Source organism: Holophaga foetida DSM 6591, assembly GCF_000242615.2.
GTDB lineage: Bacteria > Acidobacteriota > Holophagae > Holophagales > Holophagaceae > Holophaga > Holophaga foetida.
Genome location: NZ_KI912268.1, coordinates 780,191 through 889,762, shown reverse-complemented (window position 1 = coordinate 889,762; position 109,572 = coordinate 780,191). Strand labels below are relative to the sequence as shown.

Genomic DNA, 109,572 nt, shown 5'->3' with positions numbered 1-109,572 from the left:
GACGCCAACTCGGTCCAAGCCCCTGCCGGGACTGTCGGGCTCAGCAGTCAGCAATCCCTGGGCGACAGGGGACCTGGCGTCCCCAAAAGTGGATCAGCAGGCGCGATTTCCCCATAGCCCTCGCCCAACTCCCCCGCCGCTCCGGGCTTGTTCAACACCGCATTTCATCGGTGGGGCTCCGTCTACCTGAGGCAGCCTCGCCCACGCCCCACCGACGAAATGCTCACTGTTTGGTCATCTCCAGGCTGCTCTTCTGTCCAAATATCACAGATCGTGGTGCAAATCCGGCAAATTGCCGTACACTTGGATCATGAAGAGGTAGTCCCCATGTTGTCCACGACGGCACGACTTGAAGCCAGGATCAGCACTGATCTCCACGCCCTCCTTCGGCGCGCAGCGGAGTTGCAGGGGCGCTCTGTGACGGACTTTGTGACGGAGGTCTTACGCAAGGAGGCGCGTCAAGTTGTGGATGACGCCACGCTACTGAGGATCTCCCCGGAGGATCAGGCGCGATTTGTGGATGCACTCCTCAATCCACCTGTGCCGAATGCCGCCTTGCAGCGTGCGTTTGTTAGGCGTGATCAACTGGTGGGCAAGTGACCCTGGCCATCGAGCCTTTGGATCCCAAGCGGCATGATCGCGGTTCTTTCTCGTGTGGTGTGGGGGCTTTGGATCACTATCTGAAGACCCAGGCATCCCAGGATACGAAGAAGGGCTTCGCGGCTTGTTTTGTATTGGCGACACCCGAGGGGCGGATTGTGGGGTACTACACCTTAAGTCCCTACTCTGTGCTGATCAGGGATTTGCCACAGGCCGTGCAACAGAAGCTTCCGCACTACCCGGTAGTACCCAGCTACCTCCTGGGGAGACTTGCGGTGGACGAGCAGGATCGGGGCAGCGGCTTAGGGGGTGTGCTCCTGGCTGATGCCCTGGATCGAGCCGCCCAAGCTGACATCCCCGCTTACGCGCTGGTGGTGGAGGCCATGAATGCAACTGCATCTTCCTTTTACCTCCATTACGGGTTCCAGCCGTTTATCAGTGCACCAAGCCGCTTCTTCCTGCCCCTAGCGACCGTCCGCAGACGCTAGTAGTCGCAGTTGGGTGATGGCCCAACGGATTGGGTCTGGGGGCTCTTTGCGGCTTCCGCCCCAATAGCACTGAGGTAGTGCCTTGACATGGATCGGGGGCTTCGGCGCCACCCGAAGCCCCCTTGCAGGTCGTTGATGGATCAGTCCTTCGGGGTGTTGTTGTTCAGCTCCTCCCAGGGGAGGTCATCCGGGAGGGCGTAGCCCGCCAGGGCCAGGGCCCGGAATGCTTCGGGGTCGAAGACCTCACTGAGGGGGACGGCATCGGGGTTGGGCTTCGGGTTCTGGTTCATGGTGTCCTCTCTGTGCCACTCGGGGCACACAGCCGGGACGGGCAAGGGGCAAGAGCTCCTGAGGGGTGGACCGGGAGTCTTTTGGGAAGGGACCCAAAAAACGAAGCGGGTAGCCCCGATGGCGCCGCCAGCCCCGCAGCAGCACCGGGTGGCACGGGAGAGGACTTGAGCCGGATCCTGGACCCTCTTGCTGACTTCCTTGCCCATCTCGACTTGTGTGCGTGGGCTTGCCGTTCGAGAGCACCGTGGCTGAACAACCTCATTGGCAACGACACCCAGTCGCGCCGGTGGTCAAGCCCTCAGGAGAGTGGCCCGGCCCGTCTTGGCGAGGCGGGCGTCGAATGTGAGGAGACGGGAGCACCCCCGGGTCTTGGCCGTTAGGGTGATGAGGTTGTCAGCCAAGCCCACCGCCCCGCTCGAAAGGTCCAGAGCCTCTCGGATCGTAGGGGCCTGGTCCACCTCGATACCCTCCACCTCCAGGAGACTCCCCAGGGCCTGATGAACCTTTGCAGCATCCCAGCCCGGGGCGCTCTTTAATACCCAATACAGCTCCACCAGCACCAGGAGTGGGACGAACACCCCTTTCCCTTGGGTGCCCTTCTCAATGGCGGCCCTGGCGGCGGTGGACTGGGCCGGGTCATCCCCCAGGAAGGCGCGGGCCCAGACGTTGGTATCCCGGGCGATCATTGGCCAGCCCCGCGCTGGATGGCCTGGTCCATCTCATCCAAGCTCATGGTGGGGGCCCCGCGCACGGCGAATGCCCAGAGGTCAGCCACCTGGAGCTTTACGGGCTCCATGGCGGCAGTGCCCTGCTCTTGGTCCACCTCGAAGCGGACCTTGGCCCCCTCATGCAGTCCCAGGGCCTCCCGGACGGATTTCGGGATGGTCAACTGTCCCTTGCTTGTCATGGTCGCAACGGCGGTGATGCTCATGGGGTCTACCTCCTTACTAGTATGGGTATTTCTCCTTACCTGTCCAGGTTGGGGCCTGTAGCTCGTCCACCCGGACAAGCCTGGGGCATAACCCCGGGTGGACCATCCCGGCAGAGGGGGAACGCAACGCCCCTGCTCATTTGGTCGCCCACGGGCCCCAACGCTGGAGAAAGTGCGGCGGAGGTCACGCGTTGCGATCAGTGGCGACCCCGGTGGCTGTGGGGATGGGGGTTCTCAGGTTGTGGTAGGCCAAGGCTGAAACCAGGCAGATGACTCTGTTGGGAACTGCGGCACAGGCATCCAGGAGGTCCTGGTTCATCCAGACTTCCCGATCGGTTGGGCGGTAGACTCCGGGCCTGAGTTTGCGCAGGTATACAAGCCTTGGAAGAGCATTCGGTGAATTCCTGCACAGGGCGCAGGTCTGCCACCTGTGCCCATCGGGATTTTGTGACTTCCCCGTTTACGACCTTGTGCGCACGGTGGCGTGACAGGGAAACTTGGTGGCGGTTGCCTGCTATCTATTTGGCTAAACGCTCAAACTTACGCCAAGTTTGTTAAGGAAGGTCGGGATGCAGGGGTTGTCAGAGTCCTTCCGCCACACCACTAGGAAATCCACGGCGGCATCTTCATCAATCAGCGGGATGCTCGGCAGGTCGAAGGTGTTGAAGTGCTCTGCGGCATATCGAGTGTGCAGATTGATCCCGATTCCGGCCTGGACGAGCATGAAAAGACTCTCGGGGTCTTTGCTGGTGCGCACCACCTCTGGCCGAAAGCCATGGCGCTCACACAGCGTTTCCAGCCAGTCGATGTCTACGACGCACACTTCTGGGTCCATGCTGACGAAAGGATAGCCCTTGAGGTCACACAGTCTCACTGAAGTCCGGGATGCGAGCGGATGATCTGAAGGCAGGAGAACATAGTGTTCCTCTTTTGATAAACTTACATAGGATAGCTTTTCGGAATGTCTAAACCCGATATTAAGAGTGAAGGCTATGTCGATGTCTCCATTATTCAGTGCATTAATTAGACCTGGGATGGAATTGGAGGCATGCTGCATGGTGATGCTTGGGTTTTCATTCTTGAATCGTTTCAAGAATAAGGGCAGGAATGGCTTCCTGGTGAAGCTTAGGTAGCCAAGCTTGATTTCGCCGACCTGTCCCAATTCAAGCTGCTGGCTTAGGTGTATGGCGGTGTTGTATTCGTTTATGATCTTTCGTATGCATTCGAGAAAATACTTTCCAGTCCTTGTCAGTAGGACCTTTCGGGAATCTCGTGTGAACAGCTGGAATCCTAACGAATCCTCCAGGGCAGCTATCTGGTAGCTGACGGCAGACTGGGAGAGGTTCAGGCGGATAGAGGCCTTCGTGAAGCTTTGCTGTTCAGCCACGGCGGTGAAGCAGCGAAGTCTGTCGACATTCATAGTGCCTCCGAGGCTTTAGGCAAAAAACAGATTGGTGGTCAACATATGATAACACATCATATGGCTTAATGGAACAGTCTTGCAGCAACGCAACTGCCCCCTCTTCATCCTGAAGGGGGGCAGTGTGAGGGGCTAAAAATTATTTACAGAATGCTTCTATACAGGAGGCTGAATTTTTCACCGAAGTTCAAGTCGCCAACAGGTTTGATCATCCCAGACCTCACGGCCTCGTCGTGATCGATCTCGCCGGTAACCATCCTGGAAAAATACTGGAATGGCGCGACCACAATGAAGTCTGGTGAAGGGTGGGCACCCATCACGACCTGGAAAGCCCCTGGGGTCAGGACCAGATGGAACTGCTCCCCAGTATCTTCACGGAAGTCCCACTGCATCACGCCGCTGAGATCCCATTCTTCGACCTTGGCCCTGTTCTCAACCAGATTCCTGCGCACGCTGCTGATAAAATCATCTACCGTTTTCACGACGTCCTCCTCAGACTGTGCAACGAAGGACATAGAGGCCATCGTGGGAGGTATCGACATAGATGTATCCCCTGTCGTCGACCACAACATCCTCGGCGTGGGCTACCAGAGGACCTCGGAAGAGATTCCCCTCGGGGCTGTTGAACAGGAATTTTTCAGGATCCGGCGGGATGAAATACGCAATTTCCTTGGGGACGAAGGGATCCTGGACGTCATAGATGCGCAGTCCAGCATTGAAATGGGAACAATAGACTCGGTCATCCCGCTTCTCATAGACCTCAGGGCCAAAGGCATCAAAGATGTTGTGCGGACCGAAAGGAACTCGCACCCCATCCACGATGTTGAAATTGGTCCCATGCGGGTATCCTTCCGGCACTTCCGGATAGGGGAAGACGGAGACCAGGGAGGGATTCTTCAGGTCCGTGAGCTCCACGAGCCCGATCATGTTCATGGCTTGAGACTTGATCTGCTTGAAGTGCCCATAGATCGTGTCATCCGAGTTGGCAAAGTAGTGCACTCGCTCGCCTTCCGTGGTGACTACGGCATAAGGGCGCCCGCCGAGGGGCAAGGTCGAGTGGACTGGAGCTCCCGATGCACCCCCGCTGAAGGGCGGGCTGATTTTCAGGCGACCGATGATCTGGGGCTTGGTCTTGTCTTTGACGTCAAGACAGACAAATCCACCTGTTGCATAAGCCAGATATGCGACGTCATCCCTCACGGTCAGTGCGTGAAGGTAGGGGATTTTGAGCGATTCTTCGTCGCTGTAGGCAATATCCTTCCGGGCAAGTCGGTCACCAAGGTACTGTTCGGCCATCCACCAGCGCCCGACCTCGACGGGGTTTTCCGGATCTATGATGTCGAGAATCCGGAGGACGAAGCCGTTGAAGTTCTCCAATGTGCCGGTGACATATGCGTACCTGCCCCCGTTGTAAAAGAACCGATGGACGCCGAAACCTTCGGTCTTGAAAAAGGACAGCTGTTTCGGGTTCTCGGGGTCCTTCACGTCCCAGATGATGACGCCGCCGACGAAAGGTGCCTCAGGGCGGGTGCCGTGGAGGAAGGGAACCAGCCCCCCGACTGCTGTGAGCATCAGGCCGTCGGCTATCTGGAGCTTGGGTGCCCCGATCCCTTCCATATCGAAGGGAATCGGCAGCCATTTGACAGTCTTGGGGGCAGCTGGATCGGTGACATCGATGATGTTCCACCCGGGGTGCCGGAAGCTGGCCGTGTAGATGTAATACCTGCCATTGCTCTTGTGCAGGGCCATCTGGAAGCCGGGCTTGCCGCCCATGTCGTGGTACCCGATCAGATCGATATTCTTGGAAAAATACTTTTTATTCTGCATCTCGATTTCACCGTTTGCTTTGCAGTGGGGTTAGAACCAGAAGTTGAATTCCGCTTTGAGGGTCTTTTGGCTGCCATCAGCCTGGTTCGTGGCCTTGCTCAACCCGGCCCAGAGCATGAACTGGATGTTCTTGGCGAGGGTGACTGCGCCGAACATCTGAGGGCCTTTTATCCCGTTGAAAGTTCGCGTGGCCATGTTGATGCCGGTGACCCACCAGTCATTGCAGGGGCCGATGGTCGCATCGGCCTCTTCGTGGACATAGCGGAAGGACAGATTCCATGCGCCTGGGTGCACCCAGTCCATGTGGCCGAAATCAACGCCACCCATCCACATCTTGTTCTGGGTGTCAGCGCTAGATTGCTCGTAGGTGCCCCACAGCCTCATGCCAGGGATGGCGGTCGTATCAGCGCCGACTTCCCAAAGGTTGAAGCTGGACCCCTCGCTGGAATTCGAACCGATGACGGTTCCATCCGCCAAGGTGATGGTCGGGGCGAGACTGCCTGAAGTGGAAAGGCGGTGGTAGGCGGCCTTTACGTTGAATTTGGGAAGGAGGGTGGCCCCAACCTCGGCCACCGCATAGTGATTGTCTCCCCCCGTGAAGCTGATGGTGGCGGCCTGTCCGGCCACAACCCCGGTGGTGCTCCAGTTCCCAAGGGAGACCAGATTGGGGTTCAAGGGTGCTCCGGTCCAGTTCTGGCGGAGGTACCCATAGGACAGCTTGGCGTAATAATCCTTCCCCACCCCGATCTGGACGCCATTCATGGCGCGGTCAGCCATATTCAGGACTGCGCCGTAGCAGGGGTTGTAATCCCACTTGCCGACGATGATGGATAAGGGGCCGACCTTTCCCTGGGCATACATCTGGTCCAGCATCTGGTTGCCGACTACGGTCCCCTCATCTTTGGGGCTAGTGCCGTACCCGCCAGTCCGGAATTCGCGGACCGCCTCCATCTCGGCAACCACCTTCCAGTTGTCATTGACTTTGTAGCTCATGAAGATATCCAGGCCGACCGCGGGGTCATGGCCGGAGTCCCCGTAGAAGACATCGGCACCCTTGAAGGAGCCCTTGTTGTCCCAGACCTGATCAGAGACGTGAAGGAGGCCGAAGTAGTGGAACCGATCGTTGTTGGTCTCCAGGGCCTTGACCCGGGACTCCAGATCAGGTGCCGACTGGGCGAAGGCTGCGCTTCCTGCAAGCAGGCCGATGGCCAGGGTCTTTGAATTCAGACGAATCATTGTGTCTCCTTGGGGGTTGGGCTCAGCAGGTCTCGGGCTGAGGAGCGTAAGAGAGGCGGCGAAGAAGCATGGCTAGCGCCAGGCCGAGGAAAGCGACAAGTGCAAAAATGCGGATCGTAAGCACATAGGTTCCGGTCGCGTGGAGGCAGAGGGCGCTGCAAATGACGCCGAATCCTCCTCCGAAAGCGCCCAGGCCCAGCCAGATGCCAGCGACCTTGCCGACAATGGCTTCCGGATAAGTCTGGGCGACAAAGGTGGCTGCGGCCGGATTGAGGAAGTTGACGGCCAGGCCGGCTAGGAACAGGAGTGGCAGCAGGGCTCCACTCTGGTAGATCCCGGGGAAGAGGATGGAATATACGGAAATGGCTGTGATCAAGAATCCGATGAACAGAACGGGCTTCGGATTGCCCTTGAAGAGCTTGTCCACCATGAAGCCGCCGACCAGGCCTCCGAAGACCGAACCGACCTGAACGCCAAGCATCAGCTGACCGGCTCTCACCGGGCCAAAACCCACGCCCATTGGGGGTAGTAATGCGAAATACTGCGGGGTGAGATCGTTAAGGGCGTTGAGTAGCCAGGAGATGAACATGCACATCAGGATGCCCATATAGGTGGTCGGGTTGTGCAGAGCCGATTTCATGTACTGCCAACCGCCTCCTTCCTGCCTCTTGGTAGCGGAGTCCGCAATACGTGCGGGTTCGTATTTCTTGTAGTTGGCCGACACAATCAGAGTCAGCACCAAGAAGACCAGGCCCGCGAGACCGAAGCAGAACATGGCCGCACGCCAGGAGTGGAACGCTTGGAAAAGGCCCGGAGATCCCGCCACACCGGCCATCATTCCAATCGCCAGAATCGTAGTGAGAATCCCGACGACCCGACCGCGCTCATTCGCCTCAAACCAGTGAGCAGCCACGAGTGGCATGAGGGCGAACACGCTTCCAGCCCCATATCCCTGGATGACCCTCAAAGCGATCATTGCGATCAGGGAGTGACCGACAATTGGATAGAGCAGGTTGGGGATCAGGCCGGCAAGCGATGCGCTCAGGATGGTCTTCATGATCCCCATGCGATCGGCCAGGACGCCCCCCGCGACTGCCGAAAGCGCCACCACAAACAGGAAGATCCCCAACAGGCTCCCCTGAGCTAGGGGAATGCCGATATTCAGATCGCGGGCGATTTCGCCAAGGATAGGGGCAAAGGCTAGGAGATTGGCTCCATTGATGCCCATGACCAGCCCCAGGGATAGGGCGACTATCCACTTGAAGTGTTTATGCATTATACGCTCCTTATCTTGTGGTTTTTTTTGCAGGCTTCTGCCGAGCAAGCACTATTACTTGCTATACGGAGACAGCTTGCTGGATGGACCCTGGCAGGGTGGTGGACTGACCCTAGGCTATATGCCCCGCCCATACGAATAAAACGGAACGTTTTGCACGTTCAAATCGAGAAATCAAATCCATGCCTGACGGGGGCGGTTCAGCTGGCCGAGCCACCGCAGGATCGCTCTAGGCTTGTCCGACATGTCTCCGACCAGACGGGGGGCCCCGTGATGAAACATGTGATCTCGGCCTGGATCTCTAACCTCCATCAGCCTGCGGGACAGTCAGAGACGAGGTCGGATGATCGAAGGAACAAATCCAGATTTGGGTTGGTGATTTCCTTCTTCCAGATCGCACAGTATTCGTATTGACAGTCCTCGTCTTCCAGCGGCACATAGTGGACGGTCGGCGGAGCATTCCCCTCTACGATCTGTTGCCCGAATAGTCCAAGCCCTACGCCAGCTTCGACAGCCATGAAAAGGGTCTGGAATGTCGGAAATGTTTGAACAACATTCATGATAAAGCCTCTTTTTCTGCATAGCTTCTTGCGCCATTCCAAGCCTTCATTGGCTCCACCCTTCTGAGCCATATTGATGTGCAGAAACGGTTGATCACAAAGATCAGCCAGCTTGAGGCTTTTGCGTGAAGCCAAAGGGTGATTGGCGTTCATGGCCACAACTAGATGATCAACAAAAATCGGACGGCACTCAATATTTGGGAATCGTTTACCTTCGAAACGCATGGTGAAACCTAGGTCAAGAATATTGCTTTCCACATCCGAGCATATAAAATCAACCCATCGATTGGAAAGTTCAACACTTATATTGGGGTAGCGACGTATGAACTTGCCAACCCATGTGGCAAGCTGCTTGATCTCGTGCCCACCAGTAACACCGATTGAAAGTTTACTTGTAACGTCTTCCACCATGTCGTTTACATGGCCAATCATGTCATCAAAATCCGTAAGCATCTTTTTGATGACGCCATAGCAGTACTCGCCGACTTCGGTAAGAGCAACATCGCGGGGGCCGCGATGAAATAACTGAGCCTTCAAGCTGTTTTCCAGCGATGCGATCTGGTAACTGACGCCAGATTGGGATAGAAACACTGCGTTCGCAGCCTTGCTGAAGCTCTTGTAGTCCGCAACGGCAATAAATATGCGCAGCTGATGAAGATCCATCGAAGACACCCCTCGCAATACCTAGTGAATTATGGCCACATCCGGGAGTATAAGCGCCAAGCACCGCTAAAGGATACTGTCCTTGAGCGTGCATGCCGAATCTCCAATCAAGCCATCAAACGTCGAGGACGTCGCTCTGGCTCGGCGGTTAGCACCGCGCCACCGATCCCGTGCGACCTGAATGCTGTGCGTCTTGCCGCGCATTCCGTCCAGTCCTGCCCGGCATTTGGAATTTCGAAGGCATTACAGGGGTTCTATTGTTTGGTGTGTATGCTTAAGTCTTCTTTTAACAGTATATAATTCGATATGAGAGCCTCTGGTAGACGTCGTCGTCCAGCACCTTTGAATCGAACCTATCAGTCGTTTCGATAGGTCAAACCGTATTACTTGTTTAATTTTTGTGACGATCCTCACGATACTTGAATCAACCCAAGCGCCCTTCCCAGACGTCTGATGGATAACCATCGACCAAGTAACCACTGCGGCGCATTATCGCGGATTGCCTCAATTCAAACAGGGATAACCATGATCACTAGAGCTCCCCCATGGCTCAAAAGGGTTCGTCTGCCCACTCACCAGCATCCAAGCAAAAGGCGTAATGATTATGGCTCAATCACGCCAATTCCATTCTCTATGCCTATGTCTTGGTTTTCCATCCCCACCCATCCAAATTGAAAACCACTCATCTCACAATGGAGCCTAGATGCGAAAACTATTCGACAATCCGTGGTGGATTGCTTTCGGGTCCCTCCTTGGCCTGATTGTGGGCAATGGTCCAGTCATGCAATTCACTTTCGGGGTATTCGTCAAGCCCTTGACTGCTGCCTTCCACGCGGATCGTGGAACGATCTCAATCGCACTAGCCGTCGGTGTCTGCATGACCGGCATCGGTACTCTGATTTTTGGTCGTCTTGTTGATAGGTATGGCATACGTAAGGCCACACTTCCAGCAATCATGGTCTTCGGCCTGACATTGATTGCCATCGGCCTATTCTCGCATTCGCCGATTTCTCTATTCATCTTCTACGGCATTGCGGGCCTCGCAGCCAGCGGGCAGACGCCTCTCCCATACAGCAAGGCCATTGCTGCCAACTTCGATGCGAACCGCGGACTTGCCCTGGGGATCGCCATGGCAGGCGTTGGGCTTGGTACGGCACTTCTTCCAGCTATCACACAGCGCCTCGTTGCCGCCTTCAGTTGGAGAGCCGCCTATATCGGGTTGGGTGTCCTGGTTCTCTTGATCGCGGTTCCATCCATGGCACTGCTGGTGACCAAGCGGAAGGCTGCTGGCACAGCGTCGACTTGCGATCATAAACCTCTCCCCGAAGTCTTGACCAATGCCGAGATTTTCAGTTCTCCCATATTCTGGAAGTTCGCCATCACCTTCTTCCTGGTCACCTTTGCGGCCAATGGCGTGATCGGCCATGCTGTTCCCATGATCACTGATCTCGGCTCCTCCCCTGCGAAAGCCGCTGGTGCCATGGGATTCGCGGGTATGGCCCTCATCGGAGGACGCCTGGTCGCTGGCTGGCTCCTGGATCGGATCCACGCGCCTTTCGTGGCCATCGCTTTCTTCCTCTTGCCCCTGATCGGCATCCTCATGATGATCACCACCAGGAACCCTAGCTTGGCGGTGCCAGCCATGGTGTTGGTGGCCATTGGTCTCGGCGCGGAAGTTGATCTCCTGGCCTTCCTCCAGTCCCGGTACATGGGATTACGCGGGTTCGGGCAGATCTATGGCTACCTGCTGGCGATTTTCATGGCTGGAACAGCATTCGGTGTCTACTCGATGGGTATCTGCTACCGCCACTTTGGGAACTACAGGCTGGCCATGATCGTGTTCGCAGTGGGCCTCGTGGTTTCCATTGTGATGATGGCGCTGCTTGGAGAATACGTCTATCGGCCCAATCTTCAGGAAGCCAGGGCCAAGTAGCAGGAACCGCCCTCCATAAGGGCCGATATGACTTCTGGCCCCCCAAGAAACGGATATCAATATGAATATCAGGCGCATTGCCACAGAAGAAGCTTTTGTCACAGATGAGATCTTCCAGGAATGGAAGAAGGCCGCCGGAAGCCGTTTTGCGGAACCTGGCTTCCGTATCCTAAGCGATACAATCTACGGCGGAGATACTCCCGCTGCTCAGGTGATCTATTCCAAGCTCACTGACCTGGGAGCTCAGCGGATCGCCCAGATGGATGCCGATGGGATCGATTTCTCCATCCTGTCCATAGCCGCTCCCGGTGTCCAGGTTTCGGATGCCGTGACCGCGACCCAGCTTGCCATGAACGCAAACGACGTCCTGGCTGAAGCCGTCTCCCGTAATCCCAGCCGCCTCGCTGGGCTGGCGACCGTGGCACCCCAGTTCCCCAAGGGAGCCGCCAAAGAGCTGGAGCGTGCCGCTGGGAGTCTTGGGATGAAAGGGTTCCTGATCAATTCCCACACGAAGAACGAGTACCTGGATGACCACAAGTTCCTAGAGATCTTCGAAGCAGCCCAAGCACTGGACATGCCCTTCTATCTCCACCCCCGGGAACCTTCTCCCAGCCTGGTGGGGCCGATGATGGACTATGGTCTCTACTTTGCGGGTTGGGGTTTTGGGGTAGAGACCGGCACCCATGTCATGCGGCTCATCATGTCGGGCCTGTTTGACCGCTTCCCCCAGCTCAGGGTTGCCATCGGTCATCTGGGAGAAGGCATCCCCTATTTCCTGGACCGGATTGATAATCGCTACCTGCTCCAGGTCAAAATTGGCGCGACACCCAAGCTGAATCGGCTCCCCAGTGAATACTTCAGAGACAACTTCATCGTCACGACGAGTGGCATGACGTCCGTCCCTTCCCTGAAGCTCTGCATCGAGGTCCTGGGTGCGGATCGAATCATGTTTGCCGCCGACTATCCCTTTGAAAGTGCACACGAAGCGGTGGAATTCCTGGACACGGCAGACATCAGTGAAGATGATCGCAAAAAGATCTATACGACGAATGCGGAGAGCTTTTTCAAGCTGAGCTAACCCTTTGCCAAGAATTCGACATTAGCGCGCCATCTTTCACGAATAGAGACTCAAGGCCATTCGTCTTGCCCCCATCCTGGGGAGCATGCACCGGAAGGGGTAACCCACCCACTGGCTTCTTATCATGGTCGTAGTCTCAGGCCTCGATTCACAGCGCTTCAATACAAGGCGCATAGGGGAGTTGTATGAAATCAAATACTGAGCTGTATAACGAACGGCTGGCCCGAATCAAGGCCGCCGTGGCCCTTGAGCAGCCCGATCGGGTGCCCGTGATTCCCGTGGGCAACTCTTTCTGTGCCAACCACCTGGGAGTCAAGCCCGCCGACTTCGCCCTCGATGTGGAGCTGGCCCACCGCACCATGCTGAAGTCCTTCACCAGCCTGGGTGAGGTGGATGGCATCCAGCAGCCGGTCTTCTCTCCCTACCTCCTGAGCTTCCAGTGGCTTTCCAAAGTCCAGATCCCCGGTATCGATCTCCCCGAGAACGTGCCCTGGCAGGTCCACGAGGCCGAGATGATGACCACCGATGACTACGACATCATCATCAACAAGGGCTACAAGTTCTTCTTCGAAGACTTCCTGATGAACCGCCTGGACAACATGCTGGCCAAGGTGGGTCCTGTCTTCGGCTACACCCCCACCGCCATCCAGAACGCCAAGGATGCCGGGGTGGTGACCCTCTCCCCGGTGGTGCTCTGCTCCCCCTACGAGGTCTTCTGTGGCGCCCGCTCCATGCCCAAGTTCATGACCGACATGCGCCGTATGCCGGAGAAGGTTCTGGAGGCCATGGACATCGCCCAGACCCAGATCCTGGAGGATTCCCGTCAGGCCCTGCGCGCCGCAGGTTGCGTGGGTGCCTGGGTCGGCGGATGGCGCGCCGCCAGCGAGTTCCTGAACCCCAAGCTGTGGGATCGCTTCGCCTGGCCCTACTTCAAGCAGCTGGTGGAGATGACCGTGGAGGAGGGCGTGCTGCCCGTGCTGCACATGGACTCCAACTGGGAGCGGGATCTGGAGCGTTTCAAGGAACTGCCCAAGGCCAAGTGCCTCTTCTCCGGTGACCATGCCACCGACATCTTCAAGATCAAGGAAGTCCTGGGGGACCACATGGCCATTATGGGCGACGTGCCCGCCGGCATGCTGGCCCTGGGCACCCCCGATCAGGTTCACTCCTACTGCCGCAAGTTGATCGAAGGGATCGGCCCCAAGGGCTTTGTCCTTTCCTCTGGATGCGATGCCCCCTACAACGCCAAGCCTGAGAACGTCGCGGCGATGATCGCCTCCGTCCAGGGCTGATCTCCCTGTAAACCTAGCGCTTTTTTAATGCTCTTCTCTGTCCCTCCCAACCCACCCCTCCACGAGGGGTACTTAGACCACGGAGTAATGCATGAAGAACCGTCTAACCTTGGCCCTCGTGGCTGGCGCAATCGCCACGCCTCTTCTCGCTGCCGACACCCCAAAACACGAATGGAGCCTGTATGGCACGCTGGTGACAGAGCTCAACAATGTCAAGGTCACTGGCTCCAGTGATATCAGCAAGGATTTGGCGTCTCGCAACCGTTTCTCTTGTGCCACTTCCAATGTCGGCTTCAAGGGGAGTTTCCAGGCTACCGAAGACATCAAGGTCATCTGGCAGCTGGAGAGCGCCGTCGGTATCGACGGCGATCAACCCAGCACCTGGGCCGGTCGCAACACCGCCTTGGGTTTGCAGACCAAGTTCGGCACTATCCTGGCTGGCCTCTGGGACACCCCTTACAAGGACGTCGTGATGAAGATGGGAGCCCTCCCGGCCTCTCTCTCTTCTGATGTGAGCATCATGACGACGCCTGGGTTCCGCACGATTGGAACCACCTCGGTTTCCAAGCCGGTACCGAACAGTGGCGATGCCATCTTCAATCGCCGACAGGGCAACAGCGTCCAATACTGGTCCCCTGTCATCGGAGGGTTACAGGCCAAGGTCTTGTATTCCGTCAACGAGGGCAAGTCGGCTGCAAACAACCCCACCCTGCTCTCAGGAACTCTGTCATACCAATATGGCCCTTTGACCCTCATTTACGGCTATGAGGAGCACAGAGACTACTACGGCCTCCAGCAGATGATCAACGGTCTGAGTGGTGCCAGCAGCGCTGTGCTGGCTACCGGCGGCACCACTTCGAAGGATACCGGGAACCTGCTGGCAGCCTATGTAACCCTTCCGACGAAGACACGCATTTGCGGAATTGTTGAGCAGTTGAATTACACCATCGACGGCGCAACAGCTGGCAATAAGGAATACAAACGGACAGCCTGGTATGTCATCGCAAGCCAAGAACTCAATGCCCACAAGTTCTGGGCTGGATACGGCGCTGCCGACAAGGGTACCCTTAAAACCATTGCCGGGGCCAAGGTCACGACTGGCAGCGAGTTTGGCGCCAAACAATACACCCTGGGTTACGCATACTCCCTGATCAAGGGCGTGAGCATATTCGCCAACGTATTCGGCGTCATCAACGACAAGAACGGAAGCTACTCCCCGATGCCTCCCGTGGCTGGGGGGGCAGCTGGTGCCAGTACCAATGTATACCAAGGTGGCGATACCAAAGGCCTTGGGGGTGGTCTGCTCTATAAGTTCTGAGCGCCAGGCAACCCGACCGATGAGGTCGTCCCGTTGGGGTTTTCCCGGTGTGCAAGACGATCAGGTGTCTTCCCCATTTGAATGACCGATGCGAGTCAATCGCCCCCTCCGATGGTGCACTTTGGGCACCGGAGGGGGCGCCCTTTAAGCCCATGGAGGTGTCAGTCCTTCTGTGGGTTGTCGTCGAGTTCCTCCCAAGGGAGGTCATCTGGGAGGGCGTAGCCCGCCAGGGCCAGGGCCCGGAATGCCTCGGGGTCGAAGACCTCGCTGAGGGGGACGGCGTCGGGGGTGGGGCTTCCAGGACAGCGAAACGTTTCGCCTCATCCACAGCACCCTCTTACCGGATGCCCTACAAGGTTTCAGCGCGGCGGGCCCGTGCAGGGCGGGCTTTCGGCCGCCAAACCTAGTCGCGCCGGTGGTCAAGCCCTCATGAGAGTGGCCCGGCCCGTCTTGGCCAGGCGGGCGTTGAATGTGAGGAGACGGGAGCACCCCCGGGTCTTGGCCGTTAGGGTGATGAGGTTGTCAGCCAAGCCCACCGCCCCGCTCGAAAGGTCCAGAGCCTCTCGGATCGTAGGGGCTTGGTCCACCTCGATACCCTCCACCTCCAGGAGACTCCCCAGGGCCTGATGAACCTTTGCAGCATCCCAGCCCGGGGCGCTCTTTAATACCCAATACAGCTCCACCAGCACCAGGAGTGGGACGAACACCCCTTTCCCTTGGGTGCCCTTCTCAATGGCGGCCCTGGCGGCGGTGGACTGGGCCGGGTCATCCCCCAGGAAGGCGCGGGCCCAGACGTTTGGTATCCCGGGCGATCATTGGCCAGCCCCGCGCTGGATGGCCTGGTCCATCTCATCCAAGCTCATGGTGGGGGCCCCGCGCACGGCGAATGCCCAGAGGTCAGCCACCTGGAGCTTTACGGGCTCCATGGCGGCAGTGCCCTGCTCTTGGTCCACCTCGAAGCGGACCTTGGCCCCCTCATGCAGTCCCAGGGCCTCCCGGACGGATTTCGGGATGGTCAACTGTCCCTTGCTTGTCATGGTCGCAACGGCGGTGATGCTCATGGGGTCTACCTCCTTACCAGTATGGATATTTCTCCTTACCTGTCCAGGTTGGGGCCTGTAGCTCGTCCACCCGGACAAGCCTGGGGCATAACCCCGGGTTGACCATCCCGGCAGAGGGGGAACGCAACGCCCCTGCTCATTTGGTCGCCCACGGGCCCCAACGCTGGAGAAAGTGCGGCGGAGGTCACGCGTTGCGATCAGTGGCGACCCAGGTGGCTGTGGGGATGGGGGTTCTCAGGTTGTGGTAGGCCAGGGCTGAAATCAGGCAGATGACTCGTTTCTTCGTATCTTGTTTGGGCTTGTTCAAGCTGAATGATTCCTTCCCAACGCAGAAGTCATACTGCGTAGGAATCGAATCATCAATCCCTAGCCTGGCCAGGAAGGACAAGGAAGTACCGCCCGAATGGCCAGAGCGCAAATGGTCAACCTGGCCAGAAGGCAGCCTTCGTTCTCCCCCCAGGGCATGCGCCGGGAGATCTCCTCGGCGAGGGGTGCTGGATAAGGGTCACTGGCGGTTGGGCAAGGCGGAGGTGCGGCGATTACGGGTGTATTCGCCGCGCTTGGTGCGGTAAATATCTTGCGTGTGAAGCGAATGACCTTCATGATCGCCGCATGACAGGCGGCGATTATCCCTACATCTGGCAGAACCCGGACTGGCCGGTCTGGCGCTACGACTTGGGAGCCCTGGCGGGTCTCCTGGCCGATGTCAGCCGCGCCCAGGGAATGCTGTTGGGCCGCTTGGCGGATGTCGGGTTGGAACTGCGGGGGCAGGCGAGCTTGGCCGCCCTGACAGAGGATGTGCTCCGGACCAGCGAGATCGAGGGGGAGCTGCTCAACGCTGCCTCAGTTCGCTCCTCCATTGCCCGGCGATTGGGAGTGGAAATCGGGGCTCTGGCCCCGGTGGATCGCCATGCGGAGGGTGTCGTCGAGATGGTGCTGGATGCAACCACCCGCTGCCAGGAACCCATGAGTCGGGAGCGTCTGCTGGGTTGGCACGCGGCCCTTTTCCCCACGGGCTATTCCGGCCTCGCCCGGGGCAGGGTCGGGACTTGGCGGGATGATGCTGGCGGCCCCATGCAGGTGGTCTCTGGTGCGATGGGGCGTCAGCGCGTCCACTTTGAGGCGCCTCCGGCCCAGGGACTGGAGGCGGAAATGGCGCGCTTTCTGGCCTGGATGGAGGCGCCTTCCGACGAGCCCCGCCTGCTCAAGGCCGGGCTTGCCCATCTCTGGTTCGTGACCCTGCATCCCTTTGAAGACGGCAACGGGCGTATCGCCCGGGCCCTGGGGGATCTGCTTCTGGCGCGGGCGGACGGCAGTCCGCAGCGGTTCTATAGCCTGTCCGCCCAAATCCAGCGGGAACGCAAAGCCTATTACGAGATCCTTGAGCGGACCCAGCGGGGATCGCTAGATGTCACTGCTTGGCTGGCCTGGTTCCTGGGGACCCTCCATCGGGCGGTGGATCTCGCCCAGGGCCCCCTCGACCAAGTGCTGGCCAAGGCGCGCTTCTGGACCCGTTGGTCAGGTGTGGCCATGAACGCCCGGCAGGTCGCCATGCTCAACCGACTCCTGGACGGGTTCGAAGGGAAGTTGACCTCCAGCAAGTTGGCGAGCCTCGCCAGGTGTTCCTCCGACACCGCCCTCCGGGACATCAGTGAACTGCTGGCCCATGGCGTGCTCAAGCGGTCAGAGGCGGGAGGCCGGAGCACCAGTTACGATCTGATGGACTGAGCTTCCATGAATCTGCGCCCAGGCCGCTGACCTCCCCTCTGCTTGGACGTTGGCCAAGTTAGGAAAGGGGGCGTCGGCTGTTGCCCGATGCCCCCTTCAAGCCCGGGGAGGTGTCAGTCCTCCTGGGTGCTGTCGTCGAGCTCCTCCCAGGGGAGGTCATCCGGGAGGGCGTATCCAGCCAGGGCCAGCGCCCGGAAGGCCTCGGGATCGAAGACCTCGCTGAGGGGGACGGCGTCGGGGTAGGGGTTCTGGGTCTGGTTCATGGTGTCCTCTCTGTGCCACTCGGGGCACACAGCCGGGACGGGCAAGGGGCAAGAGCTCCTGAGGGGCGGACCGGGAGTTTTTTGGGAGGGGACCCAAAAAACGAAGCGGGTAGCCCCGATGGCGCCGCCAGCCCCGCAGCAGCACCGGGTGGCATCAGAGAGGACCTGGGCCAGAACTGGCACAACGCCGCGATTCAACCCATGGACGGCGGGTTCGGGCTGTTCGTGGGAAAGGTCCCCGACCGCTCTTCCCTGGTCAACAGCCCGCCGGGTGGCGAATCAGCCGATCTTCTCGAAGATGTGCTTGCGGTGCCATGCCACGGCCTGCGGGGCAGGGCTCAGGTGCCCTTCACTGGGCAGGGTGACCGGTCGGCCATGCAGGCTGAGGTAGGCCGGATCGGCCGGCAGTTCCTTGGCATGCCGGTGGACCATCCATACCAGGCCGTCCCGGATCCCGAGCATGCCCTGATCGAAGGCCCAATGATGGAGGGGGCAGAGGGCGAGGCCGTTGCGGGGATCATCGTTGCGGCTTCGGCTGAAGGGGATGATGTGCGCCGCCTGGACCATGCAGCGCCCTGCTGGCGTGAAAAGCTTGGCACCGCAGGCTGCGCATTGATGCTGGTAGGCCGGGAGGACGATGCGGCGGAACGCCAGATCGCGGCTTTCATTGATGAAGGCCGGGTCCAGACCGTCCCGTCCGTCGAAGACTTCCTGGAATTCCCTCAGGCTCGCCTCCCGGAAGGCCTCCTCAAAGCCTTTGGACGCCACATAGGTTTCTCCGGCCCTCAAGAGCAGAGGGCGGACGCCCTCGCTGAAGTAGGTGTCCAGGAGCAACGACCTCAACTCTGCCCGTCCCTCCGGCGTTTGGACTGCCTTGAGCACGTCCTCCCTCAATCGGACCCCGCGCACCATGGACTGAAAGGCCTTGAGGCTGGGCAAGCCGGAGTGGTGTTGGAGGGCTTCCGCAAACCCCTGGTTGGGCTCCAGGATCCAGAACTCGCTGGAGCGGAGGTGCCAGAAGGGTTGCAGGGGATTGGTGAGGGCGTCCCCCATGAGGGCACGCCAGCGGAGGTCAAAGGCTTGCAGGAGAGTCTGGTCGTAGGGGATCAGATCGCCGGTGATGTCCCCGGCATCCACCAGGTCCAGAATCGCCAGGAGCATGAGGGGCTTGTGGGGTGCGCCGCCCCGCGTCCGTTCATCCCATCCTCTGCCCATATCTCGGCGTAGGTGTTTCATTTCCTTGAACGACATTTTTGGACCCGGCTCCGGATGAGGTGGTTTGATCCAGGGTAAGCCCGGTGGGCCCCGGGAGGCATCGTTCCTTCTCCCCTCACGGCATGCGCCGGGATATCTCCTCGGCCAGGTCCGCTGGATAGGGGTTGTGATGGTTGGCCTGGATGGCCCGCTGGAAGCGGGTCCAGCATTGCCGGGCTGCCTGTTCCAGTTCGGCCCGGCCCCGGGCTTCCGGTCGTAGTCGGATGGAGGTCAGGGCATCCTTCCCCTCACGGTGCAGGGGGCCGCCGATGGCTTCGATTCCGTTCAGATCCGGGGCGTTGTTCCGCAGGTGCCAGCAGGACACCCTTGGCTGGTTCCGGAAGATTGCGAGGCCCTGGTGAAGCCTCTGCGGCACCTCGACATGGGTGCGGGCCATCTCGCTGGGATCCACCAGGCGGCCCTCGTCCGCGGCGCGCAGCACCATGGACTGGAAGGCCTCCTCAAAGGGTCGGTCTACGTACACCGCCCAGGCCTCATGGCCTCGGTTCAGCACTTTGCGGACATCATTCTCCGCCACCCAGGGGCTGTCCAGGATGGCGCCCTGGAATCCCTGGCGGATCGCCTGGTAGCTGAAGGTGCTCTTACCCGCAGCATTCCCGCCCGCCATAAGGATGACGGGTTCCTTGCCTGCCAAATCCAGGGCCTGATCACGGATCCTACCGCTGAGGGAGGAGAGCTCTCCCAGGACCGTGAGATCCACTTCCCTGAAGGCGGCCAGAGCCAGGGGCGGGTTCTCAGCCACCCCAGGAATCAGGTACAGCAGGGTATCGCCGCTGAAGATGCGTCCCCCCCGGGTGTCCTGGCGCTCCGCATAATCCGCCAGCGCTTTCCGGTGGTTCTTGGCCAGGGCTCGGACCTCCTCACTCAATCGGGCCACCCAGCGCTGCCGGACCTCCGGCATCAGGGTCCCGAAAGGCACTCGCTTCAACGACGGGACATCCCGCCATGGTGGACGCCGGTCCGGAAGGGGCTCGGGAGTGGCGAGGCCCTGAGGCTGTGGACTTCCAAAGGCCCACGCATTCAGCATGCCCCTCACCTGACCCTGCTCCAGGGGGCCACCCCACTCCGCCAGGGCCCGCGCGAGGCGACGGTTGTTCTCGAATACGCCCTGGCGAAGGGCTTTTACGAGGTCTTCGGCTTCCATGGCGTCCTTTCCTGGTCTTTGCATTGTGAAGGATGACTCCTTTGCATGGACAGGGGCTGACATGCGGAATCCCCCTGGGGGGGGGGATTCGCATCTTAACCAGGCTGGAATCGGAACGATGTCAAAGCCAGCGGCCGTCAGTCCTCCCGGACCAGCAGCTCTGTTCGGAGATGAGCAAGCAGTCGAGGACCTCGACGCCCAGAGCGCTGGCAGCCAGCCGCAGCCGATCGGCGAGGATGCGGTCCTCGGCCAAAAGGATCACCTCGGAGGCGGGCACCCATCGGTAGAGCACCACACCAAAGCCCCCGGTCCGGACCACCTCGCGGAGGACCACGCAGATGTCCGCAGGACATTGATAGGGAGTGCCCCGGAAGAGGATCTGGTCCAGAAGGATGTGGCGTTCCCGGTCCACAACGATGACCCCGACGCACTCACAGTCCCACCCCAGGGCCCGCAGGCGGATCGCTTCGACCGTCTCGGCCGGGTTTCCGAGCCTGCGGGCGCGCCGATGGATCGCCAACCGGGCCGTAAGCTCGGTGTTGACCAGCAGGCGCACCACCTCCCTGGTCCCTAGGCCGAGGGCCATAAGCTCGACGGGCCCCTTGTTCGCGAGGAGGGCCAGGTTGCCGGCCTCCAGCAGAAGGTTTTCAGCCCGGTTGATCTGCTCTTCTTCCAGCAGGGTGGCCAGGAGTTGCACGTCGGAGAGCGTTTCGACCCCCGCGAGGGCGCTGGCCAAGAGGTGGTCTTCCTGGGACTCGGACTTGATGTCTGGAGTGGCGGTGTATTGGGTCATGGGGGTTCTCCTGCCCCTTGTGGGCACTGGGAGAGAGGCCACCCAGCTCCCGCGTCCCCCGGACCGGCCGGACCGCAGGCGGATAGACCGGGTAGGGGGAGTCAGGGCGCGCCAGGGGACGATCTGTGCCACAAGGGGAAGGGGGCCTCCATGCCCTCGGCGCTCAGCACTGCTTGCCGATATCCAAGGAAATACCGGCCAGGATCTGGTCGACCTGCTCCTTCAGGTTCTTGTTCTTCTTCGGCATAGAGCCTCCTGTGCCCACCTGGGCGAACCTAGGGTGCAGCGCGGCCAGCCTTACCGCTGGGCCGATTTGCCCAGCTGCAATTCGAGGCTAGAAAGGCGTCTACAGATAGTTTGCCCCTGGTCGCCCCCAGGCCTTGAGGGTATGCCGCAGGCTTTGGCCCCCAACGGCCAGAAAGCCCGGAGTCTGGAGTGCGTCAGTAGCTGTCTCTTATGGGCTGGCACACTTGGCAGATGCAGTCAGCCGACCCGGACTTGCCAACTTTTGCCCACCTTGAGCCCCTATCGGCCTCCACTTTGACTCCGAATGGTGGACAATGGCTCATGCCCTCTCAGGTCTTGCAAGTGCTCGCCTTGGACACATCCCCTTACCGTTCTGGGGTTGTGCAGTGAGGTATTCGGCCAATCTCACCGCAGGCGCCCTCAAGCCCGCCGAAAGCCGCGTCATCGCGGATCTCTTGCTGCGCGGGGTGTCAGGGGCTGATTGGAAGGCCGCCATTGAGCAGGAGAACTGCCTCCAGGCCAAGTCCATCGCCACCGGCAAGCGGTTGGCCCGGCTGATCCGGGATCGCCTCGCCCCCTTCGATCCCCCCTTCTGGGAATTGATTCGGGATTCTGCCAGCCCGGTGGTCCAGCAGGCCCTGCTGGCCGCCGCCGTGAAGCACAGCCCCCTGTTGGGGGATTTCCTGGACCTGGTGGTCCGGGAGCAATACCGCCGCTTCGCCCCGAACTTGCCCTTCACCCTCTGGGAGGACTACCTCCTGGATTGCCGGGGGCGGGACTCCGAGATGCCTTGGTGGAACGACTCCACTCGCCGCCGCCTTCGGTCTTCGGTTTACCTCTGCCTCGCCCAGGCGGGTTTCCTGGAGAACACCCGTAGCCTCAAACTCCAGCCCGTCTTCCTGGCCACGCCCGTGCTTCGGTACCTGGAATCCAGGGACGAGCGCCTTGTCCTCCGCTGTCTTCAGGTGAGCCCATGACCTCCAACCTCGACGAGCGCCTCGACCAGATCCTGCCCAAGATCCTCAGCGAGGATTTCCTTGCGGGCAAAGGCCTGGGCAACGAGATCGGCTTCTGGGTCTTCGATTACCTGCCCAAGGACGAATTGGCGATCCGCCGCCACCTCGACTTCCTCATGACCCAGATTCCCAAACAGCGCCCCCATCTGCGGATCGCCCACGTGAACCTCTTCGATTTGATGCTGGGCTACTTGAAGGAGCGCAAGCTCCTGGACAAGGCCATCGAGATGCAGCAGGCCAAGGGGGACGAGGCCCTACAAAAGGCCCTGGCGGCCCCCCTCCACGGGAAGCACATCGCCGCCTTCCTGGCCAAGCAGTTTCCCCCCCAGGAACTGGACCTCATGCTCATGTCCGGCGTCGGCAGCGCCTTTCCCCTCCTCCGCTCCCACAACCTGCTGAACAACCTCCATCCCGTCATGGGGGATACCCCCCTGGTGGTCTTCTACCCCGGCACCTACGACGGCCAGTCCCTTTCCCTCTTCGGCCAGATCAAGCAGGACAACTACTACCGCGCCTTCAAACTCGTGCCCTGATTCGGATTCCCCCATGCAGATTCAAGATCTTTTCGAACGTCGCATTGCCCGCGCCATCAATGGCGTGGTCAAGGCTGACCAAATGGATGACGCCTCGGTCTGGCAGGAATTGGATGAGTTCGTGGTCACCCGCGAACTCAATGGCCACATGGCCAAGTTCCTGGATGCCTTCGCCTCCACCTTGGGGAAGGCCGCCGATGCCGAGGCCGCCTCGAAGAATGGCGTGTGGATCTCAGGCTTTTTCGGATCCGGCAAGTCCCACTTCATCAAGGTGCTGTCCTACCTCTTGAAGAACGACACCCACCGATATGAGGGCCAGGAGCGCAAGGCTGCGGAGTTCTTCCAGAGCAAGGTCGAAGACGCCATGATCCTGGGCGATATCCGCCGCGTGGCCACGGCCCACACGGATGTCATCCTCTTCAACATCGATAGCAAGGCCGACACCAACCATGGCCGGGATGCCATCCTCCGGGTCTTCCTGAAGGTCTTCAACGAGATGCAGGGCTTCTGCGCCGATCATCCCGAGATCGCCTACATGGAGCGCCACCTCACTAAGAAGGGCCAGTACCAGGCCTTCGTGGACGCCTTCCTCCGGGACTACGGTTCCGAGTGGGAAAAGGAGCGGGATGCCAAGGACCTCCTGCGGGACCACGTCATCGCCGCCTTGAGTGAAGCCCTTGCCATCAGCACGGAATCCGCCGAGAAGTTCTTCGATAGCGGCAGCGATTCGGTCTCCATCACCCCCGAAAACTTCAGCCGCTGGGTGAAGGAATACCTGGACGAGAAGGGGCCCCAGCACCGGATCGTCTTCCTGGTGGATGAGGTGGGCCAGTTCATCGGCTCCGATTCCCACCTCATGCTCAGCCTCCAGACCATCACCGAGAACCTGGGCACCATCTGTGAAGGCCGCGCCTGGGTGGTGGTCACCTCCCAGGAGGATATCGATGCCGTCCTCGGGCAGTTGAAGAAGGACAAGGCCCAGGACTTTTCCAAGATCCAGGGGCGCTTCAAGACCCGACTTTCGCTCTCTAGCACCAATGTGGACGAGGTCATCCTCAAACGACTCCTAGAAAAGAAGCCCCAGGTGACGGGCGAGTTGCAGGCCATCTTCAGGGCCAAGGGCGACATCCTCAAGCACCAAACATCTTTTCAAAACGCGGGCATGACCTTCCGCCACTACAAAGAGGCCGACGACTTTGCGGCGCACTACCCCTTCGCGCCCTACCAGTTCCAGCTCATCCAGAAGATCTTCGAGGCCATCCGCAAGCACGGGGCCACCGGGGCCCACCTTTCCCGGGGCGAGCGCTCCATCCTGGATGCCTTCCAGTCCGCCGCCAAGCAGGTGGCCGAGCAGGAACTGGGGGTGCTGGTGCCCCTCTACCGCTTCTACCCCTCCATCGAAAGCTTCCTGGATACGGCGGTGAAGCGCACCATCGACCAGGCCAAGGATAACGAGGCCCTCCAGCCCTTCGATGTCCTCCTGCTCCAGGTCCTCTTCCTCATCCGCTACGTGGAGGAGATGAAGGCCGATGTGGATAACCTGGCCTCCCTCTGCGCCGAGGAGATCGATCAGGACCGCATCCCCCTCAAGCGCCGCATTGAGGAGAGCCTTGCCCGGCTGGAAAAGGAGACCCTGATCAGCCGCAACGGCGAGATCTACTTCTTCCTCACCAACGAAGAGCGGGATATCAACCGCGAAATCAAGAATGTGGATGTCAGCTCCTCCGAGGAGGCCACCACCCTGGGCAAGCTGATCTTCGAGGATGTCTACAAGGACAACAAGAAGTTCACCCATCTCCGGACCAAGCGCCCTTTCGTCTTCAACCGCGAGTGTGACCAGCACGCCATCGGGCACAAGGCCGAGGCCGGTTTGCCGGTCCTGGTGATCACGCCCCTGGCGGATGACTACGACACCTGGGACAAGGGCCGCTGTCTGGCCGAGAGTGCCGCCCGGGATGGCGGGGCCGTGGTGATCAAGCTGGGGGATACCTTCGGCAAGCTTCAGCAGGAGCTGCGCATGTGCCTCCAGGTGGAGCGCTACAATTCGCAGAAGAATGATGGCACCCTGCCTCCCGCCACCCTCCGCATCCTGCAAGACCTGGCCGCCGAGAACCGTAAGCGCCGGGAGCGCCTGGTGGTCGAAGTGGGCAGGCTCCTCGAAGAAGCCGATACCTATGTGGCGGGCCAGCCCTTGGCCCTCAAGAAGAGCGGCCCCCAGGACTGCCTCTTCGAGGCCCTGGGCTACCTCGTGGACAACACCTTCACCAAAATGGGCTATCTCCACAAGCGTGGGGAAGGGGACACCAGCCAGACCGTCCTGCGGGAGATCCAGGCGGTGTTGCGGGCCAATGATGTGGCCCAGGCTCGACTCGGCATCGAAGAGGAGGAGAGCAATCCCCAGGCCATCAAGGAGCTGCGGGACTACCTCTACCTTATGAACGTGAGGAGCACCCAGGTGGTGCTGCACGATCTGGTGGAGACCCGCTTCTCCCGCCGTCCCTATGGCTGGCCCGAGGAGGAGACCCTCCTCCTCGTGGCCCGCCTCCTGGTGCTGGGGGAGATCCACCTTGTCATGGACGGGGCCTCCCTGGCCCTGGACAAGGTCTTTGAGGCCATCACCAATGCCCAGAAGCGCCGGAAGATCACCCTGGTGCAGCGCAAGGCCCTGGATCCCAAGGCCATCCAGACGGCGCGCCAGTTGGGCAAAGATGTCTTCGCTCAGATGGGGCCCGATGGCGAGGATCCCATCGTGGCCTTCCTGCGCAGCAAGCTGGAGGGCTGGCAGGATGAACTGAAGCGCTTCCAGGGCCTGGAAGGGAGCGGCTACCCCGGCAAGGCCGAGGTGGAGCACCTTCTGAAGCTGGTGAAGCCTCTGTTGGCCGAAAAGGAGGGCGCGGCCTTCCTGGAGGCCTTCAGCGCCGCCAAGAACGATCTGTTGGATGGAGGAGAGGACTTCCACACCCTCAGTCACTTCTTCGGCTCCCAGCGCCCAACCTGGGACCGGATGCGCAAGGCCTATGGCAAGTTCGAGCTGAACCGTCTCCAGATCGAAGAGGAGGAAGCCGGGAAGGTCGCTTTGCGGCGCCTGAAGGAGATCCTCCAGATGGCCCACCCCTACACCAGCATCATGGAGGGGCCGGATCTCATCGCCAAATTGGAGGGCATCCAGAACCTCCTGGTGGCCCAGCATCGCCAGCAGACCAAGGGTAAGATTGCTGGGTTGCTGACCAGCCTGGGCCAGGATGCGGAGCGCCTCCATGTTTCTGGCAGCGTGTTTGAAGGCTGTGTGGCGGCGCTAAAGGGGCTGCTGGATCGCATGGATCGCCAGGAGAGCATCCCCCACCTCAAGCAGGCTGTGGAGGAGGCGGACCAACTCTACGGCGAGGCCCTGCACCGGCTGGAGGCGGCCTATGAGCCGCCAGCCCCCATTGTCACCCCCGTTGGCGAGCCCAAAATCGACATCCCGCCCCAACCCAAGCCCGTGATCAAGAAGCCCCGCGTGGTGAAGCCTGCGGAACTGGCACCCAATGGTGTGCTGGAAAACCAGGAAGAGGTGGATGCGTTTCTGGTGACCCTGAGGACGCAGCTTGAGGCGGCGTTGGCGAACCATGAGCGGATACAGATCCGGTAAATCATAACAGGATTTCGAGATAAATCATGCCAATTGAGACATATCGAGTCGTATCCCCATCGATCTATTATATCGAAGATTGTTCAGGAAATGATGCTGGAGTAATAGGCTCAAGAATCATAGGAACCGGTTTTTTGATTGATCCTTCTAAGGGCTTTATCGCGACAGCGGCTCATGTTGTTGATGGTGTTCCTATGATAGAGCTCCAAACAAGGCGCACGTACAACCGAGAAGGAGATCATGCGCTTGGGCCACTTATGAAGGTAAGTAGTGTGTTTATGCATCCATATTACGATATAGCAATTATTGAGGTCCACCACAACCATACAAAACAAAGCCTTGCCTTGAATTTAGGATCAGAAGGATGTTATGTAGGTTCAAAAGTCGTAATTCCTGGGTACGCACATGGTACGGATCTTGTCTGGGTCGATGATATTTTGGGTGAGGGCTGTCCAAAATCAGTGACTCCAATTCAGACTCATGCGAATATTTCCGCAATTATTCCTGATGATAGCCTCCGTCCTGCACATGCGTATGCCTACGATGGGGCCACATATCCAGGGCAGAGTGGAAGCCCTGTAATTCTTTGTGGCTCCAAAAGTGTGATCGCGATCCACACAAATGGATATGAAGGCAGCATGGGGTATGGTGTCTCAATCGTCTTTTTGCAAGACTTGCTGGCACGAATAGAAAATAACGAAATCAGTGCTAGAGATGAGAAATGTTGCAGATCCATTTTGGATATCCAAATTGAGACGCCACTATTAGTGAAACGTCCTTCCGAGAAAGATTTAAAAATTAATGGGAGCATGTGGAGAATTATAATTAATGATGCAGATCCGCTTCCATCGAATCCGCATGCTCATTTGCTTGGAACAAGAAAAAAACTCCATCTAAAAACTGGTGATTTATACATTAAAAGCCAAATTGTCGGCCAGCTATCAAAAAGGGATCTCAAGAGAATCCAGGATGATGCAAAAAAACATGGAATAGCGCTACCTATCTAGCCTCTTGAGGCTTATTTGAATAGGATTATGTGGATGTTTATTAAGATATGCTCTAACTTGTAACGATTTGTTTTTGTGAAATGTTAGTAAACCTCTTTCGTGAAGAATTGGGAAGAAATGGATCGCTCAAAACTAAAAACCTACGCCCCTCAGGCCCGCCGTGACTTCATCGCGGCCATGAAGGCCCGTGCTGCCCTTTTGGGCATCACAGACAAGGGCATCGCGCCCGCCACGATCCAGGGGGATTCGGCCATCATCCAGGGGCAGGCCTTTCCTAAGGTCGTGGAGGTCCTGCGGCAGCGGCTGGCCTTGCGGATCGAGGGGGAGGGTTTCGAGCAGGTCATGGAGGCCATGGCCTACACGTGGTTCAACCGGTTTGCGGCGCTGCGCTACATGGAACTGCACGGCTATCTGGATCACGGGTACCGCGTGCTGAGCCACCCGGAGGGCAAGGCGACGCCGGAGATCCTGGAGCAGGCAGAGCATCTGGATCTGCCGGGGCTCAAGCGCGAGCAGGTGGTGGATCTCAAGCTGGAGGGCAAGGAACAGGAACTCTACAGGCTGCTGCTGGTGGCCCAGTGCAACGCCCTGCACCAGGCCATGCCCTTCCTCTTCGAGGCCATCGAGGACGAAACGGAGCTGCTGCTGCCGGATAACCTGCTGCACTCCGATTCCCTGATCCGCAAGCTGGTGAGCAACCTGGATGCGGAGGATTGCGAAAGTGTGGAAGTCCTGGGCTGGCTTTACCAGTTCTACATCGCGGAGAAGAAGGACACGGTCATGGCCCGCAAGAGCGCCGTGCCCACGGAGGATATCCCCGCCGTCACCCAGCTCTTCACGCCGCATTGGATCGTTCGCTACCTCGTGGAGAACTCCCTGGGTCGGCTCTGGCTGCTGAATCGCCCCGGCTCCCGGCTCCGGGAGCAGATGCCCTATTACATCGAGCCCGACCCAAAAGATGCCCCCGAAACCGACTTCCTCAAGATCACCAAGCCCGAGGAGATCCGCCTGATGGACCCCGCCGTGGGCAGCGGGCACATGCTCACCTACGCCTTCGATCTGCTCTTCCTCATCTATCAGGAAGAAGGCTACGCGCCCACCACGATTTCCGGCCTCATCTTGCGGCACAACCTCCACGGACTGGATCTCTGCCCTCGCGCTGCCCAGCTTGCCGGGTTGGCCTTGGTCTTCAAGGCGCGGGAAAAGTCCCGTCGCTTCTTCCAGGTTGGACAACTCGTGCAACCAAATATCATCGAGCTTCGCGATGTGTGCTTCGTGGACAACGAGTTGCGCGACTACATCCAGGCTCTCGGGCTGGGCGATCTCTTCAGCCAGCCCATGCTCAAACTGCTACACCAGTTCGAAGAGGCGAAGAACTTCGGCTCGCTCATCCAGCCCTGCCTGGACGAAGCGAGCATCGCCTTCGTCCGCAGCGCCATTGAGGCGAAGGGCATCGGCGGCCAGCTATTCCTACGCGAAACGCACCTCAAAGTCCTGCGCGTGCTTGAACAAGCCGAGGCGCTGACGCAGCGGTATCACGTCGTCGTAGCCAATCCACCGTATATGGGATCAAAGAATCAAACAGCCGCACTCAAGGGTTTTTTAGAAACGAACTTTGAGCCTTTTAAGGCAGATCTTTTCTCAGCATTCTTTATTCGTTCGAGAACACTCGCGTTGTCGGATGGCTTTCTTGGCTTCATGAGCCCGTTTGTCTGGATGTTTATCGCTTCCTACGAAAACCTCAGGCGTGAACTTATTGAACGGGCCTCAATAACATCGTTGGTTCAACTTGAATACTCAGGTTTCGAAGGCGCTACTGTGCCTATCTGTTGCTTCACCCTGAACAATAGGTACAAGCCAAAACACAAAGGAGCGTTTATACGCCTGTCAACCTTTCGTGGTGCTGAAAACCAAGCACCGCGGACACTTGAAGCGATTCGCAATAAAGAATGTGGATGGTTCTATTCGACTGCTACTGAAGAGTTCCAAAAACTGCCAGGATGGCCAATTGCCTATTGGCTTACATCTAGAACAAGGGAATGCTTTGCGACTAACGCGCCGCTTGAAAGCATTTGCAATATCCGTGAGGGAATCAACACTGGGGACAATACTCGCTTTCTTCGCTATTGGAGTGAAGTTGACTTATTGAGAATCAGCTTCACGACACAGCCAGCGGGTGCGGTCGAGCAGAAATGGGTTCCGCACAAGAAAGGCGGTTATTTTCGAAGGTGGTATGGGAACGCAGAATTCGTTCTGAACTGGGAGGGAAATGGCGTGGATATCCACTCCTTTCACAACCTTCCTCTCAGCTTTAATGGCGCTCCTATGCGCGGGAAAGCGCACTTCTTTAAGGAGTCCTTGTCCTGGAGCCGAATCAGTTCCGGGAGCTTCGCCATTCGATACTACCCAGCCGGATTCTCATACGACTCAACTGCACCTTCGATTTTCACTTCTCCAGAATTCACGGCTTTTGTCCTTGGCTTTTTGAATAGTGAGGTTGTGACCTGCCTGCTCGCGGCTTTGAGTCCGACTCTCGATTTCCGGCTCACAAATATTGGGAACCTCCCTCTAGCTTTGAAGACTGGGGATTCGGACAGCCGCGATTCCGTTAACAGGGTGGTCTCAGCATGCATGGACCTCTCCCGTGCTGACTGGGACAACTTCGAGACCTCCTGGGATTTCCGCGATCATCCCTTGCTCCGACCAGGACTGAAGTCAGCAACGCTGGAGGCAAGCTGGCAGAATTGGGAAAGGCATAGCACCGCCGCCTTCCGCCGGATGCAGGAACTGGAGACGGAGAACAACCGGCTCTTCATCGCCGCCTACGGCCTCGACGGCGAGTTGGAGCCAGAGGTGCCCGAGGAAAAGATCACCCTCGCCCGCGCCGATGTCCGGAAGGATGTTGCCGCCTTCCTCTCCTATGCCCTCGGCTGCATGATGGGCCGCTACAGCCTGGACAAGCCAGGGCTGATCTATGCCCATGCGGGCAACGTGGATTTCGACGCCAGCCAATTCGCCACCTTCCCTGCCGACGAGGATGGCATCGTGCCAGTCACGGAGTTCGCGTGGTTCCCAGATGATGCCGCGACGCGCTTCGAAGCCTTCGTGAAAACCCTCTGGCATGGGTCGACCCTAGAGGAGAACCTGGCCTGGGTGGCGGAATCCCTGGATACCAAGAAGGACGAAACGCCCCGAGAGACCATCCGGCGCTATTACGCCACCGGCCTCTACAAGGATCACCTCCAGACCTACAAGAAGCGCCCCATCTACTGGCTCTTCAGTAGCGGCAAGGAGCGCGCCTTCCAGGCCCTGGTCTACCTGCACCGCTACCACGAGGGCACCCTGGCCCGCATGCGCACCGAGTATGTGATCCCCCTCCAGGGCCGCATCAGTGGCCGCATCGAGCAGCTCCGGGAAGACCTCCCCCGCGCCACCTCCGCCGCCCACAGCAAGAAACTCCAGAAGGAACTGGACCTCCTGCGCAAGCAGCAGGTGGAACTCCACACCTTCGACGAAAAGCTCCGCCACCAAGCCGATCGCCGCATCAACCTGGATCTCGATGACGGCGTGAAGGTGAACTATGGCAAGTTTGGTGACCTATTGGCCGAGGTGAAGGCGATCACGGGCGGGAAGGACGAGGAATGACACCGCAGAACTTCGAAACTACCCCTGCGAAAGGGGAGATTGGAAAGGAGTGGTCCGTCCTGGGCCAGTTCCTCACTTCGTCCAGGACCAATGACGGGGGCTCGCGTGATTGACGCCGAACGCCGCAATAAGCTCGGTCCGGATTTTGAGCTGGCCTCACCCAGCTCGGAAGGGCTTTGATAGGCGGTGTGGACTTTTTCTGGATCGAAAGGGGTGCGAATGAACCTGGGGCCCACGATGGGATGGCCGAGTCGAACTCCGAAGGGGGATGAAAAGGAAAGTATCGAGAATGGACCTGGATGGAGGGAGCTGTGATGGGCATGCTGGATGAACTCATGGTCCAGACCGAGGGTAAAACCCTGGAGTTCAAGCGGGATCTATCTTCGCCCAAGCCCCTGCTGAAGACCTTGGTAGCCTTTGCCAACACAGCTGGCGGGCGTCTGGTGGTGGGGTTGGACGACCAAAGGCAGGTTCTGGGCGTGGACTCGGCTCTGGATGCCGAAGAACGCCTGTGCAACCTGATTGCCGATTCCATCTCCCCGCGCCTGGTGCCCAGCATCGAGCTGCTTTCCCTGGAGGGGAAAACCCTGCTGGTGATCCAGGTCTATGTGAGCGGTTCCCGCCCGCACTACCTGAATGCGGAAGGGCCAGAGCTGGGGGTAACCCTGGCCACGCCCCTGCCGATCAAGACCAGCCAAACCCTTCAAGCCTTGCCGGACACCGAACAAGTAACCGAACAAGTAACCGAACAAGTAGGTCGCCTCCTGGCCTGTCTGGGAACGGAAAGCCTGGGGGCCAAGACCCTGATGTTGAGGCTCGGGCTGCGGCACCGTCCGAGCTTCCTCCAGGATTACCTCCAGCCATGCCTGGAGGCCCATCTGGTGGAGATGACCCAGCCCCATTCGCCCAAGAGTCCAACCCAGAAATACCGGCTGACCGCGCGTGGGAAAGGCCATCTGCCGGGGGCAGGGCGATGAAAATCGATTCTGAATTCTTGAGGATGCGACCTGATGGCCAAGCCTGAACAGGAACTGAAACCCATTCTGGATGCCCTGCAACGCTTCTACGACCAGGAGGGCAGCCGCATCGTCTTCTGGCATGATCCGGCCCGGGAATTCGTGAACGCCCTGGCGGGCTGCATGCTGCTGGATATCGGTTCCCATGCCGTGACGGTCCTGGACCTGACACCCCCCCGCTCGGACCTGGCCCTGAAACTGCGCCTGGAGCAGGAGGATCCCCAGGGCAAGTTTCTCCTCTACGCCCCCTTCGAGGAGCCGGACGCCGACCGGGACTGGCTATTGGATATCCGCCTTTACAGCCAGACCTTCCGGGCCGATCGCGCCTCCATCCACCTCCAGGAGCTGGGGCTGGCTAGCCAGGATCTGCACGGTCACCTGACCCAGCGGGCCAAGTTCCTGGATGCCAAGGAACGGGTGGAGAAGCTCCGCAGGCTGGTGAATCCCGGGGATGGTGCATTGGACCTGGACCTCAAGATGATGGCGCTGGTGCTGAAGGCCGAGCAACCCGAACCCTTCGTGCTGCTGCGGACCCTCTTCCACGCCTTCCTGGATGGGGAGGCACCGGATCTGGATACCCCGCCCAGCCCCTGGAAGGACCTGGTGAAGTTCGATCTGGCCCCCACCTTCTGGGGCCTCATGAAACAGCTCTTCGGCTACGGGGATGCCCAGCCCAGCTTGCAGAACCTCCTGCTCCGCCTGCTAGTGGCCGATTTCGGCCATGCCCTGAGGGAGCCGTTGCCCCAGGCCCTGAGGGCCCTGGATCTGCCCAAGGACAAAGTACCGAATGTGGTGGCCTGTCTCGCCCAGTGGCGGGATAGCAGCCGCCACGCCGCGAGCTACGACGCCCTGGCCCTCCAGGTGGAAAGCAGGCTGAAGCTCAAGGACCACCTCAGTGGGTTTGAAGGGGAGGCCCTCGCGGGGGTGATGACCTTCCCCATCGTGGAAAGGGCCATCGCCAGTCGCCTGAAGGACCGGGTACTCACGGTGGTGAATGCTGAGCATGTCCAGGCGATCCAGGCCATGGCCGTGCGAAGGCAGGCGGGCCATTGGGCCACTCCCCAGATCGGCAGCACGCCGGAGGTCCCCCGGGAGACCTTCTTCGCCATCTACGAGGCCCTGGGAGCCGCCGCGTCGCTCTTCGAACTGCGGATGCAGGTGCAGACCGGCGGATTCCCGACTTCCAGCCCTGAGGCCCTCTATCAGGCCTATGAGGCGAGGCTCTACCGCTTCGACCAGCTATACCGGCAGTTCAACGAGGGGGCAGTGAAGGCCCTCGAACTGAACCTCCTCAAGGATCTCCAGAAGCCGGTGGAGAACGTCTACCTCAACGGCTTCCTAAAGCCCCTGGCCATGGCCTGGGATGGTTGCCTGGAGTCCCGGCTTCAGGACTGGCGGCTGAGTGATGTGGTGGGGCAGCCCCAGTTCTGGGATCAGTACGTGGCCCCTCGCCAGGATGGCCGCTCCCGAACCTTCGTCATCATCTCGGATGCCTTCCGCTATGAGGCGGCCCAGGAGTTGACCAGCGAGCTGAACGGGAAGTATCGCGTGGAGGCGGACCTGAGTTCCTGCCTGGGGGTTCTGCCTTCCATCACCTCCCTGGGCATGGCCAGCCTGCTGCCCCATCAGGTGATGACCCTGACCGAGGAGGGCCAGCCGCTGCTGGATGGCCAACCGGCTGCATCCCTGGAGCAGCGCGCCAAGATCCTCCAGGCCCATGGAGGCATGGCCTGCAAGGCCGAGGATCTCATGGCCATGAAGAAGGACGAGGGCCGGGCCTACGTGGAGGGAGCGAAGGTGGTCTACGTCTATCACAACCTGGTGGATACCACCGGGGAAACGCGTGGTAGCGAGGAGGACACATTTAAGGCCGTGCGGGGAACCATCACCTTCCTTGCCCGGCTTGCGAATCACATTGTGAACAGCCTCAACGGCAACCATGTGGTGATCACGGCGGACCATGGCTTCATCTTCACCCAGTCGGATCCTGGCGAGACCGAAAAGAGCAAGTTGGGGAGCGAGGTCCAGGGGGCCTTCCCCAAGAAGAGCAAGAAGCGCTATGTAATGGGCCGGAAGCTGCCCAAGGTGGACTTCGCTTTCCAGGGGAAGGTGGCCTGCGCCAAGGGGGATGCGGAATTCCTGGTGCCCCGCGGCATCCAGCGCTTCCACTTCGTGGGCGGGGCCCGCTTCATCCATGGGGGGGCCACCTTACAGGAGGTAGTGGTGCCCGTGGTGGTCATTCGCCACCGTCGCGGCAGTGCCGCCAAGGGCACCGAGATCCGCACGGTGCAGGTGCAGGTCCTCGGCGCGAGCCACAAGATCACGACCGCCAAGCATGGGTTCGAGCTGATCCAGACTGATGCCGTGAGCGAGCGGGTGAAGCCCCTCACGGTGAAGCTCGCCATCTATGAGGGCAGTGATCTGACGACCCCCATCAGCGATGTACAGACCCTGACCTTCAGCAATACTTCGGATAGCCTGGAGCAGCGAAAGCAACGGGTGCTCCTGACCCTGCGCGAGGGGGCGTACAATCGGACCACCCCCTACCGCCTCGTCCTTCGGGAAGCCGAAACGAGCATTGAGCTGCAAAGCGTCCCGGTGACCATTGATCGAGCCTTCACTGATGACTTCTGAAACCGATACGAGCCTTGACCACCTCCTGAACCAGAGCTTCGGGGGCCGCGTCGTCCGCAAGGACCTCACCAAGCGGCTTAAGGAGGGGGCCAATGTGCCCGTGTATGTCCTGGAGTACTTGCTGGGGAGCCACTGCGCCTCGGATGACGAGGCGGTGATCGAAGACGGCATGCAGTCCGTCAAGAAGATCCTGGCGGAGAACTACGTGCGCCCCGACGAGGCGGAGAAGGTGAAGTCCAAGATCCGGGAGCGGGGCAGCATGAAGGTCATCGACAAGGTGACAGTGGTGCTCAACGAGAAGCGGGATGTCTACGAGGCCTTCCTTTCCAACCTGGGCACCAAGGGTGTCGAGGTTCCCTCCGGACTGGTAAAGAAGTTCGAGAAGCTCCTGGCGGGGGGCATCTGGTGCATCGTCACCCTGGACTACCTCTACGAGGAGGGCCAGAAGAGCTCCCCCTTCGTTCTCCAGGATCTAAAGCCCATCCAGATGCCCAACATGGACATGGAGGCCTTCCTGGAGGGGCGCAAGGCCTTCACCGAGTCCCAGTGGATCGATGTGCTGATCCGCTCCACAGGCATGGAACCCACCCATTTCACGGAGCGGGTGAAGTGGCACCTGCTGGCCCGGATGATCCCCCTGGTGGAGAACAACTACAACGTTTGTGAACTGGGGCCGCGAGGCACGGGCAAGAGTCATATCTACAAGGAAATCAGTCCCAATAGCATCCTGATCAGCGGTGGCCAGACCACGGTTGCGAATCTGTTCTACAACATGGCCCGCAGGACCGTGGGACTAGTGGGCCTGTGGGATACCGTGGCCTTTGACGAGGTGGCGGGCATCTCCTTCAAGGAGAAGGATGGTGTCCAGATCATGAAGGACTACATGGCCTCCGGCTCCTTCGCCCGGGGCAAGGACGCCGTGGCGGCCTACGCCTCCATGGTCTTCGTGGGAAACATCAACCAGTCCGTGGACACCCTGGTGAAGACCAGCCACCTACTGGCGCCTTTCCCGGAGGCCATGATCGACTCGGCCTTCTTTGACCGCTTCCACACCTACATCCCCGGCTGGGAGATCCCGAAGATGCGTCCGGAGTTCTTCACGAACCAATACGGCCTGATTACGGACTACCTGGCAGAGTTCATGCGGGAGATGCGCAAGCGCAATTTCGCCGATGCCATCGGTAAGCACTTTAAGCTGGGGCGGGATCTGAATCAGCGGGATACCATCGCGGTGAAACACACGGTGTCGGGCCTGCTGAAGCTGCTCTACCCGGCGGAGGACTATTCCAAGGAAGCGGTTCAGAAGTGTCTGGAATACGCCCTGGAAGGTCGTCGCCGGGTGAAGGAGCAGCTCAAGAAGATCGGCGGCATGGAGTTCTTCGATGTCCATTTCAGCTACCTGGATCTGGAGGCTGGGGAAGAGCACTACATCAGTGTTCTGGAACAAGGCGGCGGATCGCTGATCCCGGATGGGCCTTTGAGCCCTGGCTGCCTGCATACCGTGGCGAACGGGAGCAGCGGGCACCTCGGGCTCTATCGGATCGAGACCCAGGTGACCTCAGGTTCCGGCGCCCTGAAGACATCAGGGCTCGGATCCAACGGAGCCGCGAAGGAGGCCGTGAAGGTTGGCTTCGACTACTTCAAGGCCCACGCGGGCCACATCAGCGCCTCGGCCAAGGCTGGGGACCATGACTACCATCTCCACTTCGTAGAGCTGCACAACACCGGCCCCACGGAATCCATGACCCTGGCCTCATTCGTTGCCCTCTGCTCCGGTATCCTGGCCAAGCCCATCCAGTCTCAGATGGTGGTTCTCGGCAGCATGAGCCTGGGGGGCAACATCATCCCCGTGGAGAACCTCGCGGAGACCCTACAGGTCGCCTTCGACGCAGGCGCCAAGCGGATCCTCATCCCCATGTCCAGCGTGAGGGATATCCCCACCATCCCCGGAGAGCTGTTTGCCAAGTTCCAGACCGCCTTCTACGCGGATCCGCAGGATGCGGTGTTTAAGGCGTTGGGGGTGCAGTAGAAGGCGTGATTCGGTTTCAGCCCCACCCCGGGTTATGTTTTTGTGCCTGTCCTATATGAGCTTCAGGACGCCGCCTTCGCGTCTGCATGTGCCTTGCTTCAGCAAGGGGATGAACCCTGACTTCAGGGCTTCCGTGGTCTTGCTCGTGACCCTTCGGTATCCCAGCATGCGGGCGGTTTCCTTGAGCAGGGCCTCCTCCTCCAGGGCGAGATTGACCTGGAGGACGAGGGCCATGGCATTGGCGATTTCTTCGGGTGGGATGCGGTCGGCATCCCTAGGGCCCAATGCACTGGGGGTCCGAAACCCTTCGAAGGCCGCTGGCGTTTGGTCGCTTCGCCAGATGAAGCCTCCCCGATCGAGGATCTCCTTGGCGGAAACCATCCGGGCGATGGCCAGATCCATCTGGGTGCGTCCGCGCTTGGTCAGGGCACTCCATCCCCAGGCCCTTACGAGTTTTCCATCCAGGTCATCCCGGTGGATGGGGGCTTCCGTGGCCAGCACCTGGAGCACTACGGCTCGGATGGCCGGCAGGCTCTGGAAGTTGTAGAAGTCTTCAGGGTTGGGATTCGACGGGGGGGTGGGGGTGGATTCCCGGTAGGCGGTGCCCGGAGTGCTTGTGGGGGTCGCGCTGTAGGGCGCCTCCTCCTCAGCCGCTCTGGATGCCCGAGGGGCCGCATTGTACGTAACTGCCTCCGGTGGAACTGGGGCTTGTTCTTTGGGGGCCACGACTGGTGGTTTCAGAGCCCGCGCCGTGGTCAGGGCTTCGCGCAGCCTCTGGAGTTCGTGTTCGGACGCGCTGCTCCATTCAGGGGACCAGATGCGATGCAGTTGCCAGCCCAGGCCCTCCAGGACCTGGGGACGGAGGCGATCTCGGTCCCTGGCCGCGATGGCAGAGTGGTAGGCCGGTCCATCACACTCAATCCCCAGGAAGTAGCGCCCCGGAGCATCCGGATCGACCACAGCCAAATCGATGCGATAACCCCCACACCCCACTTGGGTGTGGACTTCGTAGCCCATGGCTTCCACCGCCCGGGCGATTTCCTGTTCGAAGGCACTGGAGAACTTGACGATGGGGCGGTCCTTACTCCCGGTGGCCCCCTGTTGGGCTGCATATTGGAGGAAGGCGCGCAGGTGTTCTGCGCCGCGAGCCGAGGTTCTGCTGAGATCGATCTGGTCGTAGGTCAGGGTGCTGAAAACCCGCAACTGGCAGCGGGCCCGGGTGATGGCGACGTTCAGTCGGCGTTCCCCACCCGCGACGCTCAGAGGCCCAAAGTGCATGCGCAATTTACCTCTTTGGTCCTTGGCATAACCAATGCTGAACAGGATCTCGTCCCGCTCGTCACCCTGGACATTTTCCAGGTTCTTGATGAATACGGGTTCTAGACCCTGGAAGTGGGGTTCGATTTCAGGGAACTCGGCCCGCTTGTCGTCCAGCAGTTCCTGGATCAGTCGCTGCTGAGTCATGGAAAAGGTCACGATGCCAAAGGTGCGCTGCTCGGGACTAGTGCGTCTGAGGGTCTCGACCAGGTGTTCGACCAGGCATCTGGCTTCCTGTGGGTTGGTTCGCTCTTGGCTGCGAATCGCGCAGCCGGAGCCGAAGTACATCCCATCCGCAACGGGATGCCACGCCACCCCGAGATCCTCCACCTTGCGGGCTGCCGCAGGGAAGACGTGCAGTCGGTTGTCGTAGTAGTGGCGGTTGCTGAAATCGATGAGGGCATGGTGGCGACTGCGATAGTGCCATCCGAGCAACTGCTGGGGGAACTGCTTGGCGGCGGCCTCATCCAGGATGCTCTCCAGCTCAGTGACATCGTTATCGTCGGCAGTCCCCTCCTCATCCAGATTCCGGCTGAAGAAGCTGGTTGGGGGGAGCTGCTTGGAATCTCCAACGATGATCACCTGGCCCCCGCGGGCCAGGGCTCCGATGGCATCGTGGGTGGTGATCTGGGAAGCCTCGTCAAATACCAGGAGATCAAAGGGCTTGCCCTCCGCTGGCAGGTACTGCGCGACAGAAAGGGGGCTCATCAGCAGGCAGGGCTTGAGTCGGCCGAGGAGCGTCGGAATGGCTTGAAGAAGTTTTCGGATGGCCATATGGCGGGCTTTTTTCTTGATCTCCCGCATGAGGATGCCCATCTCAGAATTCTCGGAGATGCCCGCACCCGCCAGGGGCAGCCGTCCCTCCAGTTGACGAATGACAAAGGCTCGGCTGAGCTGGATCCACTGGCGGTCCAGCTCGCGGAAACGGGAGACCTTCCGGTGGTGATGGCCGCCCTCGAATACGCGAAGGGGCGTTTCCTGATCCCGGATGGCAGCGCTCCAGGCCTCGAGCAGGGTTCGCTCCACGGCCAAGGCCAATTGGAGGGGAGGGATGGTCGCTTCTGGAATCTGGGGCATCCCTTGTGCGATGAGGGTCCGAGCCGCCTCCCGATAGAAGCACCAAGCCTTGAAGCCCTGGAGTCCCTGCTCCCAGGCAGGGAGCTTGGCCTTCAGGCGATCCAGATGGTTGGCCTCTGTCCAGCCCCAGGGCTCCTTACCCTGTTGGCACCCGAGGGAGGCCAGGAGGTTCCCTTCCTCGGCAGAAAAGGCCTTGAAGGCAACACTCAGCGCGGTGCTGTGGGTCTGAAGCCGCTCCGGGGGCAGTTTCCAGAGAGCCTCGACCCATTGTTGTGCGGAGACGCCCTGGGCGTGGAGTTGGAGAAGGGCGGAGGCTTGATGGAGGTCTTTGACCTTTGCCTGCATGGTTTCAAGCTGTTCCATGGGGGCAGGGCGCAGAAGGCGTTCCAGGGCCTTTCCCTCTGCATCGAGGCGCAACCGCTCTTTTTGGATGGCGGCCGCTTCCACAAGGTCGCGCACCACCACCTGGGGATCCGGTAGGCCGTTCTTAGCTAGCTTTTTCAAGGGTGCGGAGGCCCCCCAAAGAAATAGCCATCGAAGCAAGGGGACGGTGTTGGCGTGCTGTTGATAGGTGGCTAGGGCAGAGCTCAAGTCCTGCTCACCCAGGGCTGGGATCCAGCGCTCTCCCAGGGCTCCCGCCCGAAGGTTCAAAGACCTGCGGGCATCCAGGAACTGTTCCAACTCCTCTTGAATTGGTTTCCAGCCTTCCTGGGTGAGGGCCACTTCTGGCATGGGCGCATCGGTCAAGGCTTTCATGATTCGAAGCAGGGCCTCCAGGGCTTCCGGTGCCAGGAGGAGATCCAGCTTCAAGTCCATCTTGAGGCTTGAAAGTGCTGCGTTCAGGACTTCCAGGACCTTTCGGGTGCTTGAGATCTGCTCCCTGACCATTTCCTGGCCGCTATGGGTCCAGGCCCCTGGATCAGTTCCCTGCCAGCAGGATGCTTGGGGTGAGCCCAGCGCTTCTGCCCGATGTGCGAACTCCTCCACATCCCTCAGGATGTGACGGAATCCTTCGCGATTGAGCGCTTCTATTTCCTTTAAATGCAAAGGAATGGCGGGGTGGTGCCGGAGCTCATAGGCCCTTGCGCTTCCCTCAAACAGACTGAAGCCGATGGGTTGTATGCGGTGCAGGGCTGCGACATAGGTGTTCAGGCCGTCTCGGTGCTCCTTGAGGTCCGCTTCCCGTGCCTCCCAGTCCTGCAAAGGGAGTTGTCGCCCCCGTTCCAGGGCCTTTTGCAAGGACTCCATGACCTCCTTGCGATTGGCTTTGTTGCTGTGTAACTCCAGGCAGAAATCCTCCAGGCCGGCTTGGCGCAGCCGCGAGTGCACCACTTCCAGCGCGGCCCGTTTCTCGGAAACAAAGAGCACCGACCGGCTATTGGCGAGGGCACAGGCGATGATGTTGGCGATGGTCTGGGATTTGCCTGTTCCAGGTGGTCCCTGGATGACAAAACTACGGCCCTCAAGGGCCGATGCGACGGCTGAAAGTTGGGTGGAGTCCGCATCCACGACGCAGGGGAATTGGCCCGGTGGCTGGCTCTCCAGGGTCTCCACGGTGGGGGCTTCAGGCTGGTTGGCCAGGGTACCGGCCCCATCCTGGGCGAGGTGCTGAATGATGGGGTTCTTGAGTAGGATCTCAGCGTTGTCCTCAAGGTCCTTCCACATCAGGAATTTCGCAAACGTGAAATGGCCGAGGTGTACCTGTTCCAGCACCTCCCAGCCTGGAATGCGTTGGATGGCCTCGCGGCTCTGTCGGAGCATCTGAAGCATGTCCAGCCCCGAGGAATCCCCCTCCAGGGATGCCAGGAATGACAGATCCACACTAAAATCGCGCCGCATCTTTTCGATGAGGGTGACGTTAGGTGTGGGGTCCTCCGCCAGACGCTGGATGCAGACTCGCCTCAGCTGGCGGTTGAAAAGGATCTGGATGGGATAGAGCAGCAAGGGGGCAAAGCGCTCCTTGGGTACCCCGGGCTCAAACCAGCGAAGCAGGCCCACCGCTGCGAAAACGGTGCAGATGCCGCCCTCCTCCAGGTCCGTGCGCGCGAGGGTTTCCAGATCCTTGGCCCGCTTGAGGAAGTCGCCAGGGGTGAGCGAGGAATGCAGGGTGCAGCCCTTGAGGTCGACCAAGCGCTGGGCCTTCCAGACTTCGGCATCCTCCCGTTGGGCCAGAAGCCGGAGATCCCGGGCGTCCCGGCTGTCCTGGGGCGGGCGGGGCAGCAGCTCGAAGACTTTGCTATCCGCCAGCAGATCTTCGAATCGAGCCAAGTCTGGGATTTCCAAGGCCAAGGCCGAGGCTCCCACGGGCTTGAAGTTGAGCAGGCGGTTCCTCAGGGAAAGGTCCAGAAGGCGGTCCTTCCACCTTTGCCAGCGTCCTATAGCTTGGTTCGTTTGCAGGACCGCCTCGGGCTTTGGGGTGAACCCCTCTCGGGCTGCCGCCTCCAGAATCTCCCTTAGCTCGTCGTTGACGGGGCGTTCCTCTGGGGCGGCCTGGGAGGACTCGCTGGCCACCTGGGGAGCCTCCCGGAGGGGTAGCGGAAGGAACCGCTCCATGCGCATGACCCGGACATCCATGGCGAATTGGAAGGTTTCGTCGTTGCTCAGACTCTGTTCTCCCCGCGTCTGGAGCTGGGCAAAGGTGAGGGAGGGCTGCTCCAGCATGGAGCTGGAATCCCATACCAAGATCTGGCCCAAGGCCATGAGGTTTCGGAGCCTTGCTGCGTCCTCAACGATGCCTTCGGGAAAACGGTCATCCAGGAGCCAGACACCAGGGAAGGCATGGCCTTTGATGAAAATGACCAGGGGCCTCAGGTCCATCTGCTCCAGGCAGGCCGCACTGAGCAGGGTCATGTCCAGGCAATTGGCCATCTGGTCCCGCAGGATCATATCGGGGAGACGAACCTTCTGCCCCGTCTGCTCGAAGCTGGCCGGCATTCCGATGTAAGTGAGTCCAAGAGATTGCAGGGTCTGGACCAGGGCCACAACCTGGGCCTTGGCGGTCTGGGGATTGTGGTCCTGGTAGCCAACGATGGCTGCATGCCCTTGGATGGCCTTCAATCGTTCGGACGTCTTCTTCAGGATCTGAGAGATGACGGGATGATTGGGTGTGATGAATGAAGTCAGCAGTCCAAGGGGGAGTCTCGATCCGGGCCATTGGTGGCAAGGGAGCACTTCCACTTCGGCGCGCTGCTCTCCCAGAAGTTTCTCGCCGAGCAGGACCTGCACTCGAAACTCAGCCCGTTCCCACTCCACGACCTGCCGCAAGCGGCCTGCGGGGAGGCGGTAGTCGATGCGGCCGAGATCCACGGTCTCACCCTGCGCCATGGCCCCAAGCGGGATTCTGAGGGGCTCTCCCAGCTCCGGGAGAAGCTGGACTTCCACCTGGGCATTCGTCCATGGCTCTTCGGTTCCATTGGTTATCCGGAGCCCTCGCACAAGCGGGACACCACAGTGTTCCGCCGCCCAGCAGACCACTGGGTCATGGACCAGTTCAATTCCGAGGGTGACTGCATCGGCGGAGGGTGAGGCGATGGCGGAGGGAGACATGACTCCTAGAGTAGACATATAAGAAGCCTTTTTGGGCAAACTCCATTGGGATGGATTCGAAAAGTCGACCAAGATGCCGCCAATTCTGGATCCTAAGGGTCGGCCTGGATCTTATTCTCTAGATACCGTCAGTGGCTGTCGCATCGTGGCTGACACGATTTCCTGATAGAAGTAGAGTCCAACGTTGGACGGCGATACATTCCACTGTCTTCAGTGTTTTATTGGTTTTTGTCGAGGCTGATTGTGGTGCGCTTGGTTTGTAAAAACTGTAATGAAGATATATCTGGCGCATATGTCAAGGTGGGTCGCCAAGCCCTGCACCCTGGATGCTTCCGCTGCCAGCATTGCGAAGGCGTGATCGATGGTGCTTTCGTCGAAGCGAAGGGGAGCTTCTTTCACCCCCCCTGTCACCACGAGGCTACGGCACCCCGTTGCGCCTTATGCGGCCGGGCCATAGAAGGGAAGTTTTATTCCGTCGAGGGCAAGACCTACTGTGAACTGGATTACCTGAAGAGCATGGCGCTGCGATGCGACCTCTGCGGGGAGGTCCTTGATGGGAAGTTTGGGATCAATGATTGGGGCCAGCGGGCTTGCAGGCACCACTCCAAGGGCGAATGTCACAGCTGCGGCAGATGGTTCAATTCGCCAGCCATCCCTGATTCTGTGCGGCAGCTCTGTCCCACCTGCAAGCCCACGGAAATTTGCCCGGAGCACCTGGGCCGCTTTGGGGGGGGCTTTGCCGAAAAGGCTCTAGGGCTCATCGGTCTGAGGTTTTCTCCACCTCTGGTGGAGCTGCGCCTGGTGGAGGACTTGAAGGGGGTCCGTGTCAAAGGGCGCTCCAGGCGGGGCATGGAAACCCATGGCGTCACCCGTACCAGTATTCAAACCCAGGGGCGGAGTGAGGTCAGCCGCACGGTTCAGGGAATCGATCTGTTGTCCGGCCTTTCTAGGATTCACTTCGAGAGTGTACTTGCCCACGAATTTGGCCACGTCTGGCTCTTTGTCAATCGATGCGACACCCTGTCCCCCATGCAGGCCGAAGGGTTCTGTCAGCTCCTGGCCCTCCGCTGGCTGGAGGAGATCCAGACCCCAGAATCTGGTGTGTTGCAGCGGGGACTCTTTTCTTTAGATGACCCAATTTATGGTGCAGGTTTAGATCTTATTCATGCTGCATGGCAAAGAAATCGCAAAGTTGGTGTGCTGGCGTCTATCGGTTTCGATGGTGTGTAAATAAATCAAAATTGCATGTGACGATGTGTTGATTATTTCAATTGTTTCTTGTGGGAAAGATTAGGGGTAAGGTTTGGTAATGCTGCCCATGGATGTCATTTCTGGTAGTAATTCCAAAGAGATTTCGAGGTCACTTGATGAAGAGTGGTGAATCTAATTGCAGCAGTATGATACGTGGTGTTTTCTTGTTGCAGCAGAAAGGTGTTAAGGGCTTTAGTGAGTTAGTCGCTTCATTATTCGTCTTCCCTCTGATCCTGTTGGCTGGGTTTGGCCTCCTGGGATGTCAACGTGGAAAGCACAAAGCCGCCAGCACTGAATCCTATGGCTATCTGGCCCCAGAGCACAATCCCAGCCATGGCACCCGTTTCCAACGATACGTTGTAGCCGTGGATGTCTCCCTTTCAATGCGCGGGTACTTCGCCGCCAGCAACTCTGTTGGCTTGTTGTCCTGTAAGCGTTCAGCCCCCGCAGGGGGATGGACGCTTACAAATTCAGTCCATATGAGCCATTAGGTTGTACTTTTCGTTCAGGGTGGCCATGCTCATGGAATGAGCGAGAACGAGCGTCAGCTGATCTCTGAAAACCAGGCCCTAAAGGCAATGGTGGAACAGCTTTTGGGGCGCGTGGCGGATCTGGAGGCGCGCATCACCCAGAACTCCGGCAACAGCTCCAAGCCCCCCAGTTCGGACATGGGTAGGAAGCGCAAGCCACCGGTAGATCCGAGTGGACGGAAGCGCGGCGGTCAGCCGGGTCACGCCGGAAAGACCCGGGAGCAGGTTCCGCCCGAGGAGGTGGATGAGGTGAAGGACGCCGATCCCGAGGCCTGCGAGCGTTGCGGGGAATCCCTGGAGCAGGCCCCCCGGCGGGATGCCATCATCCGGCAGTTCTGCGAGTCGCCAGCGTTCCGGGCCTTCATCACGGAGCTGAGGCAGTGGTCCAAAGCTTGCCCCCGGTGCGGGCATGTCACCCGCGCGGCTGCGCCGGTGGGGACCCCAAAGGGTGCTTTCGGCCCCCGTCTCCAGGCGCTCACCGGGGTGCTCTCGGGGCGCTTCCGGCTGACCAAGCGGGAGATCATGGTGATGCACCGATCCGTCTTTGGCGTGCGGATGTCCCTGGGTTCCGTGGCGGCCTGCTGCAAGTCGGTGAGCGAGGCTGTGGCCCCGACTGCCAAAGCGATCCACGAAGAGGTGAAGGCCTCCCCAGTGGTGCACGCCGATGAAACGGGGGTTCGGTCGCTGCGGAGAGGATCGGATGTGGCTCTGGGTCGCCGCAACGGCGGAGGCCGAAGCCTTCCGACTTCTGCCAGGACGGGGCCAAGCGCAGGCCAAGGACATCCTCGGCGAGGACTACCCGGGCATCATCCAGCGCGACCGATGGAAGCCCTACGAGAAGTTCCTCAAGGCCAAGCACCAGCTCTGCCACAGCCACATTCGACGTGACGTGCAGGGGATGTTGGAGAGCAAGGGTGAGACGGGAACCCAGGGCTGCATGCTGAAGCTGGCCAGCGACAAGGCTTTCCATCTGTGGCACCAGTGTGAGCAAGAGGAAATCAGTCGGGAGGAACTGGCCAAGGGGACACAGTCGATCCAGGCGGAGATGCGGGAGCGGTTCGAGATCCTGGCGAAGCACCCCGATACCACCAAGAAAGCACGGGGGACAGCCAACGATCTGCTCCGGCAATGGGATCGACTCTGGACCTACCTGACCCATGAAGGGGTGGTGCCGACCAACAATGAAGCCGAGAGGGCGATCCGCAAGGCGGTGCTGTGGCGGAAGGTGAGCCTGGGGGTGGAGAGCGAGCATGGCGCCCGCTTTGTGGAGCGCATGCTGACCCTGGCAGGCACGGCCCGGAAGCGCGGCGTGGACCTGCTGGAGTGGCTGACTCAGGCCATGAAGGCCAGCCTCGTCGGAATCGCCGCACCGGATTTCACAGCCTGATGCGGTCCCCGTGGAATCAGAAACCCCCTCCATGCGGAGGGGGCTGAACGGCTACGTTGTCCTTTCTCGATGTCCTCAGGGAGGGCGTTCACCACTTCCAGGAGGGAGAACCTCGTTTCGAGGCCCAGGCCATCACAGGGAAGGGGCTGGAGTCTTGGCCCGCCTCCCAGCAGGACGATGTGCAAGGCTTTCTGCACTCCTTGAAGTCCCGGCCAGACCTCTTTTCTGCGAAGAACAATGATCTGGTGGCCGCCGTGCAGGGCCTCGCCCAGCAGGTGAAGACCTCTGGCACCTGCGGCCTGCTGATCACTGATCTCGTACAATCGGTCAAGGGGGATGGATCAGATGCGACTGGGCTCGGTCTGGCCCTGGCGGATTGGGGCAAGATCGGCGGGCTCGTCGTGGTGCGGTTCGACCTCCCATTCCAGGGGCAGTACTACCCGGAGGCACCCCTTGGGGCCGCCTACCCATTGCGGAATGCATCGCGCCCTCTCTACTTGCTTGTGTTGGGGCCGACTTCGGCTGCTTCCGGGGATTTTGCGAGATCTTTGGTGGAGCTATGGGGCCAGCATGGGCAGGCACCGGAATCCTGCGGTTTGGCTGATCTGACTCCCGATTTGACAACCCGGCTGAGGGTGAAAGCTGAGTTGCCTCCCCGGGGCACATCCGGGTTCAAGGTGCTCCCCGCACTCAAGCCCTATGAGTATCAAGTCACCGTGGAGCGTTCTGGGAATCGTCGGTCCTTTGAATTGCGGGCATCTATCGAGGGGATTGGCTTGAACGAGGTGGAAGCGGCTTTGTGGAAAAGGTTGGGATCCCAGACTGCTGAGATCAGTCCGGGCTCCCTGGCCTCCTTTCGGGTCGCTGGGCCGCGGGAAGCCTGGGGCTGGGCGTACGATGCACAAAGGCCACTGAAGCGGCATGGCGTGCCTGACGTCCTTGCGCTCAGTTGGAGTATTCCGGCCACCGAATGTGAACTCCCTGGTTGGGTTTCGGAATTGTCCGTAACTAAGGATGCCCCTGCATCGCTACTGCCCAAGGGACATACTCTTGCGCGGACCCTCAATCTGGAGCCCATCCTCCGGGCGGCACAAAGAAACATAGGTCGTATGAGGGTAGCTACGGTTTATCTTAAAGTTGAAAAAACTGGGAATAGGGAGAATTGAAAAATGCACATAGAAATGGTTGATGCCTTTATCGTATTGGCATTAAGTCTCCTTGGATCTTCTGCTTACTATCTCTACTCCGGCTTCTTGATGAAGAAGAATTATGGAAGACGCCTCGTGTCTGGTGAGCCGCTGGCGCAAATACTTACAGGGGCTCCTGAGAAACCCAGAATAGTATTCATATTTATTGTTGCGGTCATTTCTGGGTTGATTATGGGCCTTCTTGCGGGTTTTATGCCTGAACACATTACGGTGGAGTGGCTGCCCGCATTTTTCGCATGCGCCATTGTGACCGGACTGATTTCTTTTGTTTTGTTTATCGTATTGAGTAAAAGTACCTCCTCTAAATTCCTGAACAAAGTGAGCTGAATATGGATTGTTATTTCGTGTTTATTGGGGGATCAGGAGCCAAGTGCGCTCAGGTCTTCCTCGAAGCTGCACTCCTCCGGGCCTGCTCTCCAGCGTTGACGCCCCCCGGGCGTGTGTACATTCAACTTGTGGACCCTGACACGAATACGGAAACCCAGGGCCGGATTCAGCGGTTGGCTCAAGCCTACGGCAGGGCCAGGAAGCTTCTGGGGGCCGAGGCCTATCCCACCGAGATCTTCTTGGACCCCAAGGTCGCCACGCCCTTTGGGGCCTTCGTCGATCAAACGCCAACCTTGCCTGCCTACCTGGGGTGCAAGCCCGCTGACAGCGGCTATGACCTCCTGCGTCTTTTGGTGACCGAGCCTCAAATGAAGAAGGACCTCCAGAACGGTCTGTACGGCTGGCCTGGGGTTGGTTCTGCTATCTGGCATCAGTGGGTTTCCGAGGAGAATGCCCTCCCCGCCAAGAACGAAATTGGGGAAAGCCTGAGCGAGGGGAAGACCGTCCGGGTCGTGCTGGTGGGTTCCATCTTTGGAGGAACGGGGGCCTCTGGCCTGCCGAAGTTGGGGGCGCTGTACGCACAATCCTTCAAGAACAGCCGATTCTCTGTCCACGCCATGGTGTTGACCCCCTACTTCATGCCTCCAAACGTGAAGGAAGGTCAACTCATCGACGGCAATCACCATCCCCTGCGAGCCAGGGACGTGATGGCTGCCCTGGGTGTGGAGGGCAAGCGTTTCTCCTCGACGCACTTCCTGGGGCTTCCAGAGCCCGTAACCATGGAGAAATATCAGGAGGACCGCCAGGACAACCCCACGACTCTGGTGGAGCGGGTGGCGGCCTGGACCCTCTGGGCCCGTCTGGGCAGGGAGGATGAGGAGCTGAACGGCAACTATGTGCTGGGTGCCGATCCCAAGAAGAAATTCAACTTCAGTGATCTGCATGGGGCGAAGGGGGCCGCATTCGATATCGAACTGGAGCGTCACGCCCTGTCCATGGTCTTCTTGGCTTACGAGTACGGCCATCATTTCCAGGCTGTTAAGGACGAGGCTGGGCAGCGCAATCTGAAAGAGGTCTGCGAGGTCTACGGCCAGGCTCTGCGAGCCTGGCTGGATGACGAGGCCTTCCCCAGCCTGCCCTCGCCGATTCGGAACCGAGAGGCCCTGAAGGGGCTGTTGGACCGCTGGATCAACCCCGCCGCCGAGCCCCATGGGGATTGGTTAAAAGCCATGTCTCCCCTTGGAGACCAGGCCGCAGGTCGATGGGGGATTTTCAGAAAATCTCATCCGGATATGAAGTTCCACGAGGGCCTGGACAAGGCCTATGCAGCCCTCGCCAAGGTCCAGGTCAAGTAAGGAGTCGATGTGCCCGCTTTTATCTTTACGAATGCTCCGGATTGCCCTGTGGATGGGGCCGATGGTGGCTGGAACAAACACAGTATTTCCCAGCTTCAGCGCACCATAAAAGATTCAGAAGAGGCCCGAGAGTCCTTTTTTCCCAGCCTTTGGGCCCGGGCCAAGTCCATCGATGGTCGGTTGGATCGCTGCATAACGGAAGGCAACCTTGTATCGGCGCTCGAGGACCCGGATCTGCGGGCTTGGCTGGCGATCCATCGCGCCCTAGGAACCACCCCCTCCCCACAGATTTCCACGGGGTGTTTCTCCCGCGAGGGAGAGGACTACTTCCTTCAATGGGAAGAGACGAAGAAGACTTCCCTGCCCAGGGCCCTGGGGGATGTCCTGGGGTTGGCCCCTGGGGAGCGGTTGGCCCTATTCTTCTACGCTCCAAGTAGCGGCAATTGTGCAGGAGAGCGACTTCTCCTGGGAGTGGGCATCCCTGCGGAGGCCAAGAAGAGCATGAACATTCAGGCTCTGGATTTTGTTCCAATGCAGCCCAGGGCCTTTTCTCGGGATCTCGGCGGCCTGTGGGATGCCGCCAGCCGGGTTGTGGACTTCATTACCCCAGAGGGCGACCTGATCCCCTGGAGTGACAAGGAGTGGGACCGAGCCGACCATCTGAGCAGCCTGGTACGGCGCCTGGATGCGCAAGATGGCCTGAAACCCTTGGCAAGGATGCTCCGACGTTTCGCCGATCAGGAGCAGATTCGTCTAGACGGTGCAGCCCCAGAGGACACACACCCCTTAGATCGGGTGCCGTATCTACAAAAGGGCGAAAAGAAGGTCTACCTCCGTTTGGAAGGCCGTTCTCCCCTAGCCTTGAACTGGCTCAAGGATAGACCCAGCCCCACCGGCGCGGACTTCCTTGGGGAGGGTGATTGCGGAGACATGATTCGCGTCGGGGGCCAGGAAGTGTCAGCTACCTGGATGGATATCCATACCCTCTTTCCAGTGCAAGTCCTGGATTTCCATGTGACTTCGGCTCAGAGCGATTCCGCTCGTCGACAGGCCCTCACCCCTATTCGGGGTCGACAGTTCGAAGCCTATGTGCCTGTTGTGCCAGAAGCCTTTAATTGGATTGATGAAAGCATTTTGCGAACATGGGGGGGCAGCCTCAAGCCCGCCCAGGATGGCCAATCTCTGGAACTGACCTGTGATCTGGTGGCCAAGCGCACCTACGGCGGAAAGGCGGAGGACTTGCCCCTGCGCTTCTCCATCTGTTATCCCCGCCTGGAAACCGGAGACACCAAGTCTGGTGCCGTGGGGCTTGCCGCGCGCCGAGCCGCCATGACCCTTGGGTACTTCCCGCGATTCAAGAGTGATGAGGAGAAATGGGATAACTACTTTCTTCATGTGGCCGACTGGAAGAACCTGGAGGGTTTCCAGCTTCTGGCACATGGCGTTTCAAAGGTATCTGGGTATAGCGTAATCCCTGTGTCCGAGGATGGTCCTTCGATTCACCGCATGAAATTCCGGCCGATTTACTTTGAATTAAGGCAGGGGAAGAATTCTTTGGGGGGCTTTGTCCCGAGTTATCAGGAACTGCGTACCGCAGGACCTACTTCCGAAGTCCGTCTGGCGATCGATCTGGGGTCCGCCAACACTACCCTGGCTGTGGACTGGAATGAGTATAGTAATGATCCAGCCTTGGTGGACATGGATATACGAGAACTCTATGCCCCCTGCCCGCTGGTGGACTATGGTTCGGAAAACGGGGTTCAAATTTGCTTGACAGCGGGTTCCGAGGCTGAGGCTCTTTTAAAGAGCCGAATCCAGGCATCCAGGGAGGGGGGGCCCAGGTATAGTTCCTTCGGCATTCCCCACCTGAGAACTCAGCGAATCAACCGGCCTGCGGAAGTCCCCCAGGCTGAGATGGCCGGTTTCCAGGGGAGTCCATGGATCAAGGAGGCCTTTGGCCAGTCCTCCTTGAAGCCCGATCTGATCAATACAGACAAGCGTTATCAGAGCATGCCCACGCAGGCGGCCAAATGGGTCCCTACGCCGGAAACCTTCCAGGCATTCCAGGAGCTGATGCCGATTTTGGAGAGGGGGGTCGCCAGCTCCCCATCAGGATTGGCCAGCATCCTGGGGCGTCCAACGCGAGAGGGGGCTGAATGGCGTTTGGTGCAAAACATCAAATGGGATGTTTGGGGGGGCACCAGCGGCCTCAACCTGAAGGCGACTTATCTTTATGAGATCCTGGTGTTGGCCTGTGCTTCCATTTCCTGGAAGGCCCGGGTGGTGGTGGATCCGGACCAGGTGAAGCTGACCGTCACCTACCCCTATGGGCAGAAGGCCCGTTTAGAAAAGAGCCTTGCCAGTGAACTCCCGTTCAAGATCTTCCAGACCGTGAGTGAGTCCGAGGCCAATCATCGCTACTACGCCCGTAAAGCCCTCCAGAAGCTGGAGGAGAACGTATCCGCCTTTACGCTGATCATGGACATGGGGGGCAGCACCACGGACTTTAGCCTCCTGCATGGAGGGGAGTTGAAGGCCTACGCTAGTTTGGGTCAAGTGGACGCCTCGGGGCGCCGCCGCTTCTACGGCGGGCTCGGACTGGTGGATCTGATGAATTCCATGCCCGCAGATGGCGGATTCTCAAAGCGGGATGCCAACGGCATCTGGGCATACTCGGCACTCTCCGAGGCCGGGTTAACTCAGCCCTCGCTTGAGGCCGAAACGAGGCGGGAGGGCATCGCGGCGCTTCTGAACGCGCGTCTTCCTGAGATGCAGCTGGATAGCCAGGATATGCGCATCAAGCTGTACCTCATGGCCTATGCCGTCTGCTATTTTGGAGCCCAACTCGTGCTTCATCACCTTGCCAAGACGGCGACCAGCAGGACCGAGCACATCAAGGTCAGCCTTTGGCTGCCGGGCTCAGGGTGGAAGCTTCTCCGTCTTGCCGAGGGAGTAAGGGATGCCGACTGGACAGAGTTGAAGCAGTTCCAGACCCTCCAACGCGTTTTCCACCTGGCCTTCGAGGAGGCGGCAAAGGCGGGGGGCTTTGAAAACCTCCAGCTGGAAGTGCTCAATCCAGAGATTCAGATTCCCAACCATCGCACGGTGGCCAAGTCGTCCGTGGCCCTTGGGGCGCTTATGCCACAAGGCGGCCTGAAGGACGGTGCTCGGTCAGTGCCCTTCGGCATCAGCTTCGGGGAGGCCGACCAGGCCCTTTCCTCCAAATCCCCTATCTACGGGGATTGGGTCGATGGGGAAGACTCTGAAAGTCCAGTGGATCAACCCCTGGCTGCCTGGTTCAGGGCCTATGAGGAGAGTGGAGCGGATATCAACAAGGATGGCGGCCACGTCTGGGCGAGCCTGAAGCACCCCTTCCAGTGCTTTGGGTCTGGTGCCCCAGAATTGCCAGGCCGACTATTCCGGTTGCTCGGAGATGAAAAATTGCGGGATCGATTCCTGGCAAGGGGCGAGAAGCTGGGCGAAAGTCGGTTCCAGACCCTTCTGAAAGAGTCCCACCGACTAGCGGTCATGGAACTTTGGGAAGAAATGAAAAAGATCCAGAACCGCCCGGACATGGCCAAACAGCGATCCCCCTTAGGGATCTACCTTGAGTCCCTCAACTACTTTGTCTTCCAACAGGGTGATTCAGTCTCCTCCCAGGTGGGCAAGGATGCCTGGGATCTTCTGGACGCCTAACGGGCCACAAGTAATCGGTAGAAAGCCAACCCGGAGCCCCCCATGGCTGGGGCTCCCCTGGAAGAGTAGACATGAAGAACTCCGACCTGTTTCATTACCTTTTTCATGCCCCCACGGGATTGATTGAATGGGTGTTCCTGGCTTTTGTGCTGGTTCTTGCTGTATTTTATGGACGGCAATTCCTTGGGGCCCTTCAGCGGTTGAAGTCTGAAACCCTGACTCGAGCCGAACTCCTGGGGCTTCCCGGCCCTTGGCTCGTTTTCTTGTCCTTCGCGTTTCTCGCCATTGGGCTGGTATTCACCTTCTGGGGCATCGGGTGCAGCGTGAATGCCCTTGCCCAACAGGGTGGGGATCTCAGCCAAATCCAGGACAGTATCAAGCCCCTCGGACAGAAGTTCCGCACCAGCATCGGGGCCATTCTGGGTTATCTGGTCACTTCTGGGCTGAATGCCTTTATTCAGCACAGGCGCGATGTTCGCCTCCGGGCCCTTGCGGCTGAAGAACTTCTGCAACAGGAAGAGGAAGATGCGGCCGATCGGGAAGAGCTGAAACACGAGGGCTTCCAATTGCGGGAAGCCGTCCAGGGTTTGACCGGGTGTTTGCAGGATGCCTTCCGTGTGGATGAAGAGAATCCCGGTCACATCCAGGCCATGGCCTCAAAGGTCAGTGCCCAGCTATCGGACGACCTGGGACGCAAGCTGGGGGAGATCCTCCAGAACACGGATGTGTTTCGCCAGATGCAAGATCAAACCCGGGATCTCCTTAGGCACATGGACGAAACCGCTGGGCAGCTCCGCCAGGTCACCGACGCGATGAGCCAGCAGGTGCCCCAATTGGTGAGAGAAATGAATGGTGCCTCCATCGGCATCCGGGATGCCATGACCTCGGCATCGACAGGTTTTTCTCAGACCGTCCAGGCGGCTAGCAGCCAGATTTCCATCTCCCTTCAACAGTTCAACGAATCCTCCCTGACCACCATGAAGGGGTTTTCAACCGCAGCTAACCAGCAGGTGCAACTGGCTGTGAGCTCGGCGGTATCCACCTCACTCTCCGAAGTTATCCAGAAAGAGCTGGGTGGGGTCCAAAAGGGACAGGATGTTCTTGCCAAGCAATTGCAGCACCTTGAGGGTGCCATTCAGCCCATGCTTGGCGCAGTGAATGCTGGGGTTTCCAGTGCCTTGGGAGGTCTCAAGGGCGAAGTAGCTGGGTTCTCGACTCAGATGCAGGAACAGCTTTCAGGCTTAAAGAGTGCTGCCGATTCCAGCCGGACCGTCCAAGAACAGACCAAAGATTTGCTGGGAGCTGATCTCAACTCCACGCGCAACGCAGTGCTCAAGCTGTTGGAGCGGCTTGAAAGCAGTGCTGGTGAAGTCACTCAGACGCTTCTGGTGTCTCAATCCACCTTCAAAGCTGTTGGCGAGGAGATGATCACTCGGGTTGAGGCAAAGCAAGGTGAGGCATTGACAGAATTAACCACGGCCCATGAGGCAGCCGCTGCTGCGGTGAAAGCTGATCTCGCAGAGGGACTGAAAATCGTAAGCGGGAAAATGGTCGAAACTGCAATCAAGATGGAGGGCCAAGTTGCAGCCGCTGCCGAAGCACAGGTGGCTGGCCAGGAAGGCCTGAAAAAGACCGTGGCGGATTTGACGGCCACGTCTCTGGCAGCCAAAGACACCTCCCTTGCCGCCATGGATTCCTTGCGGCAGGGCATCAAGGAGGTCCGCGACAAGGTGGATCAGGTGGCCGCCGAGGTTCGCGTTTCTGGGGAGGAGACCCGGCGATCCGTGAAGCTCTTCCATGAGCTCGTGGGTGGGATGCAAAAGAAGCTGGAAGTCCTCCAGGACACCGTCCGCGACATCCTTGCGCGCATCGGGCTGGGCAGTTTTAGAAGATCCTCTGAAATCGTTGTCCCCGAAGAGCTCGAAACCGAGGAGGTTGGGAAATGAGGGGGAGAAGACGCAAGGCAGGGGGACAAGAATTCCCCCAGGGGCAGGATGACGGCCAAAAGATGTGGATCTCCTTTGCCGACCTCCTCGCAGGCACCGTCGCGGTGCTGATCCTTCTCTTCATGGCCCTGAAGATGAAAGACCAGATTCAGGCCCAAAAATCCCGGCAAAGCCTGGAATCCACCCTGGAGAAGATCCTCCAGGACATAAAAACAAGCCCCAGTCGGGATGAGGTCGCGGTCGACGTGAAGGGGCACCGCATTCAACTCAAGGATGCCGTCTTTGAATCCAGATCTGCCTGCTTGTCTCCAAAATTCCAGGTAATCATCCGTCAAATCGGGGAGCAACTCCTGACGCAGATCCAAGGGAATAAAAAGATTCAGCTCCTGGTGGAAGGGCACACCGATAGCTCCCCACTCACACAGGTGTACGCAACCCCATGTGGCGCCTTTAATGACAACTACTCCCTGAGTGCCGCCAGGGCGGCCTCGGCCCGCCGGGAACTCCTCGCCCAATGGCCGGAAGATTCATGGGGCAGGGTTGGGATCGCCGGGTACGGTCCAGACCGTCCCGTAAATCCTGAAAATCCTAAGGATGGAAGCAATCGACGAGTGGAAATCAGAATCGAGTTTAGTCCGGACGGGCGCTGAGAGGTCTCGGCCATCGTGCAAACAGAAAGGCAAATGCTCCAATGCCAAGTGCTCGCAATACTTCATGGGCTTTCATTCTCATTCCTCTGGTCGCTGTGGCGCTATGGGGATGGCGGCACCAGCCGACTCAGCACTCAGCGACCCCCAGAATCGCTGCAGCCCACCAGCAGGTGGCTTCCGATCGGTTCGCCGGGAGGGTTGTGGGAGTGATGGACGGAGACACCATCGACGTCCTGGACAGTGACCATGTCAAGCACCGCATCCGTTTCCTCGGCATCGATGCCCCCGAAAAAGCTCAGCCCTTTGGCAAGGTTTCTAAGCAAGTGCTCTCTGATCATATTTTTGGGCGAGAGGTGGAGGTCGAAGCCCAGGGCAATGACCGTTATGGACGCCTCCTCGGCAAGATCCTCCTAAATGGCGTGGATCAGAACCTATTGCAGATCAAAGAGGGGCTGGCCTGGCACTACGCCCACTACGCCAGCAACCAGTTCCCAGGGGATGCCGATGCCTACAGTCGCAGCGAGCGGGAAGCGAGGGGCCAAGGGATCGGCCTCTGGAACGATGCTGACCCGGTAGCCCCCTGGGAGTGGAGAAAATCCCGGAAGGGCAGGAAGGCGCCTCGCTAGGCTGATCACACTTGTTTACGCCGCCCCTTCATCCTCCCCCGCCGTGGCCCCGCTGGGTCCATCCCACCCCGGCACCTGCAAGGTCGGGATCCTGAGGCGGTCGGCCAGTTTCAGTTCGCGGGCCATGCCCGGGCTGAGTTCGCGGCCGCAGAGGAGCATGGCGTCGCAGCGCTCCAGGACCTTCTCGCAGCTTCGCAGGGCCAGTTCCCGCACCCGGCCGCCGGGATCCCGGCTTTCGTCCAGGAAGGCGAAGTTGGTGTGGGGCACCAGGAGGGTGGCCATGGGCAGGACGCTCTGGGCCCAGCGGGCCTGGCGGAGCATCATGCCCTGGTTGTGGCGGATGGCCGCGGGGCTGCCATCTCCCCGGAGGGGACCGGCGAGGTAGACCAGGAAGTCCCGGCTGCCCAGGGCACCCTTCACCTGGGCCCAGGCCTCCAGGGACTCATGGAGTCTCAGGGTGAGTTCGGCGTCCTGGGGGGCGCGATGTAGGGTGCCATGCTCCAGGCCCATCAGCCAGGCGAGGTTGAACGAAGCCTGGAGGACTACGACTTCAATCTGCAACCAAGCCTGGACCATCGCCTGATCCGTAAGCTGGAAACGGGGACCTTCATGGCCCATGCGGAGAACATCCTGCTGCTGGGGCCGCCCGGCCTGGGGAAGACGCATCTGGCCATCGGCCTGGGGCGGAAGGTGATCGAGCGGGGTGCGAGCTGTTTGTTCGTGAGCGCCACGGTGCTGGTGGGTCTGGGATGTCGCGGGAAAGAAATGGGTGGCCGGTGGAATGGGTATAGACCGGATATGGTTAATTGTTTATTGTGTATGACCTAACTGGCGGTTGAATCGGCTTCTATAACCGTAGCAGTCTTTGATGCATTTTCCGGGACCGCCTTTCCTGTTTTCGGCAAGTGTATTCGTCCGGGCACAATGCCTATTTTGACCGGCAAGCCAAGGGGTGTCGGGGTAGTCCCTTCCTGCTTTTCTGACTGCGATGGGGAACGGTTCCTCCGGGGAAATCGGCAGGAGGAAATGCCAGGCCTGGGCAGGGAGGGATGACCCGGTGGACGCTTGACACCACCCCCAAATCAATCGCCAAACGCATGGGTTTCACCCGTTGTTGGGCGCCACATCATCTGCCCGACAGCGGGTCAAAAAGGTTGGGACGGGCGCCAGGCCACGGTCTTTCCCGATGGGCCACCTCGTGCGGCTTTTGGGGGCCGATATCGGGCAAATTCCCTGGGGTCCCTGGCCTTTGGGACCGATGATTTCAGGCGGGTGCGCGTGGGATTATCGGGTCTGTTTGGGGGCTGGGGAGGGCCTAGGTCCTGGTGGAATCTCTTGCATCACATGGGGCCGAGGGACGCCTGTTGGGCGTCTTATTTCGGGTTCAAGGCAGGCCTGATGGCTGCGGATTTCTGAAAAAATAGCCGAAGGCAAAAATGCTGTGGGGGTGGGGGTTCAGGACAGATGAAATGGCGAAAGCCTATCCTCAGGCCAGCCTGAGTGGTGTTAATCCGGTGTTAAGCCGGTACCGCAGTGGGTTGCGGGACATCCGTTACCTAAGTCGTAACATTAGAATAAAAACGGGCTGGATGGTGTTAGAGTCCCCCTGCGTTTCGGGCCGACTCGGCGCGCACGGGTCGATCATCTCCATCGGACTGCCGGGAGGCCGGTGTTAAGGCATGCAGCCCGGGGTGTTAAGAAATTTTGATGTAATTATAATGATATCAAATACTTGAAATTTGAATATTTGACCCAATGGGCCGCCGCAGGGTGGTGTTAATTCCATTTCGGTTATGCGCGTCAAAACGTTTGACAGCGTGATGCCATTCCTTTTAGGTATTGGGGTCGGTGGCCTGGATAATGCTTGGGTAGGGCATGGGGAGACCCGTGTGACACCGTTTTTGGCCATGGTGGAACAGGGTGCGTTTGGCCGTGTCCGACACCGGATTAACGCGTCTGATGGTCGTGAACATGTCTTAGAGATTGGGGTCCGCCTGCATACCGCCGCACGACACTGGGACAAGGGGACATAGTCTTGGATTATGTCCAGGGTCTGGGGGGGCGCCCAACGGGCCACTTTGGATAATGGGCCATTATCCGAAGTGCCACCGGACCCGACTTGTCCCGATGGGTGTCCTGCGGCGAACATGGATGCCCTCCATGTGCTGCACAGGCAACATGCGCCCATGGGTGCGCCTGTGCAGCGGGGGTCATGTCTCAGACCGCAGTGCAGGGGTGGGGTGTTGATCCGCGCTTGCGCGTGCATCGAAGCATGCAACCGCGACGCCTTCCGCGCGGGTAAACGATACGTAAGAATGTACAAATCGCGCTTAACACACGAATTTAGATATAAGTATTAAAATATAAAGAAATATGCCACATGAAGCTGCTGTGAATGCCCGTCCGAAAACGCCACTTTTCAGCACAATTTGGCGGAATCTTTCCTGGGTGGACATCGATTTAAGGCCTTCAGAACGATGCAGTCTGGATCTGATGAATAAATCAAAATAAGTCTAGTAAACACGGCATTCGTCCTGCGTCATCCGTTGTCGCAGCTGAGGGGCGATGCTTCGGATCTGTCGATCTGGAGGTCGCATGAAACAGGAATTGTTGCAGGGCATTTCGAACCGGTCCGCCGTCATCTCCATCTTTGGGCTGGGATACGTGGGTCTTCCCCTGGCCACGATGTTCGTCCGGGCGGGTTTCGAAGTGGTGGGCTACGACATCAACCCCGCATACATCGCCAGGGTCCTGGAAGGGGTCAGCAGCATCCTGGACGTCTCAGACGGGGAACTGCGCGAGTAGCCGTTCAGGTATTTCGCACTTGATATGAATGGCTAGGTTGTACTTTTCGTTCAGGGCTGCAAGGCTTGAGAGATGGACGAACTGCAGCGGCAAGTTGACGAGCTGAAGGCCCTGTTGGCGGCCTCTCTGCAACGCATCCAGGAGCTGGAATCCAAGCTCACCCAGAACTCCGGCAACAGCTCGAAGCCTCCCAGTTCGGACATGGGTAGGAAGCGCAAGCCACCGGTAGATCCGAGTGGACGGAAGCGGGGCGGTCAGCCGGGTCACGCCGGAAAGACCCGGGAGCAGGTTCCGCCCGAGGAGGTGGATGAGGTGAAGGACGCCGATCCCGAGTCCTGCGAGAGATGCGGGGAATCCCTGGAGCAGGCTCCCCGCCGGGATGCCATCATCCGGCAGTTCTGCGAGTCGCCGGCGTTCCGGGCCTTCATCACGGAGCTGAGGCAGTGGTCCAAAGCCTGCCCCCGGTGCGGGCATGTCACCCGGGCGGCTGCGCCGGTGGGAACCCCGAAGGGTGCTTTCGGCCCCCGCCTCCAGGCGCTCACCGGGATGCTCTCGGGGCGATTCCGATTGACCAAGCGGGAGATCATGGTGATGCACCGATCCGTCTTTGGCGTGCGGATGTCGCTGGGCTCCGTGGCGGCCTGCTGCAAGTCGGTGAGCGAGGCTGTGGCCCCGACTGCCAGAGCGATCCACGAAGAGGTGAAGGCCTCCCCAGTGGTGCACGCCGATGAAACGGGGTTCGGTCGCTGCGGAGAGGATCGGATGTGGCTCTGGGTCGCCGCAACGGCGGAGGCCGAAGCCTTCCGACTTCTGCCAGGACGGGGCCAGGCGCAGGCCAAGGACCTCCTCGGCGAGGACTACCCGGGCATCATCCAGCGCGACCGATGGAAGCCCTACGAGAAGTTCCTCAAGGCCAAGCACCAGCTCTGCCACAGCCACATTCGACGTGACGTGCAGGGGATGTTGGAGAGCAAGGGTGAGACGGGAACCCAGGGCTGCATGCTGAAGCTGGCCAGCGACAAGGCTTTCCATCTGTGGCACCAGTGTGAGCAAGAGGAAATCAGTCGGGAGGAACTGGCCAAGGAGACACAGTCGATCCAGGCGGAGATGCGGGAGCGGTTCGAGATCCTGGCGAAGCACCCCGATACCACCAAGAAAGCACGGGGGACAGCCAACGATCTGCTCCGGCAATGGGATCGACTCTGGACCTACCTGAGCCATGAAGGGGTGGTGCCGACCAACAATGAAGCCGAGAGGGCGATCCGCAAGGCGGTGCTGTGGCGGAAGGTGAGCCTGGGGGTGGAGAGCGAGCATGGCGCCCGCTTTGTGGAGCGCATGCTGACCCTGGCAGGCACGGCCCGGAAGCGCGGCGTGGACCTGCTGGAGTGGCTGACTCAGGCCATGAAGGCCAGCCTCGTCGGAATCGCCGCACCGGATTTCACAGCCTGATGCGGTCCCCGTGGAATCAGAAACCCCCTCCATGCGGAGGGGGCTGAACGGCTACCTGCGCGAATGCCTGGGCTCGGGTCGCTTCCGGGTGACCTGCGAAGCCGAGGATCTGCGCCGGGCCCACATCCACATCATCTGCGTGCCCACGCCCCTCTCCAAGTCCCGCCAGCCGGACATGAGCTGCATCGAGGCCGCCCTGGCGACCCTGCTGAGCATCTGGTCTCCGGGTCGCATGGCGATCCTGGAAAGCACGACCTATCCAGGCACCACGGAGGAGGTGCTGCTGCCGGCCCTGTCCAGGGGCGGCCTGAAGGTTGACCAGGACTTCTACCTGGCCTTCAGCCCGGAAAGGGTCGATCCGGGGAATCTGCGGCACCCCCTCCATACCATCCCCAAAGTCGTCGGGGGGGTGACGCCCTTCTCGACGGAGGTGGCATCGGCTTTGTACGCCACGGTCTTCGAGGTGGTCCACCCCGTGAGCCAGGCTTCCGCGGCGGAACTGGCCAAGCTGTTGGAAAACACCTTCCGGAACGTCAACATCGCGCTGGTGAACGAGTTCTCTCAAATTTGCGATGCCCTGGGGGCGGATATCTGGGAGACCATCCGGGCCGCCAGCACCAAGCCCTTCGGCTTCATGCCCTTTTTCCCGGGGCCCGGCATCGGCGGGCACTGCATCCCTCTGGACCCCCAGTACCTGGTCTACAAGGCCAGACTCCATGGGTATGAGCCGCGTTTGGTGGCCCTGGCCGATCAGATCAACACCGAGCGTCCCCGCTACATCGTCCAACAGGTGATGGAGCGGCTGAACCAGTCTTGCAGCGCGCTCCGGGGCGCCAGGATCCTGGTGATGGGGGTCGCCTACAAGCCCGATGTGCCCGACCTCCGGGAGAGTCCCGCCCTGCCTATCCTGGAACAGCTCCTGGAGAAGGGGGCCGAAGTGGCCTTCGCTGATCCGTGGGTGGAAAGCGTCCGTCTGGAGAACGGCCGACGCCTGGAAGCCACGGCCTTCTCTGCGGAAGCGGTCGCGCAGGCTGATCTGGTCCTCATCATCACCCCGCACCGGGATTTCGACTACGAGGTCCTGGGCGGTGCCGAGCACAAGGTCCTGGATACCCGCAATGCCCTGGCGGGGCAGAGACGTGACGGCTGGATTCCCCAGCCATCACGTGAGGGTCAAAGGGGGGACGCAGAGCAAGCGGGGCGAGCGGACGGTCCCCCCTTTCAAGGCAAAGACGTCACCTCATACGCGACCAAGGGACTGCAGCCCGTCTGCGTCCTGGCTGGGGCTACCCAAGAAGGAACCCGATGAAGGCAAGCGTCCCGAAAACCTCTCGCGATGACCGTCGCAGTTCAACCCGCTGGAGCATGAACGCCCTGGGTCGCATCAGCTCCCGGCCGACCAAGCGCAGGGGCGACCACATCATCAAGGTGCTGGATTGCAGCCGCGGCGGCGCCAAGATTGAAACCATGCGTCCCCTGTCCCCGGGGGACTGGGTGACACTCCAGATCCCCAAATCCAGGCATGCCCTCCTGGGGGGCAGGGGTTTCGTCCGGGTGCGGGCCCAGGTGCTCCATCAGTCCTACGATCGCCAGGGTGAGCTCGGTGGCTTCGTGTATGGGGTCCGCTTCGCCAGGGATCGTCAGGCCCTGGTCCGGTACGCCTTTTCCCGCATCCTGCCCTGGGGGGCCCTGGTTCTCATCCTGGGGATCGCGGTCCAGATCGGCTTCCTGAAAAGCGAGAACATCAAGTTTTTTTGGTACCACCCGTTCGTCAACGCCTATGGCCTGCTGGTCTCCACCTACATCCTCTCCCGATTCATCCTGGCGGCCTTCTACCGCCCCCCTGAGATTTCAAGCTACGAGCCAAGCGTCACCGTCATTGTGGTCTGCAAGAATGAGGAGCCTTCCATCTACAAGACCCTCCAGGGCATCTACCGGGCCGATTACCCCCCGGAGAAGATGCAGGTCATCTCCGTCAACGACGGGTCCACGGATGGCACCCTGGCGGAAATGCACCGCGCCCAGGGGGACTTTCCGAACCTGGACGTCATTCACTTCGAGAAGAACCGGGGCAAGCGGCACGGCATGGCTGCCGGTGCCCGGAAGGCCACCGGCGAGATCCTGATCTATGTGGATTCCGACAGCTTCATCCAGCCGGACGCGATCCGGGAACTGGTGGCCGGCTTCGTGGATCCCGAGGTGGGCGGTGTATGCGGCCACGCCAATGTCGAGAACGCCAGGGCCAATCTGCTGACCAAGATGCAGGAGGTCCGCTACTACGTCGCCTTCCGGGTGGTGAAGGCGGCCGAGTCGCTCTTTTCAGCGGTGACCTGCTGCTCCGGCTGCCTGGCGGCGTACCGCCGGGACTACCTCATGGCCTTTCTGGATGAGTGGCTCGCCCAAAGCTTCCTGGGCCGGGAGGCCACCTTCGGGGATGACCGGAGCCTGACCAACAAGATGCTCCGTCGCTGGAAGGTCATCTACAACTCCAGGGCCATCTGCACCACCATCGTGCCGGAGGATTGGCGGGTCTTCTTCCGCCAGCAGCTGCGCTGGAAGAAATCCTGGATCCGGGAAAGCATGCTGGCCATGCAGTTCATGTGGAAGCGCAATCCACTGGTGGCCTTCTTTTTCTACTTCGGCGTCATTTTCCCCCTCATCTCGCCCCTGGTGGTGGCCAATGCCCTGGTCATCCCTGTCCTGAAGGGCCATCTCTTCTCGGTGCAGTACGTCCTCGGGACCACCCTGATGGCGACCCTCTTCGGGCTGGTCTACTTCGCCCGCTACCGGAACCGCATCTGGATCTATGGCATCGCCTTCAGCTTTTTCTACATGTTCGTACTGGTGTGGCAGACCTATTACGCCCTCCTCACCGTGCGCAAGAACCACTGGGGGACCCGGTAGCCATGACACGCAGCATTCAGAAAAGTCGTTCCTTCCGTGGGGATCGGTGGGGATGGGCCATTCTCATCGCCCTCCTCCTTGTGGGAGGACCCCTCACCTGGGCCTGGTTCCATCGCCGGGTGATGCCCCCGGGCGGCCCTCGGGTCGGGACCGGGACCTCCTTCCGCCTGGCGGTGCTGGAATACGGCCGCCTGAGGGCGGATGGGGAGGATGGCGCCCTTTCGGGAGCGCGCCTGGAGGCGCAGTTGAAGCTCCTGCAGGCCAGGGGGTTCGTGCCGGTGACAGCCAGCGAGGTCGCCCAGGCCTATCGCCAGGGAACCCCGCTTCCGCCCCGGTCGGTCCTCCTCACCTTCGATGGCGGCTACCTCAGCACCTATGAGGCGGCCCACCCTGTCCTCGCGCGCCTGCACTGGCCCGCCCTGATGCTCCTCGACAGCGGTCGCCAGGAACACCGGGACCCGGTCTTCCTGTACTGGGACCGCCTCCAGCTCATGCTGGACAGCGGAGTGTGGGAACTGGGCACCCACGGTCACCGCGCCCTGCGGGCCGATGGGACCGCGCTGCCTCCGCCCACGTCGGGCGAGGAGGCCTTCAGGCGCAGCCGTGCGCTCCTGGAATCGAGCCTCCGGGGCTGCCGCGTTTCCGCCTTTGCCCATCTCAACGGCCTCACGCCGCCCCTGGGTTCCGAAACGGCTCCATCCGATGGGCCTCAGCTCGCCTTCCACACGGATCTCTTCGGCTTGAACGGCCCGGAGGACCAGCCTCTGAGGTTGAACCGCCTCCAGGTGGATCCCGGCTGGACGCCCGAGGTTCTGCTTCAGCGCCTGGAAGCAGCCATGATCGGGCCGGCTTCTGCAAGTCTGGACGCCTGGGTCCCGGACCAGAAGCTGGGTCAGCAGCGGATGCGTCGCACCGCGGAGGGATTCTTCCTGGAGGGGGACCGACGCAATGACCTCTGGCTGGCCGGGAGTCGCTGGGTTGGCGACTGGGTCCTCCAGGCCCGGGTCCGCATCGATGCCGGCGAATTCTGGATCGCCCAGGAAGCCTGGTACGGCGGTCCTCATTGGCGCTTCGGCGGCAAGCAGGACACTCTCTATTTCCAGGAGCGGACACCCGGGCTTCCGCCCCGGACCCTGGCCAGGCTTCCCCAAGGCCGTTCCATCCTGGGCTGGCACGATCTGCGGATCACCCGGCGAGGGCCAGGGGTGTGGGTGGAACTGGACGGCCACGCCGTTTCCGAGCTTCCTTTCAATCTGCCGACGCATGGCCGGGGCAACCTCGGGATCGTCTCGGCGCCGGCTGGTGGGCCGGGTCGCCTGGCCTTGGCCGGGGCCCGCTTCACCCCGATCTCCTACCGGGTCCAGCCTGTCAGTGCGGATCCCGGATCCGCTGAGGTCAGGAACCTCCAGGGTCAGGTGTCGGAGATCGCCGCGCTGAGTCCCAAATGGATCCAGCGCCAGCCGAGAGGACAGGTGGAACTCACCTTCAACCAGGATCTGCTCCGGATGATGCAGCGCCGCTTCGCCTGGGACATCCTGCCTGAGGTCAGGCTGCTGGATGGGGATTTCCCGCCGCAATCCGTTTGGCTCGCGGCCCTGCTGGACCGGGCCGCCAAGGCGGGGTGGGATGGGCTGCGTCTGGACGTGGGCGCCCTATCCGCTGAAGGGCAGCGCGCCTGGCGGGAGATCGCCCAGCGTATCGAAAAGGAACGGAAGACTGATGGACTCCGCCTATGGGTGGAATCCACGGCCCCCATGGAAGGAAAGACGCGATGAACGCGAGCCAGAGAATGCTGATCTCCCGACTCCTGATGGGGCTGGCTCTGCCCCCGGTGCTTCTGGCGGGGACGCCAGCCCAGACCGGGCTCGATAGGGCCAGGCGGCTGTACCGGGCCAAGGATTACCTTGCCGCAGTCGAAGCCTACCGGAAGGTGGTCGCCATGGATCCCGCGCACCAGGCCGCCTGGCGCGAGCTGGGGCGCTGCTACCAGCAACTGGGACGCAGCGAGGACGCCCTGCTGGTCTGGGACAACCTGCTCCGCCTGGAGCCCAGGGACAGCCATACCCTCAATGCGGCCGGGGAGACCCTCCTGGGATTGGGACGTTTCGACAGGGCCGCACGCCTGCTGGAGCGTAGTCTGCAGGTGGATGGGAGTCAAAAGGCCATCCGGGTGCGCCTGGGCGAAGCCTACGAAGGCCTCCAGGCCTGGGAAAAGGCCGCCCGTCAGTATGAGGAGGTTCTGCGTCAGGAGCCCGGCAACCTCGACCTGCTCCTTCACCGGGCCCGGGTCGAAGAGCAGGAGGGTCAGCTGTCTGCCGCCATCCTCCGGCTGGAAGGTTTCCTTCACCAGCGGCCTTCCGCTGGGGCGAGGCTGAGGCCCACACTCACCCGTCTTTATGCCACCGCGGGGGACCAGGCCTACCAGGCGGGGGACTTCACCTTGGCCCGCCAAGCGCTGGAGAAAGGGTTGCAGGGGGACCCAGGCAATCCCCATCTCCTCATCGCCCTGGGCTGGGCCCAGCGGCGGATGGGGGAGAGCGCCGGGGCGCTGGCGGTCTGGCGCAGGGTCCCCGCGGTTCCCGATGCCGTGAGGGCCAATCTGGTGAGGGGCATGGCGGAAGCCAGCCTGGAGCTGGATGATCTGGCCGAGGCCCGGCGCTTCCTGGAGGAAGCGAGGCGGCTGGTTCCCGGTGAGCCCGCTCCTTGCCTCCAGCTGTTGGAGCTTGGCCTGCGGCAGGGAGAGGGGGCCTCACAGGAGTCTGCCTTGCAAGCGCTCCTCACCCTTCCAGGGCTGGATGGGACCTGGGCTGACCGGGCCGCCGAGCGTTTCCTCCAGCATGGGCAGATCGAACGGGGCATCAGCCTGCTCTCCGCGAGCCAGGCTCCCGAGTTGCTGCGGGGTCGTGCCCTGGGGCGTCTCTACGCCGCCCAGGCCAGTTCCGCCTATCAAGCCGATCATCTGGAGGAAGCCATCCGCCTGGATCGTCTCGCCCTGGACCGGGACCTTGGGAATCGTCAGGCCTTGCGGGACCTGGGTTGGGCCTTCGCCCGAAAGGGGGACTGGTCGGCCTGCACTGCGGCCTGGTCCGCCTTCGTCAGGCACTATCCGGAAATGCCTGATTCCCACGATCTCCTGGCCCAGGCTTTCCTCTTCCAGCGCAACTACCAGGCCGCGATCGTCTCGGAAGGGAAGGCCCTGGCCTTGGATCCCACCCTCAAGGGTGGCCGCCTGAGGCTGATGCAGGCCTTTGCGATGGACGGGCAGCTCGCTCTGGCCAGAGACCTGGGCACCCAGTTGGCACAAGCCTTCCCGGAGGACTTGGCGGTGCAATACCGGTACGCTGAGGTGCTGACCCGTCTCGGGGACCATGCCGTCGCACGGGAAGTGTGGGGCAGGGTCCGCAGGCTGGACCCGGAGAAGGTGCGGCCGGTCCAGAACTGGATCCGGGAGAGTTATGCGATGGAGGATTATGGCGCCGCCCTCTCTGAGGCGCTCCGCCTTGCGGGCGCCCGGCCGAGCCATGAAGGGGCCCTCCTCTTTCTTGCGCAGGACGCGGAGCTTCTCGGGAACTACGCCGAAGCCGCCCGATGGTACGGTCGCCTGACCGATGACCACCCGGAGCAGGCCGTCTACTGGAAGGACCGCCTGCGGCTTCTGCGCCTGGGGGGACTGCGCGATCAGGCGATCCGGACGGCCGCTGAGGCGCTGACGCACCTACCCTCCTCCGTGGAGCTGGGCCTGGTCCAGGCTGAGTTGGGCCTGGAAGCAGGGGATGCCGCTGCCCTGGGACGCTTCCATCGGCTGGCAGCCGAGAACCCCGGCAATGTCTCTGCCTATCAGGGGCTGGTGAGGGGCCTGATGCAGGCCCGGCAGTTCGGCCCGGCCCTGGACCGCCTGCAGGGAGCGGCCTTCAAAGAGAACTTCCTCAGCGGCTTCGAAAGGGAGCTTTGGCGCGCCGATGCCCTCATCGGCTTGGGCGAAGGCAGGGCGGCAGAGGCGATCCTCCAGGGGGTCGCCCACCCCCAGGGCGATTGCCGCTACCTGCCCATCCTCCTCTATCACGGCATCCAGCCCCAGGAGCGCACCGCTTCGATCAGTGCGGCCAGACTGGAGGAGCAGCTGGCGGCCATCGCCAAGGCGGGATACACCGCCATCACCATGACCGAACTGGCCCGGATGGTCGCCGGACAGGAACCCTGGCCCCGGCGACCGATCCTCATCACCTTCGATGACGCCCGCAGCGACTCCTTCGTCCAGGCTGATCCCATCCTCGCCCGGTACGGGCTCAAGGCCACCATGTTCGTCCCGGCCGGGGATTCCGCAGCCGAGGCGGACCTCTTCCACGCGAGCTGGAAGAGCATCCGGCGCTTCGGGGAGACCGGGCGCTGGGATATGCAGGGCCACGGCTTCGAGGCCCACGATCCCGTCGTGGTGGATGCCCAGGGCCACACGGGCAAGTTCCTCATCGAGCGGGCCTGGATCCCCGACCTCCGGCGGGTGGAAAACGATCAGGAATTCCAAGCGAGGGTCGACGAGGACTACCGTCGATGCCGGGAGGCCCTGGTGGATCACCTCGCTCAGCGCCAGCCCCTGGCCTATGCCTTTCCTTACAGTGAGGCGGGCCAGACCAGTGTCAGCGGAATGGAGCAGGCGGCCGCCGTCAATGATGCCGTCTGGCGCAGATACTTCCGCTTCGGCATGGTGCAGGACAGCCGGGGCTTCAACAGCCTTCGCTCGGGGGAGGAAGGCCAGCGTCTCCTGTGGCGCTTTGAGCCTCCGCGCACCTGGGGAGGTCCGGAACTCCTGGCGCACCTGGCCCGCCGCGACCCCGCCAACATGGCCCGGCTGAAGCTCGCCCAGCTCCGGCTCTGGGAGGGCTACCCCGAGCGGGCAAGGCGGGAACTGGCGGCCCTGGAACGGGAGCTTCCCGATATGCACGCGGACTGCGAACGCATCCTGGCGGATATCGCCTGGGCCGAGGATCGCCCCCGGGAGGCGGCGACCCACCTCAAGGCCTCCCAGGTCCTGGCTAGTGCCCAGGCCCCCGCCGATGAGCCCGTTCTCGGAACGCAGCTGCGTTGGGCCAATGATCCTGGTACGGGCATCGGCGCCGAGACCCTGGAGGGTTCGGATCACCGCTCCCGGAACCGTGTCTTCACGACCTTCCACGTTCCCTTCCGGGGACCGCTGGATCTGGACCTCCGCATGGGGGCCTTCCGCTTTGCGGATAAGGCCCTGGGGCATCTGGATGGTCGGGAGGTGGAAGGGCGTCTGGCCTGGGCGCCCGGAACCTGTCTCAATGCCGCTTTCTGGGGAGGGCGCCGGACTTTCGGAGCCCTGCCTGATCGGAACCGGGGCGGACTGGAACTCCATGGCCGCTTCGAGACCCAGGAGGTCCGGTTGGACCTTCGGCGCGACGATCTGGACACCATGGCATCCCTGGAGGCGGGGATCCGCCAGTGGAAGGAGGGGGTCAACTATGCCCTCCGATCGGGGAAGTGGAACTTCGAGGCCAGCGCCAGCGAAGCCCACATGACGGACGGCAACCGCCAGGGCGCCCAGGAAGCCGCTGTTCTCTTCCAGCCCGGGATCCTGCCTCGCTGGCAGTTCGGCCTGGATCTCCAGTGCGCCGACAGTCGGACCCAGTCAAGCCTGTACTACACACCGATGGACTACCGGGCGGCCCGGTTCCGGGCGCGCTATCAGCATCCCTTCCCGGACGGGTCCGGGCTGGACCTGGATCTGGCGGGGGGCGGCTCCGATGACCGCGTCAACGGGGGGCGTCTTAGCGGGTCGGCGGCCCTGAACTGGGTCAAACTGTGGACGCCGCATGTGCGGACCCGGCTGAACCTCGGGGCCGGATCCACCACCGGCTACACGAGCCGACAGGCCGCCTTGACCGTGGAGTGGCGATTCTGATGACCATGCCCTTTCGTTTCATACATCTCCTCGGCCTGCTGCTGGTCGGGACCCTGTCGGCGGCGGCGCCCCTGGGGGGGTGGATCACCTATTGGGCACTGGATTCGGGACTCCAGAGCGTGCGGAGTTCCGGTGGGGAGGTGGAGGACGTATTCCTCTTCGCCCTCCAATGGGATGCCGCCGGGAATCCCGTGTCGGCCCGCCCCGACCTGGACCGGGCATGGGGGAAGGCGGTGACGGAACTGCGGAGCCTCAAGGGCAGGGTGTGGCTCACGGTCGTCAACGACCGACCCGATGGCGAGGGGAGGATGGTGCTGAAGGATGCCGGCCTGATGCACGAGGTGCTGGCCGACCGGGCAAGACGGCGCAAGCACATCGGGGACCTGGTGAGCCAGTGCCAGAGGATCGGGGCGGATGGCCTGGATGTGGACTACGAGAATCTCGACCCCATCGACCGGGAGGCCTTCTCCGGTTTCATCGAGGAGCTCGCCCGGGCTCTGCACCGGAAGCGTCTTGCCCTCTCTGTGACGGTCCAGCCCAAGATCCGGGAGAGCCGTTCCAAGGGGCCGGGGGCGGCGGACTGGGCTGCCCTGGGCAAGGCTGCCGACCGCCTTCAGATCATGCTCTACAACCTCCATAACACCCGCACTGAGCCTGGGCCGGTGTGCACTTCCTCCTGGATCGGTCAGGTCCTGGCCTTCGCGGCAACCCAATGTGACCGGGGCAGGATCGTGCCGGTCCTGAAGGTGAGCGGTTTTGAATGGGGGCCCCGGCCTCGGGAAGTGACCTTCGGGGACGTGGCTCCGCAATTCTCGGGATCGGATCCGATGCGCCACCCGGACGGTCAGGCTCCCTATGTCGTTTTTGATGTCGAAGGGAAGCGCCATACCGCCTTTGTGGAAGATGCCACGAGCCTGAGGGACAAGGTCGCCTCCCTCCGGAGGCAGGGCTTTTCCCGGGTCGTGCTGTGGAGCCTGGGGGCCGAGGACCCGGGATTCTGGAGGATGGGGCATATCTCGAAATAGGTGATATCTGTGGTTAACATTTGATTGATCAAAATCTTACATTCTGAATTTCAACCTCCCTTTTTTGGCCTCGTCATGCTCCCTCAAGGCAAGCTTGCTCAGTACGCCGCCACCCTGGGCCTGACGGGGCGTATTACCTTCGAGGAGGTCAAGGCGGCCTATCGACGCAAAATCCGCGAGTGGCACCCCGACTTCCACCATGGGAAGGCAAGCGCCGCCGAGGCCCACGCGAAAACCCTGGCCCTGAACGAGGCCTATGAGTTTCTTTCGGAGATTACGGAAGAGCAGGTCATTCCCTCCGTTGCGGACCCGTCGGCCCATTCCCACAACCAGTACCGGACCCGCCACACCTATCAGAAACAGCCCTTTGCGCCGGGTTTCCCGGATCCGGTGGTGGTGGAGGTCTTCCTCAAGTCCTCCAGTCTGGTTTCGGCAGGCTACGACGCTTCCCAGCGCCTCCTCTACCTGAAGTTCCAGGGCGGCGGGGTCTACCGCTACTTCAATGTGCCCAGCAGCGTCTTTGAGGGACTCCTGGCGGCCGAATCCCACGGGCGCTATGCCAATCGGCGGATCTGCCACAGCTTCCGCTACGAGCGATGCACTGGGTGGTAGCGAAATCTTGGCCCACAGCACTGCGCGCGGGCGGACCCTCTGCCATCCTCAATCCATGGCCATCACCCATCCTGATCCCGTCCGCATCCCGCCCCATCTCCTCAGCGAGCGTGAGGTCCTGAACCACCTGCGGACCCTGCCGCCGGACACCCATGTCTTCGCGAGGGTACGCCTGCTGGATGCCGAGACCAACCTGGACCGGGAGATCGATTTTTTGGTGGTCCATCCGGAATTGGGCCTGGTGATCGTTGAGGTGAAGGGCAGAGGGGTGGAGCCCCGGGGGGACTATTGGATCCGCCGCAACGCCGAGGGGCGGGAGGAGCGGCTGGATGAGACGCCGGGCGAGCAGCTCCTGGCGCAGCAGTACGCCCTGCTGGCCTTTCTCACCAAGGCGGGGCTGAGCTTCCGTCCCCAGGTCACGCGGGTGCTGGCTCTTCCGATGCTTCCCCTGCGGGAGGACCAGGATCTGGGGCCCGATCTTCCCGCCTGTCGCATCCTGACCCGGGAGAAGCTCAAGCGTCCTTTTGAATCCCTGCGCATGGCGGTCACCGGTGGGGTCGCCTGGGACAAATGGCGCTGGACTCCGGAGGCCAAGCACCATCAGGTTCGTCCCGAGGTCATGCGGCAGCTCCTGGGCGCACTCCTGCCCGAGCTCCTTCCCAATGCCTCCCTGGCCGAGATCCTGAAAGCCGAGGGCAGGGTGCAGGATCTGATGGCGGCGACTCTGCTGGACCATCTCGCCCAGAATTTCAGCGGTGGACGCTTTCACCTCAAGGGGGGCCCCGGTTCCGGCAAGTCCCTCCTGGCCCGCAAGGTGAGCCGCCTCTGGGCCTCGGAAGGGCGCCGGGTGCTGGTTCTGGCCTTCAATCGGGCGTTGACCACGGCTACCCAGTGCGTCCTGGATGAACTCGGGGAACGGGTCCAGGTCAGCACCTATCATGATTACGCCGTGAATCTGCTCGCCGATGCCCGGCGGCTGCCTCCCTCCACGGATACGGCCATCTTCTTCAATCAGGCGGTGCCGGAGGCCCTGGCGGATCTTCTTTCTGATCCCGAGCTTCGACCGGCGCCCCAGTGGGACGCCCTGGTGGTGGACGAGGCCCAGGATCTCGATCCCAGCTGGGTGAAGCCCCTGCTGGGCCTGCTGGGCGACCCCGAGTCGGACCCCGTGCTCCTCCTGGAGGATCCTGCCCAGAGCATCTATCGGGAGGCCCGTCACGACCTCGGCCAGCCCTGGCGCCTGGATCTGAGCCTGCGCCAGCACCCGGCCCTCCGTCGTGCCGCCTGCCTGGCCTTCCCAGCATGCGGCTGGGAGGCCCCCGAGAATATCCCGGAGGATGGCGCCTTCCTGGCCCAGCGCAGCAGTCCGGAGACCTGGAAGCGGGATCTGGCGAAGCATTTGGAGACCCTTGCCCAGGCGGGCGCCCAACCTGGCCAGGTCATGATCCTGGCGCCCCATCGCCCCGCTTCCCTGGGGCTCAAGGATGGTCAGATGATGGGCCCCTGGGGCCTGAACACCCAGCCGGACTGGTGGGAAGGGGATGAAGCCCGGGCCGATCAGGTCCGCATGGGCACGGTCCAGGCCTTCAAAGGCTTGGAGGCGGATATCGTGATCTACCTGGCCCCCGCCTACCGCCACGCCGATGGCGCCCGGCTGGCCTACACCGCCTATTCCCGGGCCCGCCACCGCCTCATCGTGCTGGAGAAGGCCCTGGCCGAGCCTGTGCGGCCCAAAGTTCCCGAAGCCAGCCAGGGGAAGCCCCAGCCGGCACCGGCCCTTCCCCCCCGAAAGCTCCCCAGCGAGGGGGCGCGCGAGAGTCTGACTGCGGCCTTGACCGCAGCCCGGAACTGGCGCCCGAACCGGAAACAGAAACCGGAGACGGAATCCGATGCGGAAGTGAGCTGCTGAGGCTTGGCTGACTTCACCCTTCCGGCTATCTGAGCGCCAGACCCGCATAGCGGATACCGTTTCGGCGGCCTCCGGCCTATGCCATGAATCAAAGCTGCACCAGGCTTCCGGGCCGGGAGAGTCCTGAAGTGACAGCGGTGGATGTTAAAGCTCACGCCTGCCATCAACAGCACTCCCCATGGTTCCCAGGTCTGCGCCCCGCAGTTATGCACGTTGGCCTGCGACAACGGCTGTCGTGAGACAGGCTCTATCCTCGGGCGATGAGCGGGGGGCTGCGGGTGCGCGGCCGAATCCGACGGATATCACAGGGATCTCAGGACCCATGGATTGCAGGAGCTACGGATGGAAGAGGAAGAGCTCATCGATTTCGCAGAAATAGACGCCATGAGGCGCGAAGCGGATCGCCACTTGCAGGAGTTGGCGGGGGCCCGTCTTCCCGAATGGTCCGAGCACTCTGCGTTGGCCGGGCACATGACCCCATGCCCTTTTCTTGGGACAGAGATCCCCTGGGGCGAACTCTTCTACCCTTGCTGCGGGGACGATATCGGACACGCCCTCCAAGTGTTCGGCCCCTACGTGAGCCGTTGCCGTTTCGCTGATGTCTTCAAGCCTGCGGGGCACCGTCCCAAATTTCGGTCGCACACCAGCGGCAAGGGGTTGCCGCATATCGGCACCGTCATCTGCGGAGAGGAGGCCTCAAAGGACCTGGAGGGTTACCCTCTTCCGGTGACAAGTCACAGGAAGGATGGGCTGCTCACCTTTCTTCAGGACCTCGGTCCTCTTGCGGTCTTCTACTACCGGGGAGACAGTGCGGGCGAGGGTGGGAGCGACCAGCGATGGCTTATGCCTGTGCTGCTGGATGTCATCCTGTCGCGCCTATTGGAGGGTGGCCTGATCTGCACCGATGGTGCCAACGGGGATGATCTTCTTGTCCACTCGCCCCGGGGCACTGTCCTGGACTACCGCGGTCGGAAATTGACCTGCATCGCCACCGACCTGCCGGGTGGCGATGGGCGGGGCCCGCTCAAGATTTGGCGGCTGACCGGGGCTTGAGCGGGGTTCAGGGCCAGTCCTGAGGCTTTCCGGATCCGGCATGGACGCCGTGGCCGTATTGCCTGGAAATTCCACGACCGACGGTCATTGTCGCGCCGGTATCGGCAAAGTGGTTCTTCAAGCCAAGGAGAGCAGCATGAAACGGACACATCTGGTACTCGGCATCACGGGTGCCGTCCTCGTCGGGGGAGGCGCCGCCGCCTATGTCGCCCTTGCCCCTTCCACCTGGGAGCGGGAGGCCACTTCGGCGATCAAGGGGGGCGACTACGAGGACGCCATGAAGATCGCCAAGCGCGGCCTGGTGGAAAAGCCCGGCAATCGCCGCCTGCAGGCCCTCTTCGTCGCCGCCCTGGCCCTGGAGCGCAGCAAGGACGACAGCGGCTCCTGGTACCGATATACCGTGCTGAACGGACCCGAGCGCTTCATCGGCAACCTGAACACCGTGGGCTTCCTCTCCAAGAGCACCGCCATCTGGCCCAACGGGAAGGAGCGGGATCTGGCGGTGGAGGTGGCCGAAAAGGAGCTTCGGGAGATCCGCCAGGGTTTCGCCGCCATGGGCCTTTCCCTGGAGTCCATCGATGACCTGAAGCCGGTGGCAACGGGGGCCGCCAAGTTCTTCCTCGGACTCAAGCTGGACCGCGACAGGAAGGAGGTTCAGCGCGCCACCCTCGCCGCCGCCAAGGTCCTCCTGCTCCTGGAGGACAAGGATGGCTCCAGGGTGCTGCTGCAGGCCTGTGAGCAGGCCCGGGGCATGGAGACAGGGGAGCGGGTCGCGGCCCTCTGCCTTCTGGGCGTCCGGGACCTCAAGGTTCTCCAGAAGATCGCCTTCGATTCCAGCCAGAGCCTCTATGGCGAGGCCCGCCAGGCCCTGGCCCTGACCCTCTGGAACCTTCCGGAATTCCAGGAAGGCCTGCCCAAGCTGGACCCCGCGAAGATCAACACCGGGGACCTGGCGGATATCTTTGCCCGCGCAGGGATCAACTGGTCGGCCTTCCTCACTTCCGAGAAGGATCTGGGCAACTTCAAGGCCTGGCCCGGGGCGAGCAGCTTCTGGATCTCGGCCTCCGGGACGGCCCACGGTGCGGCGGACTTTGGCTGGAGTGTCCCCCTGGTCTATAGCGGCGGGCGCAAGGGGATCGCGGCCGTGGGCATGATCCGCAAGGACAGGGCCAGCGTGGTGCCCGTGGATGGCTTCCTGCCGGTGGAGGGCGAGGGCTACTTCCCCGAAATCCGTTCAGACAGTTCGGAACAGCGTCTTGCCATCAAGGTCGGCACCCGCCAGGAAGTGACCACCGAGTACCGCGAGGAATTCCGCTACAACCCCTACCTGGGCGGCCGTCTCATCAAAGTCCCCTACCAGATCACGGGCACAGTGCCCTACTGGGCCGTGCTCACCTTCAACCCTTCGTCCAAGCGGATGGAGCGTTCCGGCTTCCGCAAGGGCTTCGACCCCTTCGCCAAGGACATCCAGACCCTGGCCAGCCTTCCCTCCACCAACCCCCAATCCTAAGGAGAGCCCATGCGACTTCGCACCCTCACCCCCCTGCTGGCCCTGGCCATGGCCACCCCGGCCTTCGCCCAGCACTTCAACCAGAACGTCCTCCTCAATGTCCATGTGGGCGCCCTGGTGCCCCAGGAGTCCTCCAAGATCGAGCTCGACGGCCTCACCACTTCCGGCAAGCAGAAGAGCGGGTACGACGTCGGCCTCAGCCTCCAGGTTCTGCACAGCGAACGCTTCAGCACCCGCTGGGGCTGGTCCTACGCCAGCCAGGATCTGGATATCGACGCCCTCCCCAACGAAAAATTCCAACGCAACTACAGCACCTTCTACATCCAGGGCCTCTTCAGCCTGGTGAACGGGGTCGGCAAGAACTGGTATCTCCTGGCGGGGGGCATCCACCAGACCCGCACCATTGAATGGGAGGGCTACAGCGATGAGGCGGACAAGGTCCGTTCTGCGGGCTTCCAGGTCGGCACCGGGCTGAGCTTCAACTCCGGCGCCTTCCGTCTGGCACCGGAACTCATCTACCAGCAGGCCGGCAAGGAAGGCTCCTTCCTCGCCCGGGTCAACTTCGGCTTCTGAGGGAGGTTTTCTTGAGCGTGTGGCACCTTTCCCTTCTGATGGGTCTGTCCCTGAGTCTTGCGGCTGGCGCGCCCTGTGAGGCCTCCCGGGATTCCGCCCGGGACCAGGCCTATCAGTCCCTGGTCGAGAAGTTCCAGAGGCCGAAGGCCTACTGGACCAGCACCCAGGTGGGGGAGGTGCCGGGCCTCCTCCGCACGGAACTTACCGGAGCCAAGCGTTCCGGCGACAACTGCGGGGTACTGGGGGTGCTCGACCTCATCGACGATCTCGATCGCTTGAGCCCGGATGAGGAGAACCTCCAGGCCCAGGTCCTCTGGGCGAGCGGGGAGCACAAGGCCGGCGAGAAGGCTTCCAGGGACACGGCCCTGGGGCCCTTCTTCAAAGCCATGCTCCGGGAGGAGAAGGGGAAGAAGGCCGTCCCGGGCTCCTGGGAGTTGCTCCGCGCGGAACGCTATCTCCTGCTTCGGGTCTACATCACTTGGCCCGGTCTTCGGGACGTAATTCTACGTTCCGAAGGCGCCCGTATCCTGGGCACGGAGGCCTACCTGCTGAAGGGCGCCGTGCCAGAGGGCTTCGATGAAGACTGGCTTCAGGGGCTCACGATTCCTCCGGCCCCCTGGGAGGCCGCCTGGGGCCGGGCCTGGGAGGCCCGGGATCTTCCCTTGGTCCACGGCCTCCTGGAGCGTTCGGTCCACTACTGCCCCCAGGGGGTTCCGACCCCGCTGCGCACCCAGGTCGCGGAGGAGCTCGGGCATCGTTGGGAGTTGCCCTACCAATGGGCAGAGCTGGGCCTGGGAGCGCCCAAAGGGAAGGCCTTTCCCGATACCTTCCGGTTCAAGCTTTCTGCGCTTCAGGAACTCCGCAAGGAGAGTGACGAGGCGCTGGAGACGGCCGAGAGCAGTCTCGCCAAGCTGGCGGACAATCCCCGGGACCATTACGAATTGGCCCGACTCCGCCTGAAGATCGGCAGCGAGGAGGCGCTGAAGCGTCTGATCGCCGACCGGGAGGCCCTGCTGTCCGATCCCCAGGTGCCCGGATGGTCCCTGGAGAAAGCCCAGGGGGAGATCCGGGGCGCGGAAGAGCGGGTCGCCAGCCTGGAGGCGGAACGGGAGGCCGAAGCTCAGCGTGCGGAGGAAGCCCGGTTGGCGGAACTCAAACGTCAGGAGGAGGCGCAACGCATCGCGCTGGCCAAGGAGAGGGCGCACCGCGAGAAGCTGAACCGTTGGAATGCCTTCCAGCGGACCCGTGGGGAGCTCGGGGCCTATGTGGAGCGGGGCAACGAGCAGCTTCAGGTGATCTATCGCGCTGCGGCCGCCGGCGAGCCCGTCCAGGCTCAGATCGACCTCCTGCACACCCTGGTGGCCCCCGCCTTGGCCTATCCCGGTACCGCCAACGCTCTGAGGGACCGCATGCGTCTGGACTGGGCCCGGGGGGCCGGCCAGTCCATTGCCGGAGACACCAGCATCCCCAATGACATCAAGGGCCGGGTCTTCGGGGCCGTCAAACGGGCCCTGGAAGGCATCCACGCGGCGTCCGGGGCGGTGGATCCAGAGGAGGTGGAGGAATGAACCCCTCGGATTTTGACGATCTGATCGGGCAGATCGGGGCTTGGACCTTCGGGCACCCACCGGGTGGTCGGGATCCAGCCCGGATGGGTCCCCTGCTGGAAGTGCTGGGGCAGGTATGGGCGCGGAATCCGGATCTGCGCCTGGGCCAGCTGCTCTGTGGCCTCAACACCATGGATCGGCCTGAGCGGGATCTCTTCTACCTTGAGGATGATGTGCTGCTGGAGCTTCTCCAGCGGCAGCAGGACGGCCCGCCCTAAATTCCCCTGACTCCTTGCACCTTTTTGGCGGCACTTCGGAAAACTCCTGAGCTTCAGGGGCTTCGAGGAGCCGCCAACCGGGTTTTCCGCAGGAGCTGAGGAAATGGAGCGCCGCGCAGGCGCTGCTTCAGATCGGTTCGCAACCTGGTAGCCTGGCCCCATGGCCAACGCTGTCCTGACGACTTCCGTGGGATCGATCTACGATGATCTGCCCGAGTTCCGCTATCACTTCCCTCGCACCTATTTGAATCAGATCCAGGCCGCGGTGGGCGACTGGATTCTCTACTACGAGCCCAGGCGGAGCCAGGGCGGCGGTCGGCAAGCCTACTTCGCCATGGCCCGCCTCCTGCGCGTGGAGTCTGATCGTGAACATCAGGACCACTTCTATGCCTACCTGGATAGCTATCTGGAGTTCGATCACCCCATCGCCTTTCGGGGGGAGGGGAACTACTGGGAGTCCGCACTCCAGAAGGCGGATGGGAGCACCAACAAAGGGGCCTTCGGCCGTGCGGTGCGTGGACTTCCGCCACACGAATTCGAGGCCATCGTTCGTGCGGGCTTCCAACGGGACCTCGCACCCTGGGAAATCAAAGATGCCGCCTTGGCCCAGAGGGTGGCCGAAGATGTCGTTCTCTACGAGGCTCGTCCCCTAGTGGAACAGTGCATCACGCGCCCCTTCCGGGAGGAGGCCTTCCGGCGCAGAGTGCGTGAAGCATATCGGGACACCTGCGCCTTCTCCGGACTCCGACTCATCAACGGTGGCGGGCGCCCCGAGGTCCAGGCCGCCCACATCCGCCCGGTCGCGGCCCAGGGGCCGGACTCGGTAAGGAACGGCCTCGCCCTCACCGGCACACTTCATTGGCTGTTCGATCGTGGCCTATTGGCTGTGGGCGATGACATGGGCATCCTGGTGTCGCCCCAAGGCCTTCCGGACGACCTCGGCAGGCTACTACGTCCGGACCGTCGCTTGGCCCTGCCGGAAGCCCCGGAACAGCGCCCTCATCATGGCTTCCTCGGCTGGCATCGGGAGAACGTTTTCAAACGTTAGTCAGGCCGTATCCAGAAGGGTCGGGCCCTCTGTCGCCCCCCTTTGTGGCGGCCTGTTCTGACTCGGCTCGCTGAAAAAGGAAGCGCAGGCATCTATGCATTCCTCCCGGGTGCCCATCCGTGTTCTTGATTCGCACAAATCCCGTCCATGGCTGTCATTCCGGTCGGGATCCTGCTCCAGAATCTCCAGGAAGCCGAAAGGTGCGACATCAGCCCTTCCGTAACGGGTCCGGTCCTCGGCTTCAATGTGGGGATGCCAGCCTCCGGAGGACAGGTCCTGCTCGGCCAACTGGACCCGGGCAAAGGTGTGGTATCCCCGGAATCCGTGGGTTGCGTGGGTGAGCTCCCATTCGATGGCGGCCTGCTCCAGTCTGTAGTCCACATACACAAAGCAGTGGGCGCTGTGGGTCGACCCGAACAGTTCCACGGGCTGCCCATCGGTCCCTGAACCTGGGTAGTAGACGACCCGGGAGCCGAAGAATGCCTCGCTCCAGAATGCGTCGCCGTGATCGAATCCCCGGAGCCATGGGGGAAGGGGCTCGGGGCTTTGCTTCAATACCTCGAAGGGTGTCATGGCGGACTCTCCAACGGTTTTCCTTGCCGATGCTCTCCGGGTTTTCCTCAGGGACAGTGGATTCCGCGAACTGTTACGCCACGCCCTCCTCGCGAGCCTCCACGGCGGGCCGCCCATCCCACCCCGGCACCTGAAGGGTCGGAATCCGCAGATTCTTGGCCAGGCGTTGTTCCATGGCCATGCCCGGGCTCAGTTCACGGCCGCAGAGGACCATGGCGTCGCAGCGGGAGAGCACTTTCTCGCAGCCCCGCAGGGCGAGGCCTCGGATGCGGCCGTCCCGGTCCTGGCTCTCGTCCAGGAAGGCGAAGTTGGCGTGGGGCACCATTAGGGTGGCCTTGGGAAGGACCGCCTGGGCCCAGCGGGCCTGGAGGAGCATCCGGGTCTGGTTGTGGCGGATATCCTCCGCTGTGCCGTCCCCGCGGAGGGGACCTGCCAGGTAGACCAGGAAATCGCGGTCCCCCAGGGCGCCCTTCACCTGGGCCCAGGCCTGGAGGGCCTCATGGACCTTCAAGGTCAGCTCGGCATCGGCGGGGGCCCGGTGCAGGGCACCGTGGTCCAGGCCCAGGAGCCAGGCCAGGTTCTCCAGGGCCCTGGGCAGCGTGAAATCCCGGCAGACCTCCCGGGCCAGCTCCAGGGAGCAGAGCCATTGGATCCCGGGCAGTTCCCGGCCGAGACGCTTCGCCCACTGCTCCAGGAAGCTCCGCTCGAAGAGGGCGTTGTGGCAGACGATCCGCACCGGACCCTCCCCCAGGGCCTCCAGCAGCCCCTGGAAGGCCTCCTCCTCCGGCAGGCCCTTCCGCTGGAGTTCAGCCTGGGTGATGCCATGGCAGGCCTGGGCCCCCGGCGAGCTGGGGGGCGCATCGGAGATGAGGGCGTGGTAGGGGCGCGGCCCGGCGAGGCCGATCTCAACCACCCGGTCGAAGCTGGGGCTGAGGCCGGTGGTCTCGAAGTCGAGGGCGAAGAGGGGGGTGTTGTGGTCTTGGTTCATGTTTCCAGGATGGGATCGCTGGATCGACAGTGGCTGTCGGTTGGTCGACGGATACTTGGTGATGGAGTTCATGCCATGGAAGCCCTGGACGAGCTGCTCACCTACTTCCTCTGCTGCCTGGCCATCCTGACCCTGGCCCACGGCATGGCCAACCGATGATGAACCTCGACCCTTCCCCTGGATCCGGGTTTCTGGGAGAGCTGAAGGTCCTCCTGCAGCTCCTCTGCAAGGATGACCGGCATCCCATGGACGTCCTGGACAACCTCTTCCGGATGGGCTTTTCCGCCGAGAGCCTGGTGGGCCCTGTCCATCAGGTGTGGACTGAAGGGCCGGCACGCTTCCAGGCCTTCCTGAAGCTGGCCGAAGGGGCCCTGGAGCCCGGCCCCATGCTGGAGGCCCTCCGCCGCACGGGGTACTCCGAACTTGGTGCCAGGGCCGCCCTCCTGGCGCGGCGTCCGGAGTGGGCCCCCTTCCTCCGGGTCCCGGGGGTGTCCATGGGGGCGGCTGGATTGGAAGTCACGCTCTCCGGGGCCAACTATCGCATTCCGCCGGGCTTCCTGGGAGGCGCGATCTTCATCCTGGAGGGCGGCCCCCGCAGCGCGGGGGTGACCGCGGAACAGGGGCTGGTCCTGAGGAATGTCGCCCGCCCTCGCCTCCTGGGACCCATCGAGACGCAGTGGCTGACTCTGGCGGGCTTCACCCCGGTCCCCGCCTCCATTTCCGGCATTTCAGTCTTCCTCAAGCGCTCGACCCTCCAGCGCCTTCCGGCTGGAATGGAAGTGTCCAGGGTCTCGCGTTGCCCCCGCCTCAAGTCGCTTCCAAGGGGGTGGACCGGGGGGATCGTTCCCATCTCGGACTGTCCGCGCCTGGAGCGCATCCCGAAGCCTTCCGGCCAACCCTTCGGTCTGCATCTGACCCGCCTCAAGCGCCTGGCAAGTCTGGGGGCGAACTCCCGATTCTGTCTTCTCACCCTGGTGTCCTGCGCCCTGACCCGTCTGCCGCCGGGCCTTCAAGTCCAGTCGGATCTGGTGATCCAGGACTGCCCCCGCCTGCGGGCACTGGGGCCAGGCACGGTGGTGGGAAAGAATCTCGTGCTGAATGGAGTCCCGAAGCTCCGCAGTCTGCCCCCAGATCTTGTGGTAGGCGGACAGATCCTCTGGGACCGCTTCAGCTGAAATACACCCGGCCCTGGACCTGGACCCCGGGAGGAAGGGTGGTCGGGAGCCCCGGGCAGCGGTCCACCACCAGGTGCCCCTCCACCCGCAGCTTCCTGGGAAAGGCCGTGAGGGCGGGGCATTCCGAGAGGTGCAGGTTCCCCTGGACCCAGAGGGCATCCGGCAGGGCCTCCAAGCTGGGGCAGCGCACCAGATAGAGGGGGCCGAAGACCGACCAGGGACCCCGGAGCCGTCGGAGGGCGGGCAGGTCCGAGAGCTGGGCCAGCTCCAGGAAGATGGCGCTTCCGGCCCGCTCCAGATCTGGGCATTCCCGGACGTCCAGCCAGCGCAGCTTCAGGTCCCGGGGCAGGGAACGCAGGCCCTTCAGTCCATGGAGTTCCAGGCCCTCTCCCTCGGCCCCTCGCGGCAGCCAGGGGCGCCCATTCCGTCGGCCCAGGGGGCTCGGCGGAGGCAGGTGCTCCGGCGGATCCGGATTCAGCTCGAAGGGCTCAGGGCCGAGCTCGCCCTTCTTCCAGCGAAGCGGCCCCTCCGGCATGCATGCGTTGAGGTCCCCGATGCCAGGGAGGACCCGCTGGATCATCCGGCAGCGGGCCATTCCGATATTGGCCCCCACTTCCTTGTCCAGGGTGAAGCAGGAGGAGGTCTCCAGGTGATCGCAGACCAGGGTGCCATGGCAACGCCGCAAGGTGAGAGGCGTGCAGAACTCCGCCAAGCGCCGGAAATGCAGGCCGTCCAGCCGGATCTCTCCCAGGTGGAGTGAGTTCCTGGCGCAGCAGGAGGACATCACCTCAAGATCCAGGGGCGCCTTTCGGGGGGGGATGAAGAGATCCCAGATATTCTCCTGGGTTTCCTGGGGGCGGAGGCTCAGGGCCAGATCGGTAGGGGGCGCCTGCTCCAGGAACTTCCGGAGCCGCCCCAGGCCGGGCTCATCCAGGCCGCCGATGCCGGCGCTGACCCACAGGCTCTCCCAACTCAGGTCCAGGAGCTTCCGGACCCGGTCCAGCCCTTCAAAGGAACCCGGCTCCTCCAGCCAAGCCCCCAGGGCCAGGCGGCGGTCCCAGAGGTCCATGAAGGGGAGCAGGGCGCGGAAGGAGGCCTCCGGAGCCTCCTGGTCCAGGAGGGTCCGGAAGATCTCCGGGGGTGCCAGCCCCGCCAGGCGCAGGGTGTGGACCAGGGGATCGCAGGCCTCAGGCATAGTAGTTGGCTGCGGCCTCCAGGTGCTGCTGCCGCAGGTGCTCACGCAGGTCTGCAGGCTCCAGCACCCTGGCCTGGGAGCCGAACTGGAGCACCCACCGGGAGGGGCCGTTCAGGTGGTTGGCCATGAAGCTCACTTCCACCCCCTCCTCGTCCGTCAGGGGCTGGACTTCGAAATCGGGCAGGGCCGGGGGGGCCTCCCGGAAGGATTCTATCCAGTGGGTGCCCCGGATCCGGACCCGCACCTGGAAGGGCTCCCCGCCAAAAAGCCAGCCCCCGATCTGGTAGCGGGCCGCCCGGGCCATCAGCTCCGGTTCGGCAATGATGCCGGGCCGCTTGCCCACCTTGGCCTCCATGATGCGGCTGAGGCGCAGGTGCTTGGGCTTCCGGTCCGCCGGATCCCAGACGGCCAGGTACGAGCCCCCCGAGAAGATGTCGAAGGTCAGGCAGTGGGGCACCACGGTGCGGGGACTCGGCGCCTTGGCCGCCGCCGCCTGGTAGTGCACCTCCAGCTCGAAACCCTGCCCCAGTGCCTTGAGGATGGGCTCCAGGATGTCCGGAGGCTCATGGTACTCGTCCACCCCGCCATGTACCTGCATGGCCTTCTGGAGGGTCTCGAAGAGGCGCTTGTCCTGGGTGGACATGTGGGCCGTCACCAGGGATTCCAGGGCGCTGAGGCTGTCGTCCAGGATCGAGGTCGCCCCCTGGCTGAGGGTCAGGCTGGCCAGGCGCAGCGCCAGTCGGGCCTGGGTGGAGACATGCTCATCCCAGGTCGGCCCCTCCTTCATTACATAGCGGATGTGGGTGGAACGCCCCTCCCGCTGGCGTTCGATCTCGGCCTTCTGGCCTTCCAGGAGCTTGAGGCTGCGTTCCACGGTGCGGAGGCTCACGCCGCCCATCCTGGAGGCCAGTTCCTGGCGGGTCAGGCCATGGGGGCCTGCCTCCCTCATCAGGCGCACCACCTCCTTCAGGCGGGACTGGTCCACCAGGCCTTCCGTCTCGATCTTCTGGAGGTTCTTCGTCATGGTGCGGGTCTCCGTGTCCAAGGGGGTGAAAAATCAGCATAGCCGGGCGGCGAGTGCCGTAGGCGAACCAGTAACCTTGAGTCCTGCTGCGATTCCCGCGATCCCCTGGGGGCCGAGGGAGGCGATCATCACCCGCAGGCCTTCGCCATAGATGGGTGTGATGCTGTTTTCCATGCGGGCGCGGAGCCGGACGGCCCTCGGATCCCGCTGGCGGCCCAGCCAAAGCCAGCCGCAGAGCTCGCAGAAGCCCTCCGTGATCACCGGGGACAGTCCCTCCAGATCCTGCTGCACCAGAAAGGCGTGCCCGAGTTCGTGGGCCAGGAGGCTTCCCAGATACAGCCTTGGATAGTCGGGGCTGACCCGGATCTCCTGGAAGGTCACCCGGCGGCGCCCCTGGGCATCCTGGGAGCGCTGCCAGTGGATGGTGGCGACATGGGGTGGCTGGACTGCGGCGCTCAGGTTCACCGGCACACTCTGGGGCCACCAGGGGAGGCCCAGCTCCCGGAGCTCCCGCTGGACCTGTCCCAGCAGGGCCATGGCTTCCCCAGCCTGGCCCACGGAACTCTGGCGGCAGTCTTGGCAGAAGGGCGAGCTCTGGGCTGCGGGCGGAATGGGGCTGGAGCAGACCCGGCAGAAGGAGCGATCCAGGTTGTGGGAGGGGCAGAAACCCTGGCGCTCGGGTCCGATGAGATAGCGCCGGGGCAGCTCCCGGCGGCAGACCGTGCAGGTCAGGCCCGAGCCGCCCTGGGTGCCGAACATCCAATGGAAGAGTCCCATGTTCACCTCACGAGCAGGCGTTTCACGTCGTCCGGCAGGCCGTCGATCTGGGCCAAACAGGTCTTCATGGTGGCGGAGTCCGGGTGCTTCCTGTCCGAGCTGAGCACCGCCTGGGCCTGGGCGCAGGCCCCCACCTGGATCTCCAGGAGGGTGGAGAGGCGCAGCAGGTAGGCTTGGTCGCTCAGGCCCCTGGGCTTCCGCGGGGCGATGCTCGCAGGGATGGCGCCCTGGAGCAGGTTGCCCTTGGCATCCTTGGGGGCTTCCAGCAGGGGCTTCAGCTTGTCGCGCATGCCATCCATCAGAACGAGCTGGTGTTTGAGCTCCCCTTCGAGCTGGGCGTGGAGGGGCGGCGGGGTGGGGCTGCTCCGGAAGCAGCTCCGGAGGCCCAGGACGCCCCCGAACAGAAGGAGCAGGAGGAAGGCGAAGCAGCCGCAGCCGTAGGCGGTGCCTGAACGGGAGGACGAGGGGACATGGGCCGGTGCCGGGGCTGGAGCCTGGATCGGAGGCGCGGCCGGGAAGGGGTTTGCCTCAGGGTTCGATGGGGGCGCCTGCGGGACGGGGCCTGCGGCGAGCACCGGGGGGGACTGGAGGCTGGCGGGAACCGGGGGCAGGGCCTCGGGAAAGGTGGCCCTGGCAAGCAGCTTGTCCAGCTCCGGCGTGCGATCCGGGGCTTCCTGGCAGACCTTCATGAGCAGGTCGGCCCAGGGCCTGAGGTGGGAATCCCTGGACATCCCTTGGAAGAGCGGGCTCCGTTGCGGGTTCCGCAGGTCCTCCGCCTGGAAGAGCATGAAGTCCTCCCCCATGCGGCCCCTGAGCAGTTCCGGGGCCCGCATCAGGGCTTCCAGGGCGATGAAGCTCTCCAGGAGCGCGAAGCGGTCGTGGCAGGCCAGGGCCGTCCCGGGTCCCCCCTGGGGATGGCGGTAGCCCGGCACTCCGCTGGTGGTGGAGGGCAGGGCGGGCATCCCCGGCAGGGTCAGGTTGTCATAGTCCACCATCACCAGGGCCTGCTCCGTCACCAGCAGATTGCCGTGCTGAAGATCCCCGTGGGAGAAGCCGGTCTGTCCCATGCCCCTGGAGATCCGGCGGAGCTGCCCCTGGAGCCAGCGCAGGCGCTCCCGGTGGGCCACGTTGGCGATGACCCAGTCGTTGAGGGGCTTCCCCTCGATCCAGGGCATGACGATGCAGGGCTGGGGCCGGCCCCGGACCAGGAAGCCCTGCTCCAGGCAGAGGGAGCCCGTCAGATGCCGCTTGAAGTCCTGCGGACAGCGCTCCAGGAAAGTCTGGTAGGCGTGGTAGCGGGACACCAGATCCCTGATCTCCTGCGTGAAGACCTTCACGGCGTAGAATGAAGACCCACCCTCCATCCGGAACACGATGCCGAAGGCGCCGCTCCATGAGAGCGGTTTGCCCATTCTGTTGAGGGCGGGGTGCAATCCTTGGAGTTCGAGCATTCGGAAGGCCGAGGGGGGGTGGAGGATCGCCTCCTGGAATTCCCCCAGGGTGGGCAGGTTCAGGGGCATGGATACACCATCAGGGTCGTGTCGTCATCGTCCAGGCGATGGGCCGCCCGCTCCCGGGCCACCCAGTCTTCGAAGGCCATCGGATCGCCCCCTTCCAGCCAGTCTTCCAGCGGTGGAGCTTCTATCTCCGGCTGCAGCCAGCGCTTGGCCAGGGCATCCGTGGCCAGCAGGAGGAGATCCCCCCGGCGGCACTTCCCCTTGGCGCGGAGGGGCAGGGTGCCCAGGGCCTCGCCTTCCCGGGGGAGGCTCCCCACCATGCAGGGGGCCGCCTGGAATTCCTCTGAGCTGGTGTACGGGAAGGATTGGATGAGCTGGCCCCCCCGCAGGTGCAGGAGGCAGGTGTCCCCCACCGCCTGGGCCCACCAAGTGTCCTCCTTGATCTTCACCATCAGCAGGGTGGCCCAGGCCCCACGCTCCAGGCCCTCGATCCGGAACCAAGGGGGGGGCTGGGGCAGGCGTTTCCAGCCCTCCTGGCCCCAGATCCCCCGCAGTGCCTGGATCCGCTGGTGCAAGCGGGGGTCCAGGGCCCAGGGCCAGCGCCACTCCGCCCCGGCCCGGGCCAGGAGTTCGGCCCAGAGCCCGGCTTCGCTGGTGGTGGTGGCGCCATCGCTGAGGGCCAGACGGGTCTCCCTGGGCAGGCCGCAGACCGCGTAGCGATCGTCGCTGGGCTGTCCCTGGCGTTCCGCCTTGGGCACCGCGAAGACGCTGACCGCAGGCCTAGCCATTGGCGGGGGTGCTGCCGATGTCCAGCAGTTTCACGACGTCGAGGATGCTGCCGTTGAGGACCACACCCCGGGAACCCTCGGGCAGGGGTGTCTCGTAGAGCTGGGCGGCCCGCTGGCGCATGGCCTCCGGCAGGGGGCTGGCACCCTCGATGAGGGTCCGCAGGGGGGCGGCGTTCACGCCGTTGCCGTCCGTGGGGAAGTGCAGGGAGGCGCCGTGCCCATTCGAGAGCAGGAGGTTGAAGACCAGGGCGCTGCCGTCATCGGTGCCCAGGGTCTTCACCTTGCCCAGGCCCGCCGAAGGGTCGCCATCCGTGGCCTCCCCGTCCGTGATGTTGAAGACGATGGGGGGGAAGCTGGAGGGGTGGGCGTCGGCCCAGGCCTTCAGTCGTTCCGCCGCCAGGTCCAGGGCCCCGCACATGGGCGTGCCGCCGCTGGCCACCGGGTCGCACCAGATGGGGAACTTGACCTCGATGGTCTGGGGCGTTGTGCCGCCGCTCCCGTCGTAGACCTGCACGATCTTGGTGCGGCTCTCCTCCCGCAGGGGCTGGGCGTTGAGCTCCGAGAGGCTGCGGAAGGCCTGGGGCATCTGGGCGCTGCCGCCGTAGGTGATGATCCCCACGTGGATGCGGTCCCGGATGGCTTCCCCCTGCTGGCAGCGCAGGATGAGCTCCTGGATGAGGCGGTTGACGCAGTCCGCGACCCCCTGGGCCTTGGGGATGGAGGGACCCCCCTGTTCGGCGAAGCCCCCGGACATCGAGCCTGACTGGTCCAGCAGGAAGAGGATGCAGCCCGGATTGGAGGAGCTGAGTTGGCGTGAGTAAGGCATGGAAACCTCCGGTGCACCTGGATGACCAGGTGGGGAAAGGGTGGGGGAGGGGGGGCGACAATGGGTGTCGGTGGATGAGGCAGGCCGAAGGCGCGCCCCTCGTGAGTGGTGGCTAGGATGTTGGCACCCCCGAGAGATATGATTCGGGGCAAGGCTCCGCCATGCCCGAGTTTGGTCGGGATAGGGCGAAATTGGCGGACAGGCGCGTCGTTTTCAGGGCGGGGACGGGGTGCCCTGCCTGGGCTGGCTGGGTGGGTTATTCGCTGAGATCGGAAATCGTGGGGGAGGGAACCGCCTCTATCACTATCTCATCGGGACCGGGATCCACGCCGCAGCACTCCCACCCGACGACATCCGGCCAGAGCAAGGCATTCTGAACCTTCTGATATTCCTCACTGAAGCGGCCAACCAGTTCCTGGTTCTCGGCGTTTTGCTTCACCTCCTCAATGATGCGGTTGGTCCACCGGAGCCGCATGGCGTGCTCCGCCTCCATGGCCTGGAGGACAGTCAGGAGTTCCAGGTAGCTCATCCGGCTGAGCTTGTCGCGCAGGTCCAGTCCATCGACCTCCTGCTTCCGTTTGAGGTCGTGGTAATCGTCCGTAAGGAGGAAGCCTTCTACCAGGCTGACGAGTTGGCGTGGGTCCGTCAGGAAGGGCACTTCGAGGGACTCGTCGTTGGCATTGCTTTCTTGAATCAAGGACTGCTTGATGGTTTCCCACTGGCCTATGGTCAGGCGGGGACGGGCGCGCTCGCAGGCCTTGAAATAGCGCTCCAGGGCGGTGTTGATGGCCTTGGTGAAGTTCTCGGAGACCGGGTCGACGAGCCCGCTGTCCTTGAGTTTCTCTTCCAGGTGGTCCTTCACGATCAGGGATCGCTTCATGGGTTCTCCTTTTGGGTGGGTGAGGGGATGTGTGCCTCGATGTCTAGTATGGGCAGGTCTGGGTTGGGCGCAAGATGCAATCGGATACATAATCAAATTCATAGGATTGATTCGCCATGGTGTGCCAAATTTTGAGCCCGTTTCGGGATTTATGGGGGATAGGATTCCTGTATTTGAGACGAAAGAAGCCAGGCTACGGTGGCCTGGCCTCTTTCTGAAGCATGCAAAGTGTTGATTTTCTGCAATATTGGGCGTGTCTACCCGTGCTGCCATTTGGGCCCCCGTGTTGGGGGGCTGGCTCAGGCTTAGCTGGTTTCCCTTTGTTCCCCGGGGTTTGGCTGTTGTGCAAGGCCCTGAGTGAGGACGCCCAATAGCTCAATGCCGGGATGCTGGAGGCCCTGGTCATTGCGCTCCAGCCAGTTGGTGAAGAAGGCTTTTCCTGACTCGCAAAGCTGATCCCGCTGGGCCTGGGCTTCCTTGTCCAATTGCCCCCCTTGGATATCCCTCAGGGAGCGGTGCTGGTCGAGCATCGGATTGAGTGCGTTGAGCATTTCCCAGTCGCGAAGAACAACCCACTCCGACCCTGTGCGTTGAATGGCGAAGACTCGATCTGGCGGGGCGCTTTCCCGATGGGTGCGCTGATGGACCCGGAAGATTAGGATGGGGTCTGCGATCAGGCCTGTCGGCAGATCAACGAAAGTGCCCTGATGGGTCAGGGCCTCGTCGAGGCAGCGCCGGAAAAGGGGATCGTCGGCACCCATAATGTGGTCTTTTGGGCCAACATTCCGCTCGAAGGAGATCCCATCGTACCGGGGTCTCAGTCGCCGATCTTCCCGCCAGGACTCCGGAGTGATGAAGCCGCCTCGACCGGTATCAGGTGCCTCCGTCCACTCGCGATGGCGGACCCATAGGGCGGCCCGGAAGAAGGGTTTCAGGGCGGGGAGGTCCACTTTCGGGATCTCCTTTCCGGCGCCTTCGAAGTCGAAGTGGCAACCATGGCCCAGCAGGGTCTGGGCGGCGGCGAAGGCTTCCTGGGAGATGAAGGAGGCGCTGGCCTCATCTACCCATGCATCGAGTTCCCCAGTAGGCTTGGCAGCCCCTTCCTGGAAGAGGCGATCGAATGTACCTGGTTTGGCCATACCCAGGACGATCTGCAGCAGGTCTTCCTGGTCCTCATCCCCTTGGAGATGGGAAAAGGCCTGGGAGATGGTATGGAGCTTCTTCTCCAGCAGGTTATGGATATGGCTCTCGATGGCGTCGGGGTTGTAGACCTTGTGTACCTCGACGGGGTGCTGTTGGCCGTACCGGTAGAGGCGTCCCACCCGCTGGTGCATGCGCATGGGATTCCAGGGCAGATCCACATGGATCAAGGTGTGGCAGCAGCCCTGGAGGTCGATGCCCTCACCGGCCGCCTCGGTACTGACTAGGAATCGATAATTCCCTTCGTTGAATTTCCTGGCTTCCTCCTCCCGTATGCGCACGATACGGGTGGACATGCCGTCCGCTAGTACGACCCCCTCGATGGCCTCGTCCCCGTTGATGAACCCGATATCCTCGGTGAAGGCTTGGTTCAGGGCGCTCATGAGCAAAGCCTGTGTGGCCTTGTATTCGGTGAAGAAGAGCACGCTCTTTCCGACGAACTCGCGACGGACCAGGTCCACAAGGAAGTGGATTTTGCTCTCTTCGCGGACCCGGCTTGAGAGGGTGAGCAGTTTCAGCAGAAAGGGCTCTTCGTTTTCTACAAGGGCGATCTTGGCGCTCAACTTCGCCAGGTCCGCCTCCCTGGTGGCACGTGCGTCATCGTCTTCACTCCAATGATCCAGTTCCAGAGCCATTTCCAGGCTCTCTTTCCTCTGCTGGTTGCCCCGCAGGTTGGTGAGGCGATTCTGGATGGCTCGCTCTACTGCCGCCACTGAACTGGCGGCGAGTTTCTGGAGTGAGGCCAGCACCAGACCCACAGCGCGGCTGTTGGTCTCATCAAGGCTCCGGGCGAAGAGGAGACCTTGCGAGATGAAGGCGGTGAGCTGGTTGTAGAAGGCCTTCTCTGGTTCGCTGTAGGTGTATTCGTGGGAATGGACTCGTGTCCCATGGAAGAGTCGGTTGCCTTGAAGGTCCGTGGCCCTTGCTTTGGAATTCCGGATCATGACCGCAGGAAGCCTGTCGTACTGCTCTTCCGTCCGCTGGCGGGGATTGAAGTCGCGCGGGTACAGGAGTCGCAAGAGATTGAGGAATCCGAAATCCTCGCCTTTATGGGGTGTGCCGGTGAAGAGGAGCAGTCCCCGGGTTTTTCCGGCCCGCTCAAGCTCGTCGAGCAAGCGGTAGGCAAGGGTGAGGCCTTGCTCATCCGAGCCCAGGTGATGGGCCTCGTCGAAAATGACCAAGTCCCAGGGCTCTGCAGCCATCAGGCGAGCCCAGCGTTCCCCACGGTCCTGGCGGAGGCTGTGAAAACTGGCCACCACGCGCCGGGTCTCGTCCTCCCAGAAGCCGCTGGTCGGCGTGTCCTGTTTGGGGTCATAGGAGTCACATCGGATGGAGAACATGCTTTTCAGGCGTGACTGCCACTGCCATACGAGACTGGCCGGGCACAGGATCAGGAGGCGCTGGAGGCGCCCCTGGGCCTTGGCTGCTTGAAGAATGAGCCCAGCCTCCACGGTCTTGCCCATGCCGACATCATCAGCTATCAGCCAGCGAGGTGGCCACGAGGCCATGACCTTCTGACATGTCCACAGCTGATGGGGCAAGAGCTTGATCCGACTGGTGGAGAAGGCCCCCCAGCGCTGCTGGACCGACTGAATGGCAAAGGCCTGGAGTCGAAGGAGAGTGGGCAGGGGAGCATCAGAGGCGGCCAAGTCGAGTTCCGTGAGTTCAACATCGGGCACTTCGATGAGCCCCTGGCCGGGAAACCTGACGACGGCCAGTCCATCGGCACCGATAGACAGCAGAGTCCCATTGCCGTGTTGGGGGTGGTGAACCTGGGTCATGCATTCACCTGGAATTCCCCATTCAGCGCTGCCATCAGCGGAATGTCGAAATGGCCTCCGAACGTGGGATCGTCAGGGATGGCTTCTTCTGCCAATCGGTAGATGGTTTCGGAATCGCTGTAGGTGGCAGTCTGGGTGTAGTCGATGGCTAGGCGTTGCCTGATCCGTCTGCGGGGTACGAATCCATGGCGTGCCCACTGATTCGGAGACAGCACCTTGAGGCGCAACAGTTCACGGACAAGGACCATGACGCCGACCGTGCCCATCGTCGAATCCAGGGGGACGATCTCATCCACCTGATGAACCCCTTCCCAGTAAGGGTCATTGCCGGGGCGGAGCAGATGGGCAAGGCGGGCGGAACCCCCGAAGTCATCGGCCCTGGCTGGGATCACCCAGCGGTGGTCATCCAGACCCCAAGCAAGACGATGGATGGCGCCGAACTGGGTCCGGAACAGGAAATCCCGATGGCGGCTCTCGTCTTCGATGAGTCGTTCTCCTTGACGGTAGAGGGCATTCATCCAGGCATGATTTGCATCTTGTGAATCTGGATGGGGGCGGTGATCCAGGAATGTTTGAAAATGGCCCTGGTTCTCCAACCAAGTGATAAATCCACAGGCTTGTGTTGCCGAGACTCTGCCTTGGCTGTGGCACGCAGCGAAGATCAGGAGTTTTAGCCAAGCGGATCTGGAGTCGTCCTCGCTGTCTGAATGAAGGTTTTCAGCGACCTCTGGAGGTGCGGCGTAACGGCTGATGATTATCGTTTTTTCGGGAGCATCCAGGCCGTTCCAAACGCCATAGACAGCATGCAACCACCGCCTAGCCTCCTCTTGTGGATTTGGAGCGGGCTGGGGCTCTGGAGGTGGGACGATATCGGGGGCGTGTTCGATTCCTAGCTTGCGAGCCAGTTCGGTTGAAACATGAATTTTATCTTGCTTGACCCTCCATCGAACCTCGCCGAGAAGGTTGCGGCCCTTGTCGCAAATATATTCCATGGCAGCCGTGGCGTTCAGGCCTTGGAGAGCGGCAACAACTGCAGAGCATTGGAACTCTCTGAACTGGTTTTGGTTAATGTCGCGAACGCCGCGCAGCCACGCTGCCAGTTCGCCGGGCACAGAAAAAATATCTGTTTCTTTGGCAAAGGCGCTTTCTGCGTCGATCGGGAGGAATCCACGGCTCAGTTGTTTTGGAGCGCCTCCACCTCGGGTTGAAAAGAGTATTTTCTCGACAGGCATGAATGGCGAGGGATGGCCTGATTCGTCGGTGATTCCTCTTAATCGATTTAGGTTTTCGCGGGTTGCAGGCTTGACGAGACGGCATGAGGTTCCCGCTTCGGCGGAGAAGATGTGGCTCCCTTCGTGATCCGTGATGCTGGCGGAGGGACACTCCTTCTCGGGCATTAGCCCATCCTCCCACCAGAGCCGGGAAAGCTCCTTGGCGAATGCCTGAGTTCCGGGGTCTGCATGGGTGGAAATCAGGCCTGCCAGTGGTAGGCCAATCTCCTTCCAGAGACTTTCCTTTCGTAGTTCCTCCACTCCGACCCAATTCTTCAAAGCTCTCCGAGCCAGCATGCCCAGGAACCGGAATTCTTTGAGGTTATGGGGGTTGGCGCCTTGCACTTCGGTGCGCCCGGTATCGAGTTTGAAGCGTCCATTCAAGAGGAGGGGGAATCCACCCCAGTGGACCTTGGTGGGAGCCAAAGCCCAGATTGTCGGCCATTCTACGGTTGGTCCATTCTTCCGGCGGGTGCAGATCTCATCCCCTTGATACAAGAAGATCACATGTCTGCCACGGGGGGATTTCTCGCAATGCCAGCGTGCGTCGCCGAACTCTTGTTCGGGGTCCCATGCAAAGACCTCATTCCCCGGGAGTGCAATACGTTTGATCGTCCGGGAGAATGCGAGCAAGGGAAGCGCCATTCGTCGGAGAGGATCTAGCATGTCCCGTTCTACCGACCTGGGCGCAAGCAACGGTAGTTGAATGCGTGTTTCAGGCCTATCCTCGTTTTCCTCCTGGATGGGCAGGAGGGCACCACGGATTCGAGCATGAACCCGCCAGCTGTCGATACGCGGCTCGTTGGACACAAGATACACACTCTTAAATCCGAGGCCGAAAAGTCCGCGGCTTGCATCCTGGGGGCGCTTGCCTGATCCATGAAAGGACAGCATATAGATCAGGTCATCCTTCCACTTGGAGTCGCCCCCCCTCCATAAGCCGATGGGCCGACCAGGATAGGAGACTGTCAGCGTGTTGTCCTCCTGGTTGACCTGGAAGGTCGGCTCCTCCGGCAATGCCCAGTTCACTTGGTGCGCTTGACTGGTTGCATCATCGGCGTTCTGGAAAAGTTCAAACAACACGCGCTCTTCCGAATAGCCTAGGTGTTGGATGTAGGAACGAGCCGCCCCCACAAGAGCCTGGTGCTCCCCCGCCCCCTCTATGAGTTGGTTTTGGAGTCTCTGGAGGCAATCCCTACGTCGTTGGTTCGCATCCATGGCTGCCTGATAATTCTCCTCATGAAGCCGCCCCTCAACCTCGGTTTGGCGTTTCTGAAGATCTTCAAGCATCGTGCTCAGGTTTTGGGACGCCTCACCTGGTTGCATCCATCGGTCCATGGCCTGTAAGGCTAGGGGAATGTGCTGGAGAATCCGCAGGTTCTGGTAGTGGGCGTCAAGCTGATCCGGCAGGAAGTTGTCACTTTCCTGGAACCAGGGTTCGTTTGTGAGTTCTGCGAGGCTCCTACGCAGGTCTTCAAAGCTGAAGGTGAATCCGCTGGGTGCCAGCACCACCTCATGGTCCTGGCGACGCCAACAGGCCAAGCGTTGCCCCGGTGCGGTGTCTGGTTCAACGCTGAGGGGTGATCCGTCAAGTGCAAGCACCTCGTCCGGACAATTGATGATTGTGTTGTCCGGATGGGGGGCAAAGCTGCTTCTCAGGTCTTCCAGGGTGCGGTGGCTTCCCTGGAGGAGGTTTGCTGCGGCACCGTCATAGTCTGTGCTGCACCACGCCAGCAGGGTTCCCAGCAGGAGCCTGACTTGGGGAGCTTCCTCGCCCGCAATCTGTGCGCGAGCCTCCATGGCCTGCTGTGCATCATCTTTTGTGAGGGGTGGTACGGGATTAGCTTTAAGTCTCCCCTGCGCCAACAGGCAGGCCTCGAATGCGGGATGAAGCTGCTGGGAGATGGGGGTGGCTTGGTTTGCCTGGGCTAGAGTATTTGGGTTTCGCCAATTTCCACGTGTATCAGGAAGTGTGTTCGTCTTGAAACCAAATATTTCGTTTATATGAAATGATTGCAGGATGGCGAGGGCGCAGGTCCAGCCCGGGCTTCCCGGTTTAGGGTTTGTTTGTTGGATTGCTCTGAATCCCTTTGGCCAGTGATTGAAGAAGGGGTTTTCCAATTGCTGAAGTTGGATCAGCGGGAGGATGGCCTCGCCTTGCGTTCGCTCACAAACCCAGCGGGCCCAATTCCACGCGTTGAGCCAAGTGTTTGATTTCTGTTGAGGGATGTCCTTCTTAACCCATTCTCTGACAAAGTCGGCCAGCAAGTGAGGCTCAATGTCAGCAACCGCGGGAAGCAGGACATACCTCTGATCGTTTATCGGAGCGACCTGTCCAAGCGCGTTCTCAAGGGCGCCAGCTTCACGGCAGGTCCCGGCCTGTACCCAGAAATCCGAGCAGGTAATGGGTGGCTCAACGTCAGCGGGCCATAGGTGCCATGGAGGAGGAGGGGGTGGCAGGAACTTGGGCCATTCTTGCCTATCGAGCACGAAGCGCGGGGCGACGAGAGGGGCTCCCTGGGGCCCCGTAGGCATCCAAGGGCTTGTCGCAAGTCGCCGGATTGTCTCTTGGTTATTGATATTTGCTAGTCCGTGCTGGTTGATGTAGTTCAAGATCCACTGTTGTGCTGGGATGCTGCCAGCTAGGCTGCTCCTGAGGCATCTTGTTAATGATTCATTTGTATTCCAATTCTGGATTTGATTCCAAAACGGATAGCTTGGATCCTCCTGGGCAAATGGGCACTGGGCGGCATTCATCAAGCGGATGTCATGAATTTTGGCGGCCTCCCGGAGACTCGGATCGTGTTCCTCTGCACCTTCCATATAGAACCATGTGGCACCCCACTGGGTTGGCGTGTTGCTGGCCGGCGATAGATGGTAGGGGAGGCTCCTCCAGTCGCTCACATGCTCTGGGACCTGCGAGTGCCATACTAGACGGTCAATCTTGGCATTAAGTAGCTTGGCGCATCGTGCTTTGGTTCGCTCCTGTGCGCTGCGCCCGTTTCCTTGTTCGTCCACTACCCATACACCCGTGTTGGTCGGGATGTTTCCATGAATTGCAATAAGATCCTGTGGGGTGCACCAGTCAAGTAGAGTGGCTGCCCAGGCCGCAACGGCCGTACTTTCCGATTGAAGTTGGTGCCAAGCTCTATTGAGCGCAGTTTTTACCGTCCATCCGAAATCACTCTGAAGTTGTTCCCAATACTGGTTGTTTTGACTAACTTCAAAGGGACGCTCCACGAGAACAATGCCCAGGGCTTCTGCTGCCTTTCTTAGGCCATTTGCATCGATGGCATTGGCTGCTAATACCCGAAAGTTCATTTCTTGGGTGCGCCAAGGGGTGTCGTGGTTGGGCCCGTGGAGTGGCAATTGGAGCCAATCGCTATATCCATCTATGCCCCAAACCCGCTCTGCTGCTTCGAGGACGGCCGTGGCCCATCCTGGGCGGCCGACTCTCGTGCCGCGGGGTTGCCGGATTTCGTGTTTTAGATCTTCCACGACTTGGCGCCAAGTTAGGGTATTAATACCTAAAGCTGTGCAGTCTTGGGGGCGGATCGCAGCACTCATGTCTTCCGATAAAAAGTGCCATTTCCCCGCTTCTCGGCGGGCCTCTACCCAGTCTTTGAGGGCTTGTAGTGCCGAGGTCCCTTCCGGGCCACCCCAATCAGGCGCCATTTCCAGTTGACATATTTCGGCACCTCTCGCGTCCAGGCCGAGGATCAAGCTTCTTAGGGTGCCTCTTAGAACAGGCGAGAGGTTCCATATAGGAAGGAACCAAGCGAGAATCTCTGCCCGTTTGGGTTCAGGCAGTGTAATGCCGAGTTTTATTAATTCATCAACATGTTGGTTATGTTCATTGGCATTCCAAATCTTTCTGGTCCACGGATGTTCCGCAAGATCGACCAGCACAGAACGAAGGTCACCGCTGTATTTACCGAGGGCGTCTTTGAGTAGCGTGAAAATGCCGGTAGTGATGAGATACCTGTTGAATCCGCCTTGATATGTTCTGCCGTCGGTGGGTTCTTCCAGGCCTTCCAGGTCCATGCGCTTGTCATCGCAGTAGCCGTTGACATGGAGGATCAGGCCCGCCATCCCATCGACCGTCACACTCTGCACACCACCGAGCCCAAGGAACATGGCCTTTCGGATGGCCAGAGACTCATTTGATTCTCCAATGCGTAGGACTGCCGCATGGGGTACCCTGGGGAAGAAGCCCGCGTCTGGAGGCATCGCGACGTTATCTATAGCCCTGTGGAGGGGTAAGCGACACTCCCATCCAGCGTAAGGTGTCGTGACGGTATTGGTGGGCTCCGTCCCGGAACCATTTCCTTGGTATTCTATGATTCGTCCGGCGAATTTTACGTTCTCTGCGTTTTGGAGATCCGGTACTCCCTCGCGCCAGTTGGCGGGCCATCGGTTTTGATTGCCAAACGCCTCGGGGGTCAGAAGGTGTGGGCTCCTGCGCGTTCCATCCAGAGTCCAGGAGGCACTCCATTCGCCCTCCACGAGGACCTTGATCTCCTTCAGGTTTGCAAGCAATGGAAGCATCTGTGCCACGGCTCGCCATAGGGGGAGTGCTGTTTCTTGATTCAAAAGCCAGCGACCGCTCCAGTCCCGATTCTTCAGCGGTACCAGAATTTGTAGGCGATTTTGTCCGCAGTCAGCGCTGAATATCTTACCCAGCGGGCCATGTGGTTCGTAATACGCAGGGTCCAAGTCCCATTGGGAGAGCTGCTGTTCATCAGCGCATGTGAGGGGGGAGTGGGTGCTGGGAGCTTGGGAATTGTCGATCCACCCCCGGATGAGATGGGCATATCCAACTGCAAACAGAGCCACCTTGCCGACTCCGAATCGCCCGACCTTCAATGGCCGATCCGCTTTGGCGGTGGAGCGGAGTTCCCCGAGGTTTCGGAAGTCTTCCTCGGAGAGGGGCCCGTTGTTGGAAATCAGGAGGGACGGACCGTTCCACGGACTCGGATCGGGAAAGCAAGAGATGGCACGATGCTGGATTTCCACCGAGCTTGAACCAGCATCGTCGGCGTTTTGTATGAGTTCGCGCACGAGGGTGTCGGATGAATAGCCGTGCAACAGCGTTTGGATTTCATTCAAAACGTTGGCCTTCGGCTGTCTGGCTATAGCGTCATTGGGCATGGCAGATAATCTCATTGCATAAATGGTGTTGGATGCGGAGCTCAAGCGTATTCGGCTCAGGCTTGCGCTGGCTGGGGCTGGAGTTCGACGACTTCTTCCGTCAACCAGTTCACGCGTTGCAGGCAACTCTCGCCAGCCAGCGGGCTTAAGGAACTTGCATCGACCGTTTTCCGGTTCCCATCCAGGCCTTGGATTTCGTAAACGATCCCGCGGGGGATTGATCTGTACCTCCAAACCGTCACTTCCTCGGATTCCTGTTCGAAGGTCCAGAGGGCCCGTGAGCCTGGGGCAAAGACGGTGGACCAGTCTCCCGTGCAGGGCGGGAGGGTGCCGGGTTCCCGGATGGGCTCCGCGTCGAGGTCGTGGATCTGGTCTAACAATGCCTTGAGTTCGTCTGCCAGTTCGGGTGGGGCAGCCGCCAGGGCCAGGGAAACCACCTCTTCGAAGTGTTCTGCCAACTCCTGAGTAAGACGAAGGCTGCCCGCGACATTGTCGTAGATGCACCAGCCTTGGCAAGTGGTGCGACCATTCGGGCCTGCCTTAGCCTGGAATGCCCCCACATCCAGTTCCTGGTTCGCGATTCCGAATTCCTGACAGAAGGTGCTCATCAGGAATTCCGCCAAGGCCTCGCTTCCCACCCCCGTCCAGCAGACGCCCGTGGTTGGCAAGTAGCGCGGGATTGCCTTTTTGGAGTAGCTCCCGGCATCACCGTACAGGTGGGTCACGGCTTTGCCGTCTTGTCCCTCGGTATAGCCAATGACTCGCTCAAGGACCTGGACGCCACACTCTGCAAGAAAGTGCTCAGACGACGTCTTAAGTTGTAGGAGGGCATCCTGGAATGCCGGGAAGACCTTGTTCTTGCGGATGGGGCGCGTGGTCAGCCGTTTCTCCCGGCGGACCGAGATGCTTCCCTCGTGCCATCGGACTTGGTAAACGCGGTAAGGGCGGGCCAGGTAGTAATAGACGGCGCCTGGGTAGGCCTCCCGCATGTATTGGGAGTGGGTGATGGTGCCCAGGGGCGTGGTCGCATGATTCTGATTAACTTGGATCCGGAATTCCTTTTCACCACCACTGCGAATCGGGAACGCGCGGTGGGGTTGCTCGCCCGCCTTCTGCTTCAGTGGAAGCAGGTCGGGGGGAAGGCTGGCTGTCTGGTCCAACTCGTTTTGGAGCATCTCCAGGAAGGAGGCTGGAAGATCCTCGTAGGCGGCGAAACGCCTGGCGTCTTTGGGAGCGGAGGGCAGTTCCTGGGCCGCGCACAGGGCGTTGGCGTACTGCAGATAAGTGTTCTCCAGGTAGAGCCAGCAGGGCTCGGGTGGCCGTTCGAGGTGGCGCTTGAAGGCGTCTTCGTCCTTCAGGATGCCCCTGTCGTCCAGGATGAGGCAGTGCCCTGTGCGACGGCGCCCGACGCGTCCAATGCGCTGCCAGAATGAGCGCATGGTTCTGGGGAGACCGAGCAGGACCACGACGCGGAGGTCGCCGATGTCCAGCCCCAGTTCCATGGCACTGGTTGCCACCACGCCCTTGAGCGAGCCGTCACCCAGGGACTGCTGGATCGCAAGGCGATCCTCCTCTTCGTACCCTGCGCGGTAGGGGAGAATCTGCCCCTTGGGAGGCCGGATGCCATCTTGGGTTTCGGCGCCGTCGTGCTCGTCCTCCTGCTCCAGGAGGGACACGATTCGCTCGACCTGGATGCGAGAATCTGCAAAGGCCAGGAAGCGCCCTTCGGGATGGAGTGCCAACCGCTTGAGCAGCGAGGCCATTTGTCTGAATGCGTTCTTGGCATCAGGATTCAGCACGGTGATATGCCGTTCCGGGCGATCTGTTCCATCCTCAGTCTGATCGAAAACCCGAAGGCTCCGGCCGGTGAGTTTCCTCATGAACGTCTGTGGCTCGCCCACCGTGGCCGTGCTGGTGATCAGGCGATCCACCGGGCTGATGGCTTGGAGTCGGCGAAGCAGGAATGCCATATTGGTGCCGAACGCACCGTCGTAGACGTGCGCTTCGTCCATGATCAATAAGCGTAGATGCCCGAAGAATTGGGAAAGCTCCAGTTCAGAGGATCTCGCCATGGCCCAGCAGTGGAGCACATCTGGGGTCATGAGGATGACCCGGTTTTCCCGAAGGATCAGTTCTCGTGCCTTGGTTGGGACACTGCCATCAATGAATCCGGCGCTCAGGGCGTGAGGGGTAAGCGCCTCTCCCCACTTCTTGATCTGATCCTGGATCAGGGCCTTGGCGGGATAGAGTGCCAGCACCCGGGCCAGCGGGTCGGCTTTCAGGAGGTGGGTTGCAGCGCTCATGAATACCAGACTTTTGCCGGAGGCTGTGGGGGTGGCCAAGCATATGTCTTGCCCCCCGAGGAAAGTCGCCAGCGCTTCGGCTTGGTGGGAGTAAAGCCCCTGGGGGTAATGGTGGCGAAGAGTCTGAGCGAGGGAGGAGTCCAGGGCGTCTGGAACCGGGGCCCACCGCGCGGTTTGCCCCGGGATGGTGTCCGTTATGCTCACCTGGAGGCAGAGTTCTTGAAACACGCTTTGATCGAGCATCAGACGGCCTCTCCTTATTGATGGATAAAACCCAGCTTAGCCTAACGGAATGGTTTGATCTGAGTGGTGATTGAATCGGTAACAAGTTATTCACTGCACTCCAGGATTTGGGACAACCTCCTGGCCATTGAGGCGCGGGCCGGTCGGTATCATGCCCCGATGCCCCTTGGCTTTTTCTTTGAATGCCCTAAGGCCTGTAAACCTCGCAACTGCTTTCTCCAAACCCCCCAACGATCAGGACCATCCCATTCGGGAGCAGGGTGGCTGTGTGGGCCGTTCTGGCGATTTTCATCGACCCTGTGAGGCTGAAGGTGCCCAGGCTGGCGCTGTAGATCTCGGCGCTCGACCAGAGGTTGAGAGAATACTGACCCCCTGTGATCAGGACATCCCCCGTGGGAAGCAGGGTTGCCGTGTGCAGGGATCGGGCGTAGGTCATCGGGTTCACGGTACTGACAGTGGAGGTGCCGGGATCGAAGGTTTTTACGGTGGCGCCGACATAGTCACCTCCGGGGAGGAGCACTGCACCGTTCTGCAGGCGCACCGAGGCTGCGAAGATGTTGCAAGACCTGAAGGTCTCCACCGTGGTGAAAGCGCCGGTGGAAGGGTCATAGACCTCAGACTGCCAAGCGGCATAGATGAAGACCTTGCCGCTGGACAGCAAGCATGCACTGTGGCTCATGCTCGTCGTGTGCAGGCTGCCGGTGGCAGTGAAGGTGCCCGAACCGGGGGTGTAGACCTCCGCTGTCGCCAGGACGGTGGAGGTGTTCTGCCCGCCCACCAGTAGCACATTGCCATTCGCCATGAGTGTGGCGGAATGATAGGCCCGGGCATCCGTCATGGCGTTGATGGAGGAGAAGGTCCCGCTGGCGGGGTCGTAGATCTCGGCGCTGGCCACATTGACTGCATACCCGTTGGTACCGCCGGTAACTAGGACCTTGCCGTCCGTGAGGAGGGTCGCAGTGTGATGCTGCCGGGGTGTTTGCATCGAGCCAGTTGCGCTGAACAACCCCGTGGAGGGGTCGTAGAGCTCGGCCGAGGACAGGACCTTGTTGGTGTCGTACGAGTATCCACCAGTGATGAGAACCTTGCCGCTATTGAGCAGGGTGGCCGTGTGGTAGCCCCTGTCCACGGTCAGGCTACCGGTGTAGGAGAAGGCTCCGGTCTGGGAGCTATTCACGGTGATGCTGATATCACAATAGGAAGAGCCTGATGTATTGCTGGCCGTTATCCGGTAGACGGTCTGGCCTGTCGTAGTGGTCGGTGTTCCAGAGATCAAACCGTTGGCAGAGTTCAGACTGAGCCCTGCCGGTAGGTTCGGAGAAACCGTGTAGAGGGCGACGGCTCCGCCGGTCGAGGACGGGTAATTGTTTTCAATGGCGACCCCGGCCAGGTAGATGGCGTTATCAAATTGGTAGCTCAGATCCGCGGGGGCTTCATCGTTGATGGTGATGGTCAGCCCGGTCGAGCAGCACCCTGCTGCGTTGCAGGCAGTGACTGTGTAGGTGTTTTGAGGGACAACACTAGAAGGGGCCCCGGAAATTAGACCCGTAGAGGTGTCGAAGGTGAGCCCAGCTGGAATGCTTGGTGATATCGAGTAGCCCGTTGTCCTATCGCCGGAATAGGATGGCGCATTCGGGGTGATGGCTACGCCTTTGGTGTAAGTGGCAGGGTTTGAGCTGTAGATGAGATCAGTGGGTGGGTGAACGGTGTTGCTGGATGCTCCTCCACCGCCTCCTCCGCAGGCTGCAGACAATAGCGCCAGAAGAAACAGCAGGAATGAAACTGCGCGTCGGAACGGCATGGCATTCTCCCTTTCATGAACCCAGTTGGCTGGGGGGTCGGCGCAAGGATGACTTGGGACGCGCGACATTTACTGGCGTCCCATCCTCCGAATCCGCTCCAGGGTCACCTCAAGGGGCTCTGGGTGTTCTTCATCCCATAGGGGCAGGTGATCGTCGCAGGGAAAGGGGTACCGCTTCTCCTGGGGACCATGAAAGGCGTCGAATGCCTCGCGGTTGAGGAGCAGTCTGAGTTCGTGGGAGCGCTCGCCCTGGGCGTGGCGTTGGATCAGGCTCCGGATATGGGCATCTCGGGTGGGCATGGATTGGTCCTCGGGCTTCCCTTGAAGATGGTCGTGGCCGGGCGACAACGGTTGACGCACCTGCAGGTGGATCCTGGGAGTGCACAAGGAGCCTGCCATGCCACCGCTTTCCGAACTGCTTCAGGGATCCTGCTTCTACCCCGCCAGCGGCACCGACATCCGCCCGATCCTGGCCCTCCATGGCCGGGTCAGGACCTTCGTGTACGCTGATTACTGGTCCGAGGTTCAGCGGGAGTTTCCCAAGATCGTGGGGGCCCTGGCCATCGAGGGCTTCACCCACCTGGGGGGAGATGAACTCCGTCCGGGGGATCTGTGGCCCGACCGCCAGGCATGGCCTGCGTCTTTCCATCGCGCCTCCCATCCCGAAGCCTTTCGGGGCTTCTGGGATGTGGAGCCATGGGGTGTCTGGATGCGTTTCGGGGGCCCCTTGGGCAAAGTGGACCTTCTCATGCTGGGGACCGAAGGGATTGCCGCCTACCGGGAACTCTACGTGGCATCCGGCATCGCTCCGACTTGGCTGGCTCTGCTCCGGCCCGGTTGCGGCCTTGGCGGGGGATGGACAGACTTCTGGACCGACGCCCCCTTTCCGGAAGCCTTCCGGGCGAACCCCGGCGGGTTGCCCCTGGGGATCCTGTGCGACGACTATCGGCCCTATCCACCCACCAATCTCGGCATTCCCTACCGGGAAGTGCCCCTGGCCAGTCGGCGCAATCTGTCGGGCTCGGTCCAGGCCTTCCGGAGGGTTCCCGGGCAGACTTCCCGGGAGCGGGGGCTTTCCCTGGAAGAGTTGATCCTCGGATTGGAAGGGTAGGGCGGCATGAAAGGCATCAAAGCGCTGTTCTGGCTTGGTATCGTCCTGCTCCTCGCCCATCCTGCCTGGGGCGGTGCTCTGCTGGTGCTGGCAAGTGTCGGCATCCTTGTCTTGAAGAAGGGCGGTGTGGGGCGTGCTGACTGACGGCGCGTAATGGGTGTGTGCGACACCATATGTCGCTCTAAAGCTCTCAAACTGTTGAAATGAAGCATTCCGACCCTCAGGCCCCCCACTCCATCTTGCTCATCACTCACACCGACCGCGATGGCATCCTGTCCGGCGCTGCCCTGCTGCGCGGGCTGCAGGAACCGTCCGTCGATCTCCTGCTCACCCAGGGGAGCTACCTGGCCTTCGAGCTGGAAGAGCTCCTTGAGGCGGGGTGCCGGTACCAGCACATCTATGCCTGCGACACCTACTGGCATCCGGCCCACGCGGAGCGCCTGGAAGCGGCCTTCCGGGGGCTTCTGGCACCGGAGGGCAGGCTGCTCTGGATCGACCATCACCCTTCCAGCGTGGAGGGGGAGGCTGAGATGACGGCTCGGATTCCCGGGATCCGGACCCTCATCCGGGGCGACCGCGAAGGGGTGCATGAGGCAGTGTCTCTGGTGGTCGAGCGTTTCTGTCTCGACGACGATGATGTGGCCATGGATATGCTGGGGGCGGCCCGGCTCAAATGGACCCGCCGGGGGCTGCCGACGCCGGAACCCGTGCAGGCCTGGCTGGATGTGATCGACGGCCTTTCCCGGCATGTGGATCTTCCGGCTGCCGATGCGGAGCAGCTGGTGCGCACCCTGGCCCAGGGCTTCGACACGCCCATTCCCGCCGCTCTGGAGCCACTGGCCCACACGACACGGGCCTGCAGGGAGCACACCGAGGCCCTGAAGCAGCAGGAATGGGTCCGCCTGCCCTCTGTCGACGGCGGCTGGGGGCTGCTCCTGGACCTCCGGCATGAGCCCCTGGCCGTGGCCTACGAGCTGCAATACGCCCTCTTCATGGCCTCGGATCGGCGGATCGACTACTTCGTGGTGCAGGAATCCAACAGCGTCCGGCACTACGTCAGCGGAAGCCGCGCCCGTATCCAGCGCGATCGGCTGGAGGGAGATGGCCTCCCCGCCCTCCGGGTGGGAACCCATCACAAAGGGCTGCGGGCCGCGGCCAGTTTCCAGGCCCGGAAAGGCATCGATCTCGCCTACATGACCCGACGCCGTCCGGCGGGTCAGTGGCTCCATCCATGGATCGATGCGCACCCGTACCTTGTGAAGGCGGCGTGGCTGGATTCCTCCCGTGCCGAAGCCCCACTCGAAGAGGCCGGGCGGGCCATCGGTGCGGCCATGGTCACCGCGCTATCCGCGTTCCGGTGGTCCGATGCGTCCCGCGCTTTGTGCCCCGCTCGGAAGGATCGGATCAACACCATGAGTGCAGGGCACCCTTCCGTATAGAGGCGTAGCCTCTTTCAAAAATGCACGCGGTGTGGGGGTTTTCTGTCACCCCCCAGCTGTTCTGAAGCCCATCTCCAAGTGGGAGGGAATTATGGAGCTCATTCAGGAACTGCTCCCAGCCAAAGACCTGATGGCTGACCTTAGCCAGCGGGGAGGGCTGGAGTCAGTGGACTGGCTTGGGATCCTTCGTGGCCTGGAGCGACCGGAGGATCGAGTCAGGGTTGTCGTTCTCGCCAGACTCCAGGGCGTTCCGGTTGAACCCCTCCTCAACGCTCTTCTGGGATTGCGAATCCATCCCCTCAGCGTGATGCTCTTCGCCGACATCGAATGGGGAAGCCTGGGGGAGAGTGTGGAGGCGTGTGCCGCAGTCGTGGGTAGGTTCGGTATTGACTGCTTCAAGGTTCTTGAAACTACTCCGTATTCTCTCGATCTTGTGATGGCAGGAGAAAGGCCCGAAGGATGGCCAGGGGACTGCCGACTGATCATCCCTCCAGATATCGCATACGCGCAATTGAGTGGGGATCTGACCGACTGCATCGACCCGGTCCATACCATCCGGCATGAGTTGAGACTCTTCGATGTCTCAGGTCTGGTCGAGCTTCCCGCTGAATTGGATCGGGATCTGCTCATTCATCACTGCGATGCCCGGTTCCGCTTTCAGGAGCGTCTCGCGCCTTGGCGGAGGCTGGAGATCCGGGATTGTCCGAACCTGGTCCGACTTCCTGAACTTCAATTCATAGAGAGGCTGCTCCTGGAGCATCTTCCGGCTCTGGAGGAGCTCCCGCCGATTCAATGCTGGCCAGCGGCCACCATTGAATTGGTGGCGCTGCCGGTCGCGAAAGTGGATCTTTTTCCGGGAGAATCGCGGGGGGGAACTTCTGTCGCTGGAGGGGGATCACCTCATTGCCCGCTCCAGAGGCTGCGCTTGGAGCGATTGGACCAGCTTCGGGACTTCCGGTGGAGCCCGGCGGCCGCAGTGCGTCATCTGGAAGTAATGGATTGCCCCCGGCTGGAGATTTGGCCGGCCGCCCTGACGCACATCCTGGGGGATCTCACCCTGGATATGCTCCCCGGACTTCGTGAACTTCCCGTAGACCTTCAGGTTGAGGGACGCTTGAGGATCCGCAGGTGCCCCAATCTGAAGGTTGGAACCTGAATCAGCCATGCACCCGGGAGGCCTTCCGCGTCTGTGGCCGGGGTCGAGCATCATGCCTCAAGAGAGTTCGCTCTCCCCTCCGGCCACGACCTCTGCCTGTTCCAGGGATCCCAGTCCCGGACAGTTCCGGATGCAAAGATCCTTCGCAATCCGGAGCCCCCGGGGGAGGCCGCTCATGCTGGGGAGATTCTTCAGGGTCAGGCTTCCTGTCAGGTTCTTGAGCTGGCCCGGGATGCTTTCCAGCTTGGGGCAGCTACGGATGGATAGGTTGCGGATGACTGCTGCTGCCGGGAGGTGAAGTCTCTTCAGGTTCGGGAGCTCCTTGAGGTCGATGTCGATGGGGTTTCCGGATGGAAGGTGCAGCTCCTCAAGGCGGGGAGCCCGGGATACATCGAAGTAGGACACCCCTTCCACGCCTTGGGGAAAGGAGCGGATGGGCAGGTTGATGAGCTCGATCTGCGCTGCCCCTGTGATGGTTCGGGGCAGGGTGTCCAGACTGGGACAGTGTTGGAGGTAGAGGCCCCTGGTCCTGAGCTGCTCGGATAGCGATGCCACGCCGGAACACCCTCGGATTTCCAGGGCGCCATCGAGATCCAGGTGTCTTGGAAACTGGAAATGGGCCTCGGAGAAATCGAGTTGAAGCCCACCATGGATCCTCGATGGCAGCTGCAGTGTTCCATCGCAGACCCGGAACTTGAGGTGGCAGGGGAAGTCCGTCCCGGCGGGCAGCAGTCCTGTGACATCGGCATCCGTGAGCATCAAGGTGTCTAGCTTGGGGTTGGGGAGGATGGCCAAGTGAGGGGGCAGGTCCCTCAGCCATTCCGTGGCCTGGAATCGGTTGAGCGTCAGGATTCCCCGCTGGAGGTTCGCTCCGAGGAACTGCCCGGGCTGATGGAATCTCCATTTGCCTTCCTCTGCGAGCCACTGGTGGAAATCTCGATCCCCCGCCAGGAGGAGGCTCAGGGGATGGATGCCCTGTAATGTCAGGGCTGCACATGCGCTCTGCAGAGCCTCCATGGAGCGCGCCACGGTGCAGGCCACCTGGAGCATCTCGGAAGGCCCAGGGATGCCTCCCAGGATCTGGCCCAGGGTCAGGGGATGGCCTGTGGCGCCCTGCATCAGGGAGCAGACGGCCTCCTCCAGGCGCAATCCGGTCAGCGTGGCGGTCTTCAGGAAGGCAGGGATCCATCCTGCTTCAACCTCTTGGCTGCTCATGGATGCGGCCGAGTGTTCCGGTTGCCCCACACCCTCAGGGGCAGAAGTCCCATCAGGGGGGCATCATGGATGGGAACCTGGAGGCTGGTGCCCCAGAGGAAAGGAATCTCTGCGGCGAGTGCCGAAGGGGCCGCCATGGTGTGCAGAAGGTCAGACCCACTGTCCCAGCGTTCGATGGGTTTACCGTAACCCGAGTAGGGGACCCAACAACGACCGAAACTCGGGGGAGCGCCTTCCACATAGACTCTGGCCATGGCTGCGGTTCCATCGGTGATGCCGGGCTGCATACCTGGGAAAGCTTCCGGCAACAGGGATTCCAGCAGGTCGTCGGCCGAGTCGGGCGATACGGGGAGCTCAAAGCACCATTCCACGCCTTCGTTGGGATGGAATATTGGAATCTCGATTCCAGTCAGGAGGGGATCCTCGGAAAAACCCAGGGTCCACGCCAACATGCTTCTACAGACCGCGCCCTTGATGGGTCGAAATTTCAGTCCCCGCCGGGCGGCGGCATCGGCCAGGGCGGCCCATGCCAGGAAAGGCAATTCGCAGCCCAGGTGCTCGACCTGGGTGCATTCCGACTCCAGCCAGGCGTGGTGGGTTGGGTCGATGGTGATACGCCTGGCCATAGCTGATTCAGCCCGCTGGCGCAGGGACCCATGGGCGTGGGTCAAGGCTTTCAAGGGCTCGGAACGGAGGTCGATGGCATCGATGCCTTCGGCCAGCTTCACAGCGTTGGACAGCCAGTCGGGACGATCCGGGAATGCCTCTGCCATCTCTGCTGGAGTGGCCAGATGGTGCTTTCCGGGGGAAGGATGGGAATCCCGGGTGCGAAAGCGTCCCCGCCGGAAGCGTGCGTGGGCCTCCGCGTCCCGGGGGTCCAGGTAGCGGGCCTCCTGGGTGGCGACGATTGAAAGATTCAGGGCGGAACCGAGGTCCTGCAGATCCTGATGGATCCGCCGGTCCGATTCGTGAGCCTGCAGATGGAAGTCTTCGAAGATTCGGCCCATGGCGAGTGCTGCATCCTGGGCGCCTTGGGGGTCACCCCGTCGCAGCAGGGTGGAAACGGAACCCGCCCTCCCGCCGGACAGCGCGATGATGCCATTGGCGTGGGCCCGCAGGTGGCGAAGCCCCACCAGGGGGGTCCGAGTGTATCCGTTGCTGAAGCCTGCGGACACGATGCTGCACAGATTGGCATAGCCTTCCCGGTTGCGGGCCAGCAGCACCAGTCGCCAACCGGGCAGGGGCCTGCCCCAGGCATCTGCGGGAGGGTTCCATCCAGGAGCATTGCCTGGATGGAGCAGGATGGCGCACCCGAAGATGGGCTTCACTGGGTGCGAACTCCGCAGGGTGGCCCTGCAGGCGCCCAGGAGGGCGGCTGAAGACAGCATGGTGCCAGGATCTGTGAGGGCCAGTGCGGGCATGCCTGATTCCTGGCATCGTGCCACGGCGGCGGTAGGGTCCACCATGCCGTCCACAAGGCCATGGGTGCTTGAGACATCGAGATGGACGAAGGTCATGGCCGGGGGCCTCCCATGGGGTTGATCTGGATAGGTGAGGGGGGCGAGGGTCCTTCCCTCAAGCGGACTGAGTTGATCCGTCGAGGCTCAATGGCCTGTGGAGTCTGGCCGTGCTTCCAGGAGCGATGGTCTTGAATTGTGACGTCGGCGCCTGCAGGCGGCCTGGCAAAGCTGGACCAACCGCCGGGCCTCCGACGGAACATCCCCCAGATGGAGAACCAGGAGTTCCACGGCCTCTTTGCAGAGGGTTTCCGCCTCCCAGGCATGCCCGAGGTGCAGTTCCAGGTGGGCCAAGGTCAGCATGGCGTGGGCCGCGGAGACCGGGCGGTCCTGGCGGTGGTAGGCCGCACAGGCCTGGGCCTGCCTCTCCAGGGCTGCTTCGGTGGGCAGGATGCGGGCGAGGGCCTCCAGAACCTCACCATGGTCTTCGAACGTCGGGCACTCCAGCACCAGTTCCAGCCAGGCCTGGGCCTCGACTGTCCAACCGGCCCTGAGGAAAGCCCCGGCGAGGCTGCGCATCAGTTTCGGATGGCGACGATCCGGCTCCAGGTTCCGGTGGTCTTCCAGGGCTTGCGCCGAGCAGTGGAGGGCTTCCTGCGGTCTCCCAGCCTCCAGCAATCGGATCGCCAGCAGCCCCTTGGAGACCGCGAGCTTGGTTGGATCCCCCGCTTGCTGAAAGAAGCGGAGGGCGCGGCGACTCAGGCGCAGGGCGGGGACCGGGCCCTCCAGATCGGCCAGGCAGGCGGAGAGATGGGTCAGAGCCTTTCCCTTTTCAGCAGGACTGCCGCTGCGACGGATCGCCTCCCAGTGTTTCCGGGCCTCGGCTGCGACCTCTTCCAGCCAGGCGCGATCCAGGTGGCTTAGGTGATGGGGGGTGGGGGGTGCGGTCCTCATGGGGATAGTATTGGAGGAATAATGCGACAGCTCGTGTCGTATTGTTCGAACCTCCCCAGGGCTGGCCTGGACTCAGGATTCAAAGACTTCCCGAGTCTCCCCGAAACCCGTCCGGCTCGCGGTACCGAGGTTCAGGGGGGGGCACCGATATGGCACGATTGTAATGAAGATGACATGGATGTCGGGATCTGGCTCTAAGATTGCCTCGTTCACATGGACCTGAATCCGTGAGCCGATTTCGCATAAATCCAATACAAGAAGAACTATATCAATACTAGCGTCACTAACTTTCTGCCGCCCAACTTCACGGCGGCTGTGAGGTGG

80 protein-coding genes and 3 pseudogenes are annotated in these 109,572 nt (G+C 61.3%); 47 read left to right on the top strand and 36 right to left on the bottom strand.

From position 1 onward, the window contains the following. Positions 1-327 precede the first annotated feature (327 nt). Both HOLFODRAFT_RS25730 and HOLFODRAFT_RS0203800 read left to right on the top strand, forming a co-directional pair. Complete coding sequence (locus tag HOLFODRAFT_RS25730) at positions 328-600, top strand: type II toxin-antitoxin system TacA family antitoxin (protein ID WP_005031430.1); 273 nt, start codon at positions 328-330, stop codon at positions 598-600. Next, positions 597-1,088, top strand: coding sequence for a GNAT family N-acetyltransferase (locus tag HOLFODRAFT_RS0203800; protein ID WP_005031431.1), 492 nt, complete (start codon positions 597-599; stop codon positions 1,086-1,088). Before HOLFODRAFT_RS25730 ends, HOLFODRAFT_RS0203800 begins: the two co-directional genes overlap by 4 nt. A gap of 140 nt (positions 1,089-1,228) precedes the next feature. Here HOLFODRAFT_RS0203800 and HOLFODRAFT_RS0203795 read toward each other — a convergent pair whose 3' ends face one another. From HOLFODRAFT_RS0203795 to HOLFODRAFT_RS0203750, 10 genes are all read right to left on the bottom strand, one after another. Beyond that, entirely contained in the window at positions 1,229-1,378 is a 150-nt protein-coding gene (locus tag HOLFODRAFT_RS0203795; protein WP_244432598.1) for a hypothetical protein, read from the bottom strand. A 291-nt stretch (positions 1,379-1,669) separates the two neighbouring features. Then, on the bottom strand, positions 1,670-2,065 hold the full coding sequence (locus tag HOLFODRAFT_RS0203790) for a PIN domain-containing protein (protein WP_005031433.1): 396 nt from the start codon (positions 2,063-2,065) through the stop codon (positions 1,670-1,672). Then, positions 2,062-2,310, bottom strand: a complete 249-nt coding sequence (locus HOLFODRAFT_RS0203785) for an AbrB/MazE/SpoVT family DNA-binding domain-containing protein (protein ID WP_005031434.1) — start codon at positions 2,308-2,310, stop codon at positions 2,062-2,064. Before HOLFODRAFT_RS0203785 ends, HOLFODRAFT_RS0203790 begins: the two co-directional genes overlap by 4 nt. 184 nt (positions 2,311-2,494) lie before the next feature. Further along, positions 2,495-2,629 carry a hypothetical protein gene (locus tag HOLFODRAFT_RS25470; protein ID WP_005031326.1) on the bottom strand — a complete coding sequence of 45 codons (135 nt, stop codon included), beginning with the start codon at positions 2,627-2,629 and terminating at the stop codon, positions 2,495-2,497. A gap of 207 nt (positions 2,630-2,836) precedes the next feature. Then, the gene (locus tag HOLFODRAFT_RS0203775) at positions 2,837-3,730 is read right to left on the bottom strand and encodes a LysR substrate-binding domain-containing protein (RefSeq protein ID WP_005031325.1); all 894 of its coding nucleotides are present in this window, start codon (positions 3,728-3,730) and stop codon (positions 2,837-2,839) included. Positions 3,731-3,873: 143 nt separating this feature from the next. Continuing rightward, a complete protein-coding gene (locus tag HOLFODRAFT_RS0203770; protein WP_005031324.1) occupies positions 3,874-4,212 on the bottom strand; it encodes an SCP2 sterol-binding domain-containing protein in 339 nt (112 codons plus the stop codon). Positions 4,213-4,222: 10 nt separating this feature from the next. Next, positions 4,223-5,557, bottom strand: a complete 1,335-nt coding sequence (locus tag HOLFODRAFT_RS0203765) for an LVIVD repeat-containing protein (protein WP_005031323.1) — start codon at positions 5,555-5,557, stop codon at positions 4,223-4,225. A 30-nt stretch (positions 5,558-5,587) separates the two neighbouring features. Continuing rightward, the gene (locus tag HOLFODRAFT_RS0203760; protein WP_005031322.1) at positions 5,588-6,793 is read right to left on the bottom strand and encodes a hypothetical protein; all 1,206 of its coding nucleotides are present in this window, start codon (positions 6,791-6,793) and stop codon (positions 5,588-5,590) included. 22 nt (positions 6,794-6,815) lie between these two features. Continuing rightward, entirely contained in the window at positions 6,816-8,069 is a 1,254-nt protein-coding gene (locus HOLFODRAFT_RS0203755) for an MFS transporter (RefSeq protein ID WP_005031321.1), read from the bottom strand. A gap of 311 nt (positions 8,070-8,380) precedes the next feature. Then, positions 8,381-9,292 carry a LysR family transcriptional regulator gene (locus tag HOLFODRAFT_RS0203750; RefSeq protein ID WP_005031320.1) on the bottom strand — a complete coding sequence of 304 codons (912 nt, stop codon included), beginning with the start codon at positions 9,290-9,292 and terminating at the stop codon, positions 8,381-8,383. Between the two features lie 703 nt (positions 9,293-9,995). Here HOLFODRAFT_RS0203750 and HOLFODRAFT_RS0203745 point away from each other — a divergent pair. The 4 genes from HOLFODRAFT_RS0203745 to HOLFODRAFT_RS0203730 all read left to right on the top strand — a co-directional run bounded on the left by HOLFODRAFT_RS0203745 (position 9,996) and on the right by HOLFODRAFT_RS0203730 (position 14,913). Further along, positions 9,996-11,225: an MFS transporter gene (locus HOLFODRAFT_RS0203745; RefSeq protein ID WP_005031319.1), complete on the top strand. Its 1,230-nt coding sequence runs from the start codon at positions 9,996-9,998 to the stop codon at positions 11,223-11,225. Positions 11,226-11,286: 61 nt separating this feature from the next. Next, positions 11,287-12,303, top strand: a complete 1,017-nt coding sequence (locus tag HOLFODRAFT_RS0203740) for an amidohydrolase family protein (protein WP_005031318.1) — start codon at positions 11,287-11,289, stop codon at positions 12,301-12,303. 185 nt (positions 12,304-12,488) lie between these two features. After that, positions 12,489-13,595, top strand: coding sequence for a uroporphyrinogen decarboxylase family protein (locus HOLFODRAFT_RS0203735; protein WP_005031317.1), 1,107 nt, complete (start codon positions 12,489-12,491; stop codon positions 13,593-13,595). Between the two features lie 91 nt (positions 13,596-13,686). Then, complete coding sequence (locus HOLFODRAFT_RS0203730) at positions 13,687-14,913, top strand: porin (protein WP_005031316.1); 1,227 nt, start codon at positions 13,687-13,689, stop codon at positions 14,911-14,913. 419 nt (positions 14,914-15,332) lie between these two features. Here the strand turns inward: HOLFODRAFT_RS0203730 and HOLFODRAFT_RS22540 are convergent, their stop codons facing one another. The 3 genes from HOLFODRAFT_RS22540 to HOLFODRAFT_RS25465 all read right to left on the bottom strand — a co-directional run bounded on the left by HOLFODRAFT_RS22540 (position 15,333) and on the right by HOLFODRAFT_RS25465 (position 16,281). Beyond that, positions 15,333-15,689, bottom strand: coding sequence for a PIN domain-containing protein (locus HOLFODRAFT_RS22540; RefSeq protein WP_244432642.1), 357 nt, complete (start codon positions 15,687-15,689; stop codon positions 15,333-15,335). Between the two features lie 36 nt (positions 15,690-15,725). Continuing rightward, on the bottom strand, positions 15,726-15,974 hold the full coding sequence (locus tag HOLFODRAFT_RS0203715; protein WP_005031434.1) for an AbrB/MazE/SpoVT family DNA-binding domain-containing protein: 249 nt from the start codon (positions 15,972-15,974) through the stop codon (positions 15,726-15,728). Positions 15,975-16,158: 184 nt separating this feature from the next. After that, positions 16,159-16,281: a hypothetical protein gene (locus HOLFODRAFT_RS25465; RefSeq protein WP_280113172.1), complete on the bottom strand. Its 123-nt coding sequence runs from the start codon at positions 16,279-16,281 to the stop codon at positions 16,159-16,161. Positions 16,282-16,586: 305 nt separating this feature from the next. On the opposite strand from HOLFODRAFT_RS25465, the gene HOLFODRAFT_RS0203705 reads away from it, so the two are divergent. Next, positions 16,587-17,702 carry a Fic family protein gene (locus HOLFODRAFT_RS0203705; protein WP_005031435.1) on the top strand — a complete coding sequence of 372 codons (1,116 nt, stop codon included), beginning with the start codon at positions 16,587-16,589 and terminating at the stop codon, positions 17,700-17,702. A gap of 113 nt (positions 17,703-17,815) precedes the next feature. Here the strand turns inward: HOLFODRAFT_RS0203705 and HOLFODRAFT_RS0203700 are convergent, their stop codons facing one another. From HOLFODRAFT_RS0203700 to HOLFODRAFT_RS0203685, 4 genes are all read right to left on the bottom strand, one after another. Continuing rightward, positions 17,816-17,965 (bottom strand): hypothetical protein, encoded by a 150-nt coding sequence (locus HOLFODRAFT_RS0203700; protein ID WP_244432597.1) that lies wholly within the window; start codon positions 17,963-17,965, stop codon positions 17,816-17,818. Between the two features lie 279 nt (positions 17,966-18,244). Continuing rightward, the gene (locus tag HOLFODRAFT_RS0203695; protein ID WP_026939014.1) at positions 18,245-19,180 is read right to left on the bottom strand and encodes an HNH endonuclease; all 936 of its coding nucleotides are present in this window, start codon (positions 19,178-19,180) and stop codon (positions 18,245-18,247) included. A 115-nt stretch (positions 19,181-19,295) separates the two neighbouring features. After that, complete coding sequence (locus HOLFODRAFT_RS0203690) at positions 19,296-20,408, bottom strand: hypothetical protein (RefSeq protein WP_244432596.1); 1,113 nt, start codon at positions 20,406-20,408, stop codon at positions 19,296-19,298. Between the two features lie 97 nt (positions 20,409-20,505). Further along, entirely contained in the window at positions 20,506-21,177 is a 672-nt protein-coding gene (locus tag HOLFODRAFT_RS0203685) for a JAB domain-containing protein (RefSeq protein ID WP_005031440.1), read from the bottom strand. 632 nt (positions 21,178-21,809) lie between these two features. Here HOLFODRAFT_RS0203685 and HOLFODRAFT_RS0203675 point away from each other — a divergent pair. The 9 genes and pseudogenes from HOLFODRAFT_RS0203675 (at position 21,810) to brxL (ending at position 36,934) form a co-directional block, all read left to right on the top strand. After that, the gene (locus HOLFODRAFT_RS0203675) at positions 21,810-22,400 is read left to right on the top strand and encodes a DUF1819 family protein (protein ID WP_026939013.1); all 591 of its coding nucleotides are present in this window, start codon (positions 21,810-21,812) and stop codon (positions 22,398-22,400) included. Further along, positions 22,397-22,972: a DUF1788 domain-containing protein gene (locus HOLFODRAFT_RS0203670; protein ID WP_005031443.1), complete on the top strand. Its 576-nt coding sequence runs from the start codon at positions 22,397-22,399 to the stop codon at positions 22,970-22,972. Before HOLFODRAFT_RS0203675 ends, HOLFODRAFT_RS0203670 begins: the two co-directional genes overlap by 4 nt. 13 nt (positions 22,973-22,985) lie before the next feature. Continuing rightward, positions 22,986-26,603: a BREX system P-loop protein BrxC gene (brxC, locus tag HOLFODRAFT_RS0203665; RefSeq protein WP_005031444.1), complete on the top strand. Its 3,618-nt coding sequence runs from the start codon at positions 22,986-22,988 to the stop codon at positions 26,601-26,603. Positions 26,604-26,629: 26 nt separating this feature from the next. Further along, positions 26,630-27,610: a trypsin-like serine peptidase gene (locus HOLFODRAFT_RS23785; RefSeq protein ID WP_005031445.1), complete on the top strand. Its 981-nt coding sequence runs from the start codon at positions 26,630-26,632 to the stop codon at positions 27,608-27,610. Between the two features lie 117 nt (positions 27,611-27,727). Further along, positions 27,728-31,255, top strand: a complete 3,528-nt coding sequence (gene pglX, locus HOLFODRAFT_RS0203660) for a BREX-1 system adenine-specific DNA-methyltransferase PglX (protein WP_005031447.1) — start codon at positions 27,728-27,730, stop codon at positions 31,253-31,255. Between the two features lie 320 nt (positions 31,256-31,575). Continuing rightward, positions 31,576-31,917, top strand: a pseudogene (locus HOLFODRAFT_RS25725) (AlbA family DNA-binding domain-containing protein); the annotation flags it as partial. Between the two features lie 48 nt (positions 31,918-31,965). Further along, positions 31,966-32,232, top strand: a complete 267-nt coding sequence (locus HOLFODRAFT_RS25720; protein ID WP_425280006.1) for a Fic family protein — start codon at positions 31,966-31,968, stop codon at positions 32,230-32,232. A gap of 33 nt (positions 32,233-32,265) precedes the next feature. After that, on the top strand, positions 32,266-34,905 hold the full coding sequence (pglZ, locus tag HOLFODRAFT_RS0203650) for a BREX-1 system phosphatase PglZ type A (protein ID WP_005031451.1): 2,640 nt from the start codon (positions 32,266-32,268) through the stop codon (positions 34,903-34,905). Then, on the top strand, positions 34,895-36,934 hold the full coding sequence (gene brxL / locus HOLFODRAFT_RS0203645; protein WP_005031453.1) for a protease Lon-related BREX system protein BrxL: 2,040 nt from the start codon (positions 34,895-34,897) through the stop codon (positions 36,932-36,934). Before pglZ ends, brxL begins: the two co-directional genes overlap by 11 nt. A gap of 51 nt (positions 36,935-36,985) precedes the next feature. Here the strand turns inward: brxL and HOLFODRAFT_RS0203640 are convergent, their stop codons facing one another. After that, complete coding sequence (locus tag HOLFODRAFT_RS0203640; protein WP_026939012.1) at positions 36,986-42,874, bottom strand: DUF3320 domain-containing protein; 5,889 nt, start codon at positions 42,872-42,874, stop codon at positions 36,986-36,988. A gap of 213 nt (positions 42,875-43,087) precedes the next feature. Here HOLFODRAFT_RS0203640 and HOLFODRAFT_RS25715 point away from each other — a divergent pair. The 9 genes and pseudogenes from HOLFODRAFT_RS25715 to HOLFODRAFT_RS19135 form a co-directional block, all read left to right on the top strand. Then, positions 43,088-43,378, top strand: a pseudogene (locus HOLFODRAFT_RS25715) (LIM domain-containing protein); the annotation flags it as partial. Positions 43,379-43,723: 345 nt separating this feature from the next. After that, positions 43,724-44,104 (top strand): protein DA1, encoded by a 381-nt coding sequence (locus HOLFODRAFT_RS24765; protein ID WP_158412907.1) that lies wholly within the window; start codon positions 43,724-43,726, stop codon positions 44,102-44,104. Positions 44,105-44,652: 548 nt separating this feature from the next. Continuing rightward, positions 44,653-46,042 (top strand): annotated as a pseudogene (tnpC, locus tag HOLFODRAFT_RS25710) (IS66 family transposase). Positions 46,043-47,211: 1,169 nt separating this feature from the next. Further along, a complete protein-coding gene (locus HOLFODRAFT_RS0203615; protein WP_005031301.1) occupies positions 47,212-47,577 on the top strand; it encodes a hypothetical protein in 366 nt (121 codons plus the stop codon). Positions 47,578-47,750: 173 nt separating this feature from the next. Beyond that, complete coding sequence (locus HOLFODRAFT_RS0203610) at positions 47,751-48,932, top strand: FtsZ/tubulin family protein (protein ID WP_026939009.1); 1,182 nt, start codon at positions 47,751-47,753, stop codon at positions 48,930-48,932. 180 nt (positions 48,933-49,112) lie between these two features. Beyond that, the gene (locus tag HOLFODRAFT_RS0203605; RefSeq protein WP_148300347.1) at positions 49,113-52,628 is read left to right on the top strand and encodes a hypothetical protein; all 3,516 of its coding nucleotides are present in this window, start codon (positions 49,113-49,115) and stop codon (positions 52,626-52,628) included. Positions 52,629-52,699: 71 nt separating this feature from the next. After that, positions 52,700-54,574 (top strand): hypothetical protein, encoded by a 1,875-nt coding sequence (locus tag HOLFODRAFT_RS0203600; RefSeq protein ID WP_005031305.1) that lies wholly within the window; start codon positions 52,700-52,702, stop codon positions 54,572-54,574. A 104-nt stretch (positions 54,575-54,678) separates the two neighbouring features. Further along, on the top strand, positions 54,679-55,224 hold the full coding sequence (locus tag HOLFODRAFT_RS0203595) for an OmpA/MotB family protein (protein WP_158412906.1): 546 nt from the start codon (positions 54,679-54,681) through the stop codon (positions 55,222-55,224). Positions 55,225-55,433: 209 nt separating this feature from the next. Continuing rightward, entirely contained in the window at positions 55,434-55,850 is a 417-nt protein-coding gene (locus HOLFODRAFT_RS19135) for a thermonuclease family protein (RefSeq protein WP_005031307.1), read from the top strand. A gap of 15 nt (positions 55,851-55,865) precedes the next feature. On the opposite strand, the gene HOLFODRAFT_RS22535 is transcribed toward HOLFODRAFT_RS19135, so the two are convergent. Beyond that, positions 55,866-56,360: a DUF7768 domain-containing protein gene (locus HOLFODRAFT_RS22535; protein WP_084053274.1), complete on the bottom strand. Its 495-nt coding sequence runs from the start codon at positions 56,358-56,360 to the stop codon at positions 55,866-55,868. Here HOLFODRAFT_RS22535 and HOLFODRAFT_RS25210 point away from each other — a divergent pair. The 16 genes from HOLFODRAFT_RS25210 to HOLFODRAFT_RS0203510 all read left to right on the top strand — a co-directional run bounded on the left by HOLFODRAFT_RS25210 (position 56,346) and on the right by HOLFODRAFT_RS0203510 (position 78,483). Then, on the top strand, positions 56,346-56,678 hold the full coding sequence (locus HOLFODRAFT_RS25210) for an ATP-binding protein (protein ID WP_084053272.1): 333 nt from the start codon (positions 56,346-56,348) through the stop codon (positions 56,676-56,678). The genes HOLFODRAFT_RS22535 and HOLFODRAFT_RS25210 overlap by 15 nt on opposite strands. A 1,767-nt stretch (positions 56,679-58,445) precedes the next feature. Then, complete coding sequence (locus HOLFODRAFT_RS0203580; RefSeq protein WP_005031310.1) at positions 58,446-58,655, top strand: 3-hydroxyacyl-CoA dehydrogenase NAD-binding domain-containing protein; 210 nt, start codon at positions 58,446-58,448, stop codon at positions 58,653-58,655. Positions 58,656-58,727: 72 nt separating this feature from the next. Continuing rightward, positions 58,728-60,104, top strand: coding sequence for an IS66 family transposase (tnpC, locus tag HOLFODRAFT_RS0203575; protein WP_026939007.1), 1,377 nt, complete (start codon positions 58,728-58,730; stop codon positions 60,102-60,104). A gap of 10 nt (positions 60,105-60,114) precedes the next feature. Further along, positions 60,115-61,413: a nucleotide sugar dehydrogenase gene (locus tag HOLFODRAFT_RS19125; protein ID WP_148300345.1), complete on the top strand. Its 1,299-nt coding sequence runs from the start codon at positions 60,115-60,117 to the stop codon at positions 61,411-61,413. Further along, positions 61,410-63,008, top strand: coding sequence for a glycosyltransferase (locus HOLFODRAFT_RS0203565; RefSeq protein ID WP_005031517.1), 1,599 nt, complete (start codon positions 61,410-61,412; stop codon positions 63,006-63,008). The genes HOLFODRAFT_RS19125 and HOLFODRAFT_RS0203565 overlap by 4 nt, the downstream gene beginning before the upstream one ends. Before the next feature lie 2 nt (positions 63,009-63,010). Next, on the top strand, positions 63,011-64,783 hold the full coding sequence (locus HOLFODRAFT_RS0203560) for a polysaccharide deacetylase family protein (protein ID WP_005031516.1): 1,773 nt from the start codon (positions 63,011-63,013) through the stop codon (positions 64,781-64,783). After that, a complete protein-coding gene (locus HOLFODRAFT_RS0203555; RefSeq protein ID WP_005031515.1) occupies positions 64,780-68,928 on the top strand; it encodes a tetratricopeptide repeat protein in 4,149 nt (1,382 codons plus the stop codon). The genes HOLFODRAFT_RS0203560 and HOLFODRAFT_RS0203555 overlap by 4 nt, the downstream gene beginning before the upstream one ends. Continuing rightward, the gene (locus HOLFODRAFT_RS0203550; RefSeq protein ID WP_005031514.1) at positions 68,928-69,953 is read left to right on the top strand and encodes a glycosyl hydrolase family 18 protein; all 1,026 of its coding nucleotides are present in this window, start codon (positions 68,928-68,930) and stop codon (positions 69,951-69,953) included. Before HOLFODRAFT_RS0203555 ends, HOLFODRAFT_RS0203550 begins: the two co-directional genes overlap by 1 nt. Positions 69,954-70,028: 75 nt before the next feature. After that, complete coding sequence (locus HOLFODRAFT_RS23770; protein WP_005031511.1) at positions 70,029-70,565, top strand: KTSC domain-containing protein; 537 nt, start codon at positions 70,029-70,031, stop codon at positions 70,563-70,565. Between the two features lie 7 nt (positions 70,566-70,572). Continuing rightward, positions 70,573-72,474 carry a nuclease-related domain-containing DEAD/DEAH box helicase gene (locus tag HOLFODRAFT_RS0203540; protein ID WP_026939005.1) on the top strand — a complete coding sequence of 634 codons (1,902 nt, stop codon included), beginning with the start codon at positions 70,573-70,575 and terminating at the stop codon, positions 72,472-72,474. 342 nt (positions 72,475-72,816) lie between these two features. Continuing rightward, the gene (locus tag HOLFODRAFT_RS0203535; RefSeq protein ID WP_005031502.1) at positions 72,817-73,527 is read left to right on the top strand and encodes a hypothetical protein; all 711 of its coding nucleotides are present in this window, start codon (positions 72,817-72,819) and stop codon (positions 73,525-73,527) included. 136 nt (positions 73,528-73,663) lie between these two features. Then, positions 73,664-75,037 (top strand): hypothetical protein, encoded by a 1,374-nt coding sequence (locus tag HOLFODRAFT_RS0203530; protein ID WP_005031500.1) that lies wholly within the window; start codon positions 73,664-73,666, stop codon positions 75,035-75,037. A gap of 9 nt (positions 75,038-75,046) precedes the next feature. Next, the gene (locus HOLFODRAFT_RS0203525; protein WP_005031499.1) at positions 75,047-75,610 is read left to right on the top strand and encodes a hypothetical protein; all 564 of its coding nucleotides are present in this window, start codon (positions 75,047-75,049) and stop codon (positions 75,608-75,610) included. 11 nt (positions 75,611-75,621) lie between these two features. Then, positions 75,622-77,178 carry a hypothetical protein gene (locus tag HOLFODRAFT_RS0203520; protein WP_005031497.1) on the top strand — a complete coding sequence of 519 codons (1,557 nt, stop codon included), beginning with the start codon at positions 75,622-75,624 and terminating at the stop codon, positions 77,176-77,178. Further along, a complete protein-coding gene (locus HOLFODRAFT_RS19120; protein WP_005031496.1) occupies positions 77,175-77,435 on the top strand; it encodes a DUF1040 family protein in 261 nt (86 codons plus the stop codon). Before HOLFODRAFT_RS0203520 ends, HOLFODRAFT_RS19120 begins: the two co-directional genes overlap by 4 nt. A gap of 160 nt (positions 77,436-77,595) precedes the next feature. Next, the gene (locus tag HOLFODRAFT_RS0203510; RefSeq protein ID WP_005031495.1) at positions 77,596-78,483 is read left to right on the top strand and encodes an HNH endonuclease; all 888 of its coding nucleotides are present in this window, start codon (positions 77,596-77,598) and stop codon (positions 78,481-78,483) included. On the opposite strand, the gene HOLFODRAFT_RS0203505 is transcribed toward HOLFODRAFT_RS0203510, so the two are convergent. Together HOLFODRAFT_RS0203505 and HOLFODRAFT_RS22530 are read right to left on the bottom strand one after the other, a co-directional pair. After that, positions 78,484-79,056, bottom strand: a complete 573-nt coding sequence (locus HOLFODRAFT_RS0203505; protein WP_005031493.1) for a hypothetical protein — start codon at positions 79,054-79,056, stop codon at positions 78,484-78,486. A gap of 73 nt (positions 79,057-79,129) precedes the next feature. Next, entirely contained in the window at positions 79,130-80,044 is a 915-nt protein-coding gene (locus tag HOLFODRAFT_RS22530) for a 3'-5' exonuclease (RefSeq protein ID WP_005031491.1), read from the bottom strand. A gap of 9 nt (positions 80,045-80,053) precedes the next feature. On the opposite strand from HOLFODRAFT_RS22530, the gene HOLFODRAFT_RS24760 reads away from it, so the two are divergent. Both HOLFODRAFT_RS24760 and HOLFODRAFT_RS0203490 read left to right on the top strand, forming a co-directional pair. Further along, complete coding sequence (locus tag HOLFODRAFT_RS24760; protein WP_158412905.1) at positions 80,054-80,203, top strand: hypothetical protein; 150 nt, start codon at positions 80,054-80,056, stop codon at positions 80,201-80,203. Then, on the top strand, positions 80,200-81,219 hold the full coding sequence (locus tag HOLFODRAFT_RS0203490) for a hypothetical protein (protein ID WP_005031490.1): 1,020 nt from the start codon (positions 80,200-80,202) through the stop codon (positions 81,217-81,219). Before HOLFODRAFT_RS24760 ends, HOLFODRAFT_RS0203490 begins: the two co-directional genes overlap by 4 nt. On the opposite strand, the gene HOLFODRAFT_RS0203485 is transcribed toward HOLFODRAFT_RS0203490, so the two are convergent. The 12 genes from HOLFODRAFT_RS0203485 to HOLFODRAFT_RS0203430 all read right to left on the bottom strand — a co-directional run bounded on the left by HOLFODRAFT_RS0203485 (position 81,212) and on the right by HOLFODRAFT_RS0203430 (position 102,216). Next, a complete protein-coding gene (locus tag HOLFODRAFT_RS0203485) occupies positions 81,212-82,414 on the bottom strand; it encodes a hypothetical protein (protein ID WP_005031489.1) in 1,203 nt (400 codons plus the stop codon). The genes HOLFODRAFT_RS0203490 and HOLFODRAFT_RS0203485 overlap by 8 nt on opposite strands. Beyond that, positions 82,407-83,438: a helix-turn-helix transcriptional regulator gene (locus HOLFODRAFT_RS0203480; RefSeq protein WP_005031488.1), complete on the bottom strand. Its 1,032-nt coding sequence runs from the start codon at positions 83,436-83,438 to the stop codon at positions 82,407-82,409. Before HOLFODRAFT_RS0203480 ends, HOLFODRAFT_RS0203485 begins: the two co-directional genes overlap by 8 nt. Positions 83,439-83,471: 33 nt before the next feature. Further along, on the bottom strand, positions 83,472-84,215 hold the full coding sequence (locus HOLFODRAFT_RS0203475; RefSeq protein WP_005031487.1) for a protein DA1: 744 nt from the start codon (positions 84,213-84,215) through the stop codon (positions 83,472-83,474). Between the two features lie 2 nt (positions 84,216-84,217). Beyond that, positions 84,218-85,735, bottom strand: a complete 1,518-nt coding sequence (locus HOLFODRAFT_RS0203470) for a protein kinase family protein (RefSeq protein WP_005031485.1) — start codon at positions 85,733-85,735, stop codon at positions 84,218-84,220. Next, complete coding sequence (locus HOLFODRAFT_RS0203465) at positions 85,726-86,460, bottom strand: hypothetical protein (protein WP_005031484.1); 735 nt, start codon at positions 86,458-86,460, stop codon at positions 85,726-85,728. The genes HOLFODRAFT_RS0203470 and HOLFODRAFT_RS0203465 overlap by 10 nt, the downstream gene beginning before the upstream one ends. Next, a complete protein-coding gene (locus HOLFODRAFT_RS0203460) occupies positions 86,453-87,286 on the bottom strand; it encodes a vWA domain-containing protein (protein WP_005031480.1) in 834 nt (277 codons plus the stop codon). The genes HOLFODRAFT_RS0203465 and HOLFODRAFT_RS0203460 overlap by 8 nt, the downstream gene beginning before the upstream one ends. A 256-nt stretch (positions 87,287-87,542) precedes the next feature. Beyond that, positions 87,543-88,166, bottom strand: coding sequence for a hypothetical protein (locus HOLFODRAFT_RS0203455; protein ID WP_005031479.1), 624 nt, complete (start codon positions 88,164-88,166; stop codon positions 87,543-87,545). 305 nt (positions 88,167-88,471) lie between these two features. Continuing rightward, the gene (locus HOLFODRAFT_RS19110) at positions 88,472-91,147 is read right to left on the bottom strand and encodes a DEAD/DEAH box helicase (RefSeq protein WP_005031478.1); all 2,676 of its coding nucleotides are present in this window, start codon (positions 91,145-91,147) and stop codon (positions 88,472-88,474) included. Continuing rightward, a complete protein-coding gene (locus HOLFODRAFT_RS0203445) occupies positions 91,144-97,569 on the bottom strand; it encodes a sacsin N-terminal ATP-binding-like domain-containing protein (protein ID WP_005031476.1) in 6,426 nt (2,141 codons plus the stop codon). The genes HOLFODRAFT_RS19110 and HOLFODRAFT_RS0203445 overlap by 4 nt, the downstream gene beginning before the upstream one ends. 56 nt (positions 97,570-97,625) lie before the next feature. After that, entirely contained in the window at positions 97,626-100,115 is a 2,490-nt protein-coding gene (locus HOLFODRAFT_RS0203440) for a DEAD/DEAH box helicase (RefSeq protein ID WP_005031475.1), read from the bottom strand. Positions 100,116-100,302: 187 nt separating this feature from the next. Further along, positions 100,303-101,916: a Kelch repeat-containing protein gene (locus HOLFODRAFT_RS23765; protein ID WP_005031470.1), complete on the bottom strand. Its 1,614-nt coding sequence runs from the start codon at positions 101,914-101,916 to the stop codon at positions 100,303-100,305. Positions 101,917-101,985: 69 nt separating this feature from the next. After that, entirely contained in the window at positions 101,986-102,216 is a 231-nt protein-coding gene (locus HOLFODRAFT_RS0203430) for a hypothetical protein (RefSeq protein WP_005031469.1), read from the bottom strand. Positions 102,217-102,313: 97 nt separating this feature from the next. On the opposite strand from HOLFODRAFT_RS0203430, the gene HOLFODRAFT_RS0203425 reads away from it, so the two are divergent. The 4 genes from HOLFODRAFT_RS0203425 (at position 102,314) to HOLFODRAFT_RS0203410 (ending at position 105,622) form a co-directional block, all read left to right on the top strand. After that, complete coding sequence (locus HOLFODRAFT_RS0203425; protein ID WP_005031468.1) at positions 102,314-103,027, top strand: hypothetical protein; 714 nt, start codon at positions 102,314-102,316, stop codon at positions 103,025-103,027. Positions 103,028-103,033: 6 nt separating this feature from the next. Next, positions 103,034-103,171, top strand: coding sequence for a hypothetical protein (locus HOLFODRAFT_RS24755; protein ID WP_005031467.1), 138 nt, complete (start codon positions 103,034-103,036; stop codon positions 103,169-103,171). A gap of 59 nt (positions 103,172-103,230) precedes the next feature. Continuing rightward, positions 103,231-104,466 (top strand): hypothetical protein, encoded by a 1,236-nt coding sequence (locus HOLFODRAFT_RS0203415; RefSeq protein ID WP_005031466.1) that lies wholly within the window; start codon positions 103,231-103,233, stop codon positions 104,464-104,466. Positions 104,467-104,557: 91 nt separating this feature from the next. Continuing rightward, entirely contained in the window at positions 104,558-105,622 is a 1,065-nt protein-coding gene (locus HOLFODRAFT_RS0203410) for a hypothetical protein (protein ID WP_005031465.1), read from the top strand. 57 nt (positions 105,623-105,679) lie between these two features. Here the strand turns inward: HOLFODRAFT_RS0203410 and HOLFODRAFT_RS0203405 are convergent, their stop codons facing one another. From HOLFODRAFT_RS0203405 to HOLFODRAFT_RS0203395, 3 genes are all read right to left on the bottom strand, one after another. Beyond that, positions 105,680-106,837, bottom strand: coding sequence for a hypothetical protein (locus HOLFODRAFT_RS0203405; RefSeq protein WP_005031464.1), 1,158 nt, complete (start codon positions 106,835-106,837; stop codon positions 105,680-105,682). Continuing rightward, complete coding sequence (locus HOLFODRAFT_RS0203400) at positions 106,834-108,354, bottom strand: PHP domain-containing protein (protein ID WP_005031463.1); 1,521 nt, start codon at positions 108,352-108,354, stop codon at positions 106,834-106,836. The genes HOLFODRAFT_RS0203405 and HOLFODRAFT_RS0203400 overlap by 4 nt, the downstream gene beginning before the upstream one ends. Positions 108,355-108,441: 87 nt before the next feature. Continuing rightward, positions 108,442-109,248, bottom strand: coding sequence for a hypothetical protein (locus HOLFODRAFT_RS0203395; protein ID WP_005031462.1), 807 nt, complete (start codon positions 109,246-109,248; stop codon positions 108,442-108,444). Positions 109,249-109,572 lie beyond the last annotated feature (324 nt).

Coding starts and splice junctions, on each gene's coding strand:
- HOLFODRAFT_RS25730 (WP_005031430.1), top strand. CDS start 328: ATGTTGTCCACGACGGCACGACTTGAAGCCAGGATCAGCACTGATCTC.
- HOLFODRAFT_RS0203795 (WP_244432598.1), bottom strand. CDS start 1,378: ATGAACCAGAACCCGAAGCCCAACCCCGATGCCGTCCCCCTCAGTGAG.
- HOLFODRAFT_RS0203790 (WP_005031433.1), bottom strand. CDS start 2,065: ATGATCGCCCGGGATACCAACGTCTGGGCCCGCGCCTTCCTGGGGGAT.
- HOLFODRAFT_RS0203785 (WP_005031434.1), bottom strand. CDS start 2,310: ATGAGCATCACCGCCGTTGCGACCATGACAAGCAAGGGACAGTTGACC.
- HOLFODRAFT_RS25470 (WP_005031326.1), bottom strand. CDS start 2,629: ATGAACCAGGACCTCCTGGATGCCTGTGCCGCAGTTCCCAACAGAGTC.
- HOLFODRAFT_RS0203775 (WP_005031325.1), bottom strand. CDS start 3,730: ATGAATGTCGACAGACTTCGCTGCTTCACCGCCGTGGCTGAACAGCAA.
- HOLFODRAFT_RS0203765 (WP_005031323.1), bottom strand. CDS start 5,557: ATGCAGAATAAAAAGTATTTTTCCAAGAATATCGATCTGATCGGGTAC.
- HOLFODRAFT_RS0203760 (WP_005031322.1), bottom strand. CDS start 6,793: ATGATTCGTCTGAATTCAAAGACCCTGGCCATCGGCCTGCTTGCAGGA.
- HOLFODRAFT_RS0203755 (WP_005031321.1), bottom strand. CDS start 8,069: ATGCATAAACACTTCAAGTGGATAGTCGCCCTATCCCTGGGGCTGGTC.
- HOLFODRAFT_RS0203750 (WP_005031320.1), bottom strand. CDS start 9,292: ATGGATCTTCATCAGCTGCGCATATTTATTGCCGTTGCGGACTACAAG.
- HOLFODRAFT_RS0203745 (WP_005031319.1), top strand. CDS start 9,996: ATGCGAAAACTATTCGACAATCCGTGGTGGATTGCTTTCGGGTCCCTC.
- HOLFODRAFT_RS0203740 (WP_005031318.1), top strand. CDS start 11,287: ATGAATATCAGGCGCATTGCCACAGAAGAAGCTTTTGTCACAGATGAG.
- HOLFODRAFT_RS0203735 (WP_005031317.1), top strand. CDS start 12,489: ATGAAATCAAATACTGAGCTGTATAACGAACGGCTGGCCCGAATCAAG.
- HOLFODRAFT_RS0203730 (WP_005031316.1), top strand. CDS start 13,687: ATGAAGAACCGTCTAACCTTGGCCCTCGTGGCTGGCGCAATCGCCACG.
- HOLFODRAFT_RS0203715 (WP_005031434.1), bottom strand. CDS start 15,974: ATGAGCATCACCGCCGTTGCGACCATGACAAGCAAGGGACAGTTGACC.
- HOLFODRAFT_RS0203705 (WP_005031435.1), top strand. CDS start 16,587: ATGACAGGCGGCGATTATCCCTACATCTGGCAGAACCCGGACTGGCCG.
- HOLFODRAFT_RS0203700 (WP_244432597.1), bottom strand. CDS start 17,965: ATGAACCAGACCCAGAACCCCTACCCCGACGCCGTCCCCCTCAGCGAG.
- HOLFODRAFT_RS0203695 (WP_026939014.1), bottom strand. CDS start 19,180: ATGGGCAGAGGATGGGATGAACGGACGCGGGGCGGCGCACCCCACAAG.
- HOLFODRAFT_RS0203690 (WP_244432596.1), bottom strand. CDS start 20,408: ATGCAAAGACCAGGAAAGGACGCCATGGAAGCCGAAGACCTCGTAAAA.
- HOLFODRAFT_RS0203685 (WP_005031440.1), bottom strand. CDS start 21,177: ATGACCCAATACACCGCCACTCCAGACATCAAGTCCGAGTCCCAGGAA.
- HOLFODRAFT_RS0203670 (WP_005031443.1), top strand. CDS start 22,397: ATGACCTCCAACCTCGACGAGCGCCTCGACCAGATCCTGCCCAAGATC.
- brxC (WP_005031444.1), top strand. CDS start 22,986: ATGCAGATTCAAGATCTTTTCGAACGTCGCATTGCCCGCGCCATCAAT.
- HOLFODRAFT_RS23785 (WP_005031445.1), top strand. CDS start 26,630: ATGCCAATTGAGACATATCGAGTCGTATCCCCATCGATCTATTATATC.
- pglX (WP_005031447.1), top strand. CDS start 27,728: ATGGATCGCTCAAAACTAAAAACCTACGCCCCTCAGGCCCGCCGTGAC.
- pglZ (WP_005031451.1), top strand. CDS start 32,266: ATGGCCAAGCCTGAACAGGAACTGAAACCCATTCTGGATGCCCTGCAA.
- brxL (WP_005031453.1), top strand. CDS start 34,895: ATGACTTCTGAAACCGATACGAGCCTTGACCACCTCCTGAACCAGAGC.
- HOLFODRAFT_RS0203640 (WP_026939012.1), bottom strand. CDS start 42,874: ATGTCTCCCTCCGCCATCGCCTCACCCTCCGCCGATGCAGTCACCCTC.
- HOLFODRAFT_RS24765 (WP_158412907.1), top strand. CDS start 43,724: ATGGAAACCCATGGCGTCACCCGTACCAGTATTCAAACCCAGGGGCGG.
- HOLFODRAFT_RS0203615 (WP_005031301.1), top strand. CDS start 47,212: ATGCACATAGAAATGGTTGATGCCTTTATCGTATTGGCATTAAGTCTC.
- HOLFODRAFT_RS0203600 (WP_005031305.1), top strand. CDS start 52,700: ATGAAGAACTCCGACCTGTTTCATTACCTTTTTCATGCCCCCACGGGA.
- HOLFODRAFT_RS19135 (WP_005031307.1), top strand. CDS start 55,434: ATGGACGGAGACACCATCGACGTCCTGGACAGTGACCATGTCAAGCAC.
- HOLFODRAFT_RS25210 (WP_084053272.1), top strand. CDS start 56,346: ATGCTCCAGGCCCATCAGCCAGGCGAGGTTGAACGAAGCCTGGAGGAC.
- HOLFODRAFT_RS22535 (WP_084053274.1), bottom strand. CDS start 56,360: ATGGGCCTGGAGCATGGCACCCTACATCGCGCCCCCCAGGACGCCGAA.
- HOLFODRAFT_RS0203580 (WP_005031310.1), top strand. CDS start 58,446: ATGAAACAGGAATTGTTGCAGGGCATTTCGAACCGGTCCGCCGTCATC.
- tnpC (WP_026939007.1), top strand. CDS start 58,728: ATGGACGAACTGCAGCGGCAAGTTGACGAGCTGAAGGCCCTGTTGGCG.
- HOLFODRAFT_RS0203565 (WP_005031517.1), top strand. CDS start 61,410: ATGAAGGCAAGCGTCCCGAAAACCTCTCGCGATGACCGTCGCAGTTCA.
- HOLFODRAFT_RS0203560 (WP_005031516.1), top strand. CDS start 63,011: ATGACACGCAGCATTCAGAAAAGTCGTTCCTTCCGTGGGGATCGGTGG.
- HOLFODRAFT_RS0203555 (WP_005031515.1), top strand. CDS start 64,780: ATGAACGCGAGCCAGAGAATGCTGATCTCCCGACTCCTGATGGGGCTG.
- HOLFODRAFT_RS0203550 (WP_005031514.1), top strand. CDS start 68,928: ATGACCATGCCCTTTCGTTTCATACATCTCCTCGGCCTGCTGCTGGTC.
- HOLFODRAFT_RS23770 (WP_005031511.1), top strand. CDS start 70,029: ATGCTCCCTCAAGGCAAGCTTGCTCAGTACGCCGCCACCCTGGGCCTG.
- HOLFODRAFT_RS0203535 (WP_005031502.1), top strand. CDS start 72,817: ATGGAAGAGGAAGAGCTCATCGATTTCGCAGAAATAGACGCCATGAGG.
- HOLFODRAFT_RS0203530 (WP_005031500.1), top strand. CDS start 73,664: ATGAAACGGACACATCTGGTACTCGGCATCACGGGTGCCGTCCTCGTC.
- HOLFODRAFT_RS0203525 (WP_005031499.1), top strand. CDS start 75,047: ATGCGACTTCGCACCCTCACCCCCCTGCTGGCCCTGGCCATGGCCACC.
- HOLFODRAFT_RS19120 (WP_005031496.1), top strand. CDS start 77,175: ATGAACCCCTCGGATTTTGACGATCTGATCGGGCAGATCGGGGCTTGG.
- HOLFODRAFT_RS0203510 (WP_005031495.1), top strand. CDS start 77,596: ATGGCCAACGCTGTCCTGACGACTTCCGTGGGATCGATCTACGATGAT.
- HOLFODRAFT_RS0203505 (WP_005031493.1), bottom strand. CDS start 79,056: ATGACACCCTTCGAGGTATTGAAGCAAAGCCCCGAGCCCCTTCCCCCA.
- HOLFODRAFT_RS22530 (WP_005031491.1), bottom strand. CDS start 80,044: ATGAACCAAGACCACAACACCCCCCTCTTCGCCCTCGACTTCGAGACC.
- HOLFODRAFT_RS24760 (WP_158412905.1), top strand. CDS start 80,054: ATGGGATCGCTGGATCGACAGTGGCTGTCGGTTGGTCGACGGATACTT.
- HOLFODRAFT_RS0203490 (WP_005031490.1), top strand. CDS start 80,200: ATGATGAACCTCGACCCTTCCCCTGGATCCGGGTTTCTGGGAGAGCTG.
- HOLFODRAFT_RS0203485 (WP_005031489.1), bottom strand. CDS start 82,414: ATGCCTGAGGCCTGCGATCCCCTGGTCCACACCCTGCGCCTGGCGGGG.
- HOLFODRAFT_RS0203480 (WP_005031488.1), bottom strand. CDS start 83,438: ATGACGAAGAACCTCCAGAAGATCGAGACGGAAGGCCTGGTGGACCAG.
- HOLFODRAFT_RS0203475 (WP_005031487.1), bottom strand. CDS start 84,215: ATGGGACTCTTCCATTGGATGTTCGGCACCCAGGGCGGCTCGGGCCTG.
- HOLFODRAFT_RS0203470 (WP_005031485.1), bottom strand. CDS start 85,735: ATGCCCCTGAACCTGCCCACCCTGGGGGAATTCCAGGAGGCGATCCTC.
- HOLFODRAFT_RS0203465 (WP_005031484.1), bottom strand. CDS start 86,460: ATGGCTAGGCCTGCGGTCAGCGTCTTCGCGGTGCCCAAGGCGGAACGC.
- HOLFODRAFT_RS0203460 (WP_005031480.1), bottom strand. CDS start 87,286: ATGCCTTACTCACGCCAACTCAGCTCCTCCAATCCGGGCTGCATCCTC.
- HOLFODRAFT_RS0203455 (WP_005031479.1), bottom strand. CDS start 88,166: ATGAAGCGATCCCTGATCGTGAAGGACCACCTGGAAGAGAAACTCAAG.
- HOLFODRAFT_RS19110 (WP_005031478.1), bottom strand. CDS start 91,147: ATGACCCAGGTTCACCACCCCCAACACGGCAATGGGACTCTGCTGTCT.
- HOLFODRAFT_RS0203445 (WP_005031476.1), bottom strand. CDS start 97,569: ATGCCCAATGACGCTATAGCCAGACAGCCGAAGGCCAACGTTTTGAAT.
- HOLFODRAFT_RS0203440 (WP_005031475.1), bottom strand. CDS start 100,115: ATGCTCGATCAAAGCGTGTTTCAAGAACTCTGCCTCCAGGTGAGCATA.
- HOLFODRAFT_RS23765 (WP_005031470.1), bottom strand. CDS start 101,916: ATGCCGTTCCGACGCGCAGTTTCATTCCTGCTGTTTCTTCTGGCGCTA.
- HOLFODRAFT_RS0203430 (WP_005031469.1), bottom strand. CDS start 102,216: ATGCCCACCCGAGATGCCCATATCCGGAGCCTGATCCAACGCCACGCC.
- HOLFODRAFT_RS0203425 (WP_005031468.1), top strand. CDS start 102,314: ATGCCACCGCTTTCCGAACTGCTTCAGGGATCCTGCTTCTACCCCGCC.
- HOLFODRAFT_RS24755 (WP_005031467.1), top strand. CDS start 103,034: ATGAAAGGCATCAAAGCGCTGTTCTGGCTTGGTATCGTCCTGCTCCTC.
- HOLFODRAFT_RS0203415 (WP_005031466.1), top strand. CDS start 103,231: ATGAAGCATTCCGACCCTCAGGCCCCCCACTCCATCTTGCTCATCACT.
- HOLFODRAFT_RS0203410 (WP_005031465.1), top strand. CDS start 104,558: ATGGAGCTCATTCAGGAACTGCTCCCAGCCAAAGACCTGATGGCTGAC.
- HOLFODRAFT_RS0203405 (WP_005031464.1), bottom strand. CDS start 106,837: ATGAGCAGCCAAGAGGTTGAAGCAGGATGGATCCCTGCCTTCCTGAAG.
- HOLFODRAFT_RS0203400 (WP_005031463.1), bottom strand. CDS start 108,354: ATGACCTTCGTCCATCTCGATGTCTCAAGCACCCATGGCCTTGTGGAC.
- HOLFODRAFT_RS0203395 (WP_005031462.1), bottom strand. CDS start 109,248: ATGAGGACCGCACCCCCCACCCCCCATCACCTAAGCCACCTGGATCGC.